The following is a 115,343-nucleotide window of genomic DNA, read 5'->3' on the forward strand; positions in this document are numbered from 1 at the left end:
TCTGGCAAGACTGTTATCAATGACGATTCTATCTTCAATACAGATGACTACAAGGCCCTTCAAAACCTTGATGTCAAATTCTTTGCCCGTCCAAGAACAGCTGAAGAATTTACAAAGATAGCAGAAACACCAGACGAATTTGGTGAAAAAGGAACATACACAGGCTCAGAAGCTGGTACTGCCGACATCAATCATAAGGGAAAAAATGTCACAATCGACAAGCAAGGCATAGACCGCTACGACCACTACAACCTAATTGGTGGATTTAAGCTAAACCTAGATGATACAAGATACTATGACCAATCTTTTGAAGATGAAGACGGAAAAGGTACAGAAGGTAGAACTTATTTAGACGTAAAGCCAGGCAAGGATTTTACAGTTAAAATGTCTAAGCCAACCAAGCCAAGTGAAACTGATAAGTCTGCGGAAGAGATGAATGAAGCTGATAAAAAGGGAGAAGCTTCCGGTAGAATCATTATGGACTTCATCAACAAGGAAAATGAAGGCAAGGCAGAAAAAGATAAGTGGAAATTAGAAGTTGACCCCCATGATATTTCTAAATTTACAGTTAAACCTCCGAAATCCGCCAAGGCTGGAGACTTTATCGCTGTTCCTGTAGAATACACTTACACAAACGGCTCAAAGGACGTTCACTATTTCCATTTTGTAGTTAAAGAATCGACTTATATCAAGCCGGAATACGACGCCCAAGTAAACTTCCCAGTAAATGAACAAACATCAGAGGCCACAGTAGCACAAGATACTAAGAGAATTTCACCGGACCACTATACGCTTCCGGATACTCTAGAAACTGACGAAGCGGGTAACAAGCTAGCTACAGATGATAAGGGAAATAAATGGACTGTAAAAGTTGATGAAAAAACAGGTAAGGTTACTGCGAAACCAGTGGACCCTACAGCATTTGATGGTGGTGAAAAACTTACAGTACCTGTAATATCTCATTATGTAGATAAACAAAAGCCGGGAGAAGACATCACCGAAGAAGCTAATGCCTACTTCGTAATCGAAGAAAAGGCAAATATGACCCCTCGCTACAATGCCAGGGCAGGTAAATCAGGAGATAAGCTTTCTTCAGATGTTATCTTAAATACAGAAGATAAGTACAACAGAAGACCAGGCAAGTACACCCTAGATTCTCCAACATACACAGACGATAAAGGCAATACTTGGAATGTATCTATAGATGAAGAAACAGGTAAGGTAACAGCAACTGTACCAAATGAAGAAGAAGGAAAGAAAATCGACGGAGCCCTCCTAAATGTACCAGTAACAGCCCACTACTATGAAGAAGACGCAGAAGGAAACAAGGTTGAAGCTGGCACAAAGACAACAGAAGTCCAATTTGTGGCCTATGGTACAAATGGAAAAGTTGAAAAAACTGAAGAGATTCCGTTTGACACTATAGTTAAAAAAGATCCTGAACTTAAAAAAGGCGAAATCAAAGTCATAACCGAGGGTGAAAAAGGATCTAAGAAAGTAACCTACACTATCGAAGATTCAAAAATTACAGATACTAAAGAAGAAGAATTAAAAGCACCACAAGAACGCTTAATCCATGTAGGTGAAGGTGTAGCAGATGGCAACCATGAAATAAAAGAAAGTTCAGAAATTGCATTTGAAACAGAAATCCAATTTGATGACTCCTTAGCTCCAGGTGAAACAAAAGTTGAGCAGGAAGGAGAGCTAGGAAAGAAAACTAGGACTACAATAATAAATATTCAAGATGGTAATGTCACAAGTACTGTAGTTGGGGACTATATAGTTAAAAAAGAGCCTGTTAAAAAGATTATCAAAGTAGGTAGAAATACCGAAGGCAAGGTAGAACACAAGGAAGAACTACCATTTAAATATAAGGTTGAAGAAGTAGATACACTTAAAAAGGGTGAATACAAGATTGTAAAACCAGGTAAGGTTGGAACAAAGACAACAACTTGGACAATTAAAAACTCCAAAGTCGATGGTGAACCAACTGTCACAGAAGTTGGCGCAGAAGATGCCCTAATCCAAGTAGGTAAGGGAACTAACGATGGCACTCACGAAGTAAAAGAAAAGAAAAATATAGATTATAAGACAATAATCGAATACGATGAGAACCTAGATGCTGGTCAACAAGAAGTTGTCAAAGAAGGAAATCCAGGAGAACAAGAAAGAACAAATACACTTGTAATCAAGGATGGTCAAGTAACCGAAACTAAAGAAGGCGAATTCAAGACAACTAAGGAAGCAACCGACAGGGTTGTAAAAATCGGTACAAAGCCTATTACCAAGGTAGTAGAAAAACCATTCAATACAGAATATGTCTATGACGAAAATATGGAAGCTGGTAAAACTGAAGAAGTAACACCAGGTAAGAATGGCAAGGTTACTATTACAACATCTTATGATAAGGACCAAAAGAAGGTTGTAACTTCTGAAACAGAAGAAGCTGGCCAAAATAGAGTTGTTAAAATCGGTGGAAAGACTAACGGAACTGAAAAAGTTAAGGAAGAGATTCCATTTGAAGTAGAAGTTAGAAAAGACCCATCACTTAAGAAGGGCGAATGGAAATACGCCAAAGATGATGAAGGCAATGAATTAAGAGGAGAAAAGGGAGAGCAAGAAAAAACTCTAACTATAGAAAACTCCAAGGTTACAAAGACATCTGAACCAACAGTAACTAAAAAAGCTAAAAATGCAGTTGTCTTAGTTGGTGAAGGAACAAATGACGGTACTCATGAAATCAAAGAAAAGAAAGAATTACCTTTCGAAACTAGATATGAATACGATGACTCATTAGAACCAGGCGAAGAAAAAGTTGCTCAAGAAGGTAAGCCAGGACTAAAAGAAAGAACAAACACTCTTGTAATCAAAGATGGCAAAGTTGTTGAAACTAAAGAAGGCGAATTTAAAACTATAACAGAGCCTGAAGAAAGAATTGTAAAAATCGGTAGAAAACCAACCGAAGGTGAAACTACAAAGACAATTGAAAGAGAAATCCCTTATGAAACTAAGGTAATCTATGACGAAAACCTTGAAGCTGGATTCCAAAAGATTGAAAACGAAGGTAAGCCAGGCAAGGAAGAAGTTACAATTACCCAAAAGATAAAAGATTCTAAACCAGATGGAGAAGCAACAGAAACTACAAAAACTATCACAGAAAAAGAAGATAGAGTAGTAAGAATCGGTGTTAAGCCAGTTGTTAAGGAAACTGAACTTGGTCATAATACAGAATACAGACACAACCCAGAGCTTAAAGCTGGCGAAGAGAAGGTAATCGAAGAAGGATCTAAGGGATCTGTAAAATATACCACAACCTTCAATAAGGAAACAGGTAAGCTTGAAGTCAAAGAAGAAAGAACTGAACCAAAGAACAAGGTTGTAGAATATGGTTCTAAGACTGACGGTGAGTTCAAATACGAAAGCGAAAAAGCTTACGACATCATCATTAGAGAAAATCCAAATCTTGAAGCTGGAAAAACTAATGTAATCCAAGAAGGTAAGCCAGGAAAAACTGAAACTACTGTTAAGATAGAAAATAGTAAGGAAGTATCTAGGGATACTAAGACAATCACAGAAAAACAAGATAAGATTATAGAAATCGGAACAAAGAACGTCTGCGAAATCCCACCTGCAAAACCTGATCCAAAAGACCCAAAACCAGAAGAAGATCCAAAGAATCCTCAACCAGAAGGACCAGAGGATCCAAAAAATCCAAAACCAAATGAACCAGGCACACCAGGCGGAAACAAGCCAAACGAACCAGGCACACCAGGTGAGAAACCAAACAAGCCAAATGAACCAGGCACACCAGGTGAGAAACCAAACAAGCCAAACGAACCAGGCACACCAGGTGAGAAACCAAACAAGCCAAACGAGCCAGGCACACCAGGTGAAAAACCAAACAAACCAAACGAGCCGGGCACACCAGGCGAGACACCAAACAAGCCAAATGAACCAGGTACTCCAGGTGAAAAACCAAACAAGCCAAATGAACCAGGCACACCAGGTGAAAAACCAAACAAGCCAAATGAACCAGGCACACCAGGCGAGACACCAAATAGGCCAAATGAGCCAGGTAAGCCAGGTGAATATCCTAAGACTCCACAAGGTCCAAAGGAAGATCCAAAGACTGAGGAAAAAGGAGAAGTAAGTACTCCAGTTGATGATGAAAAACTTTCTAAGAAAGAAAACAAGTCAACAAATCCAAAAACAGGTATAGGATCAGTTGCACCAATAGTCACAAGCATGGGCATATCAATAGCTGGACTTCTTGCAACTAAGAAAAAGAAAAAAGAAGACGAATAAGTTTTCGATTAAAAAAGTAGGTAGGCACTAAGCCTCCTACTTTTTTTGCGTGGAAATTATTAAATTATAAAGCTAAGATCCCCTTTCATTCCGACAGAAAAGCCGCTAGTCTTTGACGAAAAATCTCATAGATATAAGTTTGTAATGGAAAAATCTAAATAATCCCAAATATTCCCACAAAAAATCAGCCTCCAAGCATTTGCCTGGGGCTGATTTTTCTTTAGTAGGTTTTTATTTTGTTTAGTGGGTAGATTCTCATGATGGCTTCGCCCACGAAGTTATCTTTGGAGACTGGGCCGAAGTTTCTGGAGTCGTTGGATTTAACCCTATTATCTCCTACTAGGAAATACTCATCATCTCCTACAAACCAACCTGTCATTTCGCTTGTAGCTTCTGTTTCCATGCCCTCATCTAGGTAGTCTTCTTCTAACTTCTCATCATTTATATAAAAGCTTCCGTCTTTGATCTCGACCATATCTCCTGGTAGACCGATCACTCTTTTGATATAAAGCTTCCAAGGCTCGGTTGGGGAGTGGAAGATGACTATATCGCCTCTCTTATAGCCTTTATTTAGGCTTTGTGGTAGCTTATTTACGACCATGATATCACCTGTGGCGAGTGTGTGGTCCATGGAATGACCTGATACTGCTGTAAGGCCTAGGACGAAGAATTTGATGGCAAAGACTATTAGAAAGATTGCCGCAAAGCTTTTGTAAAATTCCCAAATTCTGCTAAGTAAGCCTTGTTTATTTTTATTATCTTTATTATTTTCCATATTTGTCTCCTATCTTTGGATGAAGTCAACTAAGAGGTCAAATAGGCCCTTGATTGCCTTCTCGTGAGTCCTCTCATAGCCGTGGCTTGCTGCTACACCGCATCCCACTAGGGCGTGCCTATAGTCATAATCACTTGCTACAGCAGCTGATGCATCAGATCCGTAGAATGGGTAAATATCTACTCCGTAGTCTATGCCGACCTTTTTGGCAGTGGCTATTAAATCATTTGTTAGGTCATAATTATAAGGACCTGACGAATCCTTGGCACAAATTGATACCTTAAGCTCATCGCAGGTTAGGTCATCATGGACTACTCCCATATCGACTGCGACCATATCAGAAATGCCAGCAGGGTGTCCAGCACTTGCCCCATGGCCTACTTCTTCATAGACTGTAAACATCATGTATAAAGGACGGTTTATCTTTATATCCTTATCCTTAATTTCCTTGGCTAGGGCAAGGAGGATGCCTGCTGAGGCCTTATCATCTAGGTGGCGGCTTTTGACAAAGCCATTGTCTATCCTAAATCTAGGGTCAAGGGAGATGAAGTCACCATTTTCTATGCCTAGGGCCTGAGTTTCTTCCGCAGAATGGGTGATGGCATCTATTACTACTTCCATGGTTGTGTCATCACGTTTGGCCTCTCTTGGGTCAGATGAGCCGTGGACTGCAGGATTATTTAACCTGCATACTCCTGTGTATTCCTTGCCAGATCTGGTGTGGATTTTGACATTTTCAAATTCTACAAAATTATAAGGAAAACCACCTATTGTAGTTAATTTTAGGGCGCCATTGGCCTTTATTGACCTAACCATAAGGCCTAAAGTATCGACATGGGCTGATAAAAGTAGGCCATTATTTCCTTCCATTTCATTTATTGGGACTATGACATTGCCCTTATTATTTGTGTAAGGCTTATAGCCTAGCTTTTCAAACTCATCGCAAAGGTATTTTGTGGCCTTCATGGTAAAGCCTGTTGGTGATGGGGTATTTACTAAATCTTTTATATAATTTGTGATTGTATTCATATTCTTCCTTTCTTTTCTCGGGTATAATCTAATATAAATACTATATTATAAATTGCGATAAAACCAAAGGAGTTTTATATGAAAAAATACTATTTTAAGGAAAAATTTTTCAAAATCACTGACAAATATTGGATTATGGATGAAAATAATGACAAGGCCTTTTATCTGGACCAAGATTTTACCTTTTTTGGCTACAGGTCAAGGGTTTATGATAGGGATATGAAGGAGGCCTTTAAGGTTGAGAGAAAAATCTTATCCTTTTTGCTTACTTATTTTGTAGATTTTAAGGATGGAAGCCAAATGACTATCAAGTCTAGGCTAAGTTTTTTGAGAAGGAAGGTCGATATAGAGACAGATTTTGGGACCATTAATCTTAAGGGATCTATTTGGGATTATAATTTTGATATAAGTCTTGATGGGAAAAAGATTGGGGAGATTTCTAAGGTATTTTTCGCCATGACTGACCAGTACGAGCTAAGGGTCCTAGATGAAGCTTACACAGAAGCTATGCTTGCCCTTGTCATTTGCCTAAATAATATCAAGGATAGCGAAGCTGCTGCAGCTGCAAATTCTGCTAATAACTAGGAGGACTTATGATATTTATCTTAGCGGGGGTTTTTGCCCTCTTAGGTCTTTATAACCTCTATCTTTTTTCTGGGATTGAAATTAGGGTCAAGTTTACCAAGGTGGACCTTGCAGTCTATCTAATGATGATAGTCATGTTTGCCATCTACCAGTGGGTTTTTAAGCCTTATATTATAAACACCCTAGCCATTGGCCTTGCCATAATTTTTTGGAACTATTCGGGCATAATTGCCAGGGGTTTTAGCAAGGATTTTCTTTATACCAATAAGCTTAATCCCTTTCTTAATAAAAAAGTAAAGCTTGATGAGATTAAGTCTGTGACCTTATCAAGGGCTGAGAAAAACCTCCTCTTGATAGTAAATTTCAAGGAGGCCAACGCCCAGGATAATATGAGATTTGCCTATAAGAAGGAAAAGGACCTTATTAAGCTTCTTAAGGGGCAAAAAGTAAATGTGATTAATTAGAAAAACAAAACACCTAGAAGGAGCAAAGTCCTTAGCTAGGTGTTTTTGTTTTGAATTTTAGCGGCCGCCGCCACCTCCACCACCGAAGGATCCGCCTCCTCCGCCTACTGATGTGGCACCTCCAAAGCCTGCATTTGAAAAGCCGGTAGCCTCACCATAAGATTGGTTGATGGATTTTGAAAAACCTCTGGAGTTTGAAAATAAATATGGGTAGTAGATGAAATTATTCATATAATAGTCATCTCTTTCTACTATTTTTTCAAAGCTTTCACCAAGGCTTAGGATTTGGGCATAGACTAGAAAGCCCTTCCACTTAGGCATCTCTGCTTGGCTTTTTTCTCCAACAAGCTCGTAGTTTGCAAGATAGTTTTTAAACTTGCATAGGTCTTCATAAAGTTCGATGCCCTTTTGGGTCAATCTTAGCTCTGTCCCTGTCCTTGATGAAGATAGGAAGGTCTTTTCGTACTCATAGTCTTCGATGTAGCCCTTTTCCTTGAGGGTCGCAAGAGAAAGGTCTTCTAGGTCCTCATAGAAATTATCGAGGACGTCCTTATTTTTTTCTAGGTATTTTTGGTAGGCATAATCTGTAAGGAAGCCATCATGGCTTCTTAGACTTGCCTTATAGAGAGTGTCGAAATATTTGCCCTCAAGGGCTCCCATGTTGTCTGGTCTTTCTAGGATTTTGATTTTCTTTTCACTAACTAGTCCATACTTATCCTCGCCCAGGTCGATTTTTTTAGCAAGGGCCCATTTGAGGATAAAGGCATTTACATAGTCTTCGGCTAGACTTATGGAATTGATGTAGGTCTTTTCTATAATAAAGGCCAAGTCTTCGATGTGGCCATCATAAGGGATGTTTTTTAAATATTCCCTGCCAAAGTCCTTTGGCTTTCTAAGGTCTTTAAGATTTACTATTCTTTTTTCAGAAAATGATAACTTAGAGGCACGAATTCCTGCAAAGGCTCCTGCTAATCCAAGGGCACTAGCAAGACCTATTAGAATTTTAGCCCAAACTGGCATTGGTGGCTTGTAGGCCTTGCCTTGGTTTTCTTCCCATTTAGACCCCTTCACAGCCTGGTCGGCATAATCTTTGAAATTCTTATCTTCCCTGTAGGAAGTAGCAAAAGTCCCTTTTGGAAATTTGATCATGACTGTGGCATAGTCAATGCCTCCAGTAGAATTAAGTTCTATGACCCCGTCCTTATTTTCTATATGACCCCTAAGGCCAAAGCCCCAAAACTTCACATCCCTTTCTATTGGCTTGTAGGAGGTGATTTTGATATTTACTTTTTCTGGCATGGGATCAAAGTCATCTCCCACAAATTTGAAAAAGACCATGTCAGCATCATTTAGGCCGATAGCTAGGGGGCTTATCTTGTATTTTAGGTCGTAGACATTATCCTCATACTTGCTTATGCCCCAGCAAAGCTCGTATCCATCGTCTTTTTGGACTGTGCCGTAGCGGAAGGCCTTTTCTTCAAAGGACTTGTCAATATCCCAAGGGTCGGCTTTTTCAAAATCCTTGCCAAAGGCTGAGACGGAAAAATCTTCGATTTTAAGGCCCCTTAAGTTATTTATGGCCTTGTATCTTTCTGTATAGTCTGTGTCATTTTCTTCTATATGCCAAGTTTCTTTTATAGAGCCGATTCCCTTTTCATCGAGCTTTGCCTCTATATTTATTTCCTTAAATTCATCTGCCAAGGCCTCTTTGGGCAGGAAAATCATTAGGCTCATGGCAATTATTGTAAGTAGCTTTTTCATGGTCGTCCTTTCTTTGTGTCTTCTTATATATTATTTTACCCAGAATGAAAATTTTTGTATTAATTTTTAACAAATAGCCTTTGACAAATCTATAAAAAACTGTAGAATTTAGCTAGTTACTCCCTTTTCTTTTTATAAAAAGGGGCTTTGTTTAGGAGTTAATATGGAAAAGAATTTTTTATCCAAAATATATGACAATATAACCCACAACCCGCCTATGGTCCTTACCTTGGGCTTTGCCATTGTGATTACAATCGGAGCTTTGCTATTAAGGATGCCATTTTTTTCTCGTAGTGGTAATGAAACGAGCCTTATTGATGCCTTATTTGTGGCAGCTTCTGCTTCTTGTGTTACAGGCCTTACCCCTGTCAATACCTTAGAGCATTGGAATTCTTACGGTCATCTTCTACTTATTGTCCTTATCCAAATTGGAGGCCTGGGGGTGATGAGTATTACCTCGATGATTCCTCTAATTTTGGGCAAGAAAATTGGCCTAAGTTCTAGGCAAATTCTAAAAGAACAGCTCAATGTCGAAAGTCTGGAGGGCATGATTGCCTTATTTAAGTATGTGCTTTTCTTCTCTTTTGGGGTGGAGCTAATCGGGGCTATGATTTTAGCTATCAGATTTGTGCCGATTTTTGGCCTTGCTAAGGGCCTATGGGTTTCTATTTTTCACTCTATATCAGCCTTTTGTAATGCTGGCTTTGATATTTTGGGTGATAGTATCTATCCTTTTAGGGATGATTTGCTTGTAAATTTCACCCTGGATGGCTTAGTTATTATCGGTGGTCTTGGCTTTGTGGTTACAAGTGAGCTTTTTAGGAGGAGGTCTTTTGAAAAGATTTCAACCCACTCTAAGCTTGTCCTAAGCCTTACAGGCATCCTTCTAGCTGTGGGTACCCTTGGATTTTTCATCCTTGAAAAGGACGGGGGAGTCCTTGTTGGGGAGGGCCTTGGAGCATCTCTTACAGAATCCTTCTTCCAATCCACTGTAGCAAGGACTGCAGGCTTTTATTCGGTTAAGCTTGAAAATATCAAGGATTCTACAGCCCTTCTTTTGGCAGGCCTTATGTTTATAGGTGGATCTCCAGGATCTACTGCAGGGGGAATCAAGACTACAACCTTTGGCGTCCTCGTCCTTTCAACTATTGCCGTTATTAGGGGTGAAGATGAGCCGGTTTTATTTAAAAGACACATAGGAGAAGAAACAGTAAGAAAGGCCCTTGCTATCTTTGCTGTTTCTGTGACAATTATCATTTCTGTAAGCTTTATCCTTACCATTACAGAAAAGGCAGGCCTTGTGGAAATTTTCTATGAGACCGTATCAGCCCTTGCCACAGTAGGAGCCAGCATGGGAATAACCTCGAATCTTTCAAATATTGGCAAGATTTTAATAACCATTTGTATGTACCTAGGCAGGATTGGCCCAATGACCATGGCCTTTGCCTTTGGCATGAAGACTAGAAAATCACTAATCAGATATCCAGAAAGTTTTATATCTATAGGATAAAGGAGTAAATATGAAAAATGTTATCGTACTAGGCCTAGGCAGGTTCGGATCTGCCCTAGCCCGCAAGCTATCAGAAAAAAACATAGAGGTCATGGCTGTAGATATGGACTATAACAAGATCCAAAAGCTAGCAGACGATGTGGCCTATACCGCCCAAGCAGACATCACAGACCCTGATGCCCTAAATGAATTGGGAATCAAAAACTTTGATATAGCTATAATTGCTACAGGATCAAATCTTGAATCAAGTATAGAGGCGACCCTTATTTGCAAGGATGCCGGTATTGAAACTGTAATTTCTAAGGCTACATCCCTTGTTCAGGCTAGAATTCTTAAGAAAATTGGGGCAGACAGGATAATTTTCCCGGAAAGAGACAGCGGAGAAAGGCTTGCAAGGCTCATTTCTGGATCAAATCTTATGGAATTTATCCAATTTTCAAATAAATTTTCTATGGCCGAGGTCAAGGCTCACGAGACTTGGGTTGGCAAGAGTCTAAAGGATTTGGACTTTAGAAATAAGTTTGACCTAAATGTGGTGGCCTTTGAGAGAAATGGCGATATGATCGTATCTCCTCGCCCTGATGAGGTCATAGAAGAATATGACCTCCTTGTAATAATTGGAGAAAATAAAGACATAGAAAAAATCGAAGAATGTGATAATTAGGAAAACGAAAGCTTTTATGCAAAGAGCATGGATTAAATGTGAAAAAAAATTCATGAAATAGTTTGCATAAGATAAAATTTGTGTTATAATAATAGCAGCTATCAAATTAGCTAGGTTTTTCATTATTAATTCCTTTATGTTTTCCCTTATGAAAACAAGGACTAACTTATTCTTTTCTATGTGAAGGGGCCCTATGGGTCCCTTTTCATATTGAATAAATCTTTTAAAAAACATTTTCTTATGTTATAATAATATCGTAATCTTCTATTAGGGGGAATTTATGAAAATACTTGTAATAGATGCCCAGGGCGGAGGTCTTGGCAAAGAGCTTATAACAAAATTAAGGGCCCGCCACAAAGACCTTGATATAACTTGTGTTGGGACAAATTCTCTAGCCACAAGCGCCATGCTAAAGGCTGGGGCAAATAGGGGAGCTACTGGAGAAAACCCAGTAGTGGTAAATGCCGCCAAGGCTGATATAATCCTAGGACCGATCGGGATTATGCTTACCAATTCCCTATATGGAGAAATCACAGAAAAAATAAGTCAGGCTGTATCCTTATCGCCTGCTATCAAAATCCTAATTCCCTTTAGGCATGATGACAATATAATAGTCGGAATTTCTGACTATTCGATCAAAAAACTTGTCGACCTTGCCATGATAGAAGTTGAAAAGAATTTATAAAATGCAGGAAGCATTTTAGGTCGCAGAAGTGGCCGGGATAAGAATATCCAAACTCCCTCGCTAAAGAGGGGCAAATATTTAAGCAATTATACTAAGAAGGTATAGGAAACTCAGACGGGCTACCTATGCCTATTTTTATTGTAAAAGGAGAAGAAATGAAGAAAATACTAGGAAAAGTCGTAGGTCTTTTGGCCCTAACCCTTGCACTCACAGCTTGTGGGGCTTCTAAAGATGAAAGTAAGACTGAGACAAAGACAGAAACAAAGACACAAGTAGAAACAAGCCATCCAAAGGATGAACTAATACTTGGCATCGGCTCTGAGCCAGAAAAGGGCTTTGACCCAATCCATGAGGCAAGCCATTCATCAAGCTTACTTTTCCACTCATCCCTACTTAAGAGAGATTTGGACCTAAATATAGTAAATGATTTGGCAGAAGATTATAAAATCTCAGATGATAAGCTTACATACACAGTCACCCTCAAGGACGGTCTTAAATTTTCTGACGGTACAGATTTAACAGCTGATGATGTTGTCTTTTCCTACAACAAGGCCAAGGAAGAAAATACTGCTGGCATCAACCTCACCCGTTTCGTAAAGGCTGAAAAAGTCGATGATAAGACCCTTAAGCTTGTCCTAGAAAAACCAGACATTTCCTTTACAACCACTATGGCATCTCTTGGAATTGTAAGCAAGGACAAATACAAGGACGGCTATGGGCAAAATCCTGTAGGCTCTGGTCCCTTTAAGCTTGTCGAATGGAAAAAGGGCCAAGAGATGATAGTAGCGCCAAATGAATATTATTATGGGGATAAGGTTCCATTTAAAAAGTTGACTTTCATTTTCTTTAAGGATGATGACACAGCCCTTGCCACAGCCAAGGAGGGCCTTTGCGATATTATTAGAATCCCTTATACAGCCAAAGATATGAAAGTAGAAGGCTTCCACCAGCTTTCAGTCAAAACCGTAGACAATAGGGGAATCTCCCTTCCGGTTGTGCCAGATACAGGCGAAGTTACAGATGATAAGACCCTAGCACCAGGCGCACCAATTGGAAATGACGTTACAAGCGATATAGCCATAAGAAAGGCTCTAAACATAGCCATGGATAGGCAAAAGATAATTGATCATGTCCTAAATGGCGAGGCTACCAAGGCTACATCCATAGCAGATGGTCTTCCTTGGTATAATGAGGAGACTGCTGATATAAAAGATGGAGATACAGAAGCTGCCAAGCAAATCCTAGACGAGGCAGGTTGGAAAGAGGGCACTGACGGTATCAGGGAAAAGGACGGTATAAAGGCCAAATTTGACCTCTACTATGCCTACCAAGATAGGGAAAATCTCGCAGTTTATTTTGCTGAGAAGGCCAAAGAAATTGGCATCGATGTAAATCCGATCTATGGAGACTGGGACTTTTTTGCAGATAAGATGTATAGCCAGGCAGTCCTCTTTGGTTGGGGCGGCTACGACCCACTAGATATGTATTATTCTTATGCTTCAAAATTTAGGGGCTATGACTATTACAATACCAATTTCTATGCCAACGAAAGGGTTGATAAATATTTTGAAGATGGGCTTTCAGCAGATAACTTGGAAGACTTTTATGATAATTTCAAAAAGGCCCAATGGGATGGAGAGAATGGATTTTCTTGGAAGGGCGATTGTCCTTGGGTATGGCTGGTAAATGAAAACCACTTATATCTTGTAAGAGATGGCCTAGAGCTTGGCAAGACAAAGATTGAGCCACACTCATCCCGCTATACCCTTATAGATTCTATAGCTAATTGGAAATGGGAATAAGATGGGGAAGAAAATTTTAAGGGAGATTGTCACCTTTATTCTTTTCATTCTGGCAGTATCTTTTATAAGTTTTTTGCTCTTAGACCTATCACCAATTGACCCTATAGCATCCTTTGCAAGGGCTAAGGGAAGTGGGCTTGACCAAAGCCAAAAGGCAGCCTTAATTGCCAAGTGGGGTCTTGATAAGCCCCTTTTTGAAAGATACCTAAGCTGGCTTGCCAATCTTGTTAGGGGCGACTTGGGGATTTCAAATATTTATAATAGAGAGGTCATTGCCATAATAAAAGAGGGCTTTGCCAATTCTTTTGTGCTGATGGCCCTAGCTTGGATTTTGCAAGGGGTCTTGGGTATTTTCTTGGGCCTTGTGGCAGGGGCAAATATTGGAAGTCTAAAGGATAAATTTATCAAGGCCTATGCCATAATTTTTGCATCGACCCCTAGCTTTTGGCTGGGCCTGGTCTTGATTATGGTTTTTTCCCTTAAGCTTAAGCTTTTTCCAGCCTCTATGGGATCTCCTGCAGGAGTTTTGACAGAAGATATCAGCTTTGCTGATAGGCTCTACCATATGGTCCTTCCTTGCCTTTGCCTAAGCCTGGTGGGATCTTCAAATATCATCCTCCACACCAGGGCTAAGACTGAAGATATCCTAAATGAAGACTTTATCACCTATGCCAAGGCTCGTGGGATGAAAAAAAGAGAAATTATTAGCAAGTACGCCCTTAAAAATTTGATTTTACCAGGTCTTAGTTTGCTCTTTACGTATTTTTCGGAGCTTTTTTCTGGGACAATATTAGTCGAAAATGTCTTTTCCTATCCAGGTCTTGGGTCCCTGACTGTAGAAGCTGGCCTTAGGTCTGATGCACCGCTGCTTTTGGGCCTTGTCCTTTTTTCGTCGATTTTTGTCTATCTGGGTAATAGGCTTTGGGATTTAATCTTGCCAAGGCTAGACGTAAGACTAGGAGGGGCCTATGAGTAGGAAATTAATCGGAAAATCTCCAATGAGCCTTAGAAAAAAGACCTTGATAGAGATTGGCCTTGCCATATTTTTTGTGGCCTTTATCTTTATCAGAGGGGCAATGATTAATGAAGGAGACCTATCAATTGATTTTGCAAATAAATTACAAGGGCCGAGCCTTTCCCACATTTTTGGGACAGACCAAACTGGCAGGGACATGTATTTAAGGACAATCAAGGGCCTTGCTACTTCCATACAGATTGGCTTTTTGGGTTCTCTTTCAGCTCTTCTTGTGGCAAGTGTCTTTGCTCTTTTCTTAAGCTTTGGCAATAAGTATCTGGATAAGGTCATTAACTTTATAATTGACCTAAGCCTTTCCATTCCCCACATGATGGTCCTAATCCTTGTGGCAATAGCAGCTGGCAGGGGCCTTAGGGGCGTGATTTTAGGAATTGGTCTTACTCACTGGACAGGCCTTACCAGGCTTTTGAGGGGAGAAATCCTTGCTCTTAAGGATGAAAATTATATAAAGATATCAAGGGCAATGGGTAAGTCGAGGCTTTATATTTTTAAAAACCACATTCTGCCAAAGATTTTCCCGCAGATGCTTGTAGGACTTATTTTGCTCTTTCCCCACGCCATCCTTCATGAGTCAGCCATTTCCTTTCTGGGCTTTGGCCTTTCCCTATCAAGCCCATCCATAGGAATAATCTTATCAGAATCGATGAAATACCTCATAGGTGGATCATGGCATCTGGCCTTTTTCCCAGGGCTTTTGCTTTGCTTTTTGGTTTTTGCCATAAATAGGCTGGGTGAAGATGTCAAACATTTGCTAGATCCTTACTCATATCACAGGTGATTTTATGAATATATTAGAAGTTAAAAATTTAAAGGTGTCATTTTACCAATACACCAGGGGCCTTAGGCGAAGAAGGCTTGATATAATAAAAAATCTGAGCCTAGATGTAAGGGAAGGAGAGATTATGGCAATTTTTGGGGCATCAGGCTCTGGGAAAAGCCTCTTAGCTTCCGCCATCCTCGGACTTTTGCCCTACAATGGCTTTAGTGAGGGAGAAATCTTTTATAAGGGGCAAATCTTAGACCAAGATCTTTTGGAAAAAGTCAGGGGCAGGGAAATATTTTTCATTCCCCAGTCAATCACATCCCTTAACCCACTTTTAAAAACCAAGGACCAGGCAAGGATGACCCTAGCAAGGGATGATTATCATAAACAAAGACAGGTCTACCAGTCCTTTGGCCTGGGGAGTGATGTTGATGATATGTATCCAAGAGAGCTTTCTGGTGGCATGGCTAGGAGGGTTCTTGTAAGTGATGCGATCTTAAGCGGGGCAGATTTTATAATTGCAGATGAGCCGACCCCTGGCATGGATAAGGAGGCTACTGATGAGATTGTCAGCTATTTTAAAAAGATGAAGGAAGCTGGCAAGACCATCCTTCTTATAAGCCACGACATAAATATGGCTTTGTCATGTGCCGATAGGATTGGGATTTTTTATGATGGAGAGATTATAGAAGTTGGGGATAGGTCCGCCTTTGCTAATAAGGGGGCAGGTCTAGCCAATCCCTATTCTAAAAGGCTCATAAGGGCCCTGCCTGAAAATGGCATGGACTTAGATAGGATAGAAAATGATTGAAGTAAAGAATTTGTCCTTTTCCTATGATGGGAAGAGGGATATTATAAAAAACTGTAGCCTCACGCTAGAGAGGGGTGAGGTCTTGGGCCTTGTGGCCCCATCAGGTTATGGCAAGTCGACTCTTGGTAAACTTATGGCAGGCTACATAAAAGCCCCAAGGGGGACTGTTCTTGTGGATGGCAAGGACATCAGAGACCTTAAGGGCTTTCTGCCAGTCCAGATGGTCCACCAAAATCCAGAGAAAAATGTAAATGTCACTTGGAAGGTGGGAAAGATTTTAAATGAAGGCTGGCAAGTGACTGGCGAAATAAAAGAGGCCTTTGGCATCAGGGAACAGTTTCTAGACAAGTTTCCCGTAGAGCTATCAGGCGGCGAACTCCAAAGGATTTGCCTGTCAAGAGTCATGGGAGATTCTTGTAAGTACCTAATAGCAGATGAAGTCACAAGTATGCTAGATACTATAAACCAGGCTGAAATTTGCAGGATTTTGCTAGACTTTGCTAAAAATAAAAAGGTTGGAATCCTCTTCATTTCCCATAATAAGGCCCTTCTAGACCTAATTGCCGACAGGATAATCGACCTTAGAGATATAAATAAGGAAAGCTACGACAGAAAATAAGATGTTGTGGCTTTTTTTATGATTTAAAAGGCAATTAAAAAAATACTGCAAAGTTTTAAAAAATATGTTAAAATATAGTTAATAAAACTTTATGGACACAAAAGGAGTAAATTATGGCAAAAAATTTCAGAGGCAAATCATTTCTAAAACTTCTTGATTTCTCATCAGCAGATATCAGATACCTTTTAGACCTAGCAAAAAACTTCAAAGACATGAAAAGAGCTGGAGTTCCTCACAGATATCTTGAGGGCAAAAATATAGCAATCATCTTTGAAAAAACATCTACAAGGACCAGATGTTCTTTCGAAGTAGGGGCTTATGACCTAGGCATGGGAGTAACCTACCTTGATCCAACAGGTTCACAAATGGGCCACAAGGAATCTGTTGCCGATACAGCCAGAGTCCTAGGCAGAATCTATGACGGTATAGAATTTAGGGGCTTTAAGCAAGAACACGTCGAAGAGCTTGCAAAATACTCAGGAGTCCCAGTATGGAACGGTCTTACTGACCAGTGGCACCCAACCCAAATGCTAGCCGATGTCCTAACAATCGAAGAGCATTTTGGTTATTCTAAGGGCCTTAAGTTCGTATATTTCGGCGATGCTAGAAATAATATGGCAAATTCCCTAATGGTAGTTTGTGCAAAACTAGGTATAAATTTTGTAGCCTGCGCTCCAAAAGAGCTCTTCCCAGAAGAATGGCTAGTTGAAGAATGCAAGAAAATTGCGAAAGAAAACTTCTCAACAGTTACCCTTACAGAAGATGTCAAAGAAGCAGCTACAAATGCTGATGTAATATACACAGATGTCTGGGTATCAATGGGTGAGCCAGCTGAAGAATGGGAAAAGAGAATCAAAATCCTTAAACCTTACCAAGTCACTAAAGAGATCATGGCCATGGCAAACAAAGAAGCCATCTTCCTCCACTGCCTACCAGCCTTCCACGACAAGGAAACCAAGGTCGGCAAGGAAATCTTTGAAAAATATGGTCTTGACTCAATCGAAGTTACAGATGAAGTCTTTGAATCAAAACAATCCCTAGTCTTTGACGAAGCAGAAAACAGGATGCACACCATAAAAGCAGTAATGTATGCAACACTTTGCTAGCTAGCAAAAATCACCTGGCCCTAGGATGATCCTAGAGCTGGGTTTTGTTTTAAGAAACTTAGGAAGAGTCTTTAGCTAATTTTCCTAGTTTTTGGCCATATGATTGGTATGGTAGAAGTAGTCTAATAAATTTAAAAGAGAATAGACGATAATAATCGTTAATTAAACCTCTACATAAGGAAATAAGATGGACAAGCTTGATGTAAATAAAAATATAAAAAAAGATATAAGCGCCGAGGTCTTTATATTTTTGGGCCTCTTTCTGGGACTTTTTATCTATATGGCAAATATAATGGGTGGGACAAACATGGTCAAGACCATGATGCTCACCTCCTTTGACCTCTTGATGAATGTATGCTTCTACCTGATGGCGGTGGCAGTACTTGCAGGGGGCCTATCAGCAATTTTTTCAGAATTTGGGGTAATTGCCCTGGTAAATAAAATCCTTTCTAAGCTCATGGGTCCTATTTATGACCTACCAGGAGCAAGCTCTCTAGGAGTTTTATCCTGCTTTATGTCTGATAACCCAGCCATCCTCACCTTGGCTAGGGATGATAATTTTAGGATGTATTTTAAAAAATACCAGATGCCAGCCCTAACCAACCTAGGCACAGCCTTTGGCATGGGCCTTATCACAGTCACATCTATGATGGCACTGCCTGTTGAGGCCTCCCTAAAGGCGGCCATGGTAGGCCTACTGGGGGCAGTTTGCGGATCAGTTGTATCGGTAAGGCTTATGATTAGAAAGACCAAAAAATATTACGGGACAGAAGAGATGGTAGAAACCAAGTCGGTCAAAGCCATCCCTGCTGGCTTTAGGCAGGTAAGAGAGGGCTCTGTCGGCTCTAGATTTATCACAGCCCTCCTTGATGGGGGCAGGGTCGGAGTAGACATGGGAGTGGCTATAATTCCTGGAGTTTGCCTAATCTGTACCCTAGTAATTATGCTAACAAATGGGGCAGGAGCAAATGGCTATACAGGCGAGGCCAACCAAGGCATAGCCCTCTTGCCAGTAATCGGTGAGAAATTATCCTTTATAATAAATCCAATTTTTGGCTTTAAAAGCCCAGAAGCCATAGCCGTTCCAATCACAGCCCTAGGCTCAGCCGGTGCTGCCATAGGTCTTGTAGCAGATATGGCAGGCAGGGGAATAATTTCAGGCAATGACATAGCAGTTTTCACATCTATATGCATGTGCTGGTCAGGCTATCTATCAACCCACATAGCCATGATGGATGCTCTAGATACCAAGGAAATGACAGGCAATGCCATAATTTGTCACACCATAGGCGGTCTATGTGCAGGATTTTTTGCCCATTTGCTTTGGACTTTGCTTGCCTTCTTGTAAGATTGACGTTAAATTTTAAAAATAAAAAGGAGTAGACATGGAATTTAAACTAGCAGAACTTGCCTTGCCAGATTTTTCTAAGGAAGAATTTACCAAGGCAGAAAATATTAAAACATGCCCAGCAGAAGCTGATGGCATAGCCCCAGATGGCTTTTACCTTACCCACCACAAGCCTACATTTTATAAGGTAGATGGCAAGTTTATCCTACCAGACCACAACAGCCTCAACTGTGTGGCAAGTCTTGTTGATGGAAAAATTTTAATTAAGGAAATCAGGGAAATAAAAAAGGGCGATAAAATAGTTTTAGGCAGGGATGGAAATCTAGATGAAGGGATTTTTGTCGATGAAAATGCCTTTGGAGCCGATGCCTACTCCAAGCCAGGCAGGTCCGTTGAGACTTCTTCTTCAAGAGACTATGACTATTTATTTGAACTTTTAAAACATGAAAGAGATTCTGAAGATGGCTATATAGTTTGGGTCCTAGGCCCTGCAGTAGTCTTTGACTATGATACAAGAAATGCCCTAAATGCCTTGGCTAAAGAGGGCTTCATAGATTGCCTCTTAGGCGGCAATGCCATGGCAACCCACGACCTTGAGGGTGGTTATTTAAATACAGCCCTTGGCCAAAATATCTACACCCAAGAAAACCAACCAATGGGCCACTACAACCACCTAGACCTCTTAAATGAAGTAAGGATAGCAGGCTCTATCAAAGAATTTATCAAAGAAGGCCATGTCAAAGACGGCATCATCAAAACCCTATCAGCCATGGATGTACGATTTGTCCTTTCAGGTTCAATTAGAGATGACGGCCCACTTCCAGAGGTCATCGGCGATACAGATAAGGCCCTTACAGAGACTAAAAAAGAGCTAGATAAGGCCACAGTTATAATTTGTATAGCAACCATGCTTCACTCACTTTCAGTGGCAAATATGGCCTCATCTTACAGAAAAAGAGCCGAAGGCAAGGTTTCTCCAGTCTACCTATACTCTGTCGATGTTACTGAAAATGTCGTTCACAAGGTAGAAGCAGCCAGGGAAAACCTCGCAGTAGTGCCAATGGTGACCAATGTCCAAGACTTTGTAGTCAACCTCCAAAAGGCCCTAGTAGATGATAAAAATAGCCAGGAAGGAGAAAAGTAATGAGCCTAGAAATGCCAAAATACCATCATCCAGATTTTGATCAGGATTTTCTAAAAAATGCTCCAAATGTGACCCTAGAGGAAGTTACAGTTGATGGCCTAAGTCCTAGAAACTACCACGCCCTATCAGTTTATCCAGAATATTTCAAGATAAATGGCAAGTGGGTTCTAGCCGGCCAATCAAGAATGGATACAGTCTGTGTAGCAAATGACACAGAGGGCGGGGAGAGCGTGGATATAGTCGAATTTAGAAATCTTAAAAAAGGCGATAAGGTGGTTATCGGCCGCACTGAAGACGCTTCTGAGGGAATTTATGTGTGGACAGAGGGCTTTTTAGAGCCAGATGAGCACGTTGATACCTTCGCCTTTAGGGCTGGTAGGTCTCGTGAAACAGCCTTCTCCATGGATTATGACAATCTTTATGAAGTCCTAAAACACGAAAAGGAAAATGGGGGCTATGTGACCCTAATTGTCGGCGCTGCCCTAGCCTTAGACCGCGATTCAAGACTTGCCCTAGAAAGACTAATAAGAAATGGCTATGTAAATGCCATCTTTTGCGGCACAGAAACAGCAGCCTTTGACCTAGAAAAGGGAATCTATGGCACATCTTGGGGCCAAGAACATTTTGAAAAAGAACAAAATACAACCAGAAACCTCTTTGAGACAATCAACCTTGCCAGAAAATATGGGTCAACCAAGGCCCTTGTAGAAAGCGGACTTGTCAAGGATGGCTTTATGAAGGCAAGTGTGGAGATGGATATACCTGTTGTAATTGCAGGCACCATCAGGGATAGGCTTGGTCTACCTGAGACAATTAACAATGTCTACCAGGCCCAAAATGAGATGAGAAAGCACGCCAGAAAGACATCTACAATCATAATGATGTCTGCGATTCTTTATACAATCGCCACAGGCAACATGACCCCATCTTATAATATCTTTGATGAAAAGGTCAGACCTGTTTATATGTATACCATCGATATCCAAGAATTTGCTGTAAACAAACTCTCAGACAGGGGTACAGTCACAGCAGTATCCATGGTAACAAACGTCCAAGATTTCATCAGAAACGTGGACAGGGCCCTTAATTTATAGAAAATTAGCTAGGATAATCTAATTCAGACAATAGACAAAATCCAAAAACGCTTATCCGACTACAGAAATTTAGAAATTCTAAATTTCATAATCCTGTAAATCGCAAACTCGCTTACGCTCAAACAGTGCGATTTACGGGCGGATTATTTCAATTTGAATTTCTTGAAATTTCTTCCGAACGGAACGCTTCCTTTTGGATTTTGTCACTTTATCAATAATCTAAGCCGGTATAATCCGGCCTTTCTTTTGCCTTAAACTTCCTTGAAAACTTTTGCATTATCATGGTAATTAATGCTATAATTATTACAAGAGATAATATTTATAAATTTTTATCATTATTAAGATTTATAAATATTGTTCAACTTTTACGAAAGGAATTATTATGAACAATCAAGAATTGGCGAAAATTATCGTCGACAAGGTTGGCGGCAAGGATAATATAATATCCTACCAGCACTGCGCCACAAGACTTAGGCTAGTCTTAAGGGACTTTGATAAGATTGACAGAGATTTTATCGATGACCTAGAAGGTGTTCAAGGCACAAACATTGCAAATGGCCAATACCAAGTCATCTTAGGACCTGGCAAGGTCAACCTAGTTACAGGAGAGGTTGGAAAAATCGTTGGAGAAAGCGGATCGGCCCAGGATAGCGATGAGCCTAAGGGCAATATCCTCCAAAGAGGGGTCAAGGTTTTATCAGATATATTTGTTCCAATCATTCCAGCTATCGTTGCTGCCGGTCTTTTGATGGGTATCAATAATATCTTAACCAGTCCATTTTTTAATGGCAGGACAGATTCGATTATTAGCCTATATCCACAAATAGCAGACCTTGCTAATATGATCAACGTCTTCTCATCAGCAGCCTTTGCCTTCCTACCAGTTCTTATAGGCTTTTCTGCAACTAAGAAATTTGGAGGCAATCCATTTTTAGGAGCTGCCATGGGTATGATTATGGTCCACCCAGAGCTTTTAAATGCCTATGCCCTAGGTACAACAGCCCCTGCTGATGTGCCTGTTTGGAATATTTTAGGCCTTGCTATACCAGCAGTTGGCTATCAAGGAACAGTTTTACCAGTTCTTGCCGTATCTTGGATACTAGCAAAGATTGAAAACTTCCTCCACGATAAGACCCCAATCTGGCTAGATAACCTAACAACCCCACTTCTAGCGACCCTAATTACAGGTTTTATTACCTTTATCCTAGTAGGTCCAATCATGAGAAACGCTGGTGATATGCTTACAAATGCCATCACCTTTATCTACACCAAACTTGGTTTTGTGGGCGGGGCAATCTTTGGTCTTCTTTATGCACCAATTACCCTTACAGGTATGCACACCACTCCTTTATACCAATTGAGACCCAACTTATTGCAAATCAGGCTGTGTCAGGCGGATCCTTTATCTTCCCAACAGCATCAATGAATAACGTTGCCCAAGGAGCTGCTGTTATAGCTGTTCTTCTTACAACAAAGAATGAAAAAATGAAATCAACCGCTGCCGCATCAGGTGTATCAGCCATGCTTGGAATCACAGAGCCTGCTATGTTTGGTATTACCTTAAGGCTAAGATATCCATTTATTGCTGCAATCATTGGTTCTGCAGCAGGATCTGCCTATATTGCCCTAAGACATGTACTTGCCATTGCCCTAGGAGCTGCAGGTATCCCTGGTATCATCTCAATTAGACCAGAAAATTGGCTAGACTTTATAATCGGCCTTGTAATTGCAATGGTTGTTGCCTTTGGTCTTACAATTTTCTTTGGCAAGTCAAATATGTTTGCAGCAAAGGAAAAGCCAGCCCCAAAAGCTGAGCCTAAAAAGGATGAAAAAACAGAAGAAAAACTAGTAGAAAAAGAAGAAGTTAAAGCCGCACCAGCTAAAAAGGAAATAATCGAAATCTTTAACCCTGTAAAGGGAGAGGTCTTTAATGTCAGCCAATCAGTTGACCAAACCTTCGCATCAAAGATGATGGGCGATGGGGTTTGCATCAATCCAAGCGAGGGAAGAGTATATGCCCCATTTGACGGTGAAGTTGCATCAATTTTCCCAACAGGCCACGCCGTAACCCTAACTTCCGCTGATGGCATCAATGTCCTAATCCACATTGGCGTAGACACAGTTTCCCTAGATGGTCAGGGTTTCACTAAACATGTAAAAGATGGCGATAAGGTAAAAACAGGCGACCTACTAATCGAATTTGACCCAGACCTTATCAAATCCAAGGGCCTATCTGACCAAACCATGGTAATTATAATGGATTCAGATGATATGGATATCAAATTTAAACAGGGCCTAAGAGATAAGGCTGCCAAGATAATGGAGATAAAAAATGCTTGATAGGAAAATCTACCAAGAAAATTACGGGAAATTACAAAAAATGAAGGAAGAAGTGGAAAAAGATCCGCTTCTTCTAGCTTATCACATCTATCCAGAGACAGGTTGGCTAAATGACCCAAACGGTCTCTGCCAGAAAGATGGGACCTATCATTTTTATTACCAAGCCTCACCCCTTGATGAAAATAGGGGAGATATAGGCTGGGGCCATGTTTCAAGTCCTGACCTTATAAATTATAAGAGAGAAGATTTTTTTATCTTTCCAGATAGTAAGTATGACAAGTATGGTGCCTACTCAGGTTCAGCCTTCATAGAAGATAATAAGCTTTCATTCTTTTATACAGGCAATGTAAAATACCCGGGCGACTTTGATGGCATCAACGAAGGTAGAGAACACAACACCTTAAAGATAGATTCTGATGCCTACAGCTATGGTGAAAAAATCCTCATAATGGATAATGACGACTATCCAGCAGACATGACCAAGCACGTAAGAGACCCTAAAATCTACAAAAAAGATGGGGCCTATTATATGTTTTTGGGAGCCAGGTCCAAGGCTGACAAGGGCATGGTTTTAGTTTTTAAATCAGAAGATTTAAGAGATTTTACCTACCATATGAGGATAGATACAGATTATGATTTTGGATTTATGTGGGAGTGTCCAGATTTTTTTGACCTAGATCATAAGCAAATCCTAATCTGCTGCCCACAGGGCTTAGCAAGTGAGAAATACAAATTTCAAAACATCTACCAGTCAGGATATTTTTTCATAGACCTAGATTTAGAAAATAAGACCTACAAGCTGGGAGATTTTGAAGAGCTTGACTACGGTTTTGACTTCTACGCCCCACAGACCTTTGAGGATGAAGCTGGCAGAAGAATCCTTGTAGGCTGGATGGGAATCCCAGATGCAGACTACACCAACCCATCAGTCAAATACAAATGGCAACATGCCCTAACTATACCAAGAGAGCTAAAAATTAAAAACCAAAGACTAGTCCAAGAACCAATCAAGGAATTAGAGGCCCTAAGAGGCTCAAAAATAGACCTAGAAAAAGGCAAAGTATATGAAGAATTGACATTTGAAGCTTCCGCTTACAATATAAGTGGCGATTTTAAAATATATTTAAGAAAAGATGTGACTTTATTCTACAAAGATGGAATTTTATCCTTAAAAATGGGCAAGTCCGGTTCGGGAAGAGATGAAAGGCTCATAAAAATAGATGAAATCACAAGCTTAAGAATATTTTCAGACAGGTCATCCCTAGAAATCTTCATAAACGACGGCGCCTACGTCATGACAAATAGGGTCTATGCCAAAGAAGGATATTTCAAATCAGAAGACCTAGATTTAGCCATCTATCCTCTAGGTGCCTTTACATTTTCTTAAAATCAAGCAAAAGCTCCCAGCTGGGAGCTTTAATTCTTAAAGGAGATTTATGGAAACTTATACAAATAAATTTCACTCAAAGAACCTCTACATAAAAATAAAAGACATGAGTCAAATAAAGCCAGAAGACTTTGATAAGCTAATAAACAAATCCGGCAAGGCTTTGCAAATAGGCCTTTATTCCAATCAGACAGATGTCATAGCTTTTTTAAAAATGTGTGGATTTAGCCTAAGGCGAATAACCTACGAATTAGAAGTAGGAAAAGCCGACCTAAAAAATCCACTCATCGATAAGGGACTAAAGCTTAAAAAGACCACAAAGGGCCAAAAATCCTACCATATTTGTCTAAAGCTTCTTTATGATTATTACAAAAAAACTCACCAAAGCATAAACCCCCTAAGCGTGGGCCTAGAAGAATTTGCAAGGACAATCCCAGAAAATGCCCTATATTATGAAGAAAAAGGTCAAATTATCTTTGCAGCCTTCCTAGAAGCTGACGAAATAGCCTATCTAGCAGGCTTTGACCTTAAAAATCCAAAAGATTTAATAGGGGCCACCCTTCTAGAAGCTTACAAAACAAATGATAAAATCTTCTTCGAAGCAGACACGACAGACCCCTTGGCAAGCATGCTGAAAGACTTCTTCAAAGAAAACTCAGAGCCTACTTATGAAACTTATGTAAAGTGTAAATAAAAATCTCCAAGCGAGAATCCTTAAAGATTCAAGGCTTGGAGATAATTTTATTTAAAGATATCTTTAGATATTTCTGCTCTCATGGTCATATTTGGGTTTACCACTTGGCAAGAGATTAGGTCCACTGCCATGGTCATGAGCATATTTGTGTCATAGAAATCTAGGTCGGTTTTTTTCATGATTAGGTCAGCCATATTGGAAAGGGCAAGGTCACTTGCTTCATCTATTGTTTTTCTAGATCCAATGGTGATATATTTATTATCCACATCTATCATTGGAGTTTTATAGGCAAAATCCTTCACCACTTCTACCTTAAGCTCAACTGCCCCATTGATTTCAAGGGCACAACCGCCTACTTCTCCATCACCCATAGCAGCGTGGAGGTCGCCTAGGGCAAGGAGAGCTCCTTCTACATTTACTGGTAGGTATAAAATAGCCCCTTCCTTAACCTGGGTACAGTCCATATTTCCACCGTGATCGTGTGGTGCACCTGTTGGTATGGCTTCTCCTGCTGGAGCTGTTCCAATTACACCAACCATCTTATTTAGAGGAAAATCTAGTCCCCTAAAATAAGCCCTATCTCCCTTCACATCGACCATCCTAGCCTTAGGCATGTCAATCTTATCACCAAGTCTACCAAGGCCCTTTTCAACCATGGAAAGACCTTGGTCCACCACTTCGATTTTGTCAATAGTCACCTTTAAGACATCACCAGGCATGGCTCCTTCAACAAAAAGTGGACCTGTGGCAGGATTTACCTTGTCAAAATCAACCCCACTAAGCTCTTGATCTTCGCTAGTTACCTCGCATGAGAAACAATCAAGAGTTTCAAAACGAACCCTGTCCCCACTTTTAGCCCTAGCAGCTTCCTTATTATCCTTATCCATGGCATAAATTACCATGTTAGTATCTATTTTAATCATGCTTTCTCCTTTGAAAATAATATTGTAAATATTATACCACATTAAAGAACAAAAACAAAGAAGAAAATGTATATACAAATGTTTTACAAAAATCCCTTTTGTCATATAATAAGAAAAAAGGAGGAAATCATGGCCAAGACATCAAACCTAGTTGTAAGACTTGAACCAGAAATAAAAGAAAAGGCTGAGGCCATCTTTAAAAAGATGGGAATTTCTGCATCCACAGCAGTCGACATGTTCTACAGGCAGGTAATAGTAGATGGGGGCATGCCCTTTGCAGCCAAGGTCAAAAAGCCGGTAGACCTAGCTGACCTTAGTAGGGATCAGTTAGGTGAATTTCTTCTTGATGGCGTAAGATTAGCTGAAAGGGAGAGCTTACAGATTTAGACACAGCTTTTGAAGAAATCTTCGAACAGGCTAAATAAGTTAATTAATTATAAAAAATAGAAAGGGAGATAATTATGTATCCATATGGATTTTATTTTGACAAGACTATGATTTTAGTCCTCATAGGTTTTGTTATTTCAATGCTTGCCCAGGCAAACATACAAAGCAAATATAGAAAATACGAGAAAATTAAATCAAAAAAAGGCATAACTGGAGCAAGGGCTGCCCAGATGGTCCTAGATTATAATAATTACAATGACATCACAATCAAAAGGGTGAGGGGATCACTTTCTGATTACTTCAACCCAGTCACAAAGGAAGTAGCCTTATCAGATGGGTCCTTTACCGATTCATCAATAGCAAGCCTTGCCGTAAGCCTACACGAAATAGGCCACGTTATCCAATATAAGGAAGGCTATTTGCCTTTACAAATAAAATCCTTCATAGTCCCAGCAGTAAACTTAGGATCAAGACTATCCATGCCAGTTTTAATAGGAGGCTTAATCCTATCCATGCCAAAACTAGTAAGCATAGGCCTAGTATTATTTTCATTAACCCTCATATTTCAACTGATAACCCTACCGGTAGAATTTAACGCCAGCAAAAGGGCCCTAGCAGTATTAGAAAGGGCAAACATCCTAGAAGCAAGCGAAATACCAGGAGCAAAAGAAATGCTGGGTGCAGCTGCGCTTACTTATGTGGCAGCTACTATAACAACTGCTTTGCAGTTTTTAAGATTGGTATTATTGTTTGGTAATAATAGAAGAAGGGATTAAGGGAGTGGCTCCCTTAATAATCCCTTTTTTTATCCTAGATAATAATATTTTCTTTATTATCCAAGATAATGGTATTATAGACTTTATTTCTTCGTTATCTTATCATGTAATTAATATTTTTATTTACTATTGAATCTTCGTCTCAAGGGGGAGCCCCAAGGGACCTTCCGCATGGTCCCTCATCGGGCTCCCCCTTGCACCCCCTCCCCGTTACACCCCCAGGCGGCCCCTAAAGCGGGGAGCATAAACAGAAGTTTGCCTTCGGCAAGCCACTCTTTGTAGACAGATCTCTTCGTAAAAGCTAGACCAATTCAAGCTGATTTTGACATTCCGATGTCTAAAAATCTCAATCTAGCCCAAATATTTATTTTGTATACACTCTACATCTCAGTAGTTACAGACTCTTTATTTGTACTCGTGCGTCAGGAAATTTTCTTAACGGCATCTCCATTTACAAAATCTCCCGACCTTGGGAGAATTATTCTGTATTCTGAGAGAATCTGGACGTCAAGGTAGACCTAAGGCTCGTTTGCCTTTGCAAACATCGCGATGAGTTGGTATAAGATACTAATCTATGGGTAGATTTAAAAGCAGAAGTCACCGTTAAGAAAATCACACTGACAACCATACTTAAATAAAAATATTGTAGTTACTAAGACAGTAAGTAAGTATAAAAAGCTTAGTTGGACTAGATTGTGATTTTTAGGGGACTTATGATTTTAAATCTGTAAGAATAAGGATAGTTAAATACGAAGTAATCCGTCATACTAAAGAAGATTTTTGAAAAAAATCTTCCTATTCTGCACTCCGCTTTAGGAGCCGAGAGGGGGTGAAATGGGGAGGTTTAAGGAGGGGCATGAGGGGGCATCGGCCGCCCCCTTCGCCCCTCCTTTAGTCGAAGTCATCAGCTTGATGACAACAATTCATCATGAGATGACAATACGAAGAATTAAAGTAAATAATAATATTATCTTGGATAATAAAAAGGGGGTTTTAGGGGAAACACCCCTAAAATATTTTTATCTTGGATAAAAAATTGTAAATTCCTACTTATCTAGTATAATTTACCTAAGAAGCAAGTGCTTCTTTTATTTAACAGATGATGGTCAGGGATAGTCAGTATCTTTTGGCCTTTACTAGGATCTTAATTTTGCCATGATTAAGATTTTATTTATAATATTAGAAAGATTGAAGGTGATTTTATGGCTGGTCTTACTAATCAGATTGAAAGATTTTTGAAACTCATGCTTGAAGATAGCGTCGATGGGGCTCTTGAGATTGGGCGAAATGACTTGGCTAGTAGGTTTGATTGCTCGCCTAGTCAGATAAATTATGTCTTATCTACTAGATTTACCCCTTATAATGGCTATCTTATCGAAAGTAAGCGTGGTGGTAATGGTTTTATTAAGATTATAACCATTGTCGAAGAGGATGATTATATAAGTTATTTGTCAAAGAATCTTAAGAAGGAAATGAGTCAATCCAATGCTTATAGCTTGTTTGATGATCTTTTTGAGAGGGAGTATTTGACTGAAAATGAACTTTTGATGGCAAAATATGCCACTAGCGATAAATCTTTGGTCGATATAGAGCCAAGGGGTAGAAATAAAGTTAGATCAAGTATTGTAAGAAGCCTTCTTCTAAGTATACTTGCGAGGAGTTAATTATGAAATGTGATAAATGCGGAAAAGATGCGACTGTAAGCCTTAAGGTGATTTTTAATGGCAATAGTCATGACATCCACCTCTGCCAGGATTGCGTTAAAAAATACGCCAAGCTTCCTAAGGATGAGGATGTGAGCCAGATTCCTGCTGAAAATCTTAATTTTGATCCCAAGGCTCTTGAAGGCCTTATCAAAAATTTCGTTCCTAGTCTTGATGAAGTGATTAATTCTTATTATGAATATAAATTTAATCAAAATAACAAAGATTTAGAATATATTATGAACCTTGATGACAAGGCCTGCCCTTATTGTGGCAATCTTGAGTCAAATATCAGGGAGGGAATCTTTGGTTGCCCTCATTGCTATAATCTGAATAAAAATTTAACTGAAAAGGTCCTTAAGACCTACAATAATTTATCAGAATACAAGGGCCGCTTTCCTAAGGCAGAAAGAGAATTTAGACAGGTCGCTGAAAGGATTAAAGACCTTTCCCAAAAGCTTGCCGAATCGGTTGAAACAGAGGATTACGAGCTTGCAGCCAATATAAAAGAAGAAATTGAACAACTAAATATGAAGGTGAAAAATTGAAAGAATTTAGCAAAGATATAATAATTTCTTCCAATCTTTCTCTAAGGAGAAATCTCAAAGGTTATGATTTTCCAACAACTATGACCTATGACGAGAGCCTGGTTATTCTTGATATCTTTAAAAATATCTTTTATGACAAGCTCCTTCTCCTAAGCGACCTTGACGATGAAACAATCGATAGTTTAATTGACCAGATGATCTTAAGCGAGGATGCCACAGACAAGCTTGCCCAAATCGGAGTGGTTTTTGAGGGAGATACGACCCTGGTTATTAATGACAGGGACCATCTTTCTATAAATATTTCAGGCTTTGACTTGGATCTTAACTCAGCCTATATGAGGGCAAATGAGATTGAAAAGGTCCTTGATGAACATTTGGATTTCGCCTTTTCTGGCGAATATGGCTACCTTACCAGTGGGGCGAGAAATTCTGGAAATGGTCTAGAAATAGCCATAAAGGCCTTCCTTTTTGGCCTTATTGACAATTCAAAGACCTACTTTGGTTTTAAGCAAGCCATGGTCTATGCTGGCATGTTCCCAAGACATTACATCCCTAAGGGCCTAAAATCATACGCAGATAAGGTCTATCTGCTTAAAAACTATGGCAATTATAGGGAAGATGTCTATTCATATCTAGCAAGTGTGGAAAATGACTTGGCTAGCATTGTCAAAAATGAGAGAAGATTTAGAAGAGATTACAAGATTTTAAACAATATAGACGATAGAAAAGTAAGAGAAGAAATAAAAATAATTGAAAACCAACTAGCAAATAATTTAGTAGAATCAAGGGAAAATCTAGCTCAAAACCTCTATGACCTTAAGAAATACAGGATTTTAGAGTATGATACATCTCTTGACAATGACCAAATCGACTATTTGCTAGCAAATATAAATAGTCACAAGTACAAGGATAATTTCGACCAGGAAAGGTCAGCATTTTTAAAGAAATATATGGGAGAGCATTATGGAAAACAATAGACTTAATAGACTTACCCAGCAAGCAAGACGTGAGTCTTATGGCCTAAACCATGATTATATAGGCACTGAACACCTCTTGCTTGCCCTAATGAAGACAGGTTCAGAGGCTAGCAAGGCCCTAGAGGCGGCTGGCGCTAATTACGAGCTCCTTCGCTCAATAGTCATAAATAATATAGGCAAGGGCACAGCCATAAGGCCAGCCACAGAATATAGCAAAAAGGTAAGAAAAACCTTGGAAACTGCGAGGTTTTATGCCAAGCAAAGAAGGGATTTGACCACAAGCGAGGAAGATGTCCTCCTAGCCATCATAAATGATGAGGATTCCTTCACCAATATCATGTTCCTCCTATCTGGAGTGGATAAGGAAGAAATCAAGAAAAACCTAAGGGACTTAAGCAAACAGGCCAAGCAAGGTGAAAAATCAAATTCAGCCTTTAGCGAAAATATAACTAAATTTACCACAAATCTCAATGAGATGGCAGAAAATGGAAGGATTGACCCGGTTATAGGCAGGGATGATGAAATAAAAAGAATTGTCCAAATCCTAATGAGAAGGACCAAAAATAACCCAATCCTAATCGGCGAGCCAGGTGTAGGAAAAACAGCAATCGCAGAAGGCCTTGCAGCCCAGATTGTCGAAGGCAAGCTTCCAGCCATCATGAAGGATAAGACCATCCTATCACTTGATATGGCAAGCATGATCGCAGGCACCAAATACAGGGGAGACTTTGAAGATAGGCTTAAAAAGCTCTTCGAAGAAGCTGCCCAATCTGACAATCTCATCCTCTTTATAGATGAGTTTCACATGGTCCTAGGGGCAGGAGCCGCAGAAGGATCAATGGATGCAGCCAATATCCTAAAGCCAATCCTTGCCAAGGGCGATATCCAGATAATAGGGGCTACAACCATTGAAGAATACAGAAAACACGTCGAAAAAGACTCAGCCCTTACCCGTCGTATGCAGCCAATCCAAGTCGATGAGCCAAGCGTGGAAGATGCTAAAAAGATAATCCTTGGGCTAAAGGATAAGTACGAAGACCACCACGATGTCAAAATCACAGATGAGGCAGTAGATGCGGCAGTGGACCTATCAGATAGGTATATCACTGACAGGTTCCTCCCAGATAAGGCCATCGACCTCATAGATGAGGCAAGCTCAAAGGTGAGGATTGCAGCCTTTAAGGAAAATCCTCAAGAGGAAGACCCAGAAGATACCCTAGAAGAACTCAAAAATCAAAAGGACCAAGCAGTAGCTGACCAAGATTTTGAAAAGGCAGCCAAGCTTCGTGATATAATCAACCAAAAGAAATTCGACCTAGAAAATAAAGAGGAAGAAGAAGTCTCAGAGGCCCTAGCCATAGGCTATGAAGATATAGCAAATATAGTCGCTAGCTGGTCCAAAGTCCCAGTAGAAAGGCTAACAGAAGATGAAAAGGCCAAATATGCAAAGCTTGATACAAACCTAGAAGGAAGAGTCATCGGCCAAAATGATGCCATAGAATCTGTAGCCCACGCCATAAAAAGGGCAAGAGTCGGCCTTAAAAATCCAAACAAACCAATAGGATCTTTCATCTTTGTAGGCCCAACCGGAGTCGGTAAAACCTACCTAGCCAAAAGCCTAGCCAAGGAGCTCTTCGGTTCTGAAGAAAACCTAATCAGGATGGACATGAGTGAATACATGGAGAAATTCGCAGTCTCAAGACTAGTCGGCTCTCCTCCAGGCTATGTAGGCTATGAGGAAGGCGGCCAGCTTACAGAAGCAGTCAGGACCCACCCATACTCAGTAATCCTCTTTGATGAAATCGAAAAGGCCCACCCAGATGTCTTCAATCTCCTCCTCCAAATCCTAGATGACGGAAGGCTCACAGACGGTCAAGGCAGGACAGTAGATTTCAAAAATACAATTATAATCATGACCTCAAATGTCGGTGTAGCAAGCCTTAACAAGTCCACATCCATAGGCTTTAGCCTAGCAGAAGATGAAGAGGCAGCTGACAATGAAAAGGCCAAGGAAGTAATAGGCCAGGCAATAAAAGATTCCTTCGCTCCAGAGTTTTTAAATAGATTAGATGAAGTAATCATGTTCAATGCCCTAGGCAAGAAGGACATCAAGGAAATCACAGGCCTCATGCTAGAAAAAAACAGGGAAAGACTCAGGGAAATCGGCATAGAAATCGTCTATGACGAGAAATTAGTCGACCTTCTAGCCAAGGAGGGCTTTAACAGCGAATACGGAGCAAGACCACTAGAGCGCCACATCACAAAGATGATTGACGATAGACTAGCAGAAGATATCCTAGATAATAAGCTAGATAAGGACATGACAATCAGAATATCAGTCAGAAATGACAGTCTAGTCTTTATAAATATAAGCAATACCAAGGTCGCAGAAAAAATCAAAAAAGAGGCCTTAAAAGTCAAATAAATTTTAAAAGCAGCCCTAAAATTTCGGGACTGCTTTTATTTTGCCAATATAAGGGCCAAATCCTTTAGTTATGGGCCCTACTTGTGGTATAATAATTAGAATGAGAGGCTTTTATGATTATTAATAACTTAGAAGAATTAAAGAAATTTGCAGATAAGCTTGCCCCAATCCTTGAGGATGGGGATGTTATAAATTTGAAGGCTGATATGGGAGCTGGCAAGACTACCCTAGTTACAGCCATTTGCAATAATTACGGAATCTACGACACCTCATCACCAACCTTTGCCTTAGTAAATATTTATGAGGGCGATAGAACAGTCTACCACCTAGACCTTTACAGGTTTGAGGATCCTGATGAGATTTTAGATATAGATTTTGAAACTTATTTTTATCCAGAAGGCGCTATCACCTTCCTAGAATGGGCAGAAAATGTAAGCGGATACCTGCCAGATGATATGATTGATATAGAGATTAAAAAGCTTGATGAAAATAGACGAGAGATAAAGATAGCTGATTCGACAGAAAGGGCGAGGAAGATTAATGAATTACTTAGCAATTGATACATCCACAATGATTTCAACTGTGACCATAGCCGATGATAAGGAAATCTTGGGGGACTTTAATGTCAACCAACTAAAGACCCACTCAGAAAGCTTGGTCCCAATGATTGAGACCCTTCTTAATCTTCTTGGTATGAAGGTTTCAGATATAGACACCTTTATCATCGCCCATGGTCCAGGCTCTTTCACAGGCCTTAGGATAGGCATGACCATTGCCAAGACCCTAGCCCAGGTGGAAAATAAGGACCTACTTACAATTTCAACCCTAAGAGCCATGGCAGCTGGCTCTACTTCAAATAAATTTAGGGCACCGATGATAGATGCCAGGTCTACCAGGGTTTATGCAGGTCTTTTTGATGAAAATCTCAATGAAATCATCAAGGAAGACCTTTACGAAATCGATGATTTTGCAAGGCTTGTCAATGACAAGGGCCTTGAGGTAGAACTCATTGGCCTTCTTAATGATAAATACTTTGATAAATTTGAAAGGGCAGTTAAGGCTCCAATCAACCTTAATACCTGCATTGGTGGCGGCCTGATAAGACTGGCCCAGACAGGAGATTATAAGCCAAGGCCTCTTTTTGAGATAGGTCCAAATTACCTTAGAAAGAGCCAGGCGGAAAGGGAATTTTTGAAAAATGATAAGAGAAATGACTGTAAATGATACAGATAGGGTTTATCAAATAGAAAATGACTCCTTTTTTGAACCATGGACCAAGAAACAGCTCCTCAAAGAATTTGAAGACAACTCATTTCTAAAACACATAGTCTATGAAAAGGACGGGGAAGTGGTAGGTTTTTATATAGTTAGCCATATCCTTGATGTGGTTGAAATCTTCACCATTGCGGTTGATAAGGATTTCAGGGCAGAGGGGATTGGAACAATCCTTTTAGACGATATTATAAAAAGAAGCGAAGCGAGCGATGTAAATGAGATTTGGCTAGAAGTGTCTACCAAAAATACAGCCGCCATCAAGCTTTACAAGAAATTCGGCTTTGTAAGCCAAAAGATTAGAAAAAATTACTACCAAAAGACAGGCGAAGATGCCTACAACATGATAAGGAAGATACATGAGTGATTTTTATACCTTGGCCATAGAGACATCTTGCGATGATTCCTCTGTAGCCATCCTAAAAAACGAAAGAGAATTATTAACCAACCTCATCTCAAGCCAGATAGATATCCATGCGCTCTTTGGTGGGGTTGTGCCGGAGATTGCCTCTAGAAAGCACCTAGAAGCCATAAATCCCCTTATAGAAAAGGCTCTAAGAGATGCAGAACTTTCCTACGATGATATAGACTTGATTACTGTAACCAAGGGTCCAGGTCTAATAGGCTCTCTCCTTGTTGGAATATCAGCAGCCAAGGCCCTAGCCTTAGCCACTGGTGCCCCACTTGTAGGAGCCAACCACATGAAAGGCCACATCTGTGCTAACTATCTATCAAACCCAGACCTTAAGCCACCTTTCATCTGCCTAGTCGTATCAGGCGGTCACACCTATCTTTGCAAGGTCAAAGATTACACAGATATAGAAGTAGTCGGTACCACCAGAGATGATGCAGCCGGCGAATCTTACGATAAGATAGCAAGAAAGATTGGATTAGGCTATCCAGGCGGCCCAAAAATTGATAAGCTAGCCAAAGAAGGCAATGGAGCAGCAATTGATTTTCCAAGAGTCATGCTGGAAAAAGACTCCTACGACTTCTCCTTCTCAGGCCTAAAGACAGCAGTTCTAAACTATGCCAACCAAGAAGAGCAAAAGGGAAGAGAAGTCAACAAGGCAGACCTTGCGGCAAGCTTCCAAGAAGCAGTAGTAGATGTCCTAGTCGCCAAATCTCTAAGGCTTCTAGAAGAAACAGGCTATAAAAACTTCGCCATATCAGGGGGAGTTGCAGCCAATTCTAGACTAAGACAGAGATTTGAAGAAGAGCTAGGCAAGAGAGAGATCGGATTTTATTATCCAGATCCGATATTATGTACAGACAATGCAGCCATGATCGCAATGGCAGGCTACCTGGACTACCAGGCAGGCATAAGGGATGACAACTTTATGAAAGTATATCCCAACCTAGACTTATGATATGAAAAGAAGAAAGAAAAATTCGTCATTAAAAAAATATAATAAACTAAACAAAATTTCAAGCCTAATCTGGGTCCTAGCCGGTTTAGGCATATTTGGCTTTGGAATATATTATATGGAAATCTTTGAGAAAATATTTGGAGTCTTAGCGGCGATTTATGGACTTGTCAGCTTATCCACAAGCAAGAGCCCAGCTGCAATCAAAAAATCCGAGCAAGGAAGACTTGCCTTTTTAGGTCTTCTTCTAATAATCTATTCCCTAGTCAACCCACTGGGAAATATAGCCATCCTCTTTGACATCTACAAGAGAGACTGGGTCATAAGAGGAGGCCTAGATGAGAAGAAGTAAAAAGCTAATCTTTCTAGCTCTCCTAATATTAATAGGCCTAAGCTCCACATCTTGTGTCAAAAGAAGACTGGCAAGCCTTGAAAAATCAAGGGTGGAAAGAGACATGCAAGAAAATATAGGCCCTTTAACAGAAAGCTTCTATCCAGACAAAATCGCAGAATTTAGCGAAGAAAAATACCTAAAGTGGTTCAAAGCCCTAAAAGGTCCAGCCAAGCTCAAACTCCCAGCCCCACAAGAGCCCAAAAAACTCACCAAGGCCGAAATGGTAGAAGACTTTGAATACCTATTTGCAGAATTAAAGGAAAATTATCCTTTCTTTGGTGTCCTAGATAGGAAATATGATATAGACTTTCTAGCCAATCACGATATCTACTTAGCAAGGATAAAGGCCTGCGAAAACGACCAAGACTTCATCGATGCCATAACAGACATCATGGGAGAGCTTCATAATTACCACGCCAAAATCGCCGACAGGGCCTATGTACAGACCACCCTCAGCTATTATTCACAAAATTGGAACCAACCATCGATCTACTATGAATTTATCAACCTAAATAGGCAAGCAGTCAGAAACAGGTATGACCTAGAAGGCTTTCAATCCAGGGCCAACTCAGGCAAAATAAGAAGGAAAAAATCAGGCGATGCCAAAACAGCTGCTAACCTCAGCCTAACCAGCGAAGGTGACCTAGCCATCCTCAAAGTAAGCCAGATGCTAGATGATAAGTCTATCGAAAAGGATGAGGAAATCCTAGACGAATTCTTAAGAAACAAACACATGTACAAGGGCCTAGTCATAGACATAAGAGACAATGTAGGCGGCAACATGGAATATTGGAAAAACTTCCTCTTGCCAAAGCTAGTCACAGAGCCAAAACAAGTCACAAACCACATGTTCTTCAAAGACTCAGCCAAGACCAGACTTCTCTTATCAGATGACACCATAAATGTCGAAAAACTCTTAAACGTCGACATCACAGGCATAAAACTAGACCATGCAGAAGATTTAAAAGACTTCGCCTACTACATCAAAGACATCGTAGCTATAAACCCAGACGAAAGCAAAAAAGACAACGGCTACGAAGGCAAAATCTTCCTCCTAGTCGACAAAGACGTCTTCTCAGCAGCCGAAGGCTTCGCATCCTTCATCAAGCACACAGAGCTAGCCACCATAGTAGGCAGCCAAACAGGAGGCGACGGGATAACACTTGGAGTAATAAACTCAGTCCTCCCAAATTCAGGTCTAGTCTACACCTACACCAACACCCTAGGCTATGCCCCAGACGGCACCATCAACGAAGAAAACCCAACCACCCCAGACATAGAAACAGGCACCTACAGACAATCCCTACAAAGCATAGAAAGCCAAATACAAAACTAAGAGACCAGCAAGGGTCTCTTTTTTCATAGCAAAAGCCAATTATAAATATTAATTATCATTATCAATGGGTGTGGGCTGGTAATCTAAAATATAAACTTAATAATATTTAAGGAATTTACATAAAGGGAAAGTTTATACATAGTTTTTATCTATATCTAACAAGCCCCCTTGCACACTTTATCCCGAGCAAAGTCGAGGGAAGCAAATTCGAGAAGCCTATTAGGCTCGATAAGTCGGAAGCCTTTACTCACAACAAAAATAAACCTTGTACCACAGCACCCGTTTCGACCACTTGTGATTGCAAGCCAGTCCGGCTCTGTGAGAACTTCTAGGATCAGCATATCAAGGAATCTGTATCTACATTGTCTTTAAAAGCTTATCCATCAAAGCTCCCTTGCTTCGAGCAAAGTCGAGAAGCCTATTAGTCCTACTAAGACGGAAGGATTTACTCCATAACAAAAATAGACTTATCTTCACAATCCCCATTTCGAGCTCTTGCTATTGCAAGCCCATCCGGCTCAAAGAGGACCTCATAGCACGAGTGTATAAAGGATTCTGTACCTACATCGCTCTTAACTACATTACTTAATCTCCCTTGCTTCGAGCAAAGTCGAGAAGCCTATTAGAACCGCCAATCTAATAAGCATCACTCAAAACAAAATCAAAACCTTCATCTAGAAAAAATAAATTAGAAAGCAGTATAATAAAGAAGTTACTATCTCCATACTGGTAACAGGAGGGAGGTGTCCAAAATGATAGATCCATTCAAGGATTTACTCTATTCTTTAATACTTGCTATCGTGGCAAATGTAATTAGTCACTACATTTGCAAATGGCTAGATAGCAAAGAAGACAAATAGTAACTAGCCATAAAAAAACTGGAGTACCCACATACTCCAGTTTTTTGTGTCCAAAATGATTGGACTCTATTCTTTTAGTCATAATCATTATACATCTTAATAAATGAAAATACAATAAAAGAAAATCATGCAAGAATATATCACACCAATAAAAACCCAATTTTTATTTACATAAAGAGCTTTAGTAAATATATCGTCCTTATGTAAATTTGTCAGTTCCTCTTTCACACTTAATCCCGATCGAAGTTGAGGGGAACCTTGTGGAGAAGCCCACTAGAACCGCCAAGATAATAAGCGTCAATAAAAACAAAAACAAACTTATCCCCGCAGCTCCCATTTCGAGCAGAGCGAGAAATCTCGTAATTCCTTTATATATAGAGCTATGTTAATACATCGTCTTTAAGCTTATCCGTCAAAATTCCCTTGCTTCGAGCAAAGTCGAGAAGCCTATTAGACCTACAAAGACGGAAGGACTTACTCCACAACAAAGATAAACTTATCACCACAACCTCATTTCGAGCACTTGCGATTGCAAGTCAGTCCGGCTCTGTGAGGACCTCATGGTTATACTTATCTAGAGTTCAGTATTTACATCGTCCTTACCTAAATCTCTCAGTCACCCAATCAGATTTTATTCCTAGCAAAGTCGAGAGAACCTTGTGGAGAAGCCTACTAGAACCGCCAAGATAATAAGCATCAATAAAAACAAAAAACAAACTTATCCCCACAGCTCCCATTTCGAGCAGAGCTAGAAATCCCATCGTTACCTCTATATAGGGTTCAGTATCTACATCGCTATTATGTATTTTCGTCACTACACCCTTGATTCGACCTTGTGGAGAAGTCTATTACTACCGCTGGGCTAATAAGCCATAACAATAACAAAAGCGAGGCCATTTTATAAAAATGATTTAAAATCATCAAGGCTTACAATATTAATTATCATTATCAATTGGTGCTTGCTAGTAGGCTTTATAAAATGAATCATTTATATCGTTAGGGAATACATTAGGTTTTATTGGATTAATTACATTCGTATAGTTAAAGACGATTTGAGAAACTTGTGTAATATTTCAACAAAATCCCACACAAAAATCCCAAGGTGATTGCCTCGGGTTGTGGCTTTATTTCTTGTTTTGGTTTTTTGTTCTGCCTATAGGGAGTGATTAAAATACTAATTATCATTATCAATTGGTGTATACTGCTAGTTTCATTAAATATTACTATGTTTAAATTCATATATAACAAACTGATTGTATATTTCTACCTTAATTTAAAATACTGAGGATATATTTGATAAAATTCACAAAACTCATCTACAAAATCCCCAAGCAAAAAGCCCGAGTTTAGATCCTCAGGCTTTGGTTTTATTTTTTGTCTTTGTTTTTGTTTAGGATTGCATAGGCTCCTAGGGCTATTACTAAGATTATTCCGACATAGGCGATGCTTTTTATACCTGTTTTTACGTAGGATGTAGATGAGGTATTGGTTGGGGCATCTTTTTTGTCGTCTGCATTTTGTGACTTATCTTCTGCTCCGCCTATGGTCACTGTTTCTGGTGTGCCGCTGATTGGGTTTGGGGCGGTGCTTGCAGTTTGGCTATTGTCTGTGACTGTACTTGTCGCAGGTGTGGAGCTTGTTTGGTCTGTAGTACTTGTTTGGCTTGAGTCAGAGGCTTTTACTTCGCTTTCTAGGAATTGTTTGATAAAATTATTATCATCTAGAGGGAGGGTAAATCTTCCGTCTTTCTTGATTTCTTCTTCACTGATATAGTCGTTGTTATCAGTGTTCATATTATCAAGCTCTTTTCTTTGATCAGCTGATAATTTTTCGTAAGCCTCCTTAATCTTAGGATTGCTAGACTTGTAGAAGGCGGAATTCTCGTTAATCTTATCCTCGCCCACCTTCATCTCATTGCCGCTAGATAGGTAGCTAGGGTTTCTAAGAGATGTAGACTCGTGTTTGAGAGGCTTGGCGGTATTTGTTTTAACTACTTGGTCAAGCTTTTTGTATAAGTCCTCTATACTTGCCTTATCAGCTTCACTTAAAGCCTCGCCATTTTTAATATTCTCATTGGCAGAGGTCAAATATTCATAGACTTGCTTAAAAATATCATCATAGGATTTTCTTGCTTCGCCAGATGTATTCTTGTAATAAAGCGAATTGATAGCTGCTTCATAATAGGCATGGAGGGTGTTAAGGTCGGTCTTATCAAGCTTATCAGCATAGAAAAGCTCGCCTTTAATGATATAATCATTGACCCTAGCCTTTATAGCTGCAATATCAAGGTCCACTGCCACCTTTTCACCACTAGCATCCATAAGCTTGGTCAAAGAATCAAGCCCAGCCGCAAGAGCCTCCTTATCAGCGGATTTGGTATTTACAAGTTTGACATAATCAGTTAAATCAAGGCTTGGGATATTTCTAGCCTCTTCAATCTTAGAAAGAAGGGCAAACCTAGCATCAAACTCCTCAATATAGAGAGGATCCTTAGCAAAATCCACCGTAAGTTCAGTATCTTCATCATCGCTAACCACATCACTTGCAAGAATTTGAAATAATGAATTAGCCACTTTATCATCATCACTAGCAAAAGATTGGCCACAAAGCCCCACAAAGAGCCCCAAAGCCATAAAAGTCGCTAGTGTTTTCTTAAAATTAATTCTCATAATATCTTCCTTTACTCATATAGATATATTATATAGAAATATAGGGAAAAATCAACAAGAAAAGCCTTAAAAAGCTGGCGGTTTTGTGGGAAATTGGGCCTTTTACAAAGAAGTATAAAAAGAGCAGACCTCTATAGCCTGCTCTTTGATATTGATATTTTTTTGAACTATTAGGAAATTCCTAATAGTTGGATTTATATATAGTTCCTCGTCGTCATAGATTTTCTTAAGATGTTCATTTATAGTAGAAATACTCACATTGTAGAGAGTGGCCATCATCTTTTGAGTCAGCCAAATATTTTCATCTTCATATCTTATTTCAATAGCATCTTCATCATTTCCTGTGGCAGCTATATAGGTCAAATATTCAGCAGCAGAAGATCTAATTTGCTTTTCATCTTTATTTAATTCTCCGCTCATAATACCTCCAGGTATTTATTTTTTATTTTATCCTAATCTTAAAATAATATAAAAAACATTATTCATCATCATTTACATAAAACCTATCTTCAAACCAATTATCAAACTTATAATCATCAGCTATAAGGAATGACATATCTGAATATAAAAATATTTCAACATCATTATCTCCAAACATATCGTATATCCACTCATCCCAATACTGGAAATCTTCAAAGTCATCTTTATTAAGATTGATTAACATTTCTTGCATTAATAACTCTGCCTCGTCAATGATTGATTTTAATATTATCTCTTCAATAGGCTTATGAGCTATAAAGTCATCACCCTTCACAGCTTTTATTATTAATTGATTTAAAGCTCTTTTTAATTTTATTAAGAAATTATAATCATACTCCATTAGGAATTCTTCTGGTAAGGATAACTGAAGGCTAGAAGCATTTAATTGGCCAATGTGTGAACCTTTAGGCAAGCTTGATAATTCTTCTAGATCCATCATTATATCATCTGATAAGATATCAGAACCTATGCAAAATGCTATAGCAGCGAATTTACCATATAAGTCGTTTATAGTTTCTGACCATGCGTCATGACTCCTATACTCATCTAGATAATTTTCAAGATCTGTTTCTTCATCATTAGGAAATTTTGACCACCTTAAAGCTACTAATATACCCTTAATTTTATCCTGTCTAATTGGATTACCAGACTCATATCTACTCCATGTTCTAGTTCCGACATTAGCTTTTTTTGCAGCTTGTTCAATAGTTAAGCCCAATTCTTCTCTTCTGTTTTTTATTAGCTTAGACATGTTGTTATTATTCTCTATTGAATTCATTATATTCCTCCATTCAAAATATGACTTGCCACTTATTTAAATTATGCCACTATTTTAAAATAAAGTCAATCAGAATTTTAAAATTTCTAAATTTACACTTAGCTTTATTCTTTTAAATTCTTACTTTGCATTATTACAAAATATTAAGAATTCGGTGCCCTTATGTTATAATAATAATTGAGATAATAAATAAAGATTCTAATTAGACCGTTAATTATATAAGAAAGGATAATAAATGAACGATTACTTAGAGTGTCCATTTTGTAAGAAAACATTTCCTTTGACTAAAGATACTTTTTCTGAATCCTATCCTGCGTTTGATTCTAATGATTGGAAATACTATATTCAGAAAAATTCAGAAGATAAGATTAAATATCCACATTTAGATACTTCTGGATTAAAAGTACAATTTAATAAATGCCCAGCTTGCAAAAAAGTAACCATAGATATTATAGGAGTAGGTTCACAATTTCCTGAAGGATTTAAAAGAAGAATATTCCCAGCATCTGAAGCTAAAAAATATCCAGATTATATACCAAGTCATATATTGGAAGATTATACTGAAGCATATGATATATTAGAATTAAGCCCAAAAGCTTCGGCTACTCTATCAAGAAGATGCCTACAAAGTATGATTAGAGATAAGTGGGATACAAATGAAAAAACTTTATATAAGGAAATCGACTCTATAAGAGATAAAGTAGATTCCAAAACTTGGGATGCCATAAATGCCTTGCGTAAAATAGGAAATATTGGAGCTCATATGCAAAAGGATACAAGCCTTATTATAAATATAGAGCCTTGGGAAGCTGAAAAATTAATTTTACTTATAATTAATTTTACTTATAGAAGTACTTATTAAGTCTTGGTATATAGATGTGTATGAAAGAGAAAAATTATTTGAAGACATAGTTAGTATCAAAGATTCTAAAGAAAAATTAGGAAGTGAAAAGTAAATATTATTTAAAAATGATTATTAAGTTATAAGTATGGGAAATACTATATGATATAAATGAGGTGTAAGTATGATAGGAAAGCAAATACAAGATAATAATGATAAAAAGCCAAATAGCAGAGAGATGGATAAGTTAAAAGACCAATTTCCTCAGTTTTTCTCTAAAGAAGGTAGTTTTAGGTTTGATAAATTTCAAGATTTTTTAAAGGAAGAAGAAGTAGACGTATCCAAAGAAGGTTATGAACTAGACTTCTTAGGAAAATCTTATGCTAAATATCAAAGTTCATTAGAAACTGAAACCTATATAGCTCCAGATTTAGATCATAATAATGAGGAAATAAATAAAAACAGTGAAAATTTATACATTGTTGGTGATAATATAGATGCCCTTAGCCATCTTTTAAAATCCTATGCTGGGAAAATTAAATGTATCTATATAGATCCTCCTTACAACACTGGCTCTGACGGCTTTGTTTATCCGGATAATTTTCAGTTCAACAAAAAAGAGATGTCAGATAAGCTGGGCATAACTGAGGAAGAAGCAGAAAGGATATTAGATATTGCGGGGAAATCTACTCATTCAGCTTGGCTTACCTTTATGTATCCTAGATTAGTCCTTGCTAGAGATCTGCTCTCTGATGACGGTGTTATATTTATATCAATAGATGAACACGAGCATTCTAATTTAAAGATAATCTGTGATGAAATATTTGGAGAAATAAATTTCATCGGTGATATAGTTTGGGAATCTACGACGCAGCCGATAAATAATGGACCAGCACAGTTTAAATTTCAACAAAAAACTGAACAGATTCTGCTATATGCGAAACGTGAGGCTAACATTAGTGGATTCATATTAAAAGAAATTAATACTGAAATAAAATATCCTCATGATGGAAGATTTGGCAAATGTCGATTTGAGGTGATTGAAAAATCAGATAAAGGAAGTTATAAAAGGCCAACAATGAAGTTTCCAATACTGGGTCAATATCCTAGGGAAGGAAAAAGGTGGCAAATAGGAGAACAAGTTGCAAGAGAATTAGAAAGTGAGGGTAGACTTGAGGTAGTAAATGGTATTGTAAAAAAAGCTATATATCCTGAAGATGAAATCGATAAGAAAAAGCTTGAGCCATTTTGGTCATTAATGCTTGCAAAAGAATTTGGGTCAGCATTGGGGGCTAAAAATGAATTAAATAAATTAATGGGTAGATCTATTGGGTTTGATACTGTAAAGCCAACAAAACTGATAAAAAAATTATTATCCTATTTAGGCGATGATTATTATGTTTTAGATTTTTTTTCTGGATCTGCAACCACAGCTCATTCAGTTTTAGATTTTAACAGCGAAAATTCTAGTAATATAAAATATATTATGGTTCAAATTGCAGAAGAGATAAATAAAGGAACAACATCTTTTCAAGAAGGGTATAAATCCATAGATGAAATTGGTAGACACAGGATAAGACTTGCATCTGAAAAAATCAAGAATGAAACAAAGGCTGATATAGATTACGGCTTTAAGCTATTCTACTTAGAAGATCCTAAAGAAGCGGTTTTTGATAAGTTAGAAACTTTTGTGCCAGAATTTAAATTGATTTCTGATGATATGGTATCTGTTTTTGATAATGAACATTCATCAGGTAAGGAAGCAATATTAGCTACTTGGATTAATGAGGATGGTTATGGACTTTCTAGACGAAGCAAAACTTATAAACTAAATGATTATGAGGCTAATTTAATGGATGATAGCTTATATCTTATTGATGAAGGTATCAAGTCAGAAGATATAATGCTTCTTGTAAAGCAAATAGAAGAGGGAAGCCTAGAAATCAATAGGGTGGTTATTTATGTTCATTCATTTGACTATAAGTTAATAACCGAGATAAGGAACAACATAAAGGTTCTTAAGAATAAGGATGTTTCCTTGATAGAGAGGTTTTGATTATGGCTATTAAATTAAATATACTAGACCATCAAAATGATTTTCTTAGATCTATTATAAAGACTTTTGATGGTGTAGATATCAAGAGTTCTGACCAGTCCTATGAAAACCCTATAATCAATATCAAAGATCCTAAGCTTAAAGAAAATATAAGTGAAATTTGGAAGGGTGAGATTGGAAATAAAGCTATACCTCATGAGTGGAGACTATCTGATGAAGCTTCATATTTAGGTCTGGATATTAGGATGGAAACAGGAACTGGCAAGACCTATTGTTATACGAGGATGATGTATGAGTTAAATAGGTTGTATGGTTTTCATAAGTTTATCGTCTTAGTACCAACCACTCCTATAAGAGAGGGAGCTAGGAGTTTTATTGAGGCTGATTATGCAATAAGGCATTTTGCTGATCTTTACCCTAATAAAAAACTTGACTTAAATGTATTAGAAGCTCAAAAAACAAAGAAAGGGAAGAAATTCTTTCCTGGAGCAGTTTCTGAATTTGCCAGGGGCTCTTCTCTTGCGAGAAATAGATTTTCTGTTTTATTGATGGGTCAAGGAATGCTAAATTCAGATGCTACAATGAATAAAGATTATGATGAAACAGTATTAGGTTCTATAACTAAGCCATATGAGGCATTAAAAAAGGTTAGACCTATTGTAATTATAGATGAACCTCACAGGTTTAAAAAAGATAGCAAGAGTTTTAAGAAAATTATTAAAGAAATCAATCCTCAATGCATAATAAGGTTTGGTGCTACCTTCCCAAGTATAAAAAAGAAAAAAGATTTTAATAATTTGATTTTTAATCTCGGGCCTGGGCAAGCCTTTAATCAAAATTTGGTTAAGGGTGTTGAAACATTTATGATTGAACAAGAAGAAAGTAATGAAAACAAGATTAAACTCTTAGATTTTAAAAGAAATCCGAAATTTGCCAAAATTAGAAATGAAAAAACTATGGTGACTGATGAATTCAGAATGGGTGACAGTTTATCTATTTTTGGTGAAGAATTTGCCGGTATCAGCATAGAAGAGATTGGAAAGACAAGTGATGATGATATTAAAACAGGAGTTACTTTATCCAATGGGCAAATTCTTTCAAAGGGAGATATAATCTATGGTGGAACATATTCTCAAAGTTATCAAGAGTTGATGATTAGGCAATCTATTAAAAATCACTTTAAAGCTGAGAAAGAAAATTTCCTGAGGTCTAATAAGATAAAGACTTTGAGTCTTTACTTCATTGATTCTGTTTATTCATATAGATCAGATGATGAAAAAGATGGACCGTTAAGAATATTATTTCAAAATCTTCTGGAAGCACATATTAAAAAAGAGATTGAGTCAATCAAAGATAATTCTAATGATAGGGAGTTGGAATATAAAGATTACTTGCAAGCGTCACTAAGAGATATTAGGTCAACTAATGGTGGATATTTCTCAATAGATAATTCAAATACTGATGAAGACATTAAAGAAGAAGTAGACAGGATTCTAAAAAATAAGGATTATTTGCTTAATTTTAAAGATGAAGATGGGTCATGGAATACATTAAGATTTGTATTTTCCAAATGGACTTTAAAAGAAGGCTGGGACAACCCTAATATTTTCCAAATAGTAAAACTAAGGTCATCTGGATCAGAGACAAGCAAACTTCAAGAGGTAGGTAGGGGCTTAAGGCTTCCTGTTGATGAGAATGGTCAAAGAATTTCAGATGAGCAATTTTATTTGAAATATATGATTGATTATTCTGAAAAAGATTTTGCTAATTCTTTGATTAGAGAAATAAACAACGACCAACCTGATGCTATAACGAATATTAAAGAGATTTTACCAAAGCTAAGTAAAATTCATGGCAAGAGTGAAGATGAGATATTTGGTGAAATGCTAACAAAAAAATATATAGACTATAATGGCAATATAAAGGAAGAATTTATAGGAGAAATTTATCAGGCTTATCCAGAAATAATTAAAAATTTACATTCAAATAAAGTTTTTGATGGTAATAAAAAGAAGAACCATGTTAAAATCAAGAAAGATAAATTTGAAAAAATTAGAAATCTATGGGAGAAAGTAAATCAGAAATATTATCTAAAAATAGATGATATAGATGATGATGAATTAAAAAATACCTTTATAAGCATTTTAAGTAGAGATATTTATAGAGATGACAAGGTAAATATAATTAGACATTATACATATAAGAATGATGATGGAAAGACGGCATTAAGAGAAACTGTTGAGGATTATTTTATAGTTGAAAATCCATTAAGTTATAATGAATTTTTGAAATCACTAAATAAGCAATTAGGACTTCCAATAAAGCTGATACATGAGTCACTTTGTGAGTATTCTAAGGAAAGAGATATAGATAATAGACTTTTCTCTCAATCTTCAATTAATATAATATCTAATGAATTTCATAAATGGCTAGACGAAGTTCTGCTTAAAAAATTCTCCTATAAAATGCTAGATATAGATGTAAAGGAAACAAGTCTTACTGATCAGGATGGGAATGTTAAAGATGAACTTGTCCAAGGAGTTTTAGGGGTATATAGAGATGATAACACAGATGTACCAGAAAAGTTCATTTATGATTCTATTATCTTTGATAGTGACAAAGAAAAAGAAAATATCGTAAATGGTGGAATCTCTAAGGTAACAGTCTTTGGAAAAATACCAAGAAAATCGATTCAAATACCTTTGTTTACGGGTGGAACAACAAGTCCTGACTTTATGTATCTTGTAGAATCTGAAGATGGGAATTCTGAAATAAACTTTATAGTTGAAACAAAAGATATGACAGATGAAAGATCTCTTAGAAGAGATGAGGAAATAAGAATAGCTTCTGCTAAAAAGTTTTTTGAAACTATGAAAAACGACGGAGTGAATGTAGTATTTAAAAAACAACTTAAAAATGATGACATTGTAGCTATGATTAATGAGTTGAAATTATAAAACATTCAAATTTAGAATATATTAATTATTCAAATGGAGTTTTGGTAGAAAATGAGAAAGAATTATAGGTTAGATGAAAATTTTGAATTAACGGGAATATTTAGTATAGCTGGAACTCCTATAGAAGATGGAAAATTTGGTAAATTAACTTATAAATACGATTCTTATAATGCTAATATAGAATTAGTAGTTTACTGTGAGTTTATGGATTTTTTAGGTAAGAATATCATTAATGAGAGTGATCATAACAAACTTTATACTATTAGTGGTTACTCTGAGGATGGATATACACTTATTATGGATAATGTAGTTATGATAAATCCTATTTTTACAAGTAACGGTATACCATATTCTAAATTTCGTATTGGAAGATGCTTATTTTTATATACCACTAATAGCGATTGTTTAGATAAAGTAGTGAATCATATAATGAGAATTGGAATAGATAATCTTCAAGTTATTAATAGTGCCTTTAGTTTTAATGGTATGAATGAGTGGATGGATAGATCTTTGCTAAAAAGATCTAATGATGAAAAGAAAAAATCTATTTACTTCAATTTAGATGATATTAAATCTAAGGAATACAAGGTAACAAAAGAAAATATTTCAATCTCTAAAGGCGTTAATGTAATAGATAGAAATAATCATTTTTTCGAGGATTATTATTGGAAAATAAAACCCATAAAATATTATAAACTAAATATAGGTAATCTGATAAATAATGTTAAAATTTTTAAGGAGTTATTACAATTTTTTGTAAATACTCCAATTAATCTAACATATTTGAAATTTAATATTTTTATTGGAGGGGTTCATGATAATATTATATTATCATACTTGATATTTTCTCATTACAAAAATTTTAAAGGAAATGAGAAAATAAAAATAGATGTGCCCTTCTATATGATAGAAAATAAATTTGAATCTATTATTGAAAAATGGTTTAAAAAAAGGCATAAACTATCTATAATAGTAGAGAATTATTTGCATAGTATTAGCTCTAATTACTATAACCATATGAATTTGACTAACAATATAAGGAATTTAGAAATATTTCATAGAAATTTCATAGAGGATAAAGCTCCTAAAATAGATGAAGAGTTAGAGAATTACAAATGTAAGTTAAAGAAATTTATTAATCAAAATATAGATGACGAAAGCTATAGGAAAAGATTTTTGGGAAATATAGAATTTAATCCTGAAACTACCTTATATAAAAGACTTAAAGAGATGTTTAAAAATCTTGATGAGGAGATGAAAATACAAATTTTTAAGCGTGATGGAAAATCATTAAGTAAAAGTATAGGGTCAATGTCTAGTAGACTTGTTAAAACTAGAAATTATTATACTCATGGGGATATAGAGAAATTAAGTCCTGATATAATTCAATCAGGAGCAGATATTATATATTATAGTTCTATGCTAAACCAAATTTTAAAGTATTATATATACTCAGAACTTTTTGATCTTGATGAAGAAATAATAAGAATTATCTGCAATGGAATTATAAAACTCATAAGTGATAATGGAGGAAATGTAAATTTAGAAGAAAATTTCGCAAAAGAAGTTAATCGAAAATTAAAACCAGAGGAAAGACAAAAAGTAATCTTTAATCTCTTAACTTATTATAAAAATCAGTATAAAGTAGAAGATTTAGCTTATATCTTATCTGTATCTATTTCTACCATAAGAAGAGACCTAGAAGAATTAGAAGTTAAGGGCTTAGTAAAAATTACAAAAAATGGTATAAAAAATCAATATGAAAGTGTTTTATGATTGATTCAATAAAGCTAATAAAATTTGAAAAAGCGTTTAAGAAATAGCACTAAAACAAACCATGCCGGGGCAACAAGATGGTTGCCCATCACAGAAAAGCCAGGAGAGTATCTTGTATACATCCCCTGGCTTTTTTGCTGGTTATTTTCTAGTTCAATTAACTTTAGACACATAAAAAGACACTTACTCTTGACTTATTAGACTCTTAATGTACAATTGAATTAAGAAACTTACAAGGAGGATTTATTATGAAAGATATTGATAAGGTACTTGAGGATTTCCGTGAGTCTAGGAAGGCGATTAAGAAGGACTTATCTAGTAGGGATAATATTTTATATATTTTTGATTCTTTATCTGAGGATAGGAAAGATAAGCTTTTATCTTATGCAGAGGATGTTTTTTATTCTCAAAGATACCAGGAAAAAACTTACGAGGTGCCTATTCTTAATATGAAGTTGTCTGACTAATTATATTGATTTTTTTGTAATTTAAAAAAGGGAAGCTTGAAAATAAGCTTCCTCTTTTAGTGGGTGAATTTAACTAATATTAATTCTATTTTAATTTATTTTTGCCTACAACAGCCCGATGAGTTTTTCTCCTATTAGGGTTATTGATGTGATGATTATGAAGCATGTTCCTCCTAGGGCTAGGGGTTTGGAGCCTGATTTTACTAGTTTTACTATGTCGCTGTTGAAGCCTATGGCTGACATTGCCATTACTATGAAAAATTTGGATAGGTCTTTGAAGGGTTTGAAGTATCCTATGTCTACTCCCTTGGCGAGGGCTATGGTTGTGATTAGGCTTGCTATTATGAAATATATTATGAAAAATGGAAATATTTGTTTGATGGATATTTTTTTGCTATCATCTGTGTCTGTTTTTTTCATTCTTATGAAGGCTAGGCCTAGGCATATTGGGATTATGGCGAGGGTCCTGGTTAGCTTGACGGTGACTGCTTCATCTAGGGTTTGACTTCCTAGGTTGAATATTGTGTCCCATGTGGATGCTGTGGCTGTGACTGATGATGTGTCGTTTACTGCTGATCCAGCAAATATTCCAAAGGCGTGACCGTTGGCGTGGCTAAAGCCGATTAACTGTCCTAGGCTTGGGAAAAGAAGAGCGGCTAGGATGTTGAAAAAGAATATTACTGATATGGCTTGGGCGATTTCATCTTCGTCTGCATCTATTACTGGTGCGGCGGCTGCTATGGCGGATCCTCCACAAATTGATGAACCTACTCCAACTAGTGTTGCTATGTGGTCTTTGATGAGGCCTGTTTTGCTGGCTATGAATGCTACTAATAGTGAGCTTGATATGGTTGATAGGATGATTGGTAGTGATTCTCTTCCTGTTTTTAATACTAGACCTAAATCTAGTCCGAATCCTAGGAGGATTACGGCGTATTGTAGGATTTTTTTGGAGGTGAATCTTACTCCGTCCATGTAGGGTGTTTTGTTTTTGATTATTTGACCGAGGACCATGCCTATGAGTATTGCAAATACTGCAGGTCCTACTAGGGGCACTTTTTTGCCTATGAATTGAGATATACTTGCTATTAGGAGGCAGAGTATGATTCCTTTTATATTTTTTTCTATTGATTTTGTCATGTTTTCTCCTTCCGTTTTTTTATTATAGCAGGGGATTATCATAATGTAAAATTATAATTATTTACTATATTATAAATTTTTGTTATGATTATTAGGGAGGATTTTATGTTGGATTTTAGAATTGAAAGTTTTTTGGCGGTGTGTGAGTATCTTAATTTTACTAAGGCGGCGGAGAGTCTGAATATTACCCAGCCTGCCATATCTCAGCATATTAAATATTTGGAAAATTATTATAATTGTAAGCTTTTTTGTAGGAATAAGAAAAGTTTATCTTTGACTGACCAGGGCAAGATTTTAAGGGCGGCGCTCCTTTCTATGTCAAATGACGAGCATAGGCTTAAGAAGATCCTTGGCAAGAAAAAATCCCAGGGGGAGAAGATTTCTCTTGGTTTTACGAGGTCGGTTGGTGAGTATATAGTCCTTGATAAACTAATTGCCTTGATTAAGGAGAAGGCGGCTTGTGATTTTCATATTTATTATGAAAATACCGATGAGATTTTGAGGGATATTGATAGTGGGAAGATTGATTTTGCAATTATTGAGGGGTTTTTGGATGGCAAGGATTATTTTGTCAAAAAATATAAGAGCGATAGGGTCCAGTGTATTTGCCACAGGGACCATGTTTTTCAAAGACCTATCACAAAGCTGACTGATTTGCTAGATGAGAGGATTATTATAAGAGAAGAGGGGTCTGGTACTCTTGCCATTCTCAAAAATTTCCTCTATATGGATAATATAGATACAAAGGATTTTGCAAATATTATTGAGATTAATAATATGCACGCTATTGTTGAGCTTCTTAAGGCAGACTGCGGTATTAGCTTCTTGTTTGAGTCTTGTGTTGAAAAGGAATTAAGGGAAAAGGAGCTTAGGATTGTAGATCTAGAGGATTTTAATCTGACCCATGATATGTCCATTGTGGCCAGCAAGAACTCCATATTTTTGGATTTGTATTTAGAAATAGCTGAAAAATTGTAAGAAAAAGATGTGTGTTCTTGTTTTGAGTAATTAGTATTAAAAAAGGGAAGCTTAAATAAGCTCCCTCTTTTAGTGCATAAATTTAGAACCCGTAAGTATCCCCGTATATCTCATAGGCTGCTTGTTGGGTGCCTTCGCCGGCGGCGAATTTGTAGACTGTGACTTCTCCTAGGTCTTTGTCTTTTATTTTGTAGACTCCCATTGGGATGGCCCAGGTTTTGACTAGTTCACTTCCATCTTCTTGGATGAAGGTGGCTGTGTCTATGTCTCCGCAGAAGTCTAGGCTGATTAGGATTTTCTCTCCTGTTCTTTTGGAGGCTAGGAGGGTGTAGGTTGTGATTTTGATGTCTGTGTCAGATTTTGGTTTTATTTCTTTTTTGTCTCTTATGTTGCCTAAGACCTTGATGATAGGCTGTTTGTCTTTGCTATCTAGATCTATGTCTGATAGGGTTTTATTTTCGAACATATCTTTGAAGTTTTTTGATTGCTCGAGGTTGTATAGGACATGTGAGCCGGTGTCTAGGAATTTTAGGCTTCCTTCTAGGTCTTTGACCCCGCCTATGGCTTGTTTTTTCTCTTCTTTGTAATTTTCTAGAATCATTTCTGACATGCATATTTGGTCAGAGTGGCTGAAGAATACTTCTGTTTTGTCGTTTATGCCTTGTGTTTTCTTTGGGGCATTGGCCTGGCTTGTTGGCTCTTCGTTGCTTATTTTCGGGAATTGCTTGCCTAGTTCAAAGACGTTTGAGTTATTTTCGTCTATGTTTCCTTTTTTTACATCTGGATATTCTTTCATGAATACTAGGTCTTTGATGTCGGTGTATTCTTTGTGGTGCTTTTTGGATAGCATGTAGGCTCCTGCCTTGCCATCTGGATAGTCTGGTTTGTAGTATAAATCTACTGTGTAGCCTTTATTTTCTAGGTCTGTAATCTTTGAAGCTGGCAAATGGAAGGTGAATTCTTCTCCTAGCATGCCTTGGTTAAAGTTGTGTGCATCCACATATTTGGTTGTGACGCCATTTTCTTCAAAGCTGCCTGATTTTGGGGTTTGGTAGGAGAATTTTGTTAGCCTTACCGTGTATGTGTTATCGTCGATTTTTTTAGGGTTAGCAAATTGGCCCTTAAAGAGGGCATAGGACATATTTTGACCATCGCCATAGTAGCATGAACCATCAAAATTGCCATCCTTGCGGAAATATATTTTTTCACCGCTGTCTACCAGGCAATCGTAGAGGATTTTACCCTGAAGGTCTGCAAAAAGGTCGAACTGGTTGTTCTTTTTGATAGTATCTTGGCCATCTTTTATAGTAGCATTGCCATTTTCATCCTTTTCTAGGATGTCTTCGTCATTATCAATTTCATCCAAGTCTTCATCTTCGAGCATATCTTCATCTTCATTTTCATAATCAAAGTAGTCATCGCCTAGGATGTCCTTGGCGTAGTCTTCGCTGGCCTTGCCTGCACGGATTTTACCTTGTCTTAGGAGAAAATCTATGTCATTTTTCACCATACTGCATGATGACAGGATAAAGGCTAGGGCAAGTATACCAAATATTTTCTTTTTCATGGTGGCTCCTTAGTTTATTTTATTCTATTATATCATATTGCGACTTTGTTTAAAAACTTTTATTGGGGTATCTATTTACTAAGATATAAGTTGTGAAAAGGAGGGACCATGGATTCTAAGAATTTGAGCTTTTTAGATGATTTTAGCAATGATTACAGAATTAACACTATACATATTTTAAAGGATGGAAAGGAGGCGGACTTTGCTATAGAGGATATTTTCGATAAGGAAAAATTTGATTATTTTATTGGCGTTACTTATTCGATTTCTCCTGGTTTTGTTAATAAATATTTAAAAGATTTTACGTCTTCTGAGCTGGTTATTGGCATTGATAATGACTATATCAAGGATTCTATTAATAGACTTGCCAAGCATCTGAAAGAAAATATCCTTAAGCAAATTCAGGGTGATCCTATCAAATTTTTTGATGATTTGGATATTAGATCTAAGTTTAATCTGAATATGGGTGCGCTTAAAGTTTGGATTTCTCCAAGTTATATAATCCATTCGAAATTTTATCTTTTGTGGAATGATAAGGGCGATAAGAGGCTTATTCTTGGTTCTGCTAATCTTTCTAATAGGGCCTTTGATAAGGATTCTATGCAATTTGAAAATATCCTTATCCTTGATGATTCTTCTTATTTTGATTCCTATATGGCTTATTATAGAGAAAGTCTGTCTAAGGTTTTGACTGATTATATTCCAAAAGAGATTAAAAAGATTAATGCAAGGAATTTTAAAAATATTTCTTCAATTGATGAGATTACGTCTGATGAGGTCTTTATCATTTCTAACGAAGACCTTGCAAATATCAAACAAAAAGCTGTACTTGATATAATCGAGGATGTGAAAGATAAGATTGCCATAGGTATTTGTAAAGATTCTGTCATTGGCGAGCTTGATGATATTGAAAGTGATAGGTCTATGAAAAAGAAGGCTGAAAAAAGAGAGGCCGAGGCAGAGCAAGAGGCTTTTGAAATTAGCAAGGAATTGATTAATAAGAGAACGAAGAAACCTACTCTTTATTCTAAGGAGGATATTAGAAAAAAAGTCAGAAAGAGGGTGGAAAAGATTAGTGTTAAGGAAGCTGAGGTAAGGTCTGATATTGAAAGGGTTGAGCTTTATAGCAAAAGGGATTTGAGAAATTCTAAAAAGGATAAAACAGGACTACTTGTAAGGTCTAGTATTAATTCCAAAAAATTTATATCCTTTGGCAAGAAGGCAAGCCCAGAGGACCTTGCTAGGTCCTTAAAATATTTAAATGATTATATGAAGGGCTTTGAATCTTATGCCAATTCTTATACTGATGATTATGGAAAGAGGATTTTTGAAAGTATTCTTTGTATATTTACTGCTCCTTTTATTTATGAGCTTAGAGATCAAATAGAAATCGTTGAAAATAGGCTGGATATTCCCCAATTTATTTTTATTGGAGGGGAAGCTGGTTCTGGTAAATCTTCTCTGCTTGCGATAATGTCTAAGCTTACTGGAATTAATGAGGGTGGCTTTTATCAGTGGAAGGACCTCTTAGGAATTAAGAAAAATGGCCAAAAAGTAGATAGAATTAATACTTTGCAAGGATGGATTAGCGGGGAAAATGTCAATCCAATCCTAATTGATGAGATTGACAATGAGTTTTTTACCAATGAAAAATACGGTAGGGAATTTATTGTTACAACTTCTAACCTATGTATTAGGAACAATAACCCCTATCCGATTATGATTGGAACTACTAATACAAAGTCCTATGCCCTTCCTAAAGAGGCTAGGAGGAGGTCTTATTACTTGATAATTGATAGGGTTCTCAAAAAATCAAAAGAATCGGCTAGTCTTTATAAAAATATTTACGAAAGCATTGACAACACTCTCTTTTTGGATTTTTGCTATAGGATGGCCCTAAGGCTTGAAAGTGAAGATGCCTACAAGCGGGACATCTATAATGAAGACAATAATTTTGACTTTTTATACAATTCTAGGGAAATTTTAAAAGAATATTACGAAGAGGCCGACCTGCCCTTGCCTAGATATTTCCCAGAAAAGAAATACAACGACGATACAGAAGCTAATAAGGAAAAGTGGAAGAATTTATACCGTGGTTCTAGGGATCTTTTTGTCTACGATGAAGAAACTGGCAATCTTTTTGTCAATATCAGCCAACTTAACGAATCCTACAGGACCTACGGGGCATCCACAGGGCAAATTTATGCAGATGCCCTCCCTCAGGAAGTCTGTGTGGGAAGCGTGCACGGAGTTGTAAATATAGAGCTTGATACGGCTAAGTTTTTGGCCTGGATTGAAGTTGAAAACCCATTTGCCAGGAAAAAGTCCTTTTTTGAGAGGTTATTTAGAAATCAGGAAAGCTTCCGTCTTTGACTTTTATAAGAGCCTTGTAAATTATTATGAAAATTAAAAGCAAGAAGCTTTTATAGATATTTATTTTATGGCAACAAGTGTTTAGAAGGAATATTCTGGGGTAATTTTATAAGAGAAAAGAGAGGAGATACGATGAAAAATATTGTAATTGCAGGCGGTGGAGTCCTAGGTAGTCAAATCGGATTTCAATCAGCCTATAGAGGAAAAAATGTTACTTTTTGGCTAAGAAGCGAGGAATCAATCGGTAGAGCTAAGCCAAAAATTGAAAAATTATATATGACCTATCTGGCAGAGCTTGATCATGCCAAGGCTCAAATTGGCAAGGAAAATCCAGATTATGCAAGGGCTTTGATAGAAGATTTTGAAAATATTAGCCCAGAAGAGATTGATAAGCTAAAAGAGGATGTAAAAAAGGCCTACGAATCAATCAAATACGAAACAGACTTGGCCAAGGCCATGGAAGGGGCAGACTTTGTAATCGAGGCTATAGCTGAGGTGGCAGATGTAAAACACGACTTCTTTAAAAAGATTAAGGACCTTTTAGGAGCTGATACAATTCTAGCTTCCAACTCATCAACCATGCTTCCATCAACCTTTAAGGATGATGCAGGCAGACCTGAAAATTATCTACACTTCCACTTTGCCAACCACATCTGGAGAAATAACCTTGCAGAGATTATGGTAACACCAGAAACATCTGATAAGGTAAGAGAAGCTGTGGAAGTCTATGCCAGAGAAATCACCATGATTCCAGTTGTAATCAAAAAGGAAAGGCCAGGCTATCTTCTAAATTCCCTCCTAGTACCACTATTAAGTGCAGCCCAAGAGCTAGTAGCAGGCGAATATGCAAGTTTTGAAGATGTAGACATGGCTTGGAAAGTTGGTGCAGGAGCCCCAAGAGGACCTTTTGAAATCCTAGATATTATAGGCCTTATGACACCATACAACCTTGCAAAATACAAGGAAGGGGCAGATGACCCATCTACAATGGCAGGTAAGATTGTAAAAATGCTTGAGGAAAAGATAGAAGCAGGTAAAACTGGCGTGGCAGCAGGTGAAGGCTTCTACAAATACGACGAAAAGGGTAGAAAAATCAAATAAAAGCTTAAAAGGCGAGGATTTCTATCCTCGTTTTTTAAGCTAAATATAAAACTAGAACTTTAGGCCCGAATAGATTACAATGAAAAGGAAAGAAAAAACAAAGGAGATGAATATGAAAAAACATTGGTGGCATAAGAATACAATTTATCAAATATATCCAAGGTCCTTCATGGATTCTAACGGGGACGGCATGGGAGATCTTAAGGGAATAATCTCCAAGCTTGACTACCTCAAGGACCTAGGCATCGGGGCAATCTGGCTATCTCCAGTCTACAAGAGCCCGATGGATGATAATGGCTATGATATTTCAGACTACAGGGATATAGCAGATATTTTTGGCAATATGGATGACATGGACACCCTCCTAGCCGAGGCAAACAAGAGGGACATCAAGATAATCATGGACCTAGTTGTAAACCACACATCAGATGAGCACGCTTGGTTTATAGAAGCAAGGGATAATCCAGACAGCCCAAAGAGAGACTTCTATATATGGAGAGATGAGCCAAACTCATTAGAATCAGCTTTTTCAGGATCAGCTTGGCAATATGACGAAAAATCTGGTCAATATTACCTCCATTTATTCTCCAAAAAGCAACCAGACCTCAACTGGGAAAATGAGGACCTCCGCCATGAAATCTACGACATGATGAATTTCTGGATAGACAAGGGCATCGGTGGCTTTAGGATGGATGTAATCGACCTTTTGGGAAAGGTACCTGATAAGGAAATCAGGGAAAATGGCCCAATGCTCCATACCTATCTAAAGGAAATGAACGCATCTACCTTTGGAAAGTACGACCTACTTACAGTAGGCGAAACCTGGGGAGCAAGCCCAGAAATTGCCCAACAATATTCAAATCCAGACAATAAAGAACTATCAATGGTCTTCCAATTTGAACACATCGGCCTATCCCACGAAGAGGGAAAAGCAAAATGGTTCTACAAAAAAGACCTAGATGTGAAGAAATTAAAGCAAATTTTCGCCAAATGGCAGAATAAACTTGCACCAGGTGAGGGTTGGAACTCCCTATTTTGGGAAAACCACGACCTACCAAGAGTCCTATCCCTATGGGGAGATGAGGGAGAAAACCGAGTCAAATCAGCCAAGGCCTTCGCCATCCTCCTCCACCTAATGAGAGGAACTCCTTACATCTACCAGGGAGAAGAAATAGGCATGACCAATTACCCATTCATGGACCTAAGCGACTTTGAGGACATAGAGTCAATAAATTATGCCAATGAGTGCCTAGAAAAGGGCGAAGACATGGCGGCAATCCTTGACAGGATATCAGTAATAGGCAGGGACAACGCCAGAACACCAATGCAGTGGGATGCTAGCAAAAACGCAGGTTTTTCAAATGCAGATAAGACCTGGCTTGCAGTAAATCCAAATTATAAGGAAATAAACGTAGAAAAGGCCCTAGCAGATAAGGATTCAATCTACTACACCTACAAAAAGCTAGTAGACTTGAGGAAAAATAATGATTGGCTAATAGATGCTGACTTTGATCTAATAGAAACAGCAGATAAGGTATTTGCCTACTACAGAAGCACAGAAGATGAGAAATATTTGGTAGTAGTAAACCTATCAGGAGAAGAGCAAAACTTCGAACTAAAGGATACCTACCAAGAAATAATAATAGCAAACACAGATGTGGAAGAAGTAAAAGAAAGAAAAACCCTAGCCCCATGGGACGCCTTCTGTGTGAAAATTAAATAAGCAAAAAAAGACTAGTCAAGGTAAAATCTTGACTAGTTTTTTTGATGGAGATTTTGGGACAATATGTAGGCTATATATAGAAGAGATTTTTTAATGTTAAATTTTTTAATTACTCACTATTTTCATTCCAAGGGAAACTTCCTTATCTTCGACCACCACACCCTTGCTTCGAGCCCAGTGACAAGCCCGTCGGCTCTAGGAGACAAGCCTAAAAGTTTTGCAAGGTGTTAAAAAATACTTAGGGCAGGATTTTGTTTAATTTTCACAAGCCTTCGGATGTTTCAAATTATCGTTCTTAGGCTTATTTTGAAATTTGAGTGTCCGTAATAGGTCTCTCGGCTAGGCTCGAGACAAGGGGTAAAGAATGAAGCTTGAAAAGCTTCCCACCATAAAACTTAAGATTTTTCAAAAAAACTCTTGACAAGATGAAAATGTTATCATATAATGGACTTGTAATAAATGAAACGTTACAAAAATAAATTCTCATATAGTTTAAGCTAGGATTTTTATTTTGGATAAATTTTGAAACGTTACAAATTATTATTTTAAAAATTTAAGTGCAAGATATATTTTTTTATGATATAATTGAAACGTTTCAATTATTAAATTTTATTCAAGATAAAATAAAGGAGTTATAAGATGGCTACTATGAAGGATGTTGCTAACGAGGCAAAGGTTAGCTTAGGAAGTGTGAGTAATGTTATTAATGGAAGGGAGGTTAAGCCTGAGACTTATAGGAGGGTGATGGATGCTATTGAGAAGCTTAATTATGAAAAAAATGACCTAGCTAGTGGTCTTAAGAATAATAAAACTAATACTATTGGTCTAATTATTCCTACTATTTGGCACCCGTTTTTTTCAGAGATGACTTTTCATGTAGAACAACTTTTACAAAAGAGGGGTTATAAGCTTCTTTTGTGCAATAGCAATGGATGTGAAGATAGTGAAATCCAATATTTGCAGATGCTTAGGAAGAATATGATCGATGGGATAATAGCGATTTCCTATTCTGATATTGAAGTTTATATTAATTCCAACTTACCTTTCGTAAGTATCGACAGAAAGTTTGATAAGAATATTAATTTTGTGGCTAGTCAAAACTACGAGGGTGGCCTTTTAGCTGCTAAAACCTTGGATAGTAAGGGGTGTAAAGAGCTTTTGTATGTGGGAAGTCATAATAAATTTATGAATGCTACCATGGACAGAAGAAGAGGTTTTGAAGATTTTTGTAAGGATAATAAGATATCTTATCACATTATTGATATGCTTGAGCCTTATGAGGGACTTGATGATCAGATTTATGCAATTTTTAAGGAAAATCCTGATATTGATGGAATTTTTACTATTAATGACTTTGTGGGCATGGATGTTATTGAGATTTTAAAAGCGATTGGTAAGGAAGTTTTAGACGATTACCAGATGATTGGTTTTGATGGAATCAAGCTTAGCGAAGAGAGATCTTATATGGTTTCTACTATTGTCCAAGATGTTGAAAAGATTGCGACAAGGAGTGTGGATATCTTGCTTAAAAATATTGAAGATGAGAATTATTACGCTAATTCTTATGTAGAAGTTAGGTTCGAGGAGGGTGGAACGACTAAATGATTAAACTTATGGAAGGAGGCTTTTATGAAAAAAAATAAAAATATGATTAATGCAGACGATGAAATAGAACTGACTATTTGGCAACGACTTAAAGATCAATATCAGTTATTTTTGCTGCTTTTACCGGCTTTGCTGATTACTTTTATCTTTAAATACATACCTATGTATGGAATCTTGATTGCCTTTAAGCAATATAACCCATTGAAGGGGATTTTGGGAAGTCAATGGATTGGCTTTGAACACTTTAGAAATTTCCTAACTTCACCAAACTTTAATGTATTGCTTGTAAATACTTTGAAGCTTTCTATTTATGGACTCTTGTGGGGATTTTTCCCTCCAATTATTTTAGCTTTGATGATAAATCAATTGATGTCTGATAGGATTAAGCAATATGCTCAAACTATCCTCTATACACCTAACTTTATCTCTACTGTTATTATAGTTGGTATGGTGTTTTTGTTCTTCTCAGCTAATGGTCCTATTGTTAGGATTCTTACGAGTATGGGGATTACGCCACCACAATTTCTAACTGATCCAGAGTCTTTTAGGTCCTTGTATATTGCTTCTGGAATTTGGCAGGGCATGGGATGGGCATCTATCCTATATACCAGTGCCTTAATTAGTATTCCACCAGATTTGTATGAGGCTGCTGAACTTGATGGGGCAAATCTTTTCCAAAAGATTATAAATATAGAATTACCTGCCTTAAAGCCAATTATGATTGTAAACTTTGTTTTGGCTGTGGGTGGAATCATGGGTATCGGCTATGAAAAGGCTTACTTAATGCAGACTTCTCTTAACCTACCTACTTCAGAGATTATCTCTACCTATGTATATAAGATTGGTTTACAGCAAGGAAATTATTCTTATTCAACAGCTGTAGGACTTTTTAACTCAGTTATTAACTTTATTTTATTGGCAGTTACTTACTTGTTTGTGAATAAGATTGAAAAGAAGAAGGGGTAAATATGAATGTTAATTCTATGACTAGGGTTGATAAGAATATCAGAAGAATAAATATTATCTGCTTAGTAATCATCTTGCTTTTGATCCTTGTGCCTATGATTTATGTCTTGCTGGCAAGTTTTATGGCACCTGATACCTTGCTTAGCAAGGGAGTTAGTCTTAATCCAGCAGACTGGACTGTAGAAGGCTATAGGAGGGTCTTTAGTGATAAGAGTATCTTAAGGGGATTTTTCAACTCTTTAATCTACTCATTTGGCTTTGCGACCTTAAATGTTGTTGTAACAATGATGGCTGCTTATCCAATGAGCAGGGATGACCTTGTTTTTAAAAAGGGAATTTATGTATTTTTTGTAATAACCATGTTTTTTGGTGGAGGTCTCGTTCCAACCTACTTGCTTGTAAAAAATCTCGGCATGCTTGATACTGTTTGGGCTTTGATCTTGCCAGGATGCTTATCAGTCTTTAACTTGTTTTTGGCTCAGGTTTATATAAAAACTTTGCCAAAAGAGATGATTGAGGCAGCTAAGGTAGATGGAGCAAGTGAGATCCAAGTCTTTACAAAAATTATAGTGCCTTTATCTAAGTCAATTATGTTTGTAATATTCTTATATTCCTTTGTTGGAATGTGGAATAGTTACTTTGATGCAATGATTTATATTAAATCACCAGAATTAGAGCCTTTGCAAATAGTTTTAAGAAAAATTTTGGTTCAAAACCAACCAAACATGAATATGATTGGCCAGCAAACAGCTATGGCTGAACTAAAGAAAATAGCAGAATTAGTTAAGTATTCTACTATCGTTGTTTCCAGTGTACCATTAATAGTTATGTTCCCATTCTTCCAAAAATATTTTGAAAAAGGAATTTCAGTAGGAGCAGTGAAAGGATAAATTATGAATATTAAAAAATGTATTATAGCTTTAACAATACCAGCCTTACTAGTAGGTTGTGGATCTAAAGAATCTAAGACAACAAGTAGTGAAGACTACGGCCTTACAGATGTAAGCCTTCCGCTAAAAGATAAGGTGAGCCTAAAAGGTATCACATCTAGTTCACCTCTAGCACCAGAAGACCCAAATGAAAAACTAATTTATAAGAGATTAGAAGAAGATACAAATGTTCACATAGACTGGACAAATTATAACAGTGACTTTGCAGAAAAGAGAAATCTAGATATAGCTGCAGGTGATTTGCCAGACTTTATTTGGAACTCAGAAGCAAGTGATGCTGACCTAATGACTTGGGCAGATTCAGGTGTAATAGTGCCAGTTGATGAGCTTGTTGAAAAATATATGCCAAATCTAAAGGAAATTTATGATAAATATCCAGAATATAAGGCCATGATGGTAGCTCCTGATGGCAAGATGTATTCCTTCCCATGGATAGAAGAATTAGGTAATGATAAGGAATCAATCCATACTGTAAATGATATTCCATGGATAAATGTAGAATGGCTAAAAAAATTAGGTCTAGAAATGCCTAAAAATCCACAAGAACTTAAAGAAGCCCTCATAGCCTTTAGGGATAAAGATCCAAATGGTAATGGCGAAAAAGATGAGATTCCATTCTCCTTTATAGATGCCGATGGCAATGAAGACTTTAAATTTATCATGGCAGCCTTTGGAGGAGATGGGGACAATGACCAACACCTAGTAGTAGGCAATGATGGAAAGCTAAACTTTACAGCAGATGATGATGAATATAGGGCAGGAATTGAATATATGAATGACCTATATAATGAAGGATTAATAGACCCTGAAGCCTTTGAACATGATTGGAACACCTATATAGCCAAGGGTAAGGATATGAGATATGGTATGTATTTCACCTGGGATAAGGGAAATGTAAGTGGAATGAATGATTCCTACGATGCCATGGATGTAATGGAAGGTCCAGATGGAGTAAAGAGAGTAACAAGGACAAATAACATGGGCTTTTCAAGAGATAGGCTAGTAATTACATCAGCAAACAAAAATCTAGAGCTAACAGCAAAATGGATTGACAAAATGTATGAGCCTCTTCAATCAGTACAAAACAACTGGGGAACCTATGGTGATGAAGACCAACAAAACATCTTCGAAATGTCTAAAAATGATGCAGGAGAGCCAATGCTTAAGCATCTTCCACTAAATGGAACAGCTCCTGGAGAATTAAGACAAAAGACAGAAGTAGGTGGCCCACTTGCAATTCTAGATGAATACTATGATAAATATACAACCATGCCAGATGATGCTAAATGGAGACTAGATATATTAAAAGAAAAATATACTCCTTATGCAGAAAAGGATGAAATTTATCCAAAATTATTTGCAAGCAAAGAGGACCTAGAAAGACTAGCTCAAATTGAAGCAGATCTCAAACCATACATCCAAAGAAGTCGTGCAGAGTTTATCCAAAATGGAATAACAGATGAAAGCTGGAATGCTTATAAGGAAGAATTAAAACGACTTGGCCTAGAAGAATGGCTAGAAATCAAACAAAGAAACTTCGACGATTACAAGAAAAAGTAGGGGTAATAATGGAATTTAACTTGAAAAACGCAAATGAATTTATAGAAAAGAATAAAGAGTCCATTAATAAAAAGTTTTTCCCAAAAATAAATTACGCCGCACCTATAGGTTGGATTAATGATCCAAATGGGGTCAGTGTAAAAGATGAATATTATCATTTATTCTACCAACACTATCCTTATGATGCTTGCCACGGCCCTATGCATTGGGGTCATGCAAGGACTAAGGATGGACTAGTATGGGAAAACCTACCAGTAGCCCTAGCCCCTGATATGGCCTATGACAAAAATGGAGTATTTTCCGGATCTGCAATCTTTGTAGAAGATGAGCTCTACCTAATGTATACAGGCCACCTTACAGAAACTGACCACGGTCAGGTAAGACAAAATCAAAATATAGCTAAGTCAAAAGATTATATAAACTTTGAAAAATATGCCAATAATCCTGTTCTTGATGAAAAAGATCTGCCAGCTAATATCTCAAAAGAAGACTTCAGAGACCCTAAAGTCTTCAAGAAAGATGACAAGTATTATGCAGTGATAGGAACAAAGACAGATGATAAAATAGGTACAGTTCTCCTTTATGAATCAGAAGATATGCTAGCTTGGACCTATAAGTCTATACTCATATCAGATGAAGCCTATCTAGGGGATATGGCAGAATGCCCAGACCTTTTACTCTTTGAAGATAATAAGGCGGTCCTCTTAGTAAGTGCCATGAATTACAATTACCAAGGCAAAAAACATCCACATAAGACGATGTTAATAGAAGGAAGGATGGATTGGGATAATTACAAATTCCTGGCAGAATCTACTAGAGAGATGGACTTTGGCTTTGACTATTATGCTCCTCAAAGTGCCAAGGAAGATGGTGACTACTTTGCCATAGCTTGGAACCAAGCCTGGGGCTCAAGCCTAATACCAGGAGAAGAAGGCCATAAATGGATGGGACAGATGACAATTCCTCAATTAATTTTTGAAGAAGATGGCAAGATAAAAAGAACCATCCACCCAAAAGCCCTAGCAAAAAAGACCCTAGTTAAAAAAGAAAAAATAAGCGAAGGGCCAATTAGCTTAGAAAATGGCAATTTCATAGAGTTTGAAACAAAGCAAAGAGGGCTTTTAAAATTAAGCCTTGCAAATGATAAAGAAGCCTTTGATTTTAACTTTGACTTAGCAAATAATAAGGCAAGTTTTGATAGGTCAAAGATGGCCTATAAGATAAAGACAGAACATGGTTTTGATATCAATAAAAAATCCTTTGATCTAGACTTTAATGATGAGAACAAATTTAAAATCATAGTGGATAGGTCATCAATTCAAGTATATATCAATGATGATTATTCCATATCTAATACCTATTATTCTGATAGTGAATTGGATAGGATAATAATAGAAGAAAAAGATTTGCTTGACGAGATAAGAATTTATGACCTGCTGGGAGAGAATAAATGTATGGAGCAATAGAAGCTGGCGGCACAAAGATGATTTGTGCCGTAAGTGATGAAAATTTTAATATTATAGAAAAAATTCAATTTCCTACCACACTTCCTGAAGAAAATATCAAAGAAATGATAGACTTCTTTGGCAAATATGATAAGGCTTTAAAAGCTATAGGCCTTGGAACTTTTGGTCCAGTAGATATAAATCCAGAATCTAAGACCTATGGTTACATCTTAAACACTCCAAAAAAAGGATGGCAAAACTTTGATTTTGTAGGTTCCTTAGAAAAGGGACTTGGTATAGATGTATATCTTACAACAGATGTCAATGCAGCAGCCTATGGTGAACTAAAAGAAGGTGCAGGCAAGGGACAAAATTCTCTAGCCTATTACACCTTTGGTACAGGAGTAGGCGGAGGAGTTATACAAAATAAGGACTTTATAGGAGGAAGGGGCCACCAAGAACTTGGACACATGATTGTAAATAAGCATCCAGATGATAAGTTTGAAGGAATATGTTATGCTCATGGGACATGCCTTGAAGGTCTTGCATCTGGTCCATCCATCGAAAAGAGATTTGGAATCCCAGGCAAGGACCTACCTATAGAAGATAAGTTTTGGGATATAGAAGCCTACTATATAGGTCAATGCGTTTATAATACAGTCCTAGCCTTTAACCCAGACGTGATAGTCCTAGGTGGTGGTGTTATTCAAAAAGAAGGCCTAATAGAAAAGGTTAGAGATAATTATAAAAAACTAATGAATGACTATATCTCAGTTGAAAATGTAGATAAATACATCGTGAAACCTGATAGAAATGGCGAGTCTGCAATAATCGGAGCACTCCTCCTGGCAAGAGATAAGGCAAGAGAAAAGGTTGGATAATTATGGTAGATATAAAATTAGAAAATGTTTATAAAAAATACGACAAGGCGACTGATTATTCTGTAAAAGACTTTAATCTAGACATAAAAGATGGGGAATTTATAGTCTTTGTAGGTCCATCAGGATGTGGTAAGTCTACAACACTTAGGATGATTGCAGGACTTGAGCATATTACAAAGGGAAAATTATATATAGATGGCAAGCTTATGAATATGGTTCCTTCAAAGGACCGTGGAATTGCAATGGTATTTCAATCCTACGCCCTCTACCCACACAAGAATGTCTATGACAATATGGCCTTTGGTTTAAAGCTAAGAAAATATAAAAAAGATGAGATAGACAAGAAAGTAAGGGGAGCAAGTGCAGTCCTAGGTCTTGATGAATATTTAGACAGGAAACCTGCAGACCTATCTGGTGGTCAAAGACAAAGGGTGGCCCTAGGTCGTGCTATAGTAAGGGATGCCAAGGTATTTTTAATGGATGAACCCCTATCAAACCTTGATGCAAAACTTCGTATGCAAATGAGGGCTGAAATATCAAAGCTCCATGACCAATTAGATGCCACAACAATATATGTAACCCACGATCAGACAGAAGCCATGACCATGGCTGACAGGATAGTCATAATGAATGAAGGACTCATCCAGCAAATTGGAAGCCCAATAGAACTTTATGATGACCCGGCCAATACCTTTGTGGCAAGCTTTATAGGATCACCTGCTATGAACTTGGTAGAAGCAAGGCTTGAAGATGGCTATTTAAGAAAAGGCGAAGACTTAGCCATAAAGATTCCAGAAAATCAATATCAAAAACTAAAAGACCTTGGTTATGATGGAAAAGAATTGATATTTGGAATTAGGCCAGAAGATATAAGCACAGAAGTTGACTATGGTAATAAGTACCACGCTGATATGAAATTATCAGAACTTTTAGGCTCTGACACAATCTTTTATGCAAGCATAGGAGATGAGGAATTCATCATAAAAGGCGATAAGGAATCCTATACTAAGGATAGCTTTATAAATATCAGTTTTAATGCTGAGAAAATAAAATATTTTGATAAGGAAGACGGACATTCTTTGATTAGACACCTAGTAGAAGAATAAAAATATATGTATCCCTCCCGAAATCCCCTAAGATTTATTATTGATTCAAGGGGATTTTTTTTATTTAGATAACTTTATAGTATTTGAGTGTACGTAATAGATATGACAACTTTGTTTACGATAAGGGGTAAAGAAGAAAGCTCGTAAAAGCTTCCAAACTCCCTTGCTTCGAGCCTAGTCGAGAAGCTTAAAGATTTTGTAGGGGGTTAAAAGATACTTAAGGCAGGCTTTTGCTTTATTTTCAAATTATTAAAATTCTAACGGTTTAGATAGCCTTATCCCATTTAAATCCATGCCTGTGGCTGGTATTAGGATGTAGGATTTGCCGTCTATTTTTTCTTCTTTGATTGTTGTGATTTCATCTTCTGGGATGGTGATTTTTATGCCTGTATCTGAGACTAGCTTGTAGTCCTTGGCTAGGATGTTATCTACTATCAGCTTGGTGTCTTCTTCTATTTCGACTTCCTTGCCGCCTAGGGATTCTAGGATTTCTTTGATTTCCTCTTTTTCGAGTGTTGGGATTATCTCGCTTTCCTTGGCCTCTTCAGACATTTCTTTGAGCTTGTCATTGAGGATTACCAGGTTTTTGATGGTTTTCTTATCTTCTAGGGATTCTTCGACTAGGATTTTGTAATAGTCTTGTTGGTAGTCTACCTTGCTTGGCATAGTACAGGCCAGGATTTCTTCTTCGAAGGCCTCGTCTCTTTTGCTGTTGTTTTTGACATAGTAGAGGCATTCGTAGATGTGGGCCTGCCTATCTGTGAAGGATGGGTAAAGCAGGCCAAAGTCTGGGGCCTTGACTGTAGACTTGTTTTCGCTTTCGGAAAATTTCCTTTCTTCTTGGTCATAGATTAGCTTAGCTTTTGGATTTGCTGTCGGGCAGATGGCTAGGATGAAGAAGGAATATGTCTCTTCGCTATCGCCTGAATAAGATCCGTCTTGGGCCTTTTCTATTACATCATAGACTCCGTGGCCTAGGATTATGGCGTAGTTGCCATCTGTCTGATAGGTCCCTCTTATTTTTTCTACGAGTTTATTTATATCTGTCTCTTCGTTATTTTTTGAGATTTGGTAGAAGAGTTCTTGCTGGGAATTTGTCTCGTATTTGCCAGTAAATTCTAGGTTTAGGAGATTTTTCTCGAGATTGCCCGAGAGAGCTTTCTTGAAAATTTCATCATAAAGGTCTTTTTCTCTAATGGTCAAAAGACCATAGGCGAAGGCATCTTCAAAGATTATCTCGCCTTCTGCATTGATATAGTAAGTATAGATGGTATCAAGTCTTGACTGGTCAGGCCTGATTATTTTTCTGATTTCGTTTATTTCTTTTTTCTGCATGTTTCACCTCGGCTTTTATTATACTATTTTCTTCTTCTATTTGAGTGGTAGAATTAATAATCGCCCCGGCATAAGCTAGGGCGATTTTTTATCTTGGTGATATTTTGTAATTTATGCCATTTACAAGGCTTACCTTATAAGGGCTATCGCTGAAGTAGCCTTTTAGAAAGGCTAGGCGGTGGGTGTGGTAGGTGGATTGTTCTTCTTTTAGGTCAAGATTTCCTTCCTGGATTTCGAAGGATTCATGGTGATCGTGGCCGTGGCCTCCCTCACATGTCGCTTCTTTTGACTTTTCTAGGTCTATTTCCTCATCGTATTTAGAGTGGAGGTTGTTATTTGTGATTAGGTAGAGGCTTTCTCCATCTACCATGGCTGCTAGGCCCTGATCGCATGGCATCCCATCTAGGAGATAGGTGTTTAGGGCTTTAAATACTTGTTCAAAGCTTGAAAAGTCTTTGTCCTTGCCACACTCCTGTCCTAATTTGTATAATTTTTCATCAGGGTCTTTGGTTAATTTTATGGCTTTGGCTAGCCTTGTTTCGACTATATCTATTTTTTCTTGCAAATATCCGTGGATATTTTCTTGATCTAGAATTTCTTCTAGGGGCTTTGTTGAAACTGGATCTGGTTTTATATCTTGAATATGACCATCCATTAGGTAGTCTGTAATTTTATCTTGGAATTTTATTTTTTCATACATCATATAATGGATGGGTCCGAGTGTTTTTGACATATTTTCTCCTTTGATTTTTCTTTGCTTTTATATTATAAGTTTGAATCTATAAAGATTCAAGCGGAATTTATTTTTTGAGTGAGTTAACAAACTAATATACTTAAGACAAATTTTTGACAATATCGAAAATATAAGCTATAATATGGATATAAAGAATACGATTTCACTTGAAATCACAGGAGGAATACATGAAAAATAAGTTTAAGTCACTCATGGCTTTATCTTTAGCTGTAGTTCTTACAGCTTGTGGTGGAGCTAAAGAAGCGGACAAGGGAGCAGATACTAAAGAAGCTGCTAATACCGATGCTGCTACAAAGTTAACAGTTCAAGCTGAAGAAGGTTGGGTAGATTATTACAAAGCTGCAGCAGAACGTGTTAAAAAACAATTCCCTAATGCAGATATCGAGATTAAAACAGTTGGTTCTTTTGACAACTTAGATATTATCGATTCTACAGATGCTACAAATGAAGACGTTGCTGATCTTTTTGCAATTCCTGCAGATAGACTTTACGGTTTACATGGTAATGACGTACTTGGCGCAATTGATTCTAAAAAACTTGCTGAAGAAATCGGTGGTTGGGATGACTTTGATAAGGGATTAGGTGGAAACTTCAATATAGATGGTGAATATTTTGCTTTCCCATTCAATATAGAAACACTTATCACTTATGTAAACTCAGCAAATGCTAAAGAAAAGAACGTAGACCTATCTAAACCTATCGAAATTGAAGATGTTGCAGATGAATCTACAGTTTTATTCCCATTATTTGATGCTTGGTACGGCGTTGCTGCTACTAACTCTTCAAATATCGAACTTCTTGGCAAAAAAGAAGACGGAACACTTTACTCAGACTTTACTAAAGAATGGGATGAGCTTGAACCAGAAAAACAAGCTACAGTTAAGGCACTTTTCGATTATTGGAAAAAACACAACGAAGCTGGCACACAATTATTTGATGCTGATGCAGGTTGGGGTTATATAGATGATACATTCAAACCAGGCAACGGCGGTGTTGCTAGACTTGGTGGACCATGGGATGCAGCTGCTATAGGCGAACAAGCAGGCGAAGGCAACCTAGAAATTCATCCAATCGGTCAACTAACATTGGCAGGCAAACCACTAACACACTGGCAAGGTGGTTGGGGACTTGCAATGAACGCTAGAATAGAAGAAGATGCTGACAAGGTAGCTCTTGCAGAAGCTATGATCAAAGAAATTGTTAACCCAGAATTTGCAGCAGACCTATACAAGGCTTCAGGTAAGATTCTTGAAAACGTACCAGTAGAAAAATATAAAGAAATGGATCTTTCAGATACAGACAAGAACATCATTGAAGCTACAATCGCTTCTTACAAAGAAGCTCCAGCTAGACCACTATTCAAAGAGTGGGGCGATGTTTGGGATACCTACAAAAATGCAATCCTATCTTGGAACTCTGTAAAACCAGCAGACGAAAAGGCAGCATATGCAGAAATAAAAGCTTCATTTGATTCAATGATGGCTAACTTTAACAAATAATTAAATTAAATAGAGGGTGATCCTTAGGGATTGCCCTTTATTCAAGTATTATGGATATAGCAAAAAAAAGAGAAAGATTTCTCTACCAGATACTGATAATATCAGCTCTTTTGATTCTAAACTTCTCGCTTGAGACAATGATGATGGCAAAAGACCCAGATATTTATAGTACAATCGCAAAAGTAAAGCAGGAGCTTACTTATGGAGATTACCTCAATGCACTGATATTTAACTTATTTATAAAGGTAATCAATCCAATAGTAATATCCCTATACACCTTTTTTACTATTAAAAAATACGGCATAAATATGTTTTATAAGATATTTTTTGGAGGAATGACTTTAATTGGAATAATTAATCACCTCCTACAATTCTCATTTGGCTCAGTATTTTATTATATAGGCCTAATACTCGATATAGCCCTATTAATAGTAATCACAAGGCAAGAAAGGTAAAAGAATATGACTTATGAAAAAAACCTTTATGATAGGAGGGGCCAGACTTATCCAAGAAAGAATCAATATATAATTGATCAAATCGAAGGCAATAATAAGTACTCAAAGGCTGACCACCCTTATAATAAAAAAGTTAAGGAATATAAAGAAGAGAAGAAAAAACTCTTAGATACAGCTATCAAAGAAGCAGTCAAAGATAATAGTTCTCATGGGGAGAAATACCTAAATGTTCTTCATCAAAAAAGTCAGATTGCTAGTAAGATGAAAGACTTCTATGAGGCAAATAAGGAACTTTCTTATGACTCACTTCTTGATTACAAATTAAATGAACTAGACCTTACGGCTATTCCAGAGATAATCAAACATGATTCATACCTAAAGGACCAACTAGCAAATGCTAACGAAAGATTAAAGAACCTAACAGATGAGAATATCAAGGCTGAAGCTAAATTAATCGAAGAAGATAGAGCTACCCTTAAGGAAAAATATGACAAAGACCTAAAAGATTTAGAAAAATCTTTCAAAGAAGGTCTGATCTCAAAGAAAGCCTACAAGGCAACCAAAGAACAATTAAAACAAAAATTCAAAGACCAAAATCTAAAAATTGACTACAGAAATCCAGAAAAATCTATCAAAGAAGAAATAGATTCTCTAAAGTACAAGATTAAACAAGATTACAAGCACTCAATGAAGATTTTGGAAGAAGATAGGTCTGACATCAGACGTAGGACACCAGTCGAAGTAGAAAACCAAAGTGCAATCAAATCCATACTATCAGCACCTATTCCAGGGCTTGGCCAATTGTTAAACGGCCAATGGCAAAAGGCAATAATGTTTTTCCTTGGAGCTTTATTTATCTATCTAATAGCCCTACCATATGCCCTAGGCTTCGGTAACTACCAAGGTCAAGGTATAGCAGGTCTAGTATCTTTAGCCCAAGGCGGCAAGAGACTAGATAGGTCAATCATCTTTATGATTGAGGGTGTACTTGCTATAGTATTTGTAGTACTTGCTATGGCAATATACGTATTTTCTTTTAAAGATGCCCACAAGACAGAAAAAGACCAGCTTAAGGGTATCAGACCAAACTCATTTTTTGAAACAAAGAAGATGATGAGAACAGATGGCTTCCCATATTTGATTTCAACACCAGCCCTACTAGTAATAATATTTATAGTAATGGTGCCAATTATCACAGCCATCCTAATTTCCTTTACCAACATGGACCCACAACACCAAAACAAATTTGAATGGATAGGACTAAACAACTACCTAACCATAGCAAAGGGTCAAGGTATAGCAGGAAAGGCCTTCTGGCATATCTTTGCTTGGACAATAATTTGGACACTAGGTGCATCAACCCTAGCAATAGTTCTAGGCTTTGTCTTTGCTCTAATGGTAAATAACGAAAGAATTAAGGCTAAAAAGGTATTTAGGACAGTTTACCTATTGCCATGGGCAATACCAGCCTTCATCACAATCATGTTCTTCTCAATCATGACAAGCCGTGGTGGTGTAATAACAGAGGCGATAAACTCGGTCTTTAATGTAAGCTTAGATATCAAAAATAACACAGTTCAAACTAGAACTGCCCTCATACTCCTCCAAGGATGGTTGGGTCATTCCTACATCTTCCTACTCACAACAGGAGTATTACAAGCCATTCCAAAAGACCTCTACGAAGCTGCAAGTATAGATGGAGCAACAGGTTGGCAAGCAACAGCCAAGATTACAATTCCACTTGTACTCTTCCAAATAGCGCCAATGCTAATCAACCAATATACATTTAACTTCAACAACTTCTCAATAATTTACCTATTTAACGGCGGTGGACCTTTCAATCCACAGGTTTATGGTAACTTAGCGGGATCAAGTGATATTTTGATTTCATACATTTATAACTTAACTATGAATAGTCAGTACCAAGCTATAGGTGCTGCCATAACTGTATTTATTTCAATCTTACTTATAGTTATTTCCTTCATAGGTTACATGAAATCATCAGCCTTTAAGGAGTATTAATATGGCAAAGAAAAATAAAAACAAAGACCTATATTTATCTGACCTCCAGCCCTTATCAGCTGCAGGTAAGCTAGCCTTAGGTATATCATATTTAGTCTTATTTATATGGGCGGCCATCATTCTTGTACCCCTTGCCATAATGGTAATTTCATCATTTAACGGCAACCAAGGCCAATATATATCTATGACTAGTAAGTTCGTATTCTCACTTGACAACTTTAAGTTTTTATTCCAAAAAACTCAATTTGTCAGATGGGTAGTAAATACACTAAAGATAGCAACAGCAACAACAGCCCTAACCCTAATCTTTGTATCCTTTACAGGCTATGCCTACTCAAGATTCAGATTTAAGGGTAAGAAGGCATCATTAATCACAATAATGCTTGTACAAATAATCCCAGCCTTTGCAGGAATTACCGCTTTCTATGCTATCCACACAATCATATCAGGTATAGTACCAGTATTTTCCCGCTCAATGATGCTGATATTAATTTATTCAGGTGGAGCAATAGCAGGTAACACCTTTATCCTAAAGGGCTACCTAGACTCAATATCCCCTGAGCTAGACGAGGCAGCAAGGATAGATGGTTGTTCAAACTTCCAGGTCTATAGGCTAATAATCATGCCGCTTGCAAGACCAATGCTTGCAATCATAGCCCTCCAATGTTTCATAGGACCATTCCTAGATTACATGATGCCAAAGATACTTCTAACAAATCCAGCTGACTACACCTTGGCAACAGGCTTATTTACACTAATAAGCGATATGAGAAATATGAATCAGCCAGCCTTCGCAGCAGGTGGATTCTTATCAGCCATACCAGTAATGCTCTTGTTCTTGTTCTTACAAGATGAGCTAGTAGGTGGATTGTCATCAGGTGCAGTTAAGGGATAGGAGAGAAAAATGCGCGTAACATTAGATAATTTAGGAAAAAAATACGAAGGTAGAGATAAATTTACCATCAGAAATATAAATCTTGAAATAGACGATAAGGACTTTTGTGTAATCCTAGGTCCTTCAGGTTGTGGTAAATCAACCTTAATCAGAATGATAGCAGGACTAAACTCAATAACAGAAGGAACCCTATCATTCAACGATAAGATAATGAACACAGTAGAGCCAAAAGATAGGGACATAGCCATGGTATTCCAATCTTATGCTCTTTACCCACACATGACAGTGTATGATAACATGGCCTTCTCATTAAAAATGAAAAATGAGAGAAAAGAAGTAATCGACAAGAGAGTCCAAGAAGCTGCAGAAATCCTACAGCTAAAAGACTACCTCTACTCAAGACCAAGTGATATCTCAGGTGGTCAAAGACAAAGGGTAGCCCTAGGCCGTGCTATAGTAAGGAAACCATCAGTATTCCTAATGGATGAGCCCCTATCAAACCTAGATGCCAAACTAAGAGAGCACATGAGGGTAGAAATAGTAAGAATCCATAACCAACTAGATACAACCAGTGTCTACGTAACCCACGACCAAACAGAAGCCATGACCATGGCCACAAAGATTGTCCTTCTAGATAAGGGAATCATCCAACAAGTAGGAGCCCCAGTAGAATTCTACGAAAGACCACAAAACCTCTTCGTAGCAGGCTTCATCGGATCTCCAACCATGAACATCATAGAAGGAAAAGTAGAAAATGGAATGTTCGTAAATAACTCTGGCCAAATGAAAATAAAAGCCAACGAAAAAGATGCAGCAGTCCTTAAAAACTACGAAGGCAAAAAAGTCTACCTCGGAATCAGAAGCGAGAGATTTATAGCAGAAGATAGAGACTACAACACAGTAGAATCCAACATCGAAGTAATAGAAATGCTAGGAAAAGAACAAATAATCTATTCAAAGATGGCAGATGGCACAGACCTAGTAATAAGCCAACCAGGCCATTTAGAATACAACATAGGCGATAATACCAAATTTGCCCTAGATCCAGAAGCCCTACACTTCTTCGATGGAGAAACAACAGAAAGAATAAACTAAAGCTACTACCGGGACCAAAATCCCGGTAATAGTTTAAATTGAAGCAGGACTATTTAACTTGAAACTTACAAGCTAAAAGATAAAATGAATAAAAGTAAGTAAAAGGGGAGGAAATATGAAAAAATCAAAGAAAATAATGATGACCATGGCCTTAGGCCTATCACTTGGAGCCCTAGGATTTGGAGTAAGTGCAAATTTGGATACTAATACAGCCTATGCAGAAGAAAATCAAGTAGACTTATGGTTTAGACTTCTAAGAAAAGTAGGCGATAATAAAAATTATGGAATAGGGTATAGTGCAACCTATGTCTATATCAATGGTGTACCACAAGTACTTCATGGTGCTAAGGGAACAGGTCCACTAAAATGTAATAGAGGCGAAAGAGTAACCTTCAAACTAAAAGAAACAGACGAACCAGGAGCGCCTTTTGTAGCAGAAGGTGAATTTGATGTACCTCTAAAAGGCTATAAAGATGGCGATGGAATAGAAATCAAGATGAGAGAACTAGACCAAAGTTCATCAAAAACCGAAAACAAAACATCAGAAGTAAGCAAACAAGCAATAGCAGACCTAAAAGAAGCAAAACACAAAGCAGAAGTAACAAGGAGCTCTTGCCAATTTCTAATTAGAACAGCACCAGATACTATAAAACCAGTAAGAGCTATACTAGATGAATTAATGGCAAAACAAGTAAAATTAATAAAACAAGCTGAGGCTATGTTGGCTAAATATGATAAATAATTAATTTTTGAAAGAAGGTTTTAGGGGGCATCCCCCAAAAACCCTCTTTTTTTTATTCAAGATAAAATATTTGCTTTATTACCAGAATTAATAATATTATGTAGTATTTTTCTTCGTAATTTTATCTTCTAATAAATTATGATTATATACTATTGAATCTTCGTAATAAGGGGGAACGCTAAGGGTGCGGCAGAGGCCCCTCACCGGACGGAAACCCATTTGCTACGCAAACTCCATCGTGCTACCGCACTACGTTTCCGGCATAAACGCCCCAAATCAAGGGGCGTTTATGTCCCCCTTAACCCCCTCTTCGCTACACCCTCCAAGCGGCCCCTAAAGCGGGGAGCATGATTAGAAGATTGCCTAACGGCAATCCTCTCTTTTTAGACAGGCCCCTTTGTATTAGCTATTCTAATCCTTAGTGATTTTAACATTCCGATGCCTAAAAATCTCAATCTAGCCCAAATGTTTGTTTTATATGCTCTCTATATCTCAGTAGTCACAGAATTTTAATTTGTACTCGTGCATCAGGAGATTTTCTTAACGGCATCTCCATTTACAAAATCTCTCGACCTTGGGAGAATTATTCTGTATTCTAAGAGGATATTAACGTCAAAGTATGGCTTGGGCTCGTTTTACTCTGCATAAGTCCTTCCATAGCTCAGCTTCGCTTCGCTAGGATAGGGCTATAGCCTTTGGCAAACATTGCGATAGATGGCTCTAAGGAAAAATGTCTTAAGGTTTACATAAATAAAATCGTCTATTATTTTAAATCGAGGAAGCGTTAAAAAATTTTGTTGAGCGTAGCGAATCTAAATTTTTAGCTGACGAGAGTTGAAATAATAGATTTTGAACCAGGATGAGCAACAGTCAGGTCTACTAAAGAAGATTGCCATAGGCAATCTTCAATTTGCCCTCTGCAAGAGTCGCTTGTGGGGTGTAACGGGGAGGGGTTTAAGGGGAGGGCGATGAGGACCCATGCGAAAGGGTCCTTGGCCCTCCCCCTTTGGCGAAGTTATCAGCTTGATGAAAATAATTCATTATGAGATAAAATTACGAAGAAAAAACTATATAATAATATTACCTTGGATAATAAAAATAATACTATTATCTTGGATAAAAAAGGGAATTTTTAGGGGGAAGCCCCCTAAAAAAACATTTTATAAAGGAAAGGGGAGAGCCCCGGGCTCTCCCTCTAACAATCTTATTGAAAATAAGTTCTAAGCATCGCTTCTAGCAAAGGAATTTTTCATTTTATTACTTGCTTCATATAGCACCTTGTCTAAAAGTTTTAGGCTTGCTTTTTTAAGTTTTTCTGCTATTTCTTGGTTGGCCTTTTCTAGTTCGCTTCTTAGGTCCCATCCTTCTAGCTTTTCTTCTTTTACTTTTTTGTCGTATTTGTGGACTATTTCCCAGCCCATGGCTCCCATTTCTTCTTGGTAGCGTTCGATTAGATTGGCTGTGTCGGCGTAGTGTGGGTCGGCTAGGGCTGCTATTAGGCGATTGGTCCAGTAGAAGTCTTCTGTTGTTACATCTCCTGTGGTATCTCTTAGATAGGCTGGGGTGTCATCTACATTTGGATAAAATGGAACCATGGCGTTGTAGACATTTGATCCTAGGGCTAGCCATTCTAGAGCTTTTATGCCTTCTGGCATGTATGGCCTTATTTGGACTAGGCCTAGGAAGTTGTTTCTGTTGATGCCTATTGGTCTGAAGGCTCCTTTTTTGTCGGCGTACTTGCCATATGGGTCGTATTTTGTGCCTTGGTAGTGGTGGGAGAGGGCGTATTTTATATCTTCTGGTGTGATTTTTCTTTCTGGAACCCTTGACCATGGGATATCATTGTCATCTGGTCTTATGTCTGCATTTTCCCCATCCCAAATATTTGACCTTGGGTTAAAAAATCTTTGAAGGATCCAGGCCCTTGGTGTGTTGTAGACATGATCTGCGTCTGAATGGCTACCGAAGGCATCTCTTGGATTAAGATTTCCATCTAGGGATAGGTCTAGGAAATTATCTTTTATAAAGTCTTTTAAATCTTTGGAGCAGAGGTGGTTAACTCCTTCTCCATAGGCATCTTCTAGGTCGAATGAGTCGATGCCTAGTTGGTTTGGCATGATTACATAAGAGTCATCTGGGACTTTTTTGGCAATCCAGTGGTGGCCGCCGATTGTTTCTAGCCACCAGATTTCGCTTTCATCTTGGAAGGCTATTCCATTCATTTCATAGGTGCCGTATTCTTCTAATAAACTTCCTAGTCTTAGGACTCCTTCTCTGGCTGAATTTATATAGGGAAGGGTGATGGTGACTATATCTTCTTCACCGATTCCTCCAATTTTTTCTTCTTTGCCATTTTCTGCCTTTTTGTAGACTACAAGGGGATCAGCTCCTAGGACTCTTTCGTTGGTGGTTAGGGTTTCTGTGGCTGTCATTGAGACGTTTTTCTCATTGACTCCGCAAGCTGCCCAGATTCCTTCATCATCTACTGCATTTGGCATGGCTGTGTAGGACATTGGATTGTCTGGCAATTTTATCTCTACATGGGATAGGACTGATTTATATAAAGTTGGCTGGTCTTTCTTGTCAACTTTTATGAATTTTTTAGGACAATACTGGCCGCTGCCTGAATCTTCATTTCTAGCAACCAAGGTTGATCCGTCGTATGAGGCATTTTTACCTACTAATATTGTTGTACAAGACATTTTTTCCTCCTAATTTCTTATAGGATTAATATACGTCAAATTTTATTTCTATAAAATTTTCTTTTAAATAAATTTATAAATGTATTAAATTTTAATAAACGTATAATATGATTATAGATTTGAGGTAATTATGAATAGAGAAGAAAAATTAGAAAAAATTGTTGCTTACCTAAGAAGTGGGGAAAAGGACCCTACTGATTTTAGGTTGGGTTTTGAAGTTGAACATTTTGTTGTGGATAAGGACACTTTGGAGTCTATTTCCTATTATGGGGAAAATGGTGTGGGGGCTAGCCTAAAAGACTTAAAAAATCTTGGCTATGAGGCCCTTGATGATTCTGGCCTTGCCCTAAGGGGCCATGGGGTGGATGTTTCTATCGAACCTGCCGGTCAATTTGAGCTTGCCATTTCTGCCAAGGCCTCTGTAGAAGAACTTTATAGGCTCTATGAGGAAAATATGAGAAAAATTGTCCCAGTTTTTGAAAAAAGAGGTCAATTACTTGTAACCCTTGGCTACCACCCAAAGACTAAGATTGACGATATCAAGGTCATTCCAAAGGCTCGCTACGATTTTATGTATAAATATTTTGCTGACTTTGGGGGCGATATGGCCCACAATATGATGAAGGGGACGGCCTCCATGCAGTTTGCTGTAGATTATAAGGATGAGGAGGACTTTAGGAGGAAATATTTCCTAGCCTCAGCCCTTTCTCCTTTTATTTATTCTGTCTTTGATAATTCCTATATTTTCGAGGGAGAAATCTATTACGAAAGAAACCTAAGACAAACAATTTGGGATAATACAGACAGGATGAGGACTGGCCTTTATGATTTTTCCTTCGATCCCGACCTATCCTATAAAACTTATGCCGAAAGAATCCTTGAAACTCCAATGATTTTCATAAATAAGGATGGAGAAGATGAGTATGTAGGTAGAAAAACTCTTGAAGATTTAATGACAGAAGACAATGCTGATGCCCTTGTAGATCATGCCCTTTCAATCGTATTTCCAGATGTTAGGGCCAAGAAATATATAGAAATAAGGATGGCAGATGAGGTGCCTTTCCCTTATAATATGGCAGGCCTTGCCCTAATTAAGGGGGTCTTCTTTAATGAGGAGATTTTTGATAAGGTCTATGAGCTTTTTTCTGACATGGACTATGACATGGCCACTAAGCTTAAATATAACGCAGCTAGGATGGGGATTTTCGCCCTTTATGAAAATGTAGAGCTCTACCAACACGTCCTTGATATAATCGATTTGGTAAGGCCTGTTCTAAGTGAGTTTGAAAATAGGTTTTTAGATGAGCTTGAGGCCCTCCTAGACTTTGGCATCGTCCCAAGGGATATCTTTGCCAAAATCTATAAGGAAGACCCAAAAAGAGCCGTTTATGAATTTTCAGTCAATAAATTTGTAGAGGGACTCGATGGCTAAGGTCAAAAAAGCTTACGAATGTAAAAACTGTGGCCACACCCAAAATGTCTGGGCAGGCCAATGCCCATCATGCAAAAAATGGGGCAGCCTAATTGAAGTTACAGTCAAGGATACTAAGGGAAAAGCTCCTCAAATCCTAGATGATAAGGATGCAAAAAAGTTAAAAGACATTGAAATTAACGAATCTGAAAGGATTCACTCAGCCTATGAGGAATTTGATAGGGCTGTGGGCGGAGGCCTTGTCAGAGACTCTGTTTCAATCCTTACAGCAAGACCTGGAGCAGGCAAATCGACCCTCCTCCTTCAATTATCCAATTCTTATGCAAAAAGCGGCCTCAAGGTCCTTTATGTGTCAGGAGAAGAAAGTGAAAGCCAGATAAAATCAAGGGCCCAGAGGATAATGGATTCAGAGCCAGACAATCTTTGGATCCTATCGACCAATTCCATGGATTTGGCAATCAAGGAAATCAAGAAAATTGACGCAGATATCATTATCCTTGACTCCATCCAGACCTTTAGCCTCCAGGAATTTGACAACAAGCAGGGGTCTCCTACCCAGACAATAGAGGTGGCTGGAGCTGCTGTAAATTTGGCCAAAAATCCTGACAAGAAAAGGGCCTTCATCATGGTAGGCCATATGACAAAGACCGGTGAGATGGCTGGTTTAAGGACTCTTGAGCACTTGGTGGACACAGTCCTAATCCTAGATGGAAGTCCTGATGAAGACCTAAGAGTCCTTACATCAAGCAAGAATAGGTTTGGTAGAACAGGTGAGATTGGCCTATTTTCAATGGATGAAGAGGGTCTAGTGGAAATATCCAATCCAAGTGAGTATTTCATCACCCAAAGAGAAGTAGAAACCGAAGGATCAGCCATTTCAGTGACCAAGGAGGGGTCAAGGCTACTTGAAGTAGAGATAGAGTCCCTAGTTTCAAAGTCCTTCATGCCCTATCCCCAAAGGATCGGCGATAGCTTAAGGCGTGATGACCTAAACACCCTAATTTCAATCCTTCAGGAGCGTGCGGGCCTAAATCTTTTTGACTACAATGTCATAATAAAGACTACAGGAGGCCTAAAATTATCAGAGCCATCTGTAAACCTTGCTATAATCATGTCCATAGCTTCTTCTTATCTCAAAAAGACAATTTCAGATAAGACAGTCTTCATAGCAGAAGTGGGTCTTACTGGCGAGCTTAAAAAGGTCCCTCAGGTCAAAAATAGGGTAAAAGAGCTAGAAAGGCTTGGCTACAAAGAGGTATATTTAGCCAAAAACTCCCTAGATGCTAAAGACTTTAAGGAAATAAAGGTAAGAGAGCTTGCCAACATCAAAGAAGTCATTAAAGAAGTATTCAGATAAGCAAAATCAACGATGACAAGGTTTTTTTCTTGATAATTTTGTATAAATATGGTATACTTGGATAGAACAGAAGATAAAAGGAGAATAATATGAAAAAGAATATATTTTTAGTTGGAGCCCTTGCTCTAGTTTTAGCCGCTTGTGGCAATTCAACTGACAAGGCAGATGACGCTAACAAAGATGCAGCTGCACCAGCAGAAAGCACAGAATCAGCTGAAAAAACTGGATCTGCAACAGCAGCTGGTTACGGTGGAGACATCAAACTTACTGTAAAAATGGAAGGTGACACAATCAAAGACATCACAATCGATGAAGATTCTGAAACAGAAGGTATCGGTAAAGACGCTCTTCCAAAATTAGTAGAAGCTGCAAAAGCTGCTAACAGTGCAGAAATCGACAACGAATCAGGCGCAACAGTAACAAGTGAAGCCTTCAAATCTGCCCTAAGTGAAGCTATCAAAAACGCAAAATAGGAAAAACTAAAGAGGCTATCTTATAGATAGCCCTTTATTTTAGAAAATATCATCTATAAATCATAGGAAAGGGGTAATATGAACAAATTTAAATCCATAAGCCTAGCCCTAGCCATGGCTATTAGCCTTGCAGCATGTGGCAATCAGGCGGCAAATGAGGCTAGCAAAGAAGAAGCTAAACCAGAAACAAAGACAGAAGAAGCAGCAAAAGAAGCTAAAGACCTATCTGGTATAAGCGGTACATATGAGGGAAGCGCTAAAGGTTACGGTGGCGAGATTAAGGTAAAGGTAAGCCTTGATAAGGGCGTAATCACAGCCATCGAAGCAGAACACAAGGAGACAAGTTCAGTAGGTGGAGCAGGACTTGAAAGAATCAAGGAAGAAGTCATTGCCAAAAATTCTACAGACCTAGACAATATTTCAGGTGCGACCATTTCATCAGCAGCCTTCCTTTCAGCAGTAAATTCTGCCCTAGAAGAAGCTGGAATCAAGCCAGAAGACCTAGCGGCTAAGGAAGATGAAAATGGAAGAGATGCCGAAATTACAACAGATACAGTAGTTGTAGGAGCAGGCGGAGCTGGACTTTCTGCAGCTATCCAAATGGCTCAAGATGGCAAAAATGTCACAATTGTTGAAAAAGCAGGGATTACAGGTGGTAACTCATCACTTGCTTCTGGTGGTATGAATGCTGCTGAAACAAAACTTCAAAAAGAAGAAGGAATTCCTGATACAGTAGAAACCTTTGTAGCAGATACAATGAAGGGTGGCCACGATAAAAACAACAAAGAGCTAGTTGAAAAAATGGCTCAAGAATCATCAGCAGCAGTTGATTGGCTAGAAGAATTAGGTGCCCCACTTAAACAACTTAAGTTCTCTGGTGGCCAAACAGAAATGAGAACCCACGCTCCAATCAATGACGAAGGCAAGTCAATCCCTGTAGGATCTTACCTAGTAAGCAAACTTACAGCCAAGGCCAAAGAGCTAGGCATTGAAATAGTTTATGATGCTAAGGCAGATAAGATTATCATGGAAGATGGTAAGGCAGCTGGTATTGAAGCAACATATCCAGACGGAGAAAAGCTAAAGGTAAATGCCAAGGCAGTAATCGTAGCTACAGGTGGTTTTGGTGCAAATAAAGAATTAGTTGAAAAATATAACCCAGACCTAAAGGGCTATGTGTCAACAAATGCTAAGTCAATCCAAGGTGATGCTATAGGATTTTTAGGAGATGTTGGGGCTAATTTCATAGATATGAAGGAAATTCAAATCCACCCAACAGTAGTCCAAAAGGACGGATCCTTAATCTCAGAAGGCCTAAGGGGTGAGGGAGCAATCCTAGTAAACCAAGATGGTAAGAGATTTGTAAACGAGCTTGAAACAAGAGATTTCGTTTCAAAAGAAATCCTAAGCCAAAAAGACCCATCAGCTTGGTTAATTGTAGACCAATCAATGATGGACCAATCATCAACAATTGCCAAATATTTCGAAAAGGGACTTCTCACAAAATGTGATGATTACAAGGCCCTAGCTGACTTAATTGGGGTAGATGAAGCCACAATCAAAGAGACAATCGAAGGCTGGAAGCAAATCGTTAAAAACAACCAAGACCCAGATTTTGGTAGAGAGGGCATGGATCAAACAAGAAGCGACCTATCAGTTGCTCCTTACTATGCAGTTCAAATCTCACCAGGCATCCACCACACCATGGGCGGGGTAGAAGTAAACACAAACTCTGAAGTCCTAGACAAAGACGGAAAGCCAATCCCAGGCCTATATGCAGCAGGTGAAGTCACAGGAGGCATCCACGGAGCTAACAGACTAGGCGGCAATGCAGTAACAGACATAGTTGTATTTGGTAGAAATGCAGCTAAAAACGCCGAAGAATATATAGGCAAGTAAAAGCTTTAAAGAGTCCTTAGGGGCTCTTTTCCTATGGGAAGTTCTCAAAGCCATCAGTCAGAAATATTTGATTTTTATAAATTCTAAAAGGTAGAAGGTGCGATACGTTCCTTAGCCTTCATCCTAGCTAGCCTCCTGGCTCTGGCTAGCTGGGCTAGGAAGGGGTCTTCTGCTTGAAATTTAGAAAATTTTCCTAGCTTTTTGCGAGTCTTTCCCTTAGCCCAATCGTCATAGGCACCTGACCTGATTTTCTCATAATTATTCAAAAAATAAGTAAAGCTAATGACAAAATCGCCCACTTCGCCCTTTAGGAATTTGCTTTTGTCTATGGACTTGATTGTAGAAATGAGGTCATCTTCTCCATAAGTTTTGATTAAAAGGTCAAGCCTTGCTTGATATTTGCTAGAGTCACTTATCTTAGCAATCTTTCCACCCAAACTATTCCAAAAATCTATGGGTGTCTTAGTCTTATTCATACTTGTATTATTAATACTTGTCTTATTATCCTTAAAGTCTCCTTCAAGACCCTCCCTTAAGTCTTCTTCAAGAGGGCCCTTTAAATCTTCTTTCATATCCTCTTTAAGATTTCTTGTAGGCTCTTCATTTCCTAAATCATTTACAAAAAGCCTTCTTTCCTCGATGCACTTAGTATTTTCTCTGTATTTGTATTCGGCTCTTATATAAGAAAGCTTGATTAGCTTATTTATCCATTTTGAAACTGAGGTGACAGATGTGGATAAGGCTTCAGCAAAATAGGCATTTGTGGCATGGCAATAGCCCTTTTTCTGTGCTAGGGCTAGAATTTCTGAATATATTATCTTTTCATTTGCTAATAATCTTTTATCATACCTAACATCTGCAGGTAATATTGTGTAATAAGTATTGGTCATTTCTTCTCCTTTAATATTTAAGTCTGCTTATATATAGCAAAAATGAGAAAAATGTCCCGATTTTTAGATAAAAAAATCCCCTTTCGATTGAAAGGGGGAAGATCTATTTGCTTGCTTTAATTCCTGCAAGGGTTCCGTCAGCTACTGCTGTGGCTATTTGTTTTACATCTTTAATTCTTACATCGCCTGCAAAATATAGGCCAGCAATCATGGATGAAATTTCTTCATCAAGGAAGGTATTTTTGACATTTGCAAGGTCTTTTATGAGGTCTGTGGAGCCATTTTGGCCGATTTGTACATAGATTTCTATGCCATTTTCATCGCAAATCGCACAATCATCTAAGATAGCCTTTACACATTTATAATCCCTTATTTCAAGGTCTTTAAGGCTTGTAGATGTGTGGACTTTTATTTTATCTGATGCTTCGATTTGCTTTTTAAATTCGTCAATGCACATAAGGGCATTTTGGTTTTGGACTATATGGACTTCCTTGGCAAATTTTGCAATATATAAAGCCTCCTTGCTTGCTCCATCTGATCCACCATTTACAATGACAGTTTTACCTTTTAGGCTTTCTTCGTTGCCATATGGCCAATGTTTAACATCAAAGCCCTTGTAGTCTATATCAAGCTCTTTTAGCTTGGAGCCTGCAGCATAGATTAGCTTTTTGCTCTCATAGGAATTTTTGTCTGTCTTTACAAGGAAAAAGTCGTCCTTTTTCTCTATAGATAGGCATTCTTCATAAGTTACATCGATATTAGAAAAGGCGAGCTGGTCTTTTAGTTTTTGTGAAAATTCCTCACCTGATTCATTATCGGCAAGGCTAGCATAATGACTAACTTTGGAAACATGGCTAATAAGGCCACCTACCCTATCTTTTTCTAGTAAAAGTAGGTCCTTGCCACGAGCCTTTGCATATAAGGCAGCGCTTACACCGGCAGGGCCTGCTCCAATAATTATTATATCTTTCATTTTTTTCACCTCTTTATTACTATCTGATAGAAATAATCAATTGCAAGTATTTTTCAAGATTTTTTTATGAATTTTTCAAAGAAAGCTAAGCTATCCTTACAAAATATTTAATTAAGAAAAAACAAAAGAAGGTGTACAATAGACTTATGAGAAAGATTAGAAATTTATTAATTATTATTTTAACCTTGGCCCTAGGGCTATATATCGGCCTTAGGATTAGGAAAAAGATTGAGAATGACAAGTATATATCAAAAGCAGTTTATGTTTACAATTTGACTGATGATAAGGAGGTCCTAGCCAAAAATGAGAACATGACCCTGCCAATGGCTTCCCTTACTAAGATAATGACTGTAAGGGTGGCTCTAAAGCATATAGATGATCTGGCAGGCCTTGCGCCAATTGATGTTGGGGCCTATCAGAGGGCTGTCAATATGAATGCCTCGATGGCAGGCTTTGTAGGAGGTGAAACCACCACCTATAGAGACCTTCTCTATGCAACCATGTTGGCATCAGCAGGAGAAGCTGCAGATTCCCTTGCCATAAATGTGGCAGGGGCCATGGGAGATTTTGTAAAGATGATGAATGATGAAGCAAAGAATCTGGGCCTTAAAAACACCTCCTACGCCAATGCCGATGGGATGGATGATCCAGAAAATTACCAGTCAGCCAAGGATTGTGCCATGCTTATCAAAGATAGCCTAAATGATGGCAATTTCAGGGCAATCTTTACCAAGAAAGAATTTCAAACAACCCCTACAGCTGACCACCCAAATGGGGTATATATAGAATCAACCATCTTTAGACACCTCAAAGATTACCATCAAAACGGCTTTGAAATAATCGGAGGCAAGTCAGGTACAACCGATAATGCTGGACTTTGCTGGGCGACACTGGCAGAAAAGGATGGAAAGGAATATATTGTAATAGTAATGGGAGTGCCTTATAGCGACATAAATAACCTAGGCGATTCCCACATCCAAGAGACACTTAGGATACTTGAAAATATAAGGTAGGTAGAAATGAAAGTATTATTTTTAAAAGGCGACTATCGTGAAAAAATCTGGGGCGGAGACAAGCTAAAAAATATCTTTAAGCTTGATGTATCAGATGGAAAAGTAGGAGAATATTGGGGCGTATCAGGCATGCCAGGCGAAAGCTCAGTCATCACTAATGGAGAATTAAAAGGCAAGACTTTAAGAGAAATCTATAGAGATAAGAAAGACCTTTTTGGAAATCCCAAAGAAGAAGAATTCCCACTTCTAGTCAAGCTCATAGATGCAGGAGATGACCTATCAATACAAGTCCATCCAGATGATGAGATGGCCGCAAGACTTCATGGAGCAAAGGGAAAGACTGAGTGCTGGTATATTTTAAATGAAGATCCTGCCTCAATTATCTATGGCCTAAATGTAGATAGTAAGAAAGAAGCCATAAAATTAATAGATGAGAGAAAATGGGATGAACTTTTAAAGGAAGTTCCAACAAAGCTAGGAGATTTCTTCTTTGTAAGGTCTGGTACAGTCCATGCCATAAAAAAGGGATCTTTAATCCTAGAAATCCAACAAGCATCAGACATCACCTATAGGCTTTATGACTATGATAGAAAAGATGATGAGGGAAAACTAAGAGACCTCCACCTAGAAGAATCCAAAGAAGCTATAAAAATTATAGAAAACGAAGATAAGATAGTAAATGAAGAAAAAGATGGTTATGACCAACGAATCCTCACATCAAATGAGTATTTCCAGGTTAGAGAGATGACCATAAAGACTTCTGCCAAGCTAGAAAGAGATAAGCTATACCTCTTAGAATTTGTAGTAGAAGGCCAGGGAGAAGTCCTTGTAGATGGAAAGACTTACCCACTTAAGAGGGGAGATTTCTTTATAATCACAAATGAAGCTAAATCTTATGAATTTAAGGGCCAGATGACCCTTGTTGAGTCAAATCCGGTAGACTAAAAATTTTAAAATTAATAGACCATTAGAAATAGGCCATCAAAGCTGGTCTATTTTTTTGCCTATTTTGCCTTTTAATTAGGTAAAACATTTTCCAAAAATAAAAATGAAAATATTTTCATAATTAGAACTTGATGCATAAAAATTATGAAAATGTGTTTATTATGCGATTCACTTGCATTTTTTATGCAGATGTTATAAAATAATATTTAGAAGAAAGGGATAACATTGGTAGAAAATCCTTTTCATAAGATGACAAGGAGAAAATATGGCTAATTTAAAATTAGAGCACATTGATAAGATTTATCCAAATGGTGTTCAAGCGGTATTTGACTTCAATTTGGATATTGAAGATAAAGAATTTATAGTTTTTGTAGGCCCATCCGGTTGCGGCAAGTCCACCACCCTCAGGATGATAGCAGGCCTTGAAGAAATTTCTGGAGGAAGTCTTTACATAGATGGAAAGCTTATGAATGAGGTAAGCCCTAAAGATAGAAATATTGCAATGGTTTTCCAAAACTACGCCCTCTATCCACACATGACCGTCTTTGATAATATGGCCTTTGGGCTTAAACTACAAAAGGTAGATAAGGCTGAGATCAAGAAAAAGGTCGAAAAGGCAGCCGAGATGTTAGAGCTAAAAGAATATCTAGACAGAAAGCCTGCGGCCCTTTCAGGTGGCCAAAGACAAAGGGTAGCCCTAGGTAGGGCTATAGTTAGGGAAGCTAATATTTTCCTAATGGATGAGCCACTATCAAACCTTGATGCCAAGCTTAGGGTCCAGATGAGGACAGAAATTTCCAAAATCCACGACCAGCTTGACACAACCACAATCTATGTAACCCACGACCAAACAGAGGCCATGTCCATGGCTACAAGGATTGTCGTAATGAAAGATGGCTACATGCAACAAGTGGGCACTCCAGAAGAAATCTATGACAAGCCTGCCAATATTTTTGTTGCAAACTTCATCGGTTCCCCTCCAATGAATTTCTTCAATGGAAAGGTAGCAGGCGGCAAAATTACAATCGGCAAGGAAGAAATCCCTGTAAATGATGCCCAAAAAGAGGCCATCAAGCCTTATGAAGGAAAGGAAATAATCATAGGCATAAGACCAGAATCCTTTGCCGTAAATCTAGATGAAAAAAGTGGAAAATCAATAAAAGCAACCATAGAAAACATTGAAATGCTCGGAGATGAGTCAATCCTTTATGCCCAAGCTGAGGAAGCTGCTAGCCAAATAGCAGTCAAGGTCCAGGGCAAGTTTAAGGGGGTTGAAAAGCATGATGAGATAAATCTTGATATCAACCTTGATGAGATCCACCTTTTTGATAAAGACACAACTATGAGAATTATCTGATGGAGTCCTTGTCAAAATCCCTAGGTGCCCTTGGAGAGATAATAATATTTATCGTCCTTTCCCTAATCTACACGAGCCTGATACTCTTGCCTATAATTTTGATAAATCTTTTGATAGATAAAAGCCTCATTTCCTATATTTTCCTATTTGTGCCCCTTATAGGACTTTTAGGCCTTGCTATAGAAAGGGCCTTTATAGGAACGGGGAATGTATTTGTAAATCAAAAATCATTTTATAGACCATATTTTAAAGAGCTTTTTTCTACTAGGCCCATCAAAAAATATGCGACTTATTGCCTTTTGCTTAGTCTATATTTTTACTCCTGTGATTCTTTGAGAATTTTGGAAAATGGGATTTTAGGCCTTTTTATCCTTAGGATATTTTTGAGCCTAGCCTTTAGAAATATAATTTTCTATACCATCCTCCAAAGGGCCTTTAGAAAAGAGCTGGGATTTGTGGAAACTATCAAAAATTCTGCCATCCTTACTTTAAAATATCCCCTATATGCTATAATTATCTGCCTGGTATGGGGTCTAATCGAAGAGCTAATGATAAAAAACGCCCTTTGGACCTATGTGCTAGTGATAATTTTAGGCTTTATGGGCAATTTCATAAACCAAAGTAAAGTTAAAAACTTATAAGGAAGGTTAAAATGGATAATAAAAACTTGGGTCAGACTAAGGTCCTTGACCAAAAAGAATTAAAAGAAAGAAAGAAAAAAGCCAAAAAACCATTTAGCCAAAGATTTAAAAAGAACCTACCTCTGATGGCCTTCTGCCTGCCAGGTTTCATCTGGTTTGCAATAATGAGCTATCTACCAATGTTTGGGGTCATCATCCCCTTCAAAAATTATAAGGTATTTTCTAAAAATTTCTTTTACAATCTCTACCACAGCGATTGGATTGGATTTGATAACTTCAAGTTCTTCTTCCAGTCTAACGACGCTTGGGTGATCATAAGAAATACAATTTTGTACAATGCTACTTTTATAGTTGTAAACATTGTTCTTGCAATGTTTACAGCTATAGCCCTCCATGAGCTTTTAAATAGGAAGGCTGCGAAGTTTTACCAAACTTCTCTATTCTTGCCTTACTTTTTATCATGGGTAGTTATTTCTTATGCAGTATTTGCATTCTTATCACCAGATAAGGGTCTTTTAAATGCCCTCTTGACAAAATTCGGTGGCAAAAATATAAATTGGTACACCACAAAGACCTGGTGGCCAGTCTTCTTGGTAATAATCAATGCCTGGAAGGGCCTAGGCTACAATACAGTAGTCTATCTATCAGCCCTATCAGGAATCGATAAGACCTATTATGAGGCGGCGGTTATGGACGGGGCAAGCAAGTGGGAGCAGATTAAATACATTACCATCCCAATGCTTAAGCCAGTTGTGACAGTTTTGTTTATAATGAGTCTGGCAAATATCTTTAGGGCAGACTTTGGTTTATTCTACCAAGTGCCAAGAGATTCTGGACCACTTTATGCTGTTACAAACGTAATCGATACCTATGTATTTAGGGCCCTTATGAAAAATGGAGATATAGGCCTATCATCAGCAGTTTCACTCTTGCAATCAGCTGTTGGAGCAATCTTAATAATTGGAGCCAATAAGCTAGTCAAGAGATACGACCCACAAAGGTCCCTATTCTAGGAGGATATCATGCAAGAAATAAAAAATAAAAAGCATTATGATCCCTTAGAAGTATCTAGGGCAAGCAATATCGGCCTAAATATATATTTGATTCTTTTGACCATATCGGCAATCTTGCCTTTCCTCTTTGTCTTTGTCATATCAATCACAGATGAGGCAACCCTTGCCACAAACGGCTACAGCTTATTTCCAAAACAGATAAGCTTTGATGCCTACAAGCTAATCTTTAGGTCAGGATCAACTATAATCAGGGCCTATAAGGTGTCAATCTTTATCACAGTTGTAGGTGTAATCCTTGCCCTATGTTTGACAACCCTTTATGCTTACGCCCTATCTAGAGATGATTTTGAATTTAAGGGATTTTTCACAAAAGTATCTACAATTCCGATGCTATTTTCAGGCGGACTTGTAGCAAGCTATTTAGTAATGACACAGTTTTTAGGACTTAGAAATTCAGTGTGGGCCCTAATCTTGCCCCTACTTCTAGGCACCTTTAACATAATAATAATGAGGACATTTTTCCAAACGTCCATCCCAAATGCCCTAATAGAGGCGGCAACCATAGACGGAGCTAACGAATTTCAGATATTTTTCAAAATCGTCCTTCCCCTATCCTTGCCAGTCCTTGCCACAATCGGACTATTTTTAACACTAGGCTATTGGAATGATTGGTACAATGCCATGCTTTATATAGATGACTTAAATAAAATACCAGTCCAATACCTGTTAATAAGAGTGCAAAATTCAACGGCCTTCCTCGCATCTAGAGGTAGCCAAATAGGAGGTGTAGCCAATCAAGCAATGAAAACTTTGCCACAGGAGACTTTGAGGATGGCCATAGTAGTTATAACAACAGCGCCAATTGCCATAACCTACCCATTCTTCCAAAGATACTTCATAAGTGGTCTAACACTTGGAGCAGTAAAAGAATAATTCATTAAGGAGGAGATCATGAATTTAGTTAAAAAATTTGCTTACACATCAATGGCACTAATGCTCGCTTTAGGAATTTCTGCATGCGGAAACAATGAAAAGCCAGCTGAAGAAACAAAAAAGACAGAAACAACAGAAACTGCAGAAAAAAAGGATGATAAGAAAACCGAAACAGGGGATGTCCCAACCCTAACCTACCTTAACATCGGTACTCCACAAACAGGTACAGAAGAAACTGTAGCAAAAATCAACGAATACCTCGATGAACAAAAAGCAGGTTACCACCTAAATCTAGTATTCTACGATTGGGGTGACTATGAACAAAGACTTCAACTAGCTTCATCAACAGGTGAAGATTGGGACCTAGCTTTCACAGCAAGCTGGGCAGGCCCATATAAGACATTAGTATCTCAAAATGCTCTAATGGATCTAACAGAATTAATAAAAGGTAAAGAATTTGTAGATCTAATCAACCCAGACATGCTAAAAGGCGTAAGCATGAATGATAAAATCTACGGTATACCTGCAGCTTATCCAGGTGTAGTAGCAGCCAACCAATTTGTATGGACAAAGTCCATGGTTGATAAATATAACATCGACTACAAAAATATCAAAAATATTACAGAACTAGAACCAATCTTTAAAGAAGTAAAAGAAAAAGAAGGCATGCAATATCCATTTGGCGTATCAAAAGACTTCTTATTTGCAATGCCAGAACCAGAATACCTAGTAACAGACGGTGTAGCTGTAAAAGAAGAAAATGGTAAACTTGTAGCCTACAACCGCTATTCAGCTGACCTATTCAAAGAACAAATCATGAAGATGAAAGAGTACATGGACAATGGATATATTTCACCATCAGCACCACAAGTAGAACCTGGAACAGTAATGCCAGAAAACGAAGTACTCATAACAGAAGGTGAAGGAGAACCAGGATCAGCAGCAATCTGGTCAGTAGCACCACGTAACCAAGTGGTATCAAACATAGTAGGCGAAAAAATAGTAGTATCAAACGACAAAGCCCAAGGTAAGATGGTATCAATCAACTCTCAATCTGACAAGGCAGAGCTAGCCATGGACTTTATCAATAGAATGTTCACAGACAAGAAATTACAAGATATGTTATGCTACGGTATCGAAGGCAAAAACTTCGAATACAAAGACGGCAAGGTTGTAAAACACAACAAAGATGCTGACGGCATAGACAATGACTACGACGTACCAGCCTTTACTTTCCTATCAGCACTAAATAGAACACCACTAGATGGTGCACCAGGAATCGGCGATGAAGAATTTGATAAGGAAGCAAAAGAATTTGAAGAAAGACTAGCACCATCTCCAGTTCTAGGCTTCACCTTAGATGAAAGCAAAATCGCAACAGAAATAGCAAACATCCAACAATCAGTAAACGAATACACCATCAACCTAAAAACTGGTGCCTTCGATGAAAGTTATTATGACGAATTCCTAGAAAAACTAAACGCAGCAGGAATTGACAAGGTAATAGAAGAAGTTCAAAGCCAATTAGACGCTTGGAATAATAAATAAGAAAAATAAAATTTAAGAAAGTAGATAAAAATGAGCTTACTAAAAAAACTTACTATCAGCACACTCCTACTAGGCCTTAGCTTAGGCCTAGCTGGATGTGGTGGGCAAGAAAAAAAGCAAAGTGAAGAAATACCAACCCTAACTTATTATGACGTAGGAACCCCTCAAGAAGGAACAGAAGAAGTTGTAAAAGCTATAAATGAATATCTAGATAAAAAAGAAGCTGGTTATCACATAAATTTACAATTTTTTGACTGGGGAGAGTATGAACAAAGGCTACAACTTGCAAGTAATGCAGGAGATGATTGGGATATAGCCTTCACAGCCAATTGGTCAGGACCATATAAAAACTTGGCAGAAAAGGGAGCCTTTGCTGATATAACAGACTTAATCAATGAAAAGGGAAAGGATATAAAAGATTCTCTTTCAGAAGATGTAATAAAGGGTGCATCAATAAATGGCAGGCTCTAAGGGGTACCAGGTGCGGCTAAAAATGTGGTCCCAGGCAATTACTTTGTCTGGAATAAGGCCTATGTGGATAAATATAAGATTGACATAGATAAGATAAAGACCATTGGAGAGCTTGAGCCTTACTTAAAAGAAGTAAAGGAAAATGAAGCAAGCGTTGACTACCCATTTAATATAGTAAGTGACTTCCTCCTACAAACACCAGTACCTCAATCAGAGGCGACACCTGGAGTTGCAGTAAAAGAAGAAAATGGTAAGCTAATAGCCTATAATTCATGGGCAGATCCAGAGCTTAAAAAGCAACTTGATATCTTAGAAGATTACATGAAAAAGGGTTATATAAATCCATCTGCTCCTCAAATGAATGCTGGAGAAGGTGGGGTAGAAGACCAGTGGCTAGTAACAAAGGCAGAGGGTGGCCCAAATTCAGATGGTATTTGGTCAAATTCCTTTAAAACAGAAGTAGTATCCTCTCCTGCAGGCCTAGCTACAATAGTAACCAACCAAAAGGCTACTGGATCTCTTGCGGCAATCAATTCTCAATCAGACCACAAAGAGCTTGCAATGGACTTTTTAAATAGGATGTTTAGCGACAAGGACCTAATGAAATATTTAACATATGGTATAGAAGGTAAGCATTATGAGATGGTGGATGGCAAAGTTAAAAAACTTGAAGACACTAAATATGACGTGCCAGCCTTTACCTTCCTAGCTTCAGAGACTATGACACCACTAACAACTTCAGAATCTGATGATACACCAGAAGCTAAGGCAAAGTTAGACGAATTTTTAGAAAACTTAGAGCCATCACCAATTCTAGGCTTCAATTTTGATAAAAAAGAAGTTGAAAGCGAAGCAGGCAATGTGGAACAGACAATATTTGAATATGAAAAGAATCTTAAAACAGGTGCTTTTGACGAGGCTTATTATAAAGAATTCTTAGAAAAGTTAGATACTGCAGGAATAGAAAAATTGATTGCTGAAGTACAAAAACAACTAGACGCTTGGAACAATAAATAAGAAAAATAAGAGGGGCAGTTGCTAAAGTAAATATAATCCCCACACCAGTGGGGATAGATATTTACAAGGGGCAGCAGCCCTTTATCTTTTCAAAGGAAAATGAAAATATTTTCATTTAAAGATTAAAATAGGAGTGAATATGTTAGAAAAAAGTGGGGTAATAGAAGGATTTTATGGAATACCTTGGAGCTTTGAAGATAGATTATCAATGATAGAATTCCTATCAGACATAGGCATGAATCGATATATCTACGCGCCTAAGGATGACCCTTATCACAATATAAAATGGAGAGAAGCCTATCCAGATGAAAAGTTAGCTGAGCTTAGTAAACTAGCTTCCCTTGCCAAGGAAAAGTCAGTGGACTTTATCTGGGCCATCCATCCTGGACAAAATCTAATAAAATTTGATGACTACGATGCAGAAATTAAAAAACTCTTTGCCAAATATGATAGGCTTCATGAGGCAGGAGTCACATCTTTTGCCCTTTGCATGGATGATATCGACAGGGATTTGGCTTACGAGCAAAGAGACTTCCACCTAAGACTTGTAAAAGATATCTTGGCCCACCTAGAAAATTTTGAAAATAAAGAACTTCTCCTTGTCCACCCTTGGTACAATTCAGCCTGGATAGACCAAAAGGGAGAAGAATATTTTAAGCTCTTAAGGGGGCTAGATAATTTATCTATCATGTGGACAGGCTATGATGTTGTTGTCCCAATCACAAAGGCATCAAATGACAAATTTATAGACCTTTTTGGCAGGGAAGCTGACATTTGGCTTAATTGGCCTGTCAATGATTATCTAAGAGATCAAATCTTTATGGAAATTTTTGAGTTTTTTGACTCAAGGGATGTCAATTACAAGTCAATCCTCTCAAATCCAATGAACCAGGCAGAGCTATCCAAGATTTCAATTTACCAGATAGAAGACTTTGCCAAGGACCCAAAGGCCTACGACCCTCTCAAATCATTTAAGGCAGCCCTTTCTTATGTTGATAACAAGGTTGCTGATGACCTATATATAATTTCTGATTCCTTCTTTGGATCTGGGGTTTATGATAGGTTCACTGAGAGAAAATACCAGGAAGATGGAGAAATTTTAAAGGCTTACCAAGCTAAGGATTTCCAAAAACTTGAGGCCCTCATTGATGAAAAACTAGGAGCAATCGACTCTTATTTTAAAAATTACACAAATGAAAAATTATATGAGGAAGTAAAGGAATTTTTCAAATCCCTTTCTTATCTTTTAAAAGCAGTCAAGGCTCTACTTGATGGCAATTTAGAAAAGGCCAAAGACCTTTATAAAAAGACAGAAGATTGCAAGGTGGAAATTTATACAGAATTTACCCAAGATAGGCTCGAACAAAGACAGGTAAAGACCTCCAGAGTCCTTGAAAAAATCTACGAAGACCTAAGATTAGGGTATGACCAATGAAAAAGACCGTCCACATTGTAAGCCACACCCACTGGGATAGGGAGTGGTACCTGCCTTATGAAAACCACCACATGCGTCTAATTGACCTGATTGATGGAGTCCTTGAGGCCTTTGAGGACCCAGACTTTAAATATTATTGGCTAGATGGCCACTATCTTCCTATAGAAGATTATCTTCAGGTCCGCCCTCAAAATAAGGAAAAAATTAAAAATCTGATAGAAGCAGGCAAGCTTAAGCTAGGCCCTTGGTATATCCTCCAAGATGCCTTTCTTACAAGTGGTGAATCTAACCTTAAAAACCTAAGCCTTGGCATTAAAAATATCAAAAAGTGGGGACATCCTTCAATGATTGGATATTTCCCAGACACCTTTGGCAATATCGGCCAGGCCAGCCAAATCCTCAAAAAAGCAGGGATAGACGTGGCATATTTTGGCAGGGGAGTCAAGGCTACTGGCTTTGACAATGTAGTGATTGAAGATTTTACCTCAAAAAATTCTGAAATTTATTGGCAAAGCCCCAATGGCGATAAGACCCTAAGCGTGCTTTTTGCAAATTGGTATGCCAATGGCCTCGATATACCAGAAGATGAGGATGAACTTAAGGCCTACATGGATAAACGCATAGCCGATATGGAAAAATACGCATCCACAAACCAGCTTCTTTTAATGAATGGCTGTGATCATTCACCAGTTCAGAAAAATATTGGACAAATCATAAAAAAGGCCAATGCCCTTTATGAAGATTATAATTTTATCCATTCAAATTTAGACCTTTATTTTAAGGCTCTAGAAGAGGAGGTAGGAGACCTTGATACAATCAAGGGCGAGCTTAGAAGCCAGGCTACTGATGGTTGGTGGACTCTAAATTCCACATCCTCATCTAGGTATTACCTTAAAAAATACAATAAGAGCCTGGAGCTGCGTTTTGAAGAAATTCTCCAGCCCCTATTCACTCTTTTTGTGGATGAGGATGCCTATCCTCAGCAAAAGCTAGATTATTTCTACCAAGAATTAGTCAAAAACCATCCCCACGACAGCATTTGCGGCTGTTCCATAGACTCAGTCCACGATGGCAATCTCAGACGCTTTAAGAGTGTATATGATGGCCTTGATTATTTAGAAGACTTTGCCAAGAAAAAGATCAGGGAAACAACAGCTAATGCCAATGATTATGCCATTTGCATAATAAACACCCTCCCTTATAAGAGGATGAAAGAAGTGCTAACAGATATCGAAATAGATAGGAAATTTTTCGGCATAGATTATCCAGAAGTTTATGATGAACTTGCGGGAAAAGCTGTCCCATCATTGAAATTAGTAGATGAAGATGGAAAAGAAATCCCTGCAGAAATCACCTACCTAGGCACAGGCTTTGGCTATATCTTGCCAGATGATAAGTTTAGAAAGCCTTATTTTGCAAATAGGGTGAGAGTCAGATTTACCCTAAAACTAAAAGCCTTTGAGAAAAAAATCTTAAGGCTAGTTTCTGGCAAATCTTCCTTTACATCTAGGGAAATAAATGAAAAAACAATCGAAAATGACTTTTATAAGCTAGAGATAAATGATAATGCTAGCCTTGATATTTATGATAAAAGCTCGGGATTGACCTTTAAAAACGTCCTAGCCATCGAAGATACAGGCGATATAGGCAATGAATATATCTATAGGCAATCGACAGATGGGGCAAGGATTCTTGGCGGCAAACTAATCGACCAAAAAATTATAAGAGAAAATGACAAGACTATAATTAAACTAAGAGAAAGCTTTAAGCTTCCAAAAGCAGCCGAAGATAAGCTTTTAGCCGAGCAAATCCGCCTTAACGATATCACCCAGAGAAGGGCGAATAGGTCTAGTGACTTAATAGAGATGACAATTGATAAGGAAATCACCCTTTACCATGCAAAGGCCCCTCTTAAGATAAAAATCAGCCTTAAAAACCTAGCCAAAGACCACAGGATGCGTGTCCTCTTTGGTCATGATCTAGCAACAGACAAGGTCTATGCAGAATCCATCTTTGAATGTGTAGAAAGAGATGCCTATCCACCACAGACATGGAAAAACCCAGACTATTCCCAAAATTTCAACCGTTATGTCCAGGTAATGGATAATGACAAAAAGGGCTTTGGAGTATCTGCAGTTGGCCCTGCCGAATATGAGATGGTAAGGGGCGAAGGCCTTTATATTACCCTCTTTAGATCAGTAGGCGAGCTTGGTGATTGGGGATATTTCCCAACACCTGATGCCCAGCTTATAAAAGATGACTTATCTGAAATGACCTTTGATTTCTACTTTGCAGGCTTTGTGAATGATTTTGATAAAAATAGGCAAGATATTTTACAAGCCAGGGTAGATTTTGTAAGCCTTGGCCTAGATAAAAACGAAATCGAGAAAAAAGATACAAATCTTCCTCAAATCGACCTGGGGGACAATCTTTTCTCAACCTTATATAGAAATGACAAGAACGAGCCAATCCTAAGAGTCTACAATCCAGGAGAAAGCCCTAAGGAGCTTGACCTTAAGGCAGTCGAATATGACATCTTAGGAGATGTTCAGATAAAAGATGAGATTGACAAAATCTTGCCAGGCTTTGAGATTAAAACATACAGATTGGAGCTTTGATGAAAGAAATTGTAAAAGACTTGGTGGAAAAGGTTGAAAAATCCGACCAGGTAACCGATGAGATTAAAAAGATTTTTAAAAAAGCCATTAACAATACCTTCACCACCACCATAAAAGAAACTGATAGGGGTGATGCCTTTGTAATCACTGGCGATATAGAAGCTATGTGGCTTAGGGACTCATCTGGCCAAATTAGACCGCTTTTTTATATAGACAGCAAGGAGGCCAACGACCTTATTAAAAAAGTCCTCGCCAGGCAAATCTTTTGCCTAGATAAGGACCTCTATGCCAATGCCTTTAATATTAAGGCAAATGGCAGGTGTTGGACTGATAAGGATATAACAGATTTTGAATCTCCTTGGGTTTGGGAGAGAAAATATGAGCTAGACTCCCTTTGCTATGTTATGGAGCTTGCCTATCTTTATTATGAAAAGACCAAGGACCCATCTATTTTTGACGGGGAATTTTTAAGGGTTTTGAATGATATGGTAGACCTTATAAAATTAGAGCAAAACCATGACAATTCTCCCTACATCTTTGAAAGACCAGACCCATGGGCCCCTAGCGATTCGCTAAGGGGAAGTAAGAGAGGGACAGAGGTTGGCTATACAGGCATGTCCTGGACTGGCTTTAGGCCAAGTGATGATTCCTGCATCTACCAATACCTAATCCCTGCCAATGCCTTTTGCGTGGTAGCCCTAAGAAGGCTTGCTGCTTGCTTAGATGAGGAGAGCTTAGCAAATGAATTATCAGAAAAAATGAAAAAATTAGCAGATGAGATAGATTGCGGGATTAAAAAATATGGAATTACAGAGGATGATGATTTTGGCAAGGTCTACGCCTATGAAACAGACGGTCTAGGCTCTTACAATATCATGGATGATGCCAATATCCCAAGCCTCTTATCCCTTCCATATTTGGGCTATCTAGCAAAAGATGACCCGATTTATAAGTCCACCAGGGCTCTTATCCTTTCAGACAAAAACGAAAATTATTATGAAGGGACGGCTGCAAAAGGCATCGGTTCAAACCACACTCCTGAAAATTACATCTGGCATTTGGCCCTTTCCATGCAGCTTATGACAGCTACCGATAAAAAAGAGCAGGAAGAAATTCTTGGATATTTTGAAAAAACCCACGCAGGCACCTATTTGTGCCACGAGGGTTTTGATAAGGATGATCCAGAAAAATACACCAGAGATTGGTTTTCCTGGTCCAATTCAATTTTTGTAGAGGCTGTCCTAAAATATCTTGGCATAGAAATGATAAAGGCTAGTTAAGGTAGGCCTCGCAAATCATATCAAGCATAAAGGTCACAGGAAATATTTTTGAAATCTTGTAGGAATATTTCGGATAGGGTGGAAGGATGATGGCAAGGGAAGCTTCTTTGGCAAGGGTCGAGTCGCCATTTCCTGTGATGGCAAGAATCTTGGCCTTATTTGCCTTGGCATTGTCTACTCCTTCAAGGAGGTTGTGGTTTTCTCCAGAAAGGGAAATTGCAATCAAAAGGTCATATTCTGAAAGCCCCTTGCTAAGGAGATTTATAGAATAAGGCTCCTTGGCATAGTCGGTATTATCAAGGCCGATTTCGCCAAATTTGTAGACAAATTCATTGGCACAAAGGCCAGATGAGCCAATACCAATTACGGCAATCTTACCAAAACTAGCCAGGCTTTTGATAAAGTCAATAGTTTTATCATCAAAGGCCTTGCAAGAATCTATAAAATTCTTGTAGATTTCCTGGCTTAGGGACTTGGGACTTTGCAATTTTTGGGAAATCTTAAATTTAAGCTCAGAATATCCATCAAAGCCTAGCTTTTGGGCAAATCGGGTAATAGTCGAATTTGAAAGCTCTAATAAATTTGCAAATTCACCTATATGAAGCTTGGCAAGGTCTAGGTCCATATCCTTGATTTTATCAACAATCACCCTTTCAGATTTTGATAGCTTTATAGATTTTGAGCTTATGATATCCATAATGAAATTATAAGTAGTATTTGTCATCTAATCACTCCTAAGATAATTATAACATAAGAAGGGAATTATGTATTTAGTATTTGATATAGGTGGGTCATCCACCAAGTATGCACTGATTGAAAATGAAAAAATAATCAAAAAAGATTCTGCCAAAAGCCTTCCAACTATGGACGAATTTATCAAGTTTTTGGAAGAAACTGTAAATAAATTTGTGGCAGAATACCAGATAGATGCCATTGGTTTTTCTTCTCCAGGCACAGTTGATAGCGAAAGCTTTCAAGTAGGTGGGCTTACAGCCCTTGGCTATCTTGATGAGAGAAATTTTGCAAAGCATATAGAAGAGAAATTTAAAATACCAGTTGCCATAGAAAATGATGCCAACTGCGCAGCCCTTGGCGAAATTTATTATAAAGATATTGATAAAAGCCTGGTTTGCTTTGTGATAATAGGCTCTGGCATAGGCGGGGCAGTGGTAAAGGATAGAGAAATCCTAAGGGGCCTTAGCCTAGAAAGTGGAGAATTTGGCTATATGCTCTTTAATGATTATGGCAAGGTCAAAAACCTCTCCACCCTAGGGACTCTGCCAAATGTGGCAAGGGCCATCAAGGCAAAATATGACCTCGACCTTGATACCTACACTATTTTTGAAAACTACCTTAAAAAGGAAGAGCCTTGCTATAGCGAGGTAGATAAGATGTTTACCTACCTTGCCATGGGCCTATACAATATAGCTTATTCCATAAACCCAGAAATCATCTATATAGGCGGAGCGATTTCTGAAGATGAAAACTTTATGACTGCCCTAAAAGACAAGCTAAAAGAAGAGATATTTGCTGGTGTAAGCTTAAAAATAAGACCGGTGTCATTTTTCAATGACAACAACCTCTACGGGGCCTATGCCAACATCAAACTAAGAGAAGAAAGGGAGAAGCTATGATAAAATTTCCTGAAGACTTTCTATTCGGATCTGCAACCTCAGCTACCCAAACAGAAGGGGGAAATACTGATGGCAAGACTGATAATATCTGGGATTATTGGTACAGACAGGAGCCTTACAAGTTTCATGACTTGATAGGCCCAGAAAATACTTCCAATTTCTACCACGATTATAAGGAAAATGTCGAACTTTTGGCCAAAACTGGCCACAATTCCTTTAGGACATCCATCTCCTGGGCTAGGCTTATTTCAGCCATGGATGGGAAAGTAAACCCAAAGGCAGTCGACTTTTACAAATCATATTTTAAGGCTATCAAGGATAAAAATATCAAACTTTTTATAAATCTTTTCCACTTTGATATGCCTATGTATCTCCAGGAAATCGGGGGTTGGGCCAATAAAGAGGTCGTAGAAAAGTATGTAGATTACGCAAAGACTTGCTTTAAGCTCTTTGGAGAATATGTGGATTGCTTTTTTACCTTCAACGAGCCAATCGTCCATGTCGAATGTGGCTACCTTTATCAATATCATTACCCATGTGAGGTTGATCCCAAAAAGGCAGTCCAAGTAGCCTACAACACACAGCTGGCATCAGCCAAGGCCATAAAGGCCCTAAGAGACCTATATCCAAATAAAAAAATCGGCATAATCCTAAACCTAACTCCAGCCTATCCGAGAAGCAATCATAAAAACGACCTGGAAGCAGCAAGGATAGCAGACCTTTTTGCCCAAAAGTCCTTCCTAGACCCATCAGTCCTCGGGACTTATCCAAAAGAGCTTGTCGATATAATCAAAAAAGAAGACCTCACGCCAGATTTCACTGCAGATGAGCTAGAAATAATCAAAAACAATACTGTAGACCTCCTTGGGGTAAATTATTATCAGCCACTTAGAGTCATGGAAAATCCTTACACCTACAAGGATGATGCCATATTTATGCCTACTAAGTACTATCTGCCATACGATATGCCAGGTAAGCGCATGAACCCTTACAGGGGTTGGGAAATCTACCCTCAAGCTATCTATGACATAGCCATCAATATTAGGGACAATTACAATAATATAGACTGGTTTATCTCAGAAAATGGCATGGGAGTCGAAGATGAGGAAAGGTTCAGAAAAGATGGCAGGATAGAGGATGATTATAGGATTGACTTTATCAAAGAGCATTTGACCTACCTCAAAAAAGCCATGGATGAAGGGGCAAATTGCAAGGGTTACCATCTATGGACCTTCATAGATTGCTGGTCCTGGCTAAATGCTTATAAAAATAGATATGGCCTTGTAGAATATAAGCTTGACACCGGCGAGAGGATTATCAAAAAATCTGGAGCCTGGTTTAAGAAACTAAGCGAAGATAAGGGCTTTTAAGCTAAGGGAAGTTTATACAAGCGATTTCCAATTTTTCCTAAAATAGCTTATAATATAAGTAAGAAATCAAAAAGGAGTAATTATGTACGGGTCAATTGAATTAGGCGGCACCAAGATTAGGTGTGCAGTTTTAGATGAATTAGGCAATATAGTTAAGGAAATTAGGATAGAAACCTCAGATCCTAAGGAAAATATGAAGGATGTGGTAGATTTTCTAAAGGCCAATCCTGTAGAAAGCATCGGAATTGGAGCCTTTGGACCAATTGATGTGGACAAGGAGTCAAAAACCTACGGCTTTGTCCTAGAAACACCAAAAAAGCTTTGGAGAAATTTTGACCTTTTAGGTTCAATCAAGAAAGAATTAGACCTACCAATAGGCTTTACCACAGATGTTGGGGCAAGCGGAATTGGTGAATATAAGTACGGGGCAGCCAAGGACAAACGCTCTTCTCTTTACCTAACTATAGGTACAGGGGTTGGTGGCTCTTATATCCAAGATGGAGTCCTACTTGAGGGCTTCTCCCATCCAGAAATGGGCCACATAGAGCTTGCCAGAGAAGAAGGTGACACTGTAAAGGCTAAGTGCGACTTCCACGAGTCTTGCTTTGAGGGCCTATGTGCAGGACCTGCCCTAGAGCTAAGGACAGGGGTCAGGGGAGAAAACCTCGACAAGGATGACCCAGCCTTTGATATACTCGCCAGATATATAGCCAAGGGCCTTATGACCTACACCATGATCCTAAGACCACACATCATAATAATAGGTGGTGGTGTAGTAAATAAGGAAGGTATGATTGAAAAAATCAGAAGAGAATTTGCGAAACTTGACAACCACTATATAAATATTCCAAATCCAGATGAGTATATAGTCTTCCCAGAACTAGGCAATGAAGCAGGCCTTATAGGAGGCTATGTCCTAGCTAAGGATGCCCTAAAAGACGAATAAAAGATAAAAAAAGCTCTAGGCCAGCATTTAGCTAGCTTAGAGCTTATTTTTATTTAGATTTTGCTTCTAAAATTAGTTTTTGCTTTAAATTCCACAAGTCTTGGGAAAGGTCCACATAATAATTGTGTGGGCTATCATATCTTTTCACCTCATCCCAAAGGCTTGCCACTTCTTCTTTCCTATATTCTGCGATTTCTTCAAGGCTTGGCTCTTCATAAACAAGCTCTCCCTTATCAAAGATTTGCACTTGCATTTCTCTAGCCCTAAAGTCCTTCATTTTTTTCATCTTCCAGGTAAATAGTGGGTCAAAGATTACCATAGGCTTAGAATCATCCACCTTCTCCTCGGCAAGGGCTATATAATCAGCCTCGGCCTTGCCAGTTTTCTTGTCATAAAGCCTGTAGACCTTCTTAAAGCCAGGTGTCGTAATCTTTTCTACATTTTCAGATACCTTAATCTTAGCCTTCATATCCCCATCTTTTTCCATGGCAACAAGCTTATAAACTCCGCCAAAAACTGGGTCAGACTTGGCAGTAATTAGCCTTTCGCCAATACCAAAGGAGTCAATTTGTGCTCCCTGGGCAAGGAGGGACTCGATTTTAAATTCATCAAGGGAATTGGAAGCGACAATGGTAAAGTCTTCTAGGCCATTTTCATCAAGTCTTTTCCTAACTTCCTTAGAAAGATAAGCTAAATCTCCCGAATCAATCCTAACCCCGCCTTTAAGTCCTTTTGGTACAAGCTCTTCCTTAAAGACCTTCATGGCATTTACAAGGCCTGATTCTAGGGTATCGTAGGTATCGATTAGGAGTATGCAATTATCTGGATACATCTTGGCATAGGTTTTAAAGGCTTCATATTCTGAGTCAAAGGCTTGAATCCAAGAGTGGGCCATGGTTCCTGCTGCCTTAAAACCGTATTTTTGTGATGAATAAGTGTTGGATGTAAGTGGGGCACCAGAAATAAAGGCAGCCCTAGCTCCTGTAATTGAAGCATCAGCTCCCTGGGCACGTCTAGCCCCAAATTCCATAACCAGCCTGCCCCTAGCAGATGAGACAATCCTGTTAGTCTTAGTTGCTATAAGTGAATTAAAATTCATTGACAAGAGTAAGTAAGTTTCTATAATTGAACATTCAATGATAGGGGCCTTGACAGTAATAATTGGCTCGCCTGGAAACATGACAGACCCTTCAGGAAAGGCCCAAACATCGCCTGTAAACTTAAAATTAGACAAATATTCCAAAAATTCTTCAGAGAAATTTTCAGTCTGTCTAAAATATTCTATGTCATCTTCTGTAAAATGTAGGTTTTTGATAAAGTCGATTACATCGTTAAGACCTGCAAAAATAGCATAACCGCCGCCATCGGGGTTTTTCCTATAAAAGGCATCAAAGACTGCTACTTGATCCTTCATGCCATTTTCAAAATATCCAGCCGCCATTGTAAACTCATAAAAGTCACTAAGCATGGATAAATTTCTAATCTCGCTCATAAGCTCCTCTTTTCTATACTATTACTTTATTTTATACCCAAAAATTAGAAATTTGCTCCTAAATTTACAAAAAATTACCCATAGGGGGCTAAAACAAGTATATTAATCATAAGAAATGAGGAGAGACTTATGTATATATTTGATATAGATGGTACCTTGCTATACACGATAGATACCATAACTTACTTTATAAACGAAACTTTAAAAGCCTTTGGCCTAGGGGAGTGCCCAAAAGTCATGGTCGAAAAATTTGTAGGCAATGGGCCAGTAGTCCTTTGCGAAAAAGTCCTAGATTATGTAGGGGCAGAAAGGGATGCTTCCTACAGGAAAGATTTTCTAGATACCTACAACAAGGCCTATGATGACAACCCATCCCACCTTACAAGGCCTTATGATGGGATAAAAGAAGTATTAGATAAGCTTAAAAAAACCGGCAAGCCCTTAGTATGTTTTTCCAATAAACCTGATGAAACCTGCAATAAAGTAATCCCAGCAGTATTTGGAGAAGGCTATTTTGACTATATCCTAGGATACAGAGAAGATTATAAGAGAAAGCCATCCCCAGAAGGCATCATGATCTTAAAGGAGAGATTTGGGGTAAATAATTCAGATATAATCTATTTTGGAGATAGCGAAGTAGACATAAAATGTGGTAAAAACGCAAATATCTACACAGTAGCCTGCTCTTGGGGCTTTAGGGATAGGAAAATCCTAGAAGAAGGAAATCCTGATTTAATCATAGATAATCCAAAAGAAATGTATATAAGGAGGGCCTAAATGAAACTAGCACTAGTAAGAATCGACTCCCGCCTATCCCATGGCAAGGTCGTAGAGATATGGTGTGCAAAATACGGGATAGATAAGGTAATAATAGCAAATGATAGGGTAGCCGCAGATGACTTTAGACAAGAAGTAATGAACCTAACCATCCCAGAAAATATAGAGGCGACCTACTTAAAAGTAGCAGATGTGAAAGATTTTCTAGAAAAAAATCCGGGAGACTACTTCACCATAGTAGAAAGTCCAGAAGATGCCGAAAAAATCACAGACTCCGGCATAAAAATCGAAAAACTAAACATAGGCATAATCCATATGCAAGAGGGCAAAAAAAGCCTAACAGAAGAAGTGGCAGTAGATGATAATGATTTGAGGATATTTAAGAAATTAAAAGAGGCAGGCACAGAAATAGCTGTGAGACTTTCGCCATTTGCCAGCAAGAAATCCTTAGATGAGTTTTTCTTGCAATAATAAAAAGGGAATTTAGGGGACTTTCCCCTTAAAAACCCTTTTTTTATTATTCAAGATAATAGCATTATAAAGTTGTCCTCTTCGTAACTTAATCTCATAATAAATTATTGTCATCAAGCTGATGACTTCGCCAAAGGGGGAGGGCCAAGGACCCTTTCGCATGGGTCCTCATCGGACGGAAACCCGTTTGCTACGCAAACTCCTTCGTGCTACCGCACTATGTTTCCGGCATAAACGCCCCAAATCAAGGGGCGTTTATGTCCCCCTTACACCCCCACTTCGTTACACCCCACAAGCGACTCCTAAGGCGGAGAGCGAAAAGTGAAGATTGCCTAACGGCAATCCTCTATATTATGACGGATTACTTCGTATCTAACTAGCCTTATCCTTACTGATTTAAAATCAAAAGTCCCCTAAAATCACAATCTAGTCCGACTTTTCTTTTTGTAATTTCTTGTCGTCTTAGTAGTTACAGTATTTGTATTTAAGTATTGTTGTCAGTGTGACGCTCTCGGCCGCTAGGGCAAACTCTTGACGGTGACTTTTTATTTTAAATCTCTCAATAAATAAGTTTATTAGACTCTCTAATCGCAATGTTTGCGAAAGCAAACGAGCCTTAAAAGCACTCAGAAGTTATCATTTTCTCAGAACACAGAATAACACTCCCAAGGTCGGGAGATTTTGTAAATGGAGATGCCGTTAAGAAAATCTCCTGACGCACGAGTGAATATGAAATTTCCGTAACTACTGAGATGTAAAATAAATATAAGAGAAATATTTGGGCTAGATTGAGATTTTTAGGCTTCGGAATGTCAAAATCAGTACGAATAAAGATAGCTAAAACAAGGGGTTCCGTCGACAAATAGTGGATTGCCGTTAGGCAATCTTCACTTTCCGCCCTCCGCTAAGGAGTCGCTTGTGGGGTGTAACGGGGAGGGGTTTAAGGGGAGGCCGATGAGGACCCATGCGAAAGGGTCCTTGGGCCTCCCCTATATACGAAGATTCAATTGTAAATAGAAAATTATAGTTATGTTATGAAGTTACGAAGAGAAATACCATATGATATTCTATCATTAAAATAAGAAGTCTTGGTTCTCCTCCTTAAACGAAGGGATATGTTCATTATAATAATTTATTATATGATAAAATAACGAAGAAAGATAGTAAATAATAACAATTCATTAAAAAAATAATTTTATCTTGGATAAAAAAAGAGGGGGTACTTAGGGGACCCCCTTAAAATAATCTTATCTTGGATAAGAAACCACCAAAAAATATCCCAATACAAGAACTCCTAATATTATCCTATAAATACCAAAAGGTATGAAGTCGTTGTTTTTAACATAAGCTAGGAATTTCTTGATTACGGCGTAGGCCACTATAAATGATAAGACCATACCTAGGGCGATTAAAAACCACTCATAACCTGAAAAGCCTGCTAGGTTTTTGACTAGTTTTAGGGCTGTGGCTCCTAGCATGGTTGGGATGGCTAGGAAGAAGGAGAATTCTGCTGCGGCTGGACGGCTTAGGCCTAGGAGGAGGGCTCCTATGATTGTGGCAGCTGACCTGGATGTTCCTGGAATCATGGCTAGGCATTGGAAAAATCCTATGGCTAGGACTATTTTGTATGGGACATCTTCTAGGCTTTCGTAGGCGAAGGCTTCCTTGCCCCTATTTTTTCTTTCTATTAAAATTATAATTATTCCCCAGATTACAAGCATGGCTGCTACTGTGATTGGGTTAAAAAGGTATTTGTCGATTAGATCATCAAAGAGTAGACCTAGGACCATGGCTGGTAGGACTCCGACTATTACCTTTGTCCATAATTTGATGGTCTGGCCATCTGGGTGGGTTAATATAAAGTAGGCCTTGGACTGGCCATTTAGCTTGTCATATTTTTTTGGCAAGGAAATTTTCTCCTTTGACCAAGGATTGAGCTTGTGAAAATAAATCACAACTACTGATAGGATAGCTCCAAGCTGGATTATGACGTTGAAGGCATTTGAGAAGCCTTCTGGCGTTAGTTTTACAAATTGGTTGACTAGGATTAGGTGGCCAGTGGATGATACTGGCAAAAATTCTGTGACCCCTTCTACTATAGATAGGATTAGGACTTTGATTAGGTCAATTATCATTTAAATTCCTCCATGAATGAGTGTTTTTCTCCCTTTATTTGGTAGCCCAAGACCATATCGCAGTTGACATTTTCTGCTGATCTTAGGATTGATTTTTCTACTTCTGGGTTATCTTTTTTAATTTCTGCTATTAGCTTTTTGATCTCTGCCCTGGTGTGGGATGAGCTAGATTTGGTGACTGTGCAGGCACAATCTAGGGCAGAAAGGCCTGCAAAGTCCCTCCACCTGATGATGTCTTCTTCTTTAAGATAATATAAAGGCCTTATGAGGTCCATGTCTTCGAAGTTTTGGGCGGCTAGCCTTGGCTTCATGGTTTTGAAATTGCCTGCATAGAGGACATTCATCATGATTGTCTCGATGACATCGTTCATATGGTGGCCTAGGGCTAGCTTGTTACATCCAAGTTCTTTAGCCTTGGCATAGAGAAAGCCCCTTCTCATCCTGGCACAGAGATAGCAAGGATTGCCTCCATCTGCGAGGGTCTCTGATATGTCAAAAACCTTGGAATCGTAGATTCCTGCTGGGATTTGTAAATATTCTAGGTTGTGCTTAAGAAGATCAAGATTTTCTTTATCATAGCCTGGGTCCATGCAGATGTATTTGACATCAAAGCCTACCGGGCCATGCTTGTGGAGTTCTTCTATAAGCTTGGCCAGGATTAGGGAATCCTTGCCGCCTGAGATTGCTACTCCGACCACATCTCCCTCGCTTATGAGTTCAAATTCCTTGATGGCCTTGATAAAGGGCGACCATATTTCTTTTCTATATTTTTTTATAAGTGATTTTTCTATTTCTTTTATGTCTGTCATAATATTATTTCTTTCGATGGTTGGTATCTTTTTGCTACTTCTAGGTCTATATCCTTGTCTGTGTCTAGGCCTAGGCCCTTAAGATAGGATTCGACTGTGATTTTTGAAAGGGCTTCGGTGTTATTTGTCTCTGACAAGTGGGAAAGGAAGACCGCTTCATTCTTACCCTCTAGAGCATCGCCTAGGGCCTCAGCTGCTTGGTCATTTGACAAGTGGCCCATCTTGCCCATGACCCTAAGCTTGAGCTTATAGGGATAAGGGCCAATCTTTAGGGCCTCTAGGTCGTGGTTTGCCTCCATATAATAGACATCAGATCCCTTTATTTGGTAGGCGATCTTTTCGTCAATTACTCCTGTGTCTGTGATTAGGCTTATCTTTTTATTGGCCAGGTAAATTACAAAACCTACCGGCTCATAGGCATCGTGGTAGGTTGAAATTGGATAAATATCCATGGCTTTGAAGTTTAAAAATTCATTGGATTTGAATATCTTAATCGACTCATCCTTGAGATTTTTGGTCTTTGGCAAAAAGGCCTTCCAAGTGCCTTCGTTGGCATAGATTGGTAGCTTAAACCTCTTGGCAAGGACAGCAGCACCCTGGCTGTGGTCGGTGTGCTCGTGGGTTAGGAAAATCCCATCAAGGTCTGATGGGTGCTCGCCAATTTCTGCCAAAAGATTTTCAATCTTCCTGCCAGAAAAGCCTGCATCTATTAGGATTTTGGTGCCTTCATAGGATAAAAAGCTAGTATTGCCAGATGAACCTGAAGATAGGACTACAAATCTATTCATCTATATCCAAATACTTTCTTATGAAATCTGCTATGGCTGGCTCATCGTTTGTGCCAATCACAAAGTCTGCGGCCTTTTTGGTAGGCTCTGCTCCATTTCCCATGGCTACTCCTACTCCCACAAGCTCGACTGATTTTAGGTCATTGAGACCATCGCCAAAATACATCATATTATCAAGATTAATGCCTGTAAGCTCTGACAGATCTCTTAGGGCCTCAGATTTGCCAGCCAGAGGGTTTAGGATTTCGCTGATGAAGGGTGCATTTCTCATGTATTTAAATCTCGTCTCGATTGCCTGTCTGTGCTTATCCTCAAAGTCTTTTAAGATTTGAGGGCTTGCTGATAGGCAAACTCTGGCAATCTCATCAGGAATATCATCCAAGCTATCATAGGCTAACCTTGGCATCCTCACTAGGCCCTTGTCCTTGAGGAAGGCCTCGTTTGGCTTATCTTCATTAATAAAAATGACATCCCTGGTATGAATTGACATCTGAAGCCTAGGGTCATCGATTTGGTCGAAGATATATCTTACATCCGCCTTGGTCAGGCTCTTGTCAATTAGGGCCTTGCCTGTGGCGTTTTTCCTGATGTAGGCGCCTGTGGATGTGATAGAAAGGTCGTCATAGGCCATCAAATCAAGCTCTTCCCTTATCCACCAGTGGCCATTGAAGGTCCTGCCTGTGCAAAGGATGATTTTGATGCCTTTGTCTTTTAATTTTTTTATAAGGGCCTTACTTTCCTTTAGAACTTCGCCCTTGCTATTTATAATTGTGCCATCTATATCAAAAGCTATTAGCTTTATATCTTTTTTCAATTTTTACCTCTTTACTAAATCTAAAACACTTTTCAAATCCTTATTATTTTACTAGTTTAAAGGCTCTTATTCAATAAGAAAAGCCCCATACTAGGGGCTTGATTTATGGATGGATTTTCTTATTTATGCTTAGGCTTTAACTTCGCTTTTTACGGCATCTGCTATGTGGGCTGCCACGCCTTCTTCGAAGGCTCCTGGGATTATGTGATCTTCGTTTAAATCTTCTTCGCTTACCATAGAGGCTAGGGCCTTGGCTGCGGCAAGCTTCATGGCATCAGTGATTTGGCTAGCTCTGGCATCTAGGGCACCCCTAAAAATACCTGGGAAGGCTAGGACATTGTTGATTTGATTTGGATAATCAGACCTGCCTGTGGCTACTACCCTGGCTCCTGCTGATTTTGCTAGGTCGTAGTCTATTTCTGGGACAGGATTTGCCATGGCAAAAACTATTGGGTCATCGTTCATATTTTCTATGTCCTTGGCATCTAATAGATTTGCTGCTGATACACCTATGAATACGTCTTTGCCCTTGATGGCTGCCTTAAGGCTGGCTTTGAAGTTGTCTTCGTTGGTTATTTCTGCAATTTGCTTTTTGACTGGATTTTCGCTTTCTAGGTGGTCTTTGTTGATGGTGCCTTTTGAATCACACACCACTATGTGCTTTACTCCCAAATCTATGAGGAGCTTGGTAATTGAGTAGCCTGCTGCACCTGCTCCTGAGACTAGGACTCTAATTTCATCAATCTTTTTATTTACTAGTTTTAAGGCGTTGATTAGGGCTGCTGCTGTGACTATGGCTGTGCCGTGTTGGTCATCGTGGAAGACTGGTATATCAAGAATTTCCTTGAGTTTGTTTTCTATGTAGACACATCTAGGTGATGAAATGTCTTCAAGGTTGATACCACCAAAGCCTGGGGCAATGTTTTTGACTGTTTCTATAATCTCATCAGGGTCTTGGCTATCTAAGACAATTGGAACTGCATTTACATCTCCAAATTCCTTAAAAAGGACTGCCTTACCTTCCATGACTGGTAGGGCTGCCTTTGGACCGATATTGCCCAGACCAAGGACTGCTGAACCGTCTGATACTACCGCTATGGTATTGGCCTTTGATGTATAGATATAGGCATCGTCAGGATTTTCAGCAATCTTTCTGCATGGTGCTGCTACACCTGGTGTGTAGGCATAGGTTAAATCTTCGGCATTTTCTACCCTTGCCTTTACTTCTGTGGCGACTTTTCCCTGCCAAGCCTTGTGTTTTTCTAATGCTTTTTCGTATACGTCCATATTATTTCCTTTCTTAGAATGATAAAACAATATATTCTTACTTAGATTATAACACAAGTTAGGCAGATGTGAAGTATTTTAATAAATTTATATCAAATTGTATATTTGAGTAGGATTATGTGAATATTTTGGTATAATAATTTGCGAGGTGAAAAGAAATGAAATTAGGAATAATTGGATCAGGTGCTGTAGGTTTTGCAGTTGGCTACACCGCTGCAAGGCTGGGACTAGTATCTGACATTAAGTTTAATGACAAGAAAGAAGGCCTAGCCAAGGCCCAAGCGATGGATATAGAGGATGCTTCAAGCTTTTATCCTCATTATGTAAAGATGAGCTCAGGTTCCTACAGGGATATGGCCGACAGGGATATAATCGTTCTTGCCACAGGGACCCTTGATGGAATCAAAGATAGGCTTGAAGAATATGTAATGTATAAAGACCAAGTCGAATCCTATGTCAAGGAAGTAGTCGATGCGGGATTTGATGGGATATTTATAGTCGTATCCAACCCATGCGATTTGATGGCAGATCTAGTTTATAGGGTAAGCGGCTTTGAGAAAGAAAGAGTAATCGGTTCTGGTACAGCCCTTGATACAACAAGACTTAACACAACCCTTGCCAAGCTTTTAGATATTGATCCAAAAGATGTGAGGGGTGTAACTCTTGGCGAGCATGGCGAAAGCCAGTTTGTGGCTTGGTCCAGGGTAGCTATAGGCAATATGAGTCTTGATGAGTATCTCAAAGCAAATCCTTGCGAATTTTCAAGAGATGAGGTCGAAAACCTAGTCCGTGAGAGGGCCTGGAGGGTAATAGACGGCAAGGGCCACACCCAATGCGGCATAGGCTCTACAGTTTGCTCGATAATAGATGCCATAGTCAATGACAAAAAGTCCACAATCCTAGTAGCAAGCCTCCTAGAAGGCCAATATGGTATAGATGATATCTACCTATCTACTCCATGTGTTATAGGAAGAAAGGGAGTTGAAAAAGTCCTAGAGCTAGAATTAAATGATGAAGAAATAAAAAGAATAAAACACTCTGAAGAAGTCCTAAAGGCAAATAGGGCAAAATATGAATAGACAAAGACCAGCGTAATGCTGGTCTTTCTCGCTTCGCTGCGAACCGCTCTTCTACGCATCAAGCCTACCATCCATTTGGTCTCCTCGAGCCGACGGGCTTTTCACAAATGGAGTTAGGCATAGACGCGGGGGTGCTCTACGAGCAGGACGGGCTTATTTTTATAGTTTGATTGAATTATGATATAATTAAAATGTTATCGCACCCATTCTGATAGCAGAAGGGAGGTGTTCATATGGAAATTATATTAACATTTCTCTTATCCGTCATGGCAGAAGTGGTTAGCCACCTAATCTGCAAATGGCTGGACGGACGTAAAGGCGATAACTAGCCTAAATTAAAAACCAGGAGTAGCCGCTCCTGGTTTTTCTGTGTCCACATGGACATATATTAACATTTCTTCTTCAGTACTATTGTACCAAGGTTAAAAATAATTTCAATATTAATCTTGCTTCTCGCTTCGCTGCGAGGTGGACTGCACGGCTCCTCAGCTACGGCATGCTCTCGGCCGCTTGGGCAATTTGTTTATGCCGAATAATAGTGCGGTAGCACGGAGATCTTCGTAGAAGCTATTTTCGGACGGGCTTATTTTTATGGTTTGATAAAATTATGATATAATATAATTGTTATCACATCCATT

General features: G+C 38.2%; 98 protein-coding genes (1 of these 98 cut by a window edge). 77 read left to right on the plus strand and 21 right to left on the minus strand.

The genetic code is table 11. From position 1 onward, the window contains the following. Nucleotides 1–4,305, plus strand: the 3' portion of a protein-coding gene (locus tag C8269_RS08780; protein ID WP_106461345.1) for a G5 domain-containing protein. It extends 1,149 nt beyond the left edge of the window; the window shows 4,305 of its 5,454 coding nt (coding positions 1,150–5,454); its start codon lies off the left edge, out of view; its stop codon occupies nt 4,303–4,305. A gap of 220 nt (nt 4,306–4,525) precedes the next feature. Here C8269_RS08780 and lepB read toward each other — a convergent pair whose 3' ends face one another. Further along, nucleotides 4,526–5,080: a signal peptidase I gene (lepB, locus tag C8269_RS08785; RefSeq protein WP_106461346.1), complete on the minus strand. Its 555-nt coding sequence runs from the start codon at nt 5,078–5,080 to the stop codon at nt 4,526–4,528. A 9-nt stretch (nt 5,081–5,089) separates the two neighbouring features. Further along, nucleotides 5,090–6,109 (minus strand): M42 family metallopeptidase, encoded by a 1,020-nt coding sequence (locus tag C8269_RS08790; protein ID WP_106461347.1) that lies wholly within the window; start codon nt 6,107–6,109, stop codon nt 5,090–5,092. A 78-nt stretch (nt 6,110–6,187) separates the two neighbouring features. Between C8269_RS08790 and C8269_RS08795 the strand changes: the two genes are divergently transcribed. Both C8269_RS08795 and C8269_RS08800 read left to right on the plus strand, forming a co-directional pair. Then, nucleotides 6,188–6,694 carry an LURP-one-related/scramblase family protein gene (locus tag C8269_RS08795; RefSeq protein WP_106461348.1) on the plus strand — a complete coding sequence of 169 codons (507 nt, stop codon included), beginning with the start codon at nt 6,188–6,190 and terminating at the stop codon, nt 6,692–6,694. Between the two features lie 8 nt (nt 6,695–6,702). Beyond that, nucleotides 6,703–7,158, plus strand: coding sequence for a hypothetical protein (locus tag C8269_RS08800; protein WP_106461349.1), 456 nt, complete (start codon nt 6,703–6,705; stop codon nt 7,156–7,158). Between the two features lie 57 nt (nt 7,159–7,215). Here the strand turns inward: C8269_RS08800 and C8269_RS08805 are convergent, their stop codons facing one another. Beyond that, nucleotides 7,216–8,919: a DUF2207 domain-containing protein gene (locus tag C8269_RS08805; RefSeq protein ID WP_106461350.1), complete on the minus strand. Its 1,704-nt coding sequence runs from the start codon at nt 8,917–8,919 to the stop codon at nt 7,216–7,218. Nucleotides 8,920–9,082: 163 nt separating this feature from the next. Here C8269_RS08805 and C8269_RS08810 point away from each other — a divergent pair, with 163 nt between their 5' ends. The 16 genes from C8269_RS08810 to C8269_RS08880 all read left to right on the plus strand — a co-directional run bounded on the left by C8269_RS08810 (nt 9,083) and on the right by C8269_RS08880 (nt 25,922). Further along, nucleotides 9,083–10,429, plus strand: coding sequence for a TrkH family potassium uptake protein (locus C8269_RS08810; protein ID WP_106461351.1), 1,347 nt, complete (start codon nt 9,083–9,085; stop codon nt 10,427–10,429). A gap of 10 nt (nt 10,430–10,439) precedes the next feature. After that, nucleotides 10,440–11,093: a potassium channel family protein gene (locus C8269_RS08815; RefSeq protein WP_106461352.1), complete on the plus strand. Its 654-nt coding sequence runs from the start codon at nt 10,440–10,442 to the stop codon at nt 11,091–11,093. A gap of 280 nt (nt 11,094–11,373) precedes the next feature. Continuing rightward, nucleotides 11,374–11,778: a DUF3842 family protein gene (locus C8269_RS08820; RefSeq protein WP_106461353.1), complete on the plus strand. Its 405-nt coding sequence runs from the start codon at nt 11,374–11,376 to the stop codon at nt 11,776–11,778. A 155-nt stretch (nt 11,779–11,933) separates the two neighbouring features. Beyond that, nucleotides 11,934–13,580: an ABC transporter substrate-binding protein gene (locus C8269_RS08825; RefSeq protein WP_106461354.1), complete on the plus strand. Its 1,647-nt coding sequence runs from the start codon at nt 11,934–11,936 to the stop codon at nt 13,578–13,580. Between the two features lies 1 nt (nt 13,581). After that, nucleotides 13,582–14,556: an ABC transporter permease gene (locus C8269_RS08830; RefSeq protein ID WP_106461355.1), complete on the plus strand. Its 975-nt coding sequence runs from the start codon at nt 13,582–13,584 to the stop codon at nt 14,554–14,556. After that, nucleotides 14,549–15,394: an ABC transporter permease gene (locus C8269_RS08835; protein WP_106461356.1), complete on the plus strand. Its 846-nt coding sequence runs from the start codon at nt 14,549–14,551 to the stop codon at nt 15,392–15,394. Before C8269_RS08830 ends, C8269_RS08835 begins: the two co-directional genes overlap by 8 nt. A 4-nt stretch (nt 15,395–15,398) precedes the next feature. Next, a complete protein-coding gene (locus tag C8269_RS08840) occupies nt 15,399–16,190 on the plus strand; it encodes an ATP-binding cassette domain-containing protein (RefSeq protein WP_106461357.1) in 792 nt (263 codons plus the stop codon). Continuing rightward, nucleotides 16,183–16,809 (plus strand): ABC transporter ATP-binding protein, encoded by a 627-nt coding sequence (locus C8269_RS08845; RefSeq protein WP_106461358.1) that lies wholly within the window; start codon nt 16,183–16,185, stop codon nt 16,807–16,809. Before C8269_RS08840 ends, C8269_RS08845 begins: the two co-directional genes overlap by 8 nt. A 113-nt stretch (nt 16,810–16,922) precedes the next feature. After that, the gene (gene argF, locus C8269_RS08850; RefSeq protein ID WP_106461359.1) at nt 16,923–17,915 is read left to right on the plus strand and encodes an ornithine carbamoyltransferase; all 993 of its coding nucleotides are present in this window, start codon (nt 16,923–16,925) and stop codon (nt 17,913–17,915) included. A 187-nt stretch (nt 17,916–18,102) separates the two neighbouring features. Further along, nucleotides 18,103–19,263, plus strand: a complete 1,161-nt coding sequence (locus tag C8269_RS08855; RefSeq protein ID WP_106461360.1) for a CD0519/CD1768 family membrane protein — start codon at nt 18,103–18,105, stop codon at nt 19,261–19,263. 37 nt (nt 19,264–19,300) lie between these two features. Next, entirely contained in the window at nt 19,301–20,407 is a 1,107-nt protein-coding gene (locus tag C8269_RS08860; RefSeq protein ID WP_199792196.1) for an ornithine cyclodeaminase family domain, read from the plus strand. Next, nucleotides 20,407–21,501, plus strand: coding sequence for an ornithine cyclodeaminase family domain (locus C8269_RS08865; RefSeq protein ID WP_106461361.1), 1,095 nt, complete (start codon nt 20,407–20,409; stop codon nt 21,499–21,501). Before C8269_RS08860 ends, C8269_RS08865 begins: the two co-directional genes overlap by 1 nt. 382 nt (nt 21,502–21,883) lie before the next feature. Beyond that, a complete protein-coding gene (locus tag C8269_RS08870; RefSeq protein ID WP_267895200.1) occupies nt 21,884–22,927 on the plus strand; it encodes a PTS transporter subunit EIIC in 1,044 nt (347 codons plus the stop codon). Further along, nucleotides 22,888–23,841 (plus strand): glucose PTS transporter subunit IIA, encoded by a 954-nt coding sequence (locus C8269_RS11090; protein ID WP_267895201.1) that lies wholly within the window; start codon nt 22,888–22,890, stop codon nt 23,839–23,841. The genes C8269_RS08870 and C8269_RS11090 overlap by 40 nt, the downstream gene beginning before the upstream one ends. Beyond that, nucleotides 23,834–25,228 (plus strand): glycoside hydrolase family 32 protein, encoded by a 1,395-nt coding sequence (locus C8269_RS08875; RefSeq protein WP_106461362.1) that lies wholly within the window; start codon nt 23,834–23,836, stop codon nt 25,226–25,228. Before C8269_RS11090 ends, C8269_RS08875 begins: the two co-directional genes overlap by 8 nt. Nucleotides 25,229–25,277: 49 nt before the next feature. Further along, nucleotides 25,278–25,922, plus strand: a complete 645-nt coding sequence (locus C8269_RS08880) for a hypothetical protein (protein WP_106461363.1) — start codon at nt 25,278–25,280, stop codon at nt 25,920–25,922. Between the two features lie 47 nt (nt 25,923–25,969). Here the strand turns inward: C8269_RS08880 and C8269_RS08885 are convergent, their stop codons facing one another. Then, nucleotides 25,970–26,845, minus strand: a complete 876-nt coding sequence (locus C8269_RS08885; RefSeq protein ID WP_106461364.1) for an acetamidase/formamidase family protein — start codon at nt 26,843–26,845, stop codon at nt 25,970–25,972. A 129-nt stretch (nt 26,846–26,974) separates the two neighbouring features. Between C8269_RS08885 and C8269_RS08890 the strand changes: the two genes are divergently transcribed. The 13 genes from C8269_RS08890 (at nt 26,975) to C8269_RS08950 (ending at nt 38,030) form a co-directional block, all read left to right on the plus strand. Further along, entirely contained in the window at nt 26,975–27,232 is a 258-nt protein-coding gene (locus C8269_RS08890) for a type II toxin-antitoxin system RelB/DinJ family antitoxin (protein ID WP_158698402.1), read from the plus strand. Between the two features lie 74 nt (nt 27,233–27,306). Further along, on the plus strand, nt 27,307–28,008 hold the full coding sequence (locus tag C8269_RS08895) for a zinc metallopeptidase (protein WP_106461366.1): 702 nt from the start codon (nt 27,307–27,309) through the stop codon (nt 28,006–28,008). Between the two features lie 834 nt (nt 28,009–28,842). Beyond that, the gene (locus tag C8269_RS08900) at nt 28,843–29,040 is read left to right on the plus strand and encodes a hypothetical protein (protein WP_106461367.1); all 198 of its coding nucleotides are present in this window, start codon (nt 28,843–28,845) and stop codon (nt 29,038–29,040) included. Between the two features lie 170 nt (nt 29,041–29,210). Continuing rightward, on the plus strand, nt 29,211–29,672 hold the full coding sequence (locus C8269_RS08905) for a CtsR family transcriptional regulator (RefSeq protein WP_106461368.1): 462 nt from the start codon (nt 29,211–29,213) through the stop codon (nt 29,670–29,672). Nucleotides 29,673–29,674: 2 nt separating this feature from the next. Beyond that, nucleotides 29,675–30,259: a UvrB/UvrC motif-containing protein gene (locus C8269_RS08910; protein WP_106461369.1), complete on the plus strand. Its 585-nt coding sequence runs from the start codon at nt 29,675–29,677 to the stop codon at nt 30,257–30,259. After that, nucleotides 30,256–31,236, plus strand: coding sequence for an ATP--guanido phosphotransferase (locus tag C8269_RS08915; protein WP_106461370.1), 981 nt, complete (start codon nt 30,256–30,258; stop codon nt 31,234–31,236). Before C8269_RS08910 ends, C8269_RS08915 begins: the two co-directional genes overlap by 4 nt. Further along, a complete protein-coding gene (locus C8269_RS08920) occupies nt 31,223–33,661 on the plus strand; it encodes an ATP-dependent Clp protease ATP-binding subunit (protein WP_106461371.1) in 2,439 nt (812 codons plus the stop codon). Before C8269_RS08915 ends, C8269_RS08920 begins: the two co-directional genes overlap by 14 nt. 113 nt (nt 33,662–33,774) lie before the next feature. Beyond that, complete coding sequence (gene tsaE / locus C8269_RS08925; RefSeq protein ID WP_106461372.1) at nt 33,775–34,221, plus strand: tRNA (adenosine(37)-N6)-threonylcarbamoyltransferase complex ATPase subunit type 1 TsaE; 447 nt, start codon at nt 33,775–33,777, stop codon at nt 34,219–34,221. Then, nucleotides 34,202–34,885 (plus strand): tRNA (adenosine(37)-N6)-threonylcarbamoyltransferase complex dimerization subunit type 1 TsaB, encoded by a 684-nt coding sequence (tsaB, locus tag C8269_RS08930; RefSeq protein ID WP_106461373.1) that lies wholly within the window; start codon nt 34,202–34,204, stop codon nt 34,883–34,885. The genes tsaE and tsaB overlap by 20 nt, the downstream gene beginning before the upstream one ends. Further along, nucleotides 34,872–35,300, plus strand: coding sequence for a ribosomal protein S18-alanine N-acetyltransferase (rimI, locus tag C8269_RS08935; protein WP_325034693.1), 429 nt, complete (start codon nt 34,872–34,874; stop codon nt 35,298–35,300). Before tsaB ends, rimI begins: the two co-directional genes overlap by 14 nt. Then, complete coding sequence (gene tsaD / locus C8269_RS08940; protein WP_106461375.1) at nt 35,293–36,303, plus strand: tRNA (adenosine(37)-N6)-threonylcarbamoyltransferase complex transferase subunit TsaD; 1,011 nt, start codon at nt 35,293–35,295, stop codon at nt 36,301–36,303. Before rimI ends, tsaD begins: the two co-directional genes overlap by 8 nt. Nucleotide 36,304: 1 nt before the next feature. Then, entirely contained in the window at nt 36,305–36,652 is a 348-nt protein-coding gene (locus tag C8269_RS08945) for a hypothetical protein (protein WP_106461376.1), read from the plus strand. Next, a complete protein-coding gene (locus C8269_RS08950) occupies nt 36,639–38,030 on the plus strand; it encodes a S41 family peptidase (protein WP_106461377.1) in 1,392 nt (463 codons plus the stop codon). The genes C8269_RS08945 and C8269_RS08950 overlap by 14 nt, the downstream gene beginning before the upstream one ends. A 2,227-nt stretch (nt 38,031–40,257) precedes the next feature. Here the strand turns inward: C8269_RS08950 and C8269_RS08955 are convergent. From C8269_RS08955 to C8269_RS08965, 3 genes are all read right to left on the minus strand, one after another. After that, nucleotides 40,258–41,559 (minus strand): hypothetical protein, encoded by a 1,302-nt coding sequence (locus C8269_RS08955; RefSeq protein WP_106461378.1) that lies wholly within the window; start codon nt 41,557–41,559, stop codon nt 40,258–40,260. Nucleotides 41,560–41,661: 102 nt separating this feature from the next. Continuing rightward, entirely contained in the window at nt 41,662–41,979 is a 318-nt protein-coding gene (locus C8269_RS08960; RefSeq protein ID WP_234025872.1) for a hypothetical protein, read from the minus strand. A gap of 58 nt (nt 41,980–42,037) precedes the next feature. After that, nucleotides 42,038–42,817: a helix-turn-helix domain-containing protein gene (locus C8269_RS08965; protein ID WP_106461379.1), complete on the minus strand. Its 780-nt coding sequence runs from the start codon at nt 42,815–42,817 to the stop codon at nt 42,038–42,040. Nucleotides 42,818–43,052: 235 nt separating this feature from the next. Between C8269_RS08965 and C8269_RS08970 the strand changes: the two genes are divergently transcribed. The 5 genes from C8269_RS08970 (at nt 43,053) to C8269_RS08990 (ending at nt 50,914) form a co-directional block, all read left to right on the plus strand. Next, nucleotides 43,053–43,679: a DUF4145 domain-containing protein gene (locus C8269_RS08970; protein ID WP_234025873.1), complete on the plus strand. Its 627-nt coding sequence runs from the start codon at nt 43,053–43,055 to the stop codon at nt 43,677–43,679. A gap of 163 nt (nt 43,680–43,842) precedes the next feature. After that, nucleotides 43,843–45,714 carry a site-specific DNA-methyltransferase gene (locus C8269_RS08975; RefSeq protein WP_199792197.1) on the plus strand — a complete coding sequence of 624 codons (1,872 nt, stop codon included), beginning with the start codon at nt 43,843–43,845 and terminating at the stop codon, nt 45,712–45,714. Between the two features lie 2 nt (nt 45,715–45,716). Further along, nucleotides 45,717–48,671: a type III restriction-modification system endonuclease gene (locus C8269_RS08980; protein WP_106461380.1), complete on the plus strand. Its 2,955-nt coding sequence runs from the start codon at nt 45,717–45,719 to the stop codon at nt 48,669–48,671. 51 nt (nt 48,672–48,722) lie between these two features. Continuing rightward, nucleotides 48,723–50,447, plus strand: a complete 1,725-nt coding sequence (locus C8269_RS08985) for a HEPN domain-containing protein (RefSeq protein WP_106461381.1) — start codon at nt 48,723–48,725, stop codon at nt 50,445–50,447. A 248-nt stretch (nt 50,448–50,695) separates the two neighbouring features. Beyond that, nucleotides 50,696–50,914, plus strand: coding sequence for a hypothetical protein (locus tag C8269_RS08990; protein ID WP_106461382.1), 219 nt, complete (start codon nt 50,696–50,698; stop codon nt 50,912–50,914). Nucleotides 50,915–51,019: 105 nt separating this feature from the next. Here the strand turns inward: C8269_RS08990 and C8269_RS08995 are convergent, their stop codons facing one another. Further along, nucleotides 51,020–52,054 carry a YeiH family protein gene (locus C8269_RS08995; protein ID WP_106461383.1) on the minus strand — a complete coding sequence of 345 codons (1,035 nt, stop codon included), beginning with the start codon at nt 52,052–52,054 and terminating at the stop codon, nt 51,020–51,022. Between the two features lie 105 nt (nt 52,055–52,159). Here C8269_RS08995 and C8269_RS09000 point away from each other — a divergent pair, with 105 nt between their 5' ends. Further along, entirely contained in the window at nt 52,160–53,032 is an 873-nt protein-coding gene (locus C8269_RS09000; RefSeq protein ID WP_106461384.1) for a LysR family transcriptional regulator, read from the plus strand. Between the two features lie 82 nt (nt 53,033–53,114). Here C8269_RS09000 and C8269_RS09005 read toward each other — a convergent pair whose 3' ends face one another. Next, complete coding sequence (locus C8269_RS09005; protein ID WP_106461385.1) at nt 53,115–54,599, minus strand: hypothetical protein; 1,485 nt, start codon at nt 54,597–54,599, stop codon at nt 53,115–53,117. A 108-nt stretch (nt 54,600–54,707) separates the two neighbouring features. Here C8269_RS09005 and C8269_RS09010 point away from each other — a divergent pair, with 108 nt between their 5' ends. The 10 genes from C8269_RS09010 (at nt 54,708) to C8269_RS09055 (ending at nt 68,309) form a co-directional block, all read left to right on the plus strand. After that, nucleotides 54,708–56,972, plus strand: coding sequence for a phospholipase D family protein (locus tag C8269_RS09010; protein ID WP_106461386.1), 2,265 nt, complete (start codon nt 54,708–54,710; stop codon nt 56,970–56,972). A gap of 132 nt (nt 56,973–57,104) precedes the next feature. Continuing rightward, a complete protein-coding gene (locus C8269_RS09015) occupies nt 57,105–58,073 on the plus strand; it encodes a 3-hydroxyacyl-CoA dehydrogenase (RefSeq protein ID WP_106461387.1) in 969 nt (322 codons plus the stop codon). 112 nt (nt 58,074–58,185) lie between these two features. Continuing rightward, a complete protein-coding gene (locus tag C8269_RS09020; RefSeq protein WP_106461388.1) occupies nt 58,186–59,796 on the plus strand; it encodes a glycoside hydrolase family 13 protein in 1,611 nt (536 codons plus the stop codon). A 639-nt stretch (nt 59,797–60,435) separates the two neighbouring features. After that, nucleotides 60,436–61,401, plus strand: a complete 966-nt coding sequence (locus C8269_RS09025; protein ID WP_106461389.1) for a LacI family DNA-binding transcriptional regulator — start codon at nt 60,436–60,438, stop codon at nt 61,399–61,401. A gap of 24 nt (nt 61,402–61,425) precedes the next feature. Further along, complete coding sequence (locus C8269_RS09030) at nt 61,426–62,367, plus strand: ABC transporter permease (protein WP_199792198.1); 942 nt, start codon at nt 61,426–61,428, stop codon at nt 62,365–62,367. A 2-nt stretch (nt 62,368–62,369) separates the two neighbouring features. Beyond that, complete coding sequence (locus C8269_RS09035) at nt 62,370–63,257, plus strand: carbohydrate ABC transporter permease (RefSeq protein ID WP_106461390.1); 888 nt, start codon at nt 62,370–62,372, stop codon at nt 63,255–63,257. A 3-nt stretch (nt 63,258–63,260) separates the two neighbouring features. Next, nucleotides 63,261–64,877: an extracellular solute-binding protein gene (locus tag C8269_RS09040; protein WP_106461391.1), complete on the plus strand. Its 1,617-nt coding sequence runs from the start codon at nt 63,261–63,263 to the stop codon at nt 64,875–64,877. Between the two features lie 8 nt (nt 64,878–64,885). Next, nucleotides 64,886–66,343, plus strand: a complete 1,458-nt coding sequence (locus C8269_RS09045) for a glycoside hydrolase family 32 protein (protein WP_158698403.1) — start codon at nt 64,886–64,888, stop codon at nt 66,341–66,343. Beyond that, nucleotides 66,328–67,203, plus strand: coding sequence for an ROK family protein (locus tag C8269_RS09050; RefSeq protein ID WP_106461393.1), 876 nt, complete (start codon nt 66,328–66,330; stop codon nt 67,201–67,203). The genes C8269_RS09045 and C8269_RS09050 overlap by 16 nt, the downstream gene beginning before the upstream one ends. Nucleotides 67,204–67,205: 2 nt before the next feature. Continuing rightward, a complete protein-coding gene (locus tag C8269_RS09055; RefSeq protein WP_106461394.1) occupies nt 67,206–68,309 on the plus strand; it encodes an ABC transporter ATP-binding protein in 1,104 nt (367 codons plus the stop codon). A 249-nt stretch (nt 68,310–68,558) separates the two neighbouring features. Here C8269_RS09055 and C8269_RS09060 read toward each other — a convergent pair whose 3' ends face one another. Then, nucleotides 68,559–69,644, minus strand: coding sequence for a DUF4317 family protein (locus C8269_RS09060; protein ID WP_106461395.1), 1,086 nt, complete (start codon nt 69,642–69,644; stop codon nt 68,559–68,561). An 88-nt stretch (nt 69,645–69,732) separates the two neighbouring features. Continuing rightward, entirely contained in the window at nt 69,733–70,377 is a 645-nt protein-coding gene (locus C8269_RS09065) for a hypothetical protein (RefSeq protein WP_106461396.1), read from the minus strand. 188 nt (nt 70,378–70,565) lie between these two features. Between C8269_RS09065 and C8269_RS09070 the strand changes: the two genes are divergently transcribed. The 7 genes from C8269_RS09070 to C8269_RS09100 all read left to right on the plus strand — a co-directional run bounded on the left by C8269_RS09070 (nt 70,566) and on the right by C8269_RS09100 (nt 78,330). Then, complete coding sequence (locus C8269_RS09070; RefSeq protein ID WP_106461397.1) at nt 70,566–71,897, plus strand: sugar ABC transporter substrate-binding protein; 1,332 nt, start codon at nt 70,566–70,568, stop codon at nt 71,895–71,897. 50 nt (nt 71,898–71,947) lie between these two features. Further along, nucleotides 71,948–72,352 (plus strand): hypothetical protein, encoded by a 405-nt coding sequence (locus tag C8269_RS09075; RefSeq protein ID WP_106461398.1) that lies wholly within the window; start codon nt 71,948–71,950, stop codon nt 72,350–72,352. A gap of 6 nt (nt 72,353–72,358) precedes the next feature. Continuing rightward, nucleotides 72,359–74,374, plus strand: a complete 2,016-nt coding sequence (locus tag C8269_RS09080) for a carbohydrate ABC transporter permease (protein WP_106461399.1) — start codon at nt 72,359–72,361, stop codon at nt 74,372–74,374. A 1-nt stretch (nt 74,375) separates the two neighbouring features. Further along, entirely contained in the window at nt 74,376–75,269 is an 894-nt protein-coding gene (locus C8269_RS09085; RefSeq protein WP_106461400.1) for a sugar ABC transporter permease, read from the plus strand. A gap of 9 nt (nt 75,270–75,278) precedes the next feature. Then, a complete protein-coding gene (locus C8269_RS09090; RefSeq protein WP_106461401.1) occupies nt 75,279–76,364 on the plus strand; it encodes an ABC transporter ATP-binding protein in 1,086 nt (361 codons plus the stop codon). 115 nt (nt 76,365–76,479) lie between these two features. Beyond that, nucleotides 76,480–77,106, plus strand: coding sequence for a hypothetical protein (locus C8269_RS09095; RefSeq protein ID WP_106461402.1), 627 nt, complete (start codon nt 76,480–76,482; stop codon nt 77,104–77,106). Nucleotides 77,107–78,084: 978 nt separating this feature from the next. Then, entirely contained in the window at nt 78,085–78,330 is a 246-nt protein-coding gene (locus tag C8269_RS09100; protein WP_106461403.1) for a hypothetical protein, read from the plus strand. Here C8269_RS09100 and C8269_RS09105 read toward each other — a convergent pair. Continuing rightward, nucleotides 78,327–79,808: a C69 family dipeptidase gene (locus tag C8269_RS09105; protein WP_106461404.1), complete on the minus strand. Its 1,482-nt coding sequence runs from the start codon at nt 79,806–79,808 to the stop codon at nt 78,327–78,329. The genes C8269_RS09100 and C8269_RS09105 overlap by 4 nt on opposite strands. Nucleotides 79,809–79,938: 130 nt before the next feature. Between C8269_RS09105 and C8269_RS09110 the strand changes: the two genes are divergently transcribed. The 4 genes from C8269_RS09110 to C8269_RS09125 all read left to right on the plus strand — a co-directional run bounded on the left by C8269_RS09110 (nt 79,939) and on the right by C8269_RS09125 (nt 84,969). Next, complete coding sequence (locus C8269_RS09110) at nt 79,939–81,240, plus strand: glutamate-cysteine ligase family protein (protein ID WP_106461405.1); 1,302 nt, start codon at nt 79,939–79,941, stop codon at nt 81,238–81,240. Next, nucleotides 81,233–82,597, plus strand: a complete 1,365-nt coding sequence (radA, locus tag C8269_RS09115) for a DNA repair protein RadA (RefSeq protein WP_106461406.1) — start codon at nt 81,233–81,235, stop codon at nt 82,595–82,597. Before C8269_RS09110 ends, radA begins: the two co-directional genes overlap by 8 nt. A gap of 89 nt (nt 82,598–82,686) precedes the next feature. Further along, a complete protein-coding gene (locus C8269_RS09120; RefSeq protein ID WP_106461407.1) occupies nt 82,687–83,070 on the plus strand; it encodes an FMN-binding protein in 384 nt (127 codons plus the stop codon). A gap of 78 nt (nt 83,071–83,148) precedes the next feature. Further along, nucleotides 83,149–84,969: a flavocytochrome c gene (locus C8269_RS09125; RefSeq protein ID WP_106461408.1), complete on the plus strand. Its 1,821-nt coding sequence runs from the start codon at nt 83,149–83,151 to the stop codon at nt 84,967–84,969. An 83-nt stretch (nt 84,970–85,052) separates the two neighbouring features. Here C8269_RS09125 and C8269_RS09130 read toward each other — a convergent pair whose 3' ends face one another. Together C8269_RS09130 and C8269_RS09135 are read right to left on the minus strand one after the other, a co-directional pair. Then, nucleotides 85,053–85,859 carry a helix-turn-helix domain-containing protein gene (locus tag C8269_RS09130; protein ID WP_106461409.1) on the minus strand — a complete coding sequence of 269 codons (807 nt, stop codon included), beginning with the start codon at nt 85,857–85,859 and terminating at the stop codon, nt 85,053–85,055. 103 nt (nt 85,860–85,962) lie between these two features. Continuing rightward, nucleotides 85,963–86,832 (minus strand): NAD(P)/FAD-dependent oxidoreductase, encoded by an 870-nt coding sequence (locus C8269_RS09135; RefSeq protein ID WP_106461410.1) that lies wholly within the window; start codon nt 86,830–86,832, stop codon nt 85,963–85,965. A gap of 146 nt (nt 86,833–86,978) precedes the next feature. Here C8269_RS09135 and C8269_RS09140 point away from each other — a divergent pair, with 146 nt between their 5' ends. The 12 genes from C8269_RS09140 (at nt 86,979) to C8269_RS09190 (ending at nt 101,103) form a co-directional block, all read left to right on the plus strand. After that, complete coding sequence (locus tag C8269_RS09140; RefSeq protein WP_106461411.1) at nt 86,979–87,845, plus strand: D-alanyl-D-alanine carboxypeptidase family protein; 867 nt, start codon at nt 86,979–86,981, stop codon at nt 87,843–87,845. 6 nt (nt 87,846–87,851) lie between these two features. Beyond that, on the plus strand, nt 87,852–88,790 hold the full coding sequence (gene manA, locus C8269_RS09145) for a mannose-6-phosphate isomerase, class I (RefSeq protein WP_106461412.1): 939 nt from the start codon (nt 87,852–87,854) through the stop codon (nt 88,788–88,790). A 265-nt stretch (nt 88,791–89,055) separates the two neighbouring features. Next, nucleotides 89,056–90,147 (plus strand): ABC transporter ATP-binding protein, encoded by a 1,092-nt coding sequence (locus C8269_RS09150; protein WP_106461413.1) that lies wholly within the window; start codon nt 89,056–89,058, stop codon nt 90,145–90,147. Beyond that, entirely contained in the window at nt 90,147–90,788 is a 642-nt protein-coding gene (locus C8269_RS09155; protein WP_106461414.1) for a hypothetical protein, read from the plus strand. Before C8269_RS09150 ends, C8269_RS09155 begins: the two co-directional genes overlap by 1 nt. Before the next feature lie 11 nt (nt 90,789–90,799). Continuing rightward, nucleotides 90,800–91,801 carry an ABC transporter permease gene (locus tag C8269_RS09160; RefSeq protein WP_106461415.1) on the plus strand — a complete coding sequence of 334 codons (1,002 nt, stop codon included), beginning with the start codon at nt 90,800–90,802 and terminating at the stop codon, nt 91,799–91,801. Between the two features lie 9 nt (nt 91,802–91,810). Further along, a complete protein-coding gene (locus C8269_RS09165; protein ID WP_106461416.1) occupies nt 91,811–92,734 on the plus strand; it encodes a carbohydrate ABC transporter permease in 924 nt (307 codons plus the stop codon). Between the two features lie 18 nt (nt 92,735–92,752). Beyond that, a complete protein-coding gene (locus tag C8269_RS09170; protein WP_106461417.1) occupies nt 92,753–94,282 on the plus strand; it encodes an ABC transporter substrate-binding protein in 1,530 nt (509 codons plus the stop codon). Nucleotides 94,283–94,312: 30 nt separating this feature from the next. Further along, entirely contained in the window at nt 94,313–94,753 is a 441-nt protein-coding gene (locus C8269_RS11015) for an extracellular solute-binding protein (RefSeq protein ID WP_234025874.1), read from the plus strand. A gap of 63 nt (nt 94,754–94,816) precedes the next feature. Continuing rightward, nucleotides 94,817–95,770: an ABC transporter substrate-binding protein gene (locus tag C8269_RS09175; RefSeq protein ID WP_234025875.1), complete on the plus strand. Its 954-nt coding sequence runs from the start codon at nt 94,817–94,819 to the stop codon at nt 95,768–95,770. Nucleotides 95,771–95,909: 139 nt separating this feature from the next. Next, entirely contained in the window at nt 95,910–97,205 is a 1,296-nt protein-coding gene (locus C8269_RS09180; protein ID WP_106461418.1) for a beta-N-acetylglucosaminidase domain-containing protein, read from the plus strand. Then, entirely contained in the window at nt 97,202–99,823 is a 2,622-nt protein-coding gene (locus C8269_RS09185) for an alpha-mannosidase (protein WP_106461419.1), read from the plus strand. Before C8269_RS09180 ends, C8269_RS09185 begins: the two co-directional genes overlap by 4 nt. Continuing rightward, on the plus strand, nt 99,823–101,103 hold the full coding sequence (locus C8269_RS09190; protein ID WP_106461420.1) for a glycoside hydrolase family 125 protein: 1,281 nt from the start codon (nt 99,823–99,825) through the stop codon (nt 101,101–101,103). Before C8269_RS09185 ends, C8269_RS09190 begins: the two co-directional genes overlap by 1 nt. Here C8269_RS09190 and C8269_RS09195 read toward each other — a convergent pair. Continuing rightward, entirely contained in the window at nt 101,096–101,827 is a 732-nt protein-coding gene (locus tag C8269_RS09195; RefSeq protein ID WP_106461421.1) for a MurR/RpiR family transcriptional regulator, read from the minus strand. The two genes, C8269_RS09190 and C8269_RS09195, sit on opposite strands and share 8 nt — an antisense overlap. 40 nt (nt 101,828–101,867) lie before the next feature. Here C8269_RS09195 and C8269_RS09200 point away from each other — a divergent pair, with 40 nt between their 5' ends. From C8269_RS09200 to C8269_RS09210, 3 genes are all read left to right on the plus strand, one after another. Continuing rightward, nucleotides 101,868–102,737: an ROK family protein gene (locus C8269_RS09200; RefSeq protein ID WP_106461422.1), complete on the plus strand. Its 870-nt coding sequence runs from the start codon at nt 101,868–101,870 to the stop codon at nt 102,735–102,737. Continuing rightward, nucleotides 102,734–104,107: a glycoside hydrolase family 1 protein gene (locus C8269_RS09205; protein ID WP_106461423.1), complete on the plus strand. Its 1,374-nt coding sequence runs from the start codon at nt 102,734–102,736 to the stop codon at nt 104,105–104,107. Before C8269_RS09200 ends, C8269_RS09205 begins: the two co-directional genes overlap by 4 nt. An 82-nt stretch (nt 104,108–104,189) precedes the next feature. Beyond that, nucleotides 104,190–105,053: an ROK family protein gene (locus C8269_RS09210; RefSeq protein WP_106461424.1), complete on the plus strand. Its 864-nt coding sequence runs from the start codon at nt 104,190–104,192 to the stop codon at nt 105,051–105,053. A gap of 49 nt (nt 105,054–105,102) precedes the next feature. Here C8269_RS09210 and C8269_RS09215 read toward each other — a convergent pair whose 3' ends face one another. Further along, complete coding sequence (locus C8269_RS09215) at nt 105,103–106,545, minus strand: nicotinate phosphoribosyltransferase (protein ID WP_106461425.1); 1,443 nt, start codon at nt 106,543–106,545, stop codon at nt 105,103–105,105. A gap of 129 nt (nt 106,546–106,674) precedes the next feature. Between C8269_RS09215 and C8269_RS09220 the strand changes: the two genes are divergently transcribed. Then, nucleotides 106,675–107,322 carry an HAD family hydrolase gene (locus tag C8269_RS09220; protein WP_106461426.1) on the plus strand — a complete coding sequence of 216 codons (648 nt, stop codon included), beginning with the start codon at nt 106,675–106,677 and terminating at the stop codon, nt 107,320–107,322. Further along, a complete protein-coding gene (locus C8269_RS09225; protein WP_106461427.1) occupies nt 107,323–107,793 on the plus strand; it encodes a PTS system mannose/fructose/N-acetylgalactosamine-transporter subunit IIB in 471 nt (156 codons plus the stop codon). A gap of 1,247 nt (nt 107,794–109,040) precedes the next feature. On the opposite strand, the gene C8269_RS09230 is transcribed toward C8269_RS09225, so the two are convergent. The 5 genes from C8269_RS09230 to C8269_RS09250 form a co-directional block, all read right to left on the minus strand. Beyond that, the gene (locus C8269_RS09230) at nt 109,041–109,928 is read right to left on the minus strand and encodes an undecaprenyl-diphosphate phosphatase (protein ID WP_106461428.1); all 888 of its coding nucleotides are present in this window, start codon (nt 109,926–109,928) and stop codon (nt 109,041–109,043) included. Next, entirely contained in the window at nt 109,925–110,737 is an 813-nt protein-coding gene (locus C8269_RS09235; RefSeq protein ID WP_106461429.1) for a tRNA lysidine(34) synthetase, read from the minus strand. Before C8269_RS09235 ends, C8269_RS09230 begins: the two co-directional genes overlap by 4 nt. Further along, nucleotides 110,734–111,525, minus strand: coding sequence for an MBL fold metallo-hydrolase (locus tag C8269_RS09240; RefSeq protein ID WP_106461430.1), 792 nt, complete (start codon nt 111,523–111,525; stop codon nt 110,734–110,736). The genes C8269_RS09235 and C8269_RS09240 overlap by 4 nt, the downstream gene beginning before the upstream one ends. Further along, nucleotides 111,518–112,339 carry a Cof-type HAD-IIB family hydrolase gene (locus tag C8269_RS09245; RefSeq protein ID WP_106461431.1) on the minus strand — a complete coding sequence of 274 codons (822 nt, stop codon included), beginning with the start codon at nt 112,337–112,339 and terminating at the stop codon, nt 111,518–111,520. The genes C8269_RS09240 and C8269_RS09245 overlap by 8 nt, the downstream gene beginning before the upstream one ends. Before the next feature lie 129 nt (nt 112,340–112,468). Next, on the minus strand, nt 112,469–113,626 hold the full coding sequence (locus C8269_RS09250; RefSeq protein ID WP_106461432.1) for an NAD(P)-dependent malic enzyme: 1,158 nt from the start codon (nt 113,624–113,626) through the stop codon (nt 112,469–112,471). Between the two features lie 158 nt (nt 113,627–113,784). Between C8269_RS09250 and C8269_RS09255 the strand changes: the two genes are divergently transcribed. After that, nucleotides 113,785–114,705 (plus strand): lactate/malate family dehydrogenase, encoded by a 921-nt coding sequence (locus C8269_RS09255; protein ID WP_106461433.1) that lies wholly within the window; start codon nt 113,785–113,787, stop codon nt 114,703–114,705. Nucleotides 114,706–115,343 lie beyond the last annotated feature (638 nt).

The sequence above is a fragment of the Anaerococcus sp. Marseille-P3915 genome (assembly GCF_900258475.1).
GTDB classification, from domain to species: domain Bacteria; phylum Bacillota; class Clostridia; order Tissierellales; family Peptoniphilaceae; genus Anaerococcus; species Anaerococcus kampingae.

What these genes read in the sequence shown, in the direction of transcription:
- lepB (WP_106461346.1), bottom strand. Translation starts at nt 5,080, where the DNA reads ATGGAAAATAATAAAGATAATAAAAATAAACAAGGCTTACTTAGCAGA.
- C8269_RS08790 (WP_106461347.1), bottom strand. Translation starts at nt 6,109, where the DNA reads ATGAATACAATCACAAATTATATAAAAGATTTAGTAAATACCCCATCA.
- C8269_RS08795 (WP_106461348.1), top strand. Translation starts at nt 6,188, where the DNA reads ATGAAAAAATACTATTTTAAGGAAAAATTTTTCAAAATCACTGACAAA.
- C8269_RS08800 (WP_106461349.1), top strand. Translation starts at nt 6,703, where the DNA reads ATGATATTTATCTTAGCGGGGGTTTTTGCCCTCTTAGGTCTTTATAAC.
- C8269_RS08805 (WP_106461350.1), bottom strand. Translation starts at nt 8,919, where the DNA reads ATGAAAAAGCTACTTACAATAATTGCCATGAGCCTAATGATTTTCCTG.
- C8269_RS08810 (WP_106461351.1), top strand. Translation starts at nt 9,083, where the DNA reads ATGGAAAAGAATTTTTTATCCAAAATATATGACAATATAACCCACAAC.
- C8269_RS08815 (WP_106461352.1), top strand. Translation starts at nt 10,440, where the DNA reads ATGAAAAATGTTATCGTACTAGGCCTAGGCAGGTTCGGATCTGCCCTA.
- C8269_RS08820 (WP_106461353.1), top strand. Translation starts at nt 11,374, where the DNA reads ATGAAAATACTTGTAATAGATGCCCAGGGCGGAGGTCTTGGCAAAGAG.
- C8269_RS08825 (WP_106461354.1), top strand. Translation starts at nt 11,934, where the DNA reads ATGAAGAAAATACTAGGAAAAGTCGTAGGTCTTTTGGCCCTAACCCTT.
- C8269_RS08830 (WP_106461355.1), top strand. Translation starts at nt 13,582, where the DNA reads ATGGGGAAGAAAATTTTAAGGGAGATTGTCACCTTTATTCTTTTCATT.
- C8269_RS08835 (WP_106461356.1), top strand. Translation starts at nt 14,549, where the DNA reads ATGAGTAGGAAATTAATCGGAAAATCTCCAATGAGCCTTAGAAAAAAG.
- C8269_RS08840 (WP_106461357.1), top strand. Translation starts at nt 15,399, where the DNA reads ATGAATATATTAGAAGTTAAAAATTTAAAGGTGTCATTTTACCAATAC.
- C8269_RS08845 (WP_106461358.1), top strand. Translation starts at nt 16,183, where the DNA reads ATGATTGAAGTAAAGAATTTGTCCTTTTCCTATGATGGGAAGAGGGAT.
- argF (WP_106461359.1), top strand. Translation starts at nt 16,923, where the DNA reads ATGGCAAAAAATTTCAGAGGCAAATCATTTCTAAAACTTCTTGATTTC.
- C8269_RS08855 (WP_106461360.1), top strand. Translation starts at nt 18,103, where the DNA reads ATGGACAAGCTTGATGTAAATAAAAATATAAAAAAAGATATAAGCGCC.
- C8269_RS08860 (WP_199792196.1), top strand. Translation starts at nt 19,301, where the DNA reads ATGGAATTTAAACTAGCAGAACTTGCCTTGCCAGATTTTTCTAAGGAA.
- C8269_RS08865 (WP_106461361.1), top strand. Translation starts at nt 20,407, where the DNA reads ATGAGCCTAGAAATGCCAAAATACCATCATCCAGATTTTGATCAGGAT.
- C8269_RS08870 (WP_267895200.1), top strand. Translation starts at nt 21,884, where the DNA reads ATGAACAATCAAGAATTGGCGAAAATTATCGTCGACAAGGTTGGCGGC.
- C8269_RS08875 (WP_106461362.1), top strand. Translation starts at nt 23,834, where the DNA reads ATGCTTGATAGGAAAATCTACCAAGAAAATTACGGGAAATTACAAAAA.
- C8269_RS08880 (WP_106461363.1), top strand. Translation starts at nt 25,278, where the DNA reads ATGGAAACTTATACAAATAAATTTCACTCAAAGAACCTCTACATAAAA.
- C8269_RS08885 (WP_106461364.1), bottom strand. Translation starts at nt 26,845, where the DNA reads ATGATTAAAATAGATACTAACATGGTAATTTATGCCATGGATAAGGAT.
- C8269_RS08890 (WP_158698402.1), top strand. Translation starts at nt 26,975, where the DNA reads ATGGCCAAGACATCAAACCTAGTTGTAAGACTTGAACCAGAAATAAAA.
- C8269_RS08895 (WP_106461366.1), top strand. Translation starts at nt 27,307, where the DNA reads ATGTATCCATATGGATTTTATTTTGACAAGACTATGATTTTAGTCCTC.
- C8269_RS08900 (WP_106461367.1), top strand. Translation starts at nt 28,843, where the DNA reads ATGGGGAGGTTTAAGGAGGGGCATGAGGGGGCATCGGCCGCCCCCTTC.
- C8269_RS08905 (WP_106461368.1), top strand. Translation starts at nt 29,211, where the DNA reads ATGGCTGGTCTTACTAATCAGATTGAAAGATTTTTGAAACTCATGCTT.
- C8269_RS08910 (WP_106461369.1), top strand. Translation starts at nt 29,675, where the DNA reads ATGAAATGTGATAAATGCGGAAAAGATGCGACTGTAAGCCTTAAGGTG.
- C8269_RS08920 (WP_106461371.1), top strand. Translation starts at nt 31,223, where the DNA reads ATGGAAAACAATAGACTTAATAGACTTACCCAGCAAGCAAGACGTGAG.
- tsaE (WP_106461372.1), top strand. Translation starts at nt 33,775, where the DNA reads ATGATTATTAATAACTTAGAAGAATTAAAGAAATTTGCAGATAAGCTT.
- tsaB (WP_106461373.1), top strand. Translation starts at nt 34,202, where the DNA reads ATGAATTACTTAGCAATTGATACATCCACAATGATTTCAACTGTGACC.
- rimI (WP_325034693.1), top strand. Translation starts at nt 34,872, where the DNA reads ATGACTGTAAATGATACAGATAGGGTTTATCAAATAGAAAATGACTCC.
- tsaD (WP_106461375.1), top strand. Translation starts at nt 35,293, where the DNA reads ATGAGTGATTTTTATACCTTGGCCATAGAGACATCTTGCGATGATTCC.
- C8269_RS08945 (WP_106461376.1), top strand. Translation starts at nt 36,305, where the DNA reads ATGAAAAGAAGAAAGAAAAATTCGTCATTAAAAAAATATAATAAACTA.
- C8269_RS08950 (WP_106461377.1), top strand. Translation starts at nt 36,639, where the DNA reads ATGAGAAGAAGTAAAAAGCTAATCTTTCTAGCTCTCCTAATATTAATA.
- C8269_RS08955 (WP_106461378.1), bottom strand. Translation starts at nt 41,559, where the DNA reads ATGAGAATTAATTTTAAGAAAACACTAGCGACTTTTATGGCTTTGGGG.
- C8269_RS08960 (WP_234025872.1), bottom strand. Translation starts at nt 41,979, where the DNA reads ATGAGCGGAGAATTAAATAAAGATGAAAAGCAAATTAGATCTTCTGCT.
- C8269_RS08965 (WP_106461379.1), bottom strand. Translation starts at nt 42,817, where the DNA reads ATGAATTCAATAGAGAATAATAACAACATGTCTAAGCTAATAAAAAAC.
- C8269_RS08970 (WP_234025873.1), top strand. Translation starts at nt 43,053, where the DNA reads ATGAACGATTACTTAGAGTGTCCATTTTGTAAGAAAACATTTCCTTTG.
- C8269_RS08975 (WP_199792197.1), top strand. Translation starts at nt 43,843, where the DNA reads ATGATAGGAAAGCAAATACAAGATAATAATGATAAAAAGCCAAATAGC.
- C8269_RS08980 (WP_106461380.1), top strand. Translation starts at nt 45,717, where the DNA reads ATGGCTATTAAATTAAATATACTAGACCATCAAAATGATTTTCTTAGA.
- C8269_RS08985 (WP_106461381.1), top strand. Translation starts at nt 48,723, where the DNA reads ATGAGAAAGAATTATAGGTTAGATGAAAATTTTGAATTAACGGGAATA.
- C8269_RS08990 (WP_106461382.1), top strand. Translation starts at nt 50,696, where the DNA reads ATGAAAGATATTGATAAGGTACTTGAGGATTTCCGTGAGTCTAGGAAG.
- C8269_RS08995 (WP_106461383.1), bottom strand. Translation starts at nt 52,054, where the DNA reads ATGACAAAATCAATAGAAAAAAATATAAAAGGAATCATACTCTGCCTC.
- C8269_RS09000 (WP_106461384.1), top strand. Translation starts at nt 52,160, where the DNA reads ATGTTGGATTTTAGAATTGAAAGTTTTTTGGCGGTGTGTGAGTATCTT.
- C8269_RS09005 (WP_106461385.1), bottom strand. Translation starts at nt 54,599, where the DNA reads ATGAAAAAGAAAATATTTGGTATACTTGCCCTAGCCTTTATCCTGTCA.
- C8269_RS09010 (WP_106461386.1), top strand. Translation starts at nt 54,708, where the DNA reads ATGGATTCTAAGAATTTGAGCTTTTTAGATGATTTTAGCAATGATTAC.
- C8269_RS09015 (WP_106461387.1), top strand. Translation starts at nt 57,105, where the DNA reads ATGAAAAATATTGTAATTGCAGGCGGTGGAGTCCTAGGTAGTCAAATC.
- C8269_RS09020 (WP_106461388.1), top strand. Translation starts at nt 58,186, where the DNA reads ATGAAAAAACATTGGTGGCATAAGAATACAATTTATCAAATATATCCA.
- C8269_RS09025 (WP_106461389.1), top strand. Translation starts at nt 60,436, where the DNA reads ATGGCTACTATGAAGGATGTTGCTAACGAGGCAAAGGTTAGCTTAGGA.
- C8269_RS09030 (WP_199792198.1), top strand. Translation starts at nt 61,426, where the DNA reads ATGAAAAAAAATAAAAATATGATTAATGCAGACGATGAAATAGAACTG.
- C8269_RS09035 (WP_106461390.1), top strand. Translation starts at nt 62,370, where the DNA reads ATGAATGTTAATTCTATGACTAGGGTTGATAAGAATATCAGAAGAATA.
- C8269_RS09040 (WP_106461391.1), top strand. Translation starts at nt 63,261, where the DNA reads ATGAATATTAAAAAATGTATTATAGCTTTAACAATACCAGCCTTACTA.
- C8269_RS09045 (WP_158698403.1), top strand. Translation starts at nt 64,886, where the DNA reads ATGGAATTTAACTTGAAAAACGCAAATGAATTTATAGAAAAGAATAAA.
- C8269_RS09050 (WP_106461393.1), top strand. Translation starts at nt 66,328, where the DNA reads ATGTATGGAGCAATAGAAGCTGGCGGCACAAAGATGATTTGTGCCGTA.
- C8269_RS09055 (WP_106461394.1), top strand. Translation starts at nt 67,206, where the DNA reads ATGGTAGATATAAAATTAGAAAATGTTTATAAAAAATACGACAAGGCG.
- C8269_RS09060 (WP_106461395.1), bottom strand. Translation starts at nt 69,644, where the DNA reads ATGCAGAAAAAAGAAATAAACGAAATCAGAAAAATAATCAGGCCTGAC.
- C8269_RS09065 (WP_106461396.1), bottom strand. Translation starts at nt 70,377, where the DNA reads ATGTCAAAAACACTCGGACCCATCCATTATATGATGTATGAAAAAATA.
- C8269_RS09070 (WP_106461397.1), top strand. Translation starts at nt 70,566, where the DNA reads ATGAAAAATAAGTTTAAGTCACTCATGGCTTTATCTTTAGCTGTAGTT.
- C8269_RS09075 (WP_106461398.1), top strand. Translation starts at nt 71,948, where the DNA reads ATGGATATAGCAAAAAAAAGAGAAAGATTTCTCTACCAGATACTGATA.
- C8269_RS09080 (WP_106461399.1), top strand. Translation starts at nt 72,359, where the DNA reads ATGACTTATGAAAAAAACCTTTATGATAGGAGGGGCCAGACTTATCCA.
- C8269_RS09085 (WP_106461400.1), top strand. Translation starts at nt 74,376, where the DNA reads ATGGCAAAGAAAAATAAAAACAAAGACCTATATTTATCTGACCTCCAG.
- C8269_RS09090 (WP_106461401.1), top strand. Translation starts at nt 75,279, where the DNA reads ATGCGCGTAACATTAGATAATTTAGGAAAAAAATACGAAGGTAGAGAT.
- C8269_RS09095 (WP_106461402.1), top strand. Translation starts at nt 76,480, where the DNA reads ATGAAAAAATCAAAGAAAATAATGATGACCATGGCCTTAGGCCTATCA.
- C8269_RS09100 (WP_106461403.1), top strand. Translation starts at nt 78,085, where the DNA reads ATGCGAAAGGGTCCTTGGCCCTCCCCCTTTGGCGAAGTTATCAGCTTG.
- C8269_RS09105 (WP_106461404.1), bottom strand. Translation starts at nt 79,808, where the DNA reads ATGTCTTGTACAACAATATTAGTAGGTAAAAATGCCTCATACGACGGA.
- C8269_RS09110 (WP_106461405.1), top strand. Translation starts at nt 79,939, where the DNA reads ATGAATAGAGAAGAAAAATTAGAAAAAATTGTTGCTTACCTAAGAAGT.
- radA (WP_106461406.1), top strand. Translation starts at nt 81,233, where the DNA reads ATGGCTAAGGTCAAAAAAGCTTACGAATGTAAAAACTGTGGCCACACC.
- C8269_RS09120 (WP_106461407.1), top strand. Translation starts at nt 82,687, where the DNA reads ATGAAAAAGAATATATTTTTAGTTGGAGCCCTTGCTCTAGTTTTAGCC.
- C8269_RS09125 (WP_106461408.1), top strand. Translation starts at nt 83,149, where the DNA reads ATGAACAAATTTAAATCCATAAGCCTAGCCCTAGCCATGGCTATTAGC.
- C8269_RS09130 (WP_106461409.1), bottom strand. Translation starts at nt 85,859, where the DNA reads ATGACCAATACTTATTACACAATATTACCTGCAGATGTTAGGTATGAT.
- C8269_RS09135 (WP_106461410.1), bottom strand. Translation starts at nt 86,832, where the DNA reads ATGAAAGATATAATAATTATTGGAGCAGGCCCTGCCGGTGTAAGCGCT.
- C8269_RS09140 (WP_106461411.1), top strand. Translation starts at nt 86,979, where the DNA reads ATGAGAAAGATTAGAAATTTATTAATTATTATTTTAACCTTGGCCCTA.
- manA (WP_106461412.1), top strand. Translation starts at nt 87,852, where the DNA reads ATGAAAGTATTATTTTTAAAAGGCGACTATCGTGAAAAAATCTGGGGC.
- C8269_RS09150 (WP_106461413.1), top strand. Translation starts at nt 89,056, where the DNA reads ATGGCTAATTTAAAATTAGAGCACATTGATAAGATTTATCCAAATGGT.
- C8269_RS09155 (WP_106461414.1), top strand. Translation starts at nt 90,147, where the DNA reads ATGGAGTCCTTGTCAAAATCCCTAGGTGCCCTTGGAGAGATAATAATA.
- C8269_RS09160 (WP_106461415.1), top strand. Translation starts at nt 90,800, where the DNA reads ATGGATAATAAAAACTTGGGTCAGACTAAGGTCCTTGACCAAAAAGAA.
- C8269_RS09165 (WP_106461416.1), top strand. Translation starts at nt 91,811, where the DNA reads ATGCAAGAAATAAAAAATAAAAAGCATTATGATCCCTTAGAAGTATCT.
- C8269_RS09170 (WP_106461417.1), top strand. Translation starts at nt 92,753, where the DNA reads ATGAATTTAGTTAAAAAATTTGCTTACACATCAATGGCACTAATGCTC.
- C8269_RS11015 (WP_234025874.1), top strand. Translation starts at nt 94,313, where the DNA reads ATGAGCTTACTAAAAAAACTTACTATCAGCACACTCCTACTAGGCCTT.
- C8269_RS09180 (WP_106461418.1), top strand. Translation starts at nt 95,910, where the DNA reads ATGTTAGAAAAAAGTGGGGTAATAGAAGGATTTTATGGAATACCTTGG.
- C8269_RS09185 (WP_106461419.1), top strand. Translation starts at nt 97,202, where the DNA reads ATGAAAAAGACCGTCCACATTGTAAGCCACACCCACTGGGATAGGGAG.
- C8269_RS09190 (WP_106461420.1), top strand. Translation starts at nt 99,823, where the DNA reads ATGAAAGAAATTGTAAAAGACTTGGTGGAAAAGGTTGAAAAATCCGAC.
- C8269_RS09195 (WP_106461421.1), bottom strand. Translation starts at nt 101,827, where the DNA reads ATGACAAATACTACTTATAATTTCATTATGGATATCATAAGCTCAAAA.
- C8269_RS09200 (WP_106461422.1), top strand. Translation starts at nt 101,868, where the DNA reads ATGTATTTAGTATTTGATATAGGTGGGTCATCCACCAAGTATGCACTG.
- C8269_RS09205 (WP_106461423.1), top strand. Translation starts at nt 102,734, where the DNA reads ATGATAAAATTTCCTGAAGACTTTCTATTCGGATCTGCAACCTCAGCT.
- C8269_RS09210 (WP_106461424.1), top strand. Translation starts at nt 104,190, where the DNA reads ATGTACGGGTCAATTGAATTAGGCGGCACCAAGATTAGGTGTGCAGTT.
- C8269_RS09215 (WP_106461425.1), bottom strand. Translation starts at nt 106,545, where the DNA reads ATGAGCGAGATTAGAAATTTATCCATGCTTAGTGACTTTTATGAGTTT.
- C8269_RS09220 (WP_106461426.1), top strand. Translation starts at nt 106,675, where the DNA reads ATGTATATATTTGATATAGATGGTACCTTGCTATACACGATAGATACC.
- C8269_RS09225 (WP_106461427.1), top strand. Translation starts at nt 107,323, where the DNA reads ATGAAACTAGCACTAGTAAGAATCGACTCCCGCCTATCCCATGGCAAG.
- C8269_RS09230 (WP_106461428.1), bottom strand. Translation starts at nt 109,928, where the DNA reads ATGATAATTGACCTAATCAAAGTCCTAATCCTATCTATAGTAGAAGGG.
- C8269_RS09235 (WP_106461429.1), bottom strand. Translation starts at nt 110,737, where the DNA reads ATGACAGACATAAAAGAAATAGAAAAATCACTTATAAAAAAATATAGA.
- C8269_RS09240 (WP_106461430.1), bottom strand. Translation starts at nt 111,525, where the DNA reads ATGAATAGATTTGTAGTCCTATCTTCAGGTTCATCTGGCAATACTAGC.
- C8269_RS09250 (WP_106461432.1), bottom strand. Translation starts at nt 113,626, where the DNA reads ATGGACGTATACGAAAAAGCATTAGAAAAACACAAGGCTTGGCAGGGA.
- C8269_RS09255 (WP_106461433.1), top strand. Translation starts at nt 113,785, where the DNA reads ATGAAATTAGGAATAATTGGATCAGGTGCTGTAGGTTTTGCAGTTGGC.